Annotated in this window: 101 protein-coding genes, 1 tRNA gene and 1 pseudogene (2 of these 103 running past the window's edge); 76 read left to right on the top strand and 27 right to left on the bottom strand. The window is 67.3% G+C overall.

Features of this window, described 5'->3' with window-relative positions:
- From aroB to JIM95_RS00960, 6 genes are all read left to right on the top strand, one after another.
- A protein-coding gene (gene aroB, locus JIM95_RS00985; protein WP_200257667.1) for a 3-dehydroquinate synthase crosses the window boundary here: on the top strand, nt 1–776 show its 3' portion. 319 nt of this gene lie to the left of the window's left edge; the window shows 776 of its 1095 coding nt (coding positions 320–1095); its start codon lies beyond the left edge, outside the window; it ends in the stop codon at nt 774–776.
- Nucleotides 777–786: 10 nt separating this feature from the next.
- Nucleotides 787–1218: a type II 3-dehydroquinate dehydratase gene (aroQ, locus tag JIM95_RS00980; RefSeq protein WP_200257792.1), complete on the top strand. Its 432-nt coding sequence runs from the start codon at nt 787–789 to the stop codon at nt 1216–1218.
- A gap of 261 nt (nt 1219–1479) precedes the next feature.
- Nucleotides 1480–2574, top strand: a complete 1095-nt coding sequence (locus JIM95_RS00975) for a M24 family metallopeptidase (RefSeq protein WP_267164556.1) — start codon at nt 1480–1482, stop codon at nt 2572–2574.
- A gap of 95 nt (nt 2575–2669) precedes the next feature.
- Nucleotides 2670–3233 carry an elongation factor P gene (gene efp / locus JIM95_RS00970; protein WP_198735991.1) on the top strand — a complete coding sequence of 188 codons (564 nt, stop codon included), beginning with the start codon at nt 2670–2672 and terminating at the stop codon, nt 3231–3233.
- 21 nt (nt 3234–3254) lie between these two features.
- On the top strand, nt 3255–3899 hold the full coding sequence (nusB, locus tag JIM95_RS00965; RefSeq protein WP_200257660.1) for a transcription antitermination factor NusB: 645 nt from the start codon (nt 3255–3257) through the stop codon (nt 3897–3899).
- An 81-nt stretch (nt 3900–3980) separates the two neighbouring features.
- Nucleotides 3981–4832, top strand: a complete 852-nt coding sequence (locus JIM95_RS00960) for a PPK2 family polyphosphate kinase (RefSeq protein WP_200257658.1) — start codon at nt 3981–3983, stop codon at nt 4830–4832.
- A 3-nt stretch (nt 4833–4835) separates the two neighbouring features.
- Here JIM95_RS00960 and JIM95_RS00955 read toward each other — a convergent pair whose 3' ends face one another.
- The 4 genes from JIM95_RS00955 to JIM95_RS00940 form a co-directional block, all read right to left on the bottom strand.
- The gene (locus JIM95_RS00955) at nt 4836–5726 is read right to left on the bottom strand and encodes a hypothetical protein (RefSeq protein WP_200257656.1); all 891 of its coding nucleotides are present in this window, start codon (nt 5724–5726) and stop codon (nt 4836–4838) included.
- A 37-nt stretch (nt 5727–5763) separates the two neighbouring features.
- Nucleotides 5764–6264: a YbjN domain-containing protein gene (locus JIM95_RS00950; RefSeq protein ID WP_200257654.1), complete on the bottom strand. Its 501-nt coding sequence runs from the start codon at nt 6262–6264 to the stop codon at nt 5764–5766.
- Nucleotides 6257–6733: a YbjN domain-containing protein gene (locus JIM95_RS00945; RefSeq protein WP_200257652.1), complete on the bottom strand. Its 477-nt coding sequence runs from the start codon at nt 6731–6733 to the stop codon at nt 6257–6259. The genes JIM95_RS00950 and JIM95_RS00945 overlap by 8 nt, the downstream gene beginning before the upstream one ends.
- Before the next feature lie 123 nt (nt 6734–6856).
- Nucleotides 6857–8251 carry a TIGR01777 family oxidoreductase gene (locus tag JIM95_RS00940; RefSeq protein ID WP_200257650.1) on the bottom strand — a complete coding sequence of 465 codons (1395 nt, stop codon included), beginning with the start codon at nt 8249–8251 and terminating at the stop codon, nt 6857–6859.
- 149 nt (nt 8252–8400) lie between these two features.
- On the opposite strand from JIM95_RS00940, the gene pyrR reads away from it, so the two are divergent.
- The 25 genes from pyrR to secG all read left to right on the top strand — a co-directional run bounded on the left by pyrR (nt 8401) and on the right by secG (nt 39443).
- On the top strand, nt 8401–8973 hold the full coding sequence (gene pyrR, locus JIM95_RS00935) for a bifunctional pyr operon transcriptional regulator/uracil phosphoribosyltransferase PyrR (protein ID WP_200257649.1): 573 nt from the start codon (nt 8401–8403) through the stop codon (nt 8971–8973).
- 10 nt (nt 8974–8983) lie between these two features.
- The gene (locus tag JIM95_RS00930) at nt 8984–9907 is read left to right on the top strand and encodes an aspartate carbamoyltransferase catalytic subunit (RefSeq protein WP_200257648.1); all 924 of its coding nucleotides are present in this window, start codon (nt 8984–8986) and stop codon (nt 9905–9907) included.
- A 53-nt stretch (nt 9908–9960) separates the two neighbouring features.
- Nucleotides 9961–11319 (top strand): dihydroorotase, encoded by a 1359-nt coding sequence (locus JIM95_RS00925; RefSeq protein WP_200257647.1) that lies wholly within the window; start codon nt 9961–9963, stop codon nt 11317–11319.
- 87 nt (nt 11320–11406) lie between these two features.
- Nucleotides 11407–12573: a glutamine-hydrolyzing carbamoyl-phosphate synthase small subunit gene (gene carA / locus JIM95_RS00920; RefSeq protein ID WP_248702926.1), complete on the top strand. Its 1167-nt coding sequence runs from the start codon at nt 11407–11409 to the stop codon at nt 12571–12573.
- A 6-nt stretch (nt 12574–12579) separates the two neighbouring features.
- On the top strand, nt 12580–15936 hold the full coding sequence (gene carB / locus JIM95_RS00915; RefSeq protein WP_200257641.1) for a carbamoyl-phosphate synthase large subunit: 3357 nt from the start codon (nt 12580–12582) through the stop codon (nt 15934–15936).
- A gap of 8 nt (nt 15937–15944) precedes the next feature.
- Nucleotides 15945–16775: an orotidine-5'-phosphate decarboxylase gene (gene pyrF / locus JIM95_RS00910; protein WP_200257637.1), complete on the top strand. Its 831-nt coding sequence runs from the start codon at nt 15945–15947 to the stop codon at nt 16773–16775.
- A gap of 229 nt (nt 16776–17004) precedes the next feature.
- The gene (gene mihF / locus JIM95_RS00905) at nt 17005–17331 is read left to right on the top strand and encodes an integration host factor, actinobacterial type (protein WP_198735979.1); all 327 of its coding nucleotides are present in this window, start codon (nt 17005–17007) and stop codon (nt 17329–17331) included.
- A gap of 8 nt (nt 17332–17339) precedes the next feature.
- A complete protein-coding gene (gene gmk / locus JIM95_RS00900; RefSeq protein WP_200257636.1) occupies nt 17340–17912 on the top strand; it encodes a guanylate kinase in 573 nt (190 codons plus the stop codon).
- A gap of 74 nt (nt 17913–17986) precedes the next feature.
- On the top strand, nt 17987–18262 hold the full coding sequence (rpoZ, locus tag JIM95_RS00895) for a DNA-directed RNA polymerase subunit omega (RefSeq protein ID WP_198735977.1): 276 nt from the start codon (nt 17987–17989) through the stop codon (nt 18260–18262).
- Between the two features lie 178 nt (nt 18263–18440).
- On the top strand, nt 18441–19727 hold the full coding sequence (coaBC, locus tag JIM95_RS00890) for a bifunctional phosphopantothenoylcysteine decarboxylase/phosphopantothenate--cysteine ligase CoaBC (protein ID WP_410170730.1): 1287 nt from the start codon (nt 18441–18443) through the stop codon (nt 19725–19727).
- Between the two features lie 201 nt (nt 19728–19928).
- Nucleotides 19929–21152 carry a methionine adenosyltransferase gene (metK, locus tag JIM95_RS00885; RefSeq protein ID WP_200257635.1) on the top strand — a complete coding sequence of 408 codons (1224 nt, stop codon included), beginning with the start codon at nt 19929–19931 and terminating at the stop codon, nt 21150–21152.
- Nucleotides 21153–21188: 36 nt separating this feature from the next.
- Complete coding sequence (locus JIM95_RS00880; protein ID WP_200257633.1) at nt 21189–23219, top strand: primosomal protein N'; 2031 nt, start codon at nt 21189–21191, stop codon at nt 23217–23219.
- A 104-nt stretch (nt 23220–23323) separates the two neighbouring features.
- Nucleotides 23324–24265 carry a methionyl-tRNA formyltransferase gene (gene fmt, locus JIM95_RS00875; RefSeq protein ID WP_200257631.1) on the top strand — a complete coding sequence of 314 codons (942 nt, stop codon included), beginning with the start codon at nt 23324–23326 and terminating at the stop codon, nt 24263–24265.
- Entirely contained in the window at nt 24262–25815 is a 1554-nt protein-coding gene (locus JIM95_RS00870) for an RsmB/NOP family class I SAM-dependent RNA methyltransferase (protein ID WP_200257629.1), read from the top strand. The genes fmt and JIM95_RS00870 overlap by 4 nt, the downstream gene beginning before the upstream one ends.
- A 46-nt stretch (nt 25816–25861) precedes the next feature.
- Nucleotides 25862–26521: a ribulose-phosphate 3-epimerase gene (gene rpe / locus JIM95_RS00865; protein ID WP_200257627.1), complete on the top strand. Its 660-nt coding sequence runs from the start codon at nt 25862–25864 to the stop codon at nt 26519–26521.
- A 168-nt stretch (nt 26522–26689) separates the two neighbouring features.
- Nucleotides 26690–27163 carry a PH domain-containing protein gene (locus tag JIM95_RS00860; RefSeq protein ID WP_200257789.1) on the top strand — a complete coding sequence of 158 codons (474 nt, stop codon included), beginning with the start codon at nt 26690–26692 and terminating at the stop codon, nt 27161–27163.
- A 58-nt stretch (nt 27164–27221) separates the two neighbouring features.
- Nucleotides 27222–29279, top strand: coding sequence for an excinuclease ABC subunit UvrC (gene uvrC, locus JIM95_RS00855; protein WP_200257625.1), 2058 nt, complete (start codon nt 27222–27224; stop codon nt 29277–29279).
- Between the two features lie 70 nt (nt 29280–29349).
- A complete protein-coding gene (gene rapZ, locus JIM95_RS00850) occupies nt 29350–30264 on the top strand; it encodes an RNase adapter RapZ (RefSeq protein WP_200257624.1) in 915 nt (304 codons plus the stop codon).
- Nucleotides 30265–30276: 12 nt separating this feature from the next.
- Entirely contained in the window at nt 30277–31293 is a 1017-nt protein-coding gene (locus JIM95_RS00845) for a gluconeogenesis factor YvcK family protein (RefSeq protein WP_323373206.1), read from the top strand.
- Between the two features lie 87 nt (nt 31294–31380).
- Nucleotides 31381–32367: a DNA-binding protein WhiA gene (gene whiA, locus JIM95_RS00840; RefSeq protein WP_200257621.1), complete on the top strand. Its 987-nt coding sequence runs from the start codon at nt 31381–31383 to the stop codon at nt 32365–32367.
- Between the two features lie 436 nt (nt 32368–32803).
- Nucleotides 32804–33808 (top strand): type I glyceraldehyde-3-phosphate dehydrogenase, encoded by a 1005-nt coding sequence (gene gap / locus JIM95_RS00835; RefSeq protein WP_200257615.1) that lies wholly within the window; start codon nt 32804–32806, stop codon nt 33806–33808.
- A gap of 173 nt (nt 33809–33981) precedes the next feature.
- Entirely contained in the window at nt 33982–35196 is a 1215-nt protein-coding gene (locus tag JIM95_RS00830) for a phosphoglycerate kinase (RefSeq protein WP_200257609.1), read from the top strand.
- A gap of 77 nt (nt 35197–35273) precedes the next feature.
- The gene (gene tpiA, locus JIM95_RS00825; RefSeq protein WP_200257607.1) at nt 35274–36056 is read left to right on the top strand and encodes a triose-phosphate isomerase; all 783 of its coding nucleotides are present in this window, start codon (nt 35274–35276) and stop codon (nt 36054–36056) included.
- Nucleotides 36057–36258: 202 nt separating this feature from the next.
- Nucleotides 36259–39009, top strand: coding sequence for a phosphoenolpyruvate carboxylase (gene ppc / locus JIM95_RS00820; protein ID WP_200257605.1), 2751 nt, complete (start codon nt 36259–36261; stop codon nt 39007–39009).
- 197 nt (nt 39010–39206) lie between these two features.
- The gene (gene secG, locus JIM95_RS00815) at nt 39207–39443 is read left to right on the top strand and encodes a preprotein translocase subunit SecG (RefSeq protein ID WP_198735961.1); all 237 of its coding nucleotides are present in this window, start codon (nt 39207–39209) and stop codon (nt 39441–39443) included.
- Nucleotides 39444–40847: 1404 nt separating this feature from the next.
- Here the strand turns inward: secG and pgl are convergent.
- From pgl to tkt, 5 genes are all read right to left on the bottom strand, one after another.
- Complete coding sequence (gene pgl, locus JIM95_RS00810; protein ID WP_200257604.1) at nt 40848–41609, bottom strand: 6-phosphogluconolactonase; 762 nt, start codon at nt 41607–41609, stop codon at nt 40848–40850.
- 27 nt (nt 41610–41636) lie between these two features.
- A complete protein-coding gene (locus JIM95_RS00805) occupies nt 41637–42605 on the bottom strand; it encodes a glucose-6-phosphate dehydrogenase assembly protein OpcA (RefSeq protein ID WP_200257603.1) in 969 nt (322 codons plus the stop codon).
- Nucleotides 42606–42658: 53 nt separating this feature from the next.
- Nucleotides 42659–44215 carry a glucose-6-phosphate dehydrogenase gene (zwf, locus tag JIM95_RS00800; RefSeq protein ID WP_248112867.1) on the bottom strand — a complete coding sequence of 519 codons (1557 nt, stop codon included), beginning with the start codon at nt 44213–44215 and terminating at the stop codon, nt 42659–42661.
- A gap of 91 nt (nt 44216–44306) precedes the next feature.
- Entirely contained in the window at nt 44307–45386 is a 1080-nt protein-coding gene (tal, locus tag JIM95_RS00795) for a transaldolase (RefSeq protein WP_200257602.1), read from the bottom strand.
- 173 nt (nt 45387–45559) lie between these two features.
- Nucleotides 45560–47659 (bottom strand): transketolase, encoded by a 2100-nt coding sequence (gene tkt, locus JIM95_RS00790; protein ID WP_200257601.1) that lies wholly within the window; start codon nt 47657–47659, stop codon nt 45560–45562.
- Nucleotides 47660–48116: 457 nt separating this feature from the next.
- Here tkt and JIM95_RS00785 point away from each other — a divergent pair, with 457 nt between their 5' ends.
- Nucleotides 48117–49049 carry a heme o synthase gene (locus tag JIM95_RS00785; protein WP_200257600.1) on the top strand — a complete coding sequence of 311 codons (933 nt, stop codon included), beginning with the start codon at nt 48117–48119 and terminating at the stop codon, nt 49047–49049.
- A 44-nt stretch (nt 49050–49093) separates the two neighbouring features.
- On the opposite strand, the gene JIM95_RS00780 is transcribed toward JIM95_RS00785, so the two are convergent.
- The 5 genes from JIM95_RS00780 to mptB form a co-directional block, all read right to left on the bottom strand.
- The gene (locus JIM95_RS00780) at nt 49094–50056 is read right to left on the bottom strand and encodes a quinone oxidoreductase family protein (RefSeq protein WP_200257599.1); all 963 of its coding nucleotides are present in this window, start codon (nt 50054–50056) and stop codon (nt 49094–49096) included.
- A gap of 40 nt (nt 50057–50096) precedes the next feature.
- On the bottom strand, nt 50097–51038 hold the full coding sequence (locus tag JIM95_RS00775) for a COX15/CtaA family protein (RefSeq protein ID WP_200257782.1): 942 nt from the start codon (nt 51036–51038) through the stop codon (nt 50097–50099).
- A gap of 150 nt (nt 51039–51188) precedes the next feature.
- Nucleotides 51189–51992: an ABC transporter permease gene (locus JIM95_RS00770; RefSeq protein WP_410170742.1), complete on the bottom strand. Its 804-nt coding sequence runs from the start codon at nt 51990–51992 to the stop codon at nt 51189–51191.
- 5 nt (nt 51993–51997) lie between these two features.
- Nucleotides 51998–52984 (bottom strand): ABC transporter ATP-binding protein, encoded by a 987-nt coding sequence (locus JIM95_RS00765; RefSeq protein WP_248702925.1) that lies wholly within the window; start codon nt 52982–52984, stop codon nt 51998–52000.
- Nucleotides 52981–54672 (bottom strand): polyprenol phosphomannose-dependent alpha 1,6 mannosyltransferase MptB, encoded by a 1692-nt coding sequence (gene mptB, locus JIM95_RS00760; protein WP_200257597.1) that lies wholly within the window; start codon nt 54670–54672, stop codon nt 52981–52983. Before mptB ends, JIM95_RS00765 begins: the two co-directional genes overlap by 4 nt.
- Before the next feature lie 389 nt (nt 54673–55061).
- On the opposite strand from mptB, the gene JIM95_RS00755 reads away from it, so the two are divergent.
- From JIM95_RS00755 to JIM95_RS00700, 12 genes are all read left to right on the top strand, one after another.
- Nucleotides 55062–55838 carry a helix-turn-helix transcriptional regulator gene (locus JIM95_RS00755; RefSeq protein ID WP_410170743.1) on the top strand — a complete coding sequence of 259 codons (777 nt, stop codon included), beginning with the start codon at nt 55062–55064 and terminating at the stop codon, nt 55836–55838.
- A complete protein-coding gene (gene sufB / locus JIM95_RS00750) occupies nt 55839–57284 on the top strand; it encodes a Fe-S cluster assembly protein SufB (protein ID WP_200257588.1) in 1446 nt (481 codons plus the stop codon). It abuts the gene before it with no gap.
- Nucleotides 57285–57289: 5 nt separating this feature from the next.
- Nucleotides 57290–58474 carry a Fe-S cluster assembly protein SufD gene (gene sufD / locus JIM95_RS00745; RefSeq protein WP_200257586.1) on the top strand — a complete coding sequence of 395 codons (1185 nt, stop codon included), beginning with the start codon at nt 57290–57292 and terminating at the stop codon, nt 58472–58474.
- A gap of 81 nt (nt 58475–58555) precedes the next feature.
- Nucleotides 58556–59311, top strand: a complete 756-nt coding sequence (gene sufC, locus JIM95_RS00740) for a Fe-S cluster assembly ATPase SufC (RefSeq protein ID WP_200257585.1) — start codon at nt 58556–58558, stop codon at nt 59309–59311.
- A gap of 17 nt (nt 59312–59328) precedes the next feature.
- The gene (locus JIM95_RS00735; RefSeq protein ID WP_200257583.1) at nt 59329–60588 is read left to right on the top strand and encodes a SufS family cysteine desulfurase; all 1260 of its coding nucleotides are present in this window, start codon (nt 59329–59331) and stop codon (nt 60586–60588) included.
- Nucleotides 60588–61037 (top strand): Fe-S cluster assembly sulfur transfer protein SufU, encoded by a 450-nt coding sequence (sufU, locus tag JIM95_RS00730; protein WP_200257581.1) that lies wholly within the window; start codon nt 60588–60590, stop codon nt 61035–61037. The genes JIM95_RS00735 and sufU overlap by 1 nt, the downstream gene beginning before the upstream one ends.
- The gene (locus JIM95_RS00725) at nt 61034–61462 is read left to right on the top strand and encodes a metal-sulfur cluster assembly factor (protein ID WP_200257579.1); all 429 of its coding nucleotides are present in this window, start codon (nt 61034–61036) and stop codon (nt 61460–61462) included. The genes sufU and JIM95_RS00725 overlap by 4 nt, the downstream gene beginning before the upstream one ends.
- 183 nt (nt 61463–61645) lie before the next feature.
- Entirely contained in the window at nt 61646–62254 is a 609-nt protein-coding gene (locus JIM95_RS00720) for a hypothetical protein (RefSeq protein WP_200257577.1), read from the top strand.
- Nucleotides 62255–62298: 44 nt separating this feature from the next.
- Nucleotides 62299–62826 carry a hypothetical protein gene (locus tag JIM95_RS00715; protein WP_200257575.1) on the top strand — a complete coding sequence of 176 codons (528 nt, stop codon included), beginning with the start codon at nt 62299–62301 and terminating at the stop codon, nt 62824–62826.
- Between the two features lie 785 nt (nt 62827–63611).
- Nucleotides 63612–64577, top strand: coding sequence for a sialidase family protein (locus tag JIM95_RS00710; RefSeq protein ID WP_234034526.1), 966 nt, complete (start codon nt 63612–63614; stop codon nt 64575–64577).
- A 173-nt stretch (nt 64578–64750) separates the two neighbouring features.
- Nucleotides 64751–65869, top strand: coding sequence for a COG1470 family protein (locus JIM95_RS00705; RefSeq protein WP_234034525.1), 1119 nt, complete (start codon nt 64751–64753; stop codon nt 65867–65869).
- On the top strand, nt 65866–66405 hold the full coding sequence (locus tag JIM95_RS00700) for an Ig-like domain-containing protein (protein WP_234034524.1): 540 nt from the start codon (nt 65866–65868) through the stop codon (nt 66403–66405). Before JIM95_RS00705 ends, JIM95_RS00700 begins: the two co-directional genes overlap by 4 nt.
- Before the next feature lie 171 nt (nt 66406–66576).
- Here the strand turns inward: JIM95_RS00700 and JIM95_RS00695 are convergent, their stop codons facing one another.
- Nucleotides 66577–67710, bottom strand: coding sequence for a lycopene cyclase family protein (locus JIM95_RS00695; RefSeq protein WP_200257571.1), 1134 nt, complete (start codon nt 67708–67710; stop codon nt 66577–66579).
- A gap of 75 nt (nt 67711–67785) precedes the next feature.
- On the opposite strand from JIM95_RS00695, the gene JIM95_RS00690 reads away from it, so the two are divergent.
- Both JIM95_RS00690 and JIM95_RS00685 read left to right on the top strand, forming a co-directional pair.
- A complete protein-coding gene (locus tag JIM95_RS00690; protein WP_200257569.1) occupies nt 67786–69417 on the top strand; it encodes an ABC-F family ATP-binding cassette domain-containing protein in 1632 nt (543 codons plus the stop codon).
- An 84-nt stretch (nt 69418–69501) separates the two neighbouring features.
- The gene (locus tag JIM95_RS00685) at nt 69502–70056 is read left to right on the top strand and encodes a DUF1990 domain-containing protein (protein ID WP_200257567.1); all 555 of its coding nucleotides are present in this window, start codon (nt 69502–69504) and stop codon (nt 70054–70056) included.
- Nucleotides 70057–70068: 12 nt separating this feature from the next.
- Here JIM95_RS00685 and JIM95_RS00680 read toward each other — a convergent pair whose 3' ends face one another.
- The 3 genes from JIM95_RS00680 to can form a co-directional block, all read right to left on the bottom strand.
- Nucleotides 70069–70812, bottom strand: coding sequence for a glutamine amidotransferase (locus tag JIM95_RS00680; RefSeq protein WP_200257566.1), 744 nt, complete (start codon nt 70810–70812; stop codon nt 70069–70071).
- Nucleotides 70813–70894: 82 nt separating this feature from the next.
- On the bottom strand, nt 70895–71473 hold the full coding sequence (locus tag JIM95_RS00675; protein WP_200257564.1) for a TetR/AcrR family transcriptional regulator: 579 nt from the start codon (nt 71471–71473) through the stop codon (nt 70895–70897).
- A gap of 228 nt (nt 71474–71701) precedes the next feature.
- Entirely contained in the window at nt 71702–74521 is a 2820-nt protein-coding gene (can, locus tag JIM95_RS00670; protein ID WP_200257561.1) for an aconitate hydratase AcnA, read from the bottom strand.
- Between the two features lie 466 nt (nt 74522–74987).
- Here can and JIM95_RS00665 point away from each other — a divergent pair, with 466 nt between their 5' ends.
- From JIM95_RS00665 to JIM95_RS00640, 6 genes are all read left to right on the top strand, one after another.
- Nucleotides 74988–75500 (top strand): Rv1476 family membrane protein, encoded by a 513-nt coding sequence (locus JIM95_RS00665; RefSeq protein ID WP_200257559.1) that lies wholly within the window; start codon nt 74988–74990, stop codon nt 75498–75500.
- Nucleotides 75501–76091: 591 nt separating this feature from the next.
- A complete protein-coding gene (locus tag JIM95_RS11305; RefSeq protein WP_200257778.1) occupies nt 76092–78047 on the top strand; it encodes a DIP1281 family NlpC/P60 protein in 1956 nt (651 codons plus the stop codon).
- Nucleotides 78048–78115: 68 nt separating this feature from the next.
- The gene (locus JIM95_RS00655) at nt 78116–79207 is read left to right on the top strand and encodes a ferrochelatase (RefSeq protein WP_200257557.1); all 1092 of its coding nucleotides are present in this window, start codon (nt 78116–78118) and stop codon (nt 79205–79207) included.
- Between the two features lie 121 nt (nt 79208–79328).
- A complete protein-coding gene (locus tag JIM95_RS00650) occupies nt 79329–80084 on the top strand; it encodes an ABC transporter ATP-binding protein (RefSeq protein WP_200257555.1) in 756 nt (251 codons plus the stop codon).
- A gap of 5 nt (nt 80085–80089) precedes the next feature.
- Nucleotides 80090–80815, top strand: coding sequence for an ABC transporter permease (locus tag JIM95_RS00645; RefSeq protein ID WP_200257553.1), 726 nt, complete (start codon nt 80090–80092; stop codon nt 80813–80815).
- Nucleotides 80816–80855: 40 nt separating this feature from the next.
- Nucleotides 80856–81422: a TetR/AcrR family transcriptional regulator gene (locus tag JIM95_RS00640; protein ID WP_200257551.1), complete on the top strand. Its 567-nt coding sequence runs from the start codon at nt 80856–80858 to the stop codon at nt 81420–81422.
- 10 nt (nt 81423–81432) lie between these two features.
- Here the strand turns inward: JIM95_RS00640 and JIM95_RS00635 are convergent, their stop codons facing one another.
- Nucleotides 81433–82251: a hypothetical protein gene (locus JIM95_RS00635; RefSeq protein ID WP_200257549.1), complete on the bottom strand. Its 819-nt coding sequence runs from the start codon at nt 82249–82251 to the stop codon at nt 81433–81435.
- Between the two features lie 34 nt (nt 82252–82285).
- Here JIM95_RS00635 and JIM95_RS00630 point away from each other — a divergent pair, with 34 nt between their 5' ends.
- From JIM95_RS00630 to JIM95_RS00620, 3 genes are read left to right on the top strand one after another with little or no spacing between them, the layout of a single operon-like run.
- Nucleotides 82286–83128 (top strand): DUF3097 domain-containing protein, encoded by an 843-nt coding sequence (locus tag JIM95_RS00630; RefSeq protein WP_200257547.1) that lies wholly within the window; start codon nt 82286–82288, stop codon nt 83126–83128.
- 45 nt (nt 83129–83173) lie between these two features.
- Complete coding sequence (locus JIM95_RS00625; RefSeq protein ID WP_200257545.1) at nt 83174–83602, top strand: NfeD family protein; 429 nt, start codon at nt 83174–83176, stop codon at nt 83600–83602.
- A gap of 35 nt (nt 83603–83637) precedes the next feature.
- Nucleotides 83638–84840, top strand: coding sequence for an SPFH domain-containing protein (locus tag JIM95_RS00620; RefSeq protein ID WP_234034523.1), 1203 nt, complete (start codon nt 83638–83640; stop codon nt 84838–84840).
- An 86-nt stretch (nt 84841–84926) separates the two neighbouring features.
- Here the strand turns inward: JIM95_RS00620 and JIM95_RS00615 are convergent, their stop codons facing one another.
- Nucleotides 84927–85505 (bottom strand): MarR family transcriptional regulator, encoded by a 579-nt coding sequence (locus JIM95_RS00615; RefSeq protein WP_200257777.1) that lies wholly within the window; start codon nt 85503–85505, stop codon nt 84927–84929.
- 187 nt (nt 85506–85692) lie between these two features.
- Entirely contained in the window at nt 85693–86418 is a 726-nt protein-coding gene (locus tag JIM95_RS00610; RefSeq protein ID WP_410170731.1) for a TVP38/TMEM64 family protein, read from the bottom strand.
- Between the two features lie 242 nt (nt 86419–86660).
- Here JIM95_RS00610 and JIM95_RS00605 point away from each other — a divergent pair, with 242 nt between their 5' ends.
- From JIM95_RS00605 to JIM95_RS00585, 5 genes are all read left to right on the top strand, one after another.
- A complete protein-coding gene (locus tag JIM95_RS00605; RefSeq protein WP_200257776.1) occupies nt 86661–88514 on the top strand; it encodes a methylmalonyl-CoA mutase family protein in 1854 nt (617 codons plus the stop codon).
- An 8-nt stretch (nt 88515–88522) separates the two neighbouring features.
- On the top strand, nt 88523–90808 hold the full coding sequence (gene scpA, locus JIM95_RS00600; RefSeq protein WP_200257539.1) for a methylmalonyl-CoA mutase: 2286 nt from the start codon (nt 88523–88525) through the stop codon (nt 90806–90808).
- Nucleotides 90809–90822: 14 nt separating this feature from the next.
- Entirely contained in the window at nt 90823–91920 is a 1098-nt protein-coding gene (gene meaB / locus JIM95_RS00595) for a methylmalonyl Co-A mutase-associated GTPase MeaB (RefSeq protein ID WP_200257538.1), read from the top strand.
- Between the two features lie 177 nt (nt 91921–92097).
- A complete protein-coding gene (locus JIM95_RS00590) occupies nt 92098–92529 on the top strand; it encodes a cupin domain-containing protein (RefSeq protein WP_200257537.1) in 432 nt (143 codons plus the stop codon).
- A gap of 308 nt (nt 92530–92837) precedes the next feature.
- A complete protein-coding gene (locus JIM95_RS00585; protein WP_200257536.1) occupies nt 92838–93464 on the top strand; it encodes a dihydrofolate reductase family protein in 627 nt (208 codons plus the stop codon).
- A 14-nt stretch (nt 93465–93478) separates the two neighbouring features.
- Here the strand turns inward: JIM95_RS00585 and JIM95_RS00580 are convergent, their stop codons facing one another.
- From JIM95_RS00580 to JIM95_RS00570, 3 genes are all read right to left on the bottom strand, one after another.
- Complete coding sequence (locus JIM95_RS00580; RefSeq protein ID WP_200257535.1) at nt 93479–95008, bottom strand: SDR family NAD(P)-dependent oxidoreductase; 1530 nt, start codon at nt 95006–95008, stop codon at nt 93479–93481.
- Nucleotides 95009–95138: 130 nt separating this feature from the next.
- Nucleotides 95139–95867 (bottom strand): hypothetical protein, encoded by a 729-nt coding sequence (locus JIM95_RS00575; RefSeq protein WP_200257534.1) that lies wholly within the window; start codon nt 95865–95867, stop codon nt 95139–95141.
- Nucleotides 95868–96082: 215 nt separating this feature from the next.
- Nucleotides 96083–96171, bottom strand: a tRNA-Leu gene (locus tag JIM95_RS00570).
- Between the two features lie 194 nt (nt 96172–96365).
- Between JIM95_RS00570 and JIM95_RS00565 the strand changes: the two genes are divergently transcribed.
- From JIM95_RS00565 to JIM95_RS00550, 4 genes are all read left to right on the top strand, one after another.
- Nucleotides 96366–97970, top strand: coding sequence for an ABC transporter transmembrane domain-containing protein (locus JIM95_RS00565; protein WP_200257533.1), 1605 nt, complete (start codon nt 96366–96368; stop codon nt 97968–97970).
- On the top strand, nt 97967–99793 hold the full coding sequence (locus JIM95_RS00560; RefSeq protein ID WP_200257532.1) for an ABC transporter ATP-binding protein: 1827 nt from the start codon (nt 97967–97969) through the stop codon (nt 99791–99793). Before JIM95_RS00565 ends, JIM95_RS00560 begins: the two co-directional genes overlap by 4 nt.
- Nucleotides 99794–99841: 48 nt before the next feature.
- Entirely contained in the window at nt 99842–100381 is a 540-nt protein-coding gene (locus tag JIM95_RS00555; RefSeq protein ID WP_200257530.1) for a YbhB/YbcL family Raf kinase inhibitor-like protein, read from the top strand.
- A 71-nt stretch (nt 100382–100452) separates the two neighbouring features.
- Complete coding sequence (locus JIM95_RS00550) at nt 100453–100863, top strand: hypothetical protein (protein ID WP_200257528.1); 411 nt, start codon at nt 100453–100455, stop codon at nt 100861–100863.
- Here JIM95_RS00550 and JIM95_RS00545 read toward each other — a convergent pair.
- The 3 genes from JIM95_RS00545 to JIM95_RS00535 all read right to left on the bottom strand — a co-directional run bounded on the left by JIM95_RS00545 (nt 100860) and on the right by JIM95_RS00535 (nt 104195).
- Nucleotides 100860–101969: a quinone-dependent dihydroorotate dehydrogenase gene (locus JIM95_RS00545; RefSeq protein WP_267164531.1), complete on the bottom strand. Its 1110-nt coding sequence runs from the start codon at nt 101967–101969 to the stop codon at nt 100860–100862. The genes JIM95_RS00550 and JIM95_RS00545 overlap by 4 nt on opposite strands.
- A 96-nt stretch (nt 101970–102065) precedes the next feature.
- The gene (locus JIM95_RS00540; protein ID WP_200257526.1) at nt 102066–103163 is read right to left on the bottom strand and encodes an NHL repeat-containing protein; all 1098 of its coding nucleotides are present in this window, start codon (nt 103161–103163) and stop codon (nt 102066–102068) included.
- A gap of 93 nt (nt 103164–103256) precedes the next feature.
- Complete coding sequence (locus JIM95_RS00535; RefSeq protein WP_248702924.1) at nt 103257–104195, bottom strand: aldo/keto reductase; 939 nt, start codon at nt 104193–104195, stop codon at nt 103257–103259.
- Nucleotides 104196–104379: 184 nt separating this feature from the next.
- Between JIM95_RS00535 and JIM95_RS00530 the strand changes: the two genes are divergently transcribed.
- The 12 genes and pseudogenes from JIM95_RS00530 to JIM95_RS00475 form a co-directional block, all read left to right on the top strand.
- A complete protein-coding gene (locus tag JIM95_RS00530; protein ID WP_200257774.1) occupies nt 104380–105204 on the top strand; it encodes an undecaprenyl-diphosphate phosphatase in 825 nt (274 codons plus the stop codon).
- Between the two features lie 69 nt (nt 105205–105273).
- Entirely contained in the window at nt 105274–106539 is a 1266-nt protein-coding gene (gene mshC, locus JIM95_RS00525; RefSeq protein WP_200257521.1) for a cysteine--1-D-myo-inosityl 2-amino-2-deoxy-alpha-D-glucopyranoside ligase, read from the top strand.
- 68 nt (nt 106540–106607) lie between these two features.
- Complete coding sequence (locus tag JIM95_RS00520; protein ID WP_200257519.1) at nt 106608–107015, top strand: hypothetical protein; 408 nt, start codon at nt 106608–106610, stop codon at nt 107013–107015.
- 17 nt (nt 107016–107032) lie between these two features.
- Nucleotides 107033–107797 (top strand): HAD family hydrolase, encoded by a 765-nt coding sequence (locus JIM95_RS00515; RefSeq protein ID WP_248231514.1) that lies wholly within the window; start codon nt 107033–107035, stop codon nt 107795–107797.
- On the top strand, nt 107794–108066 hold the full coding sequence (locus JIM95_RS00510) for a phosphoribosyl-ATP diphosphatase (RefSeq protein WP_200257517.1): 273 nt from the start codon (nt 107794–107796) through the stop codon (nt 108064–108066). The genes JIM95_RS00515 and JIM95_RS00510 overlap by 4 nt, the downstream gene beginning before the upstream one ends.
- A 54-nt stretch (nt 108067–108120) precedes the next feature.
- Nucleotides 108121–108966, top strand: coding sequence for an ATP phosphoribosyltransferase (hisG, locus tag JIM95_RS00505; protein WP_200257515.1), 846 nt, complete (start codon nt 108121–108123; stop codon nt 108964–108966).
- Between the two features lie 394 nt (nt 108967–109360).
- Nucleotides 109361–110938, top strand: a complete 1578-nt coding sequence (gene aspA, locus JIM95_RS00500) for an aspartate ammonia-lyase (RefSeq protein WP_200257513.1) — start codon at nt 109361–109363, stop codon at nt 110936–110938.
- A gap of 173 nt (nt 110939–111111) precedes the next feature.
- Nucleotides 111112–112408, top strand: a pseudogene (locus tag JIM95_RS00495) (anaerobic C4-dicarboxylate transporter).
- 112 nt (nt 112409–112520) lie between these two features.
- Complete coding sequence (locus JIM95_RS00490) at nt 112521–113222, top strand: ABC transporter ATP-binding protein (protein ID WP_200257511.1); 702 nt, start codon at nt 112521–112523, stop codon at nt 113220–113222.
- Complete coding sequence (locus tag JIM95_RS00485; RefSeq protein ID WP_200257507.1) at nt 113219–114052, top strand: hypothetical protein; 834 nt, start codon at nt 113219–113221, stop codon at nt 114050–114052. Before JIM95_RS00490 ends, JIM95_RS00485 begins: the two co-directional genes overlap by 4 nt.
- Before the next feature lie 2 nt (nt 114053–114054).
- Nucleotides 114055–115296, top strand: coding sequence for a sensor histidine kinase (locus tag JIM95_RS00480; RefSeq protein ID WP_200257506.1), 1242 nt, complete (start codon nt 114055–114057; stop codon nt 115294–115296).
- Nucleotides 115271–115343 carry the 5' end (the start) of a response regulator gene (locus tag JIM95_RS00475; RefSeq protein ID WP_200257505.1) on the top strand. Its footprint extends 584 nt past the window's final position, so the window shows 73 of its 657 coding nt (coding positions 1–73); its start codon is at nt 115271–115273; its stop codon lies beyond the right edge, outside the window. Before JIM95_RS00480 ends, JIM95_RS00475 begins: the two co-directional genes overlap by 26 nt.

Raw genomic sequence — 115343 nt, 5'->3', positions numbered from 1 at the left:
GGCTGGGCGGTGGTGCGGCCACCGATCTCGCGGGATTCATCGCCGCCACCTGGATGCGTGGCGTGGCGGTCATCCAGGTCCCGACGACGCTGCTCGCGATGGTCGACGCCGCGGTCGGCGGAAAGACGGGGATCAACACGGCCGCGGGGAAGAACCTCGTCGGCTGCTTCCATGAGCCGGCGGCGGTGTTCATCGATCTCGAGCGCCTGGGGACTCTTCCCGCGGACGAAATCGTCGCCGGAAGTGCGGAGATCATAAAGACCGGGTTCATCGCGGACCCCGAGATCCTCGCCCGGTACGAGTCGGATCCGGAGGCGTGCCTGCGGGCCGACGGGCACCTGCCCGAACTCATCGCCCGGTCGGTCGCCGTGAAGGCACGGGTCGTGTCTGAGGACCTCCAGGAGGCCGGGCTGCGGGAGATCCTCAACTACGGGCACACCTTCGGCCACGCCGTCGAGCTGCGTGAGCACTTCGCCTGGCGGCACGGGCGCGCCGTGGCCGTCGGCATGATGTTCATCGCCGAACTGAGCCGCGAACTGGGGCACATCGACACCGACCTGGTGGACAGGCACCGCCGCATCCTCTCATCCGTGGGGCTGCCCACCACCTACGTCCCCGGATGCTTCGACGAGCTCTACGCCGGAATGACCCGGGACAAGAAGAACCGCGACGGCCACATCCGCTTCGTCGCGCTCACGGACGTCGGCTCCACGATCCGGCTGGAGGGGCCGTCGACGGACAGTCTCCGTGCCGCGTACGCTGCGATCAGTGGCTAGGATCGTCTCCATGCGCACCATAGACGTCTACAACGGTCCCAACCTCGACCGGTTGGGGAAACGCCAGCCGGAGATCTACGGTTCGACGACCCTCGGGGACGTGGAGAGGCAGCTCACCGCCCTGGCGGATGAACTCGGCGTCACGGTACGGTGCCGGCAGTCGAACTGGGAGGGGCAGTTGATCGACTGGATACACGAATCGGCCGACGCCGGAAATCCGGTCATCATCAACCCCGGAGGCTTGACCCATACCTCGGTGGCGCTGCGTGACGCACTCGCCGAGGTCGCCGACGACGCCGGTTTCATCGAGGTCCACATCTCGAACGTGCACGCCCGCGAAGCATTCCGGGGCCACTCCTATCTCTCCCCGATCGCGCGTGGGGTGATCGCCGGACTGGGTACGGACGGATACTCCTTCGCGCTCCGGAAGCTGGCCATGTAGCGCGGTGAACGTTCTCCCGTGACCGGGAGGCTGCCGGTGCGGGCTCGGCCACGGAGGGTCACCCCGGTTCTCCCGCCCGGGAATCGAGGGCGCCCGGGTCCGCGGCGCGGCACCCCCGTTAACAACGGGCGCCCGCCCCCGGCGCCCGGGAACGGGCACAAGGGTTAACCTATGTTCAAAGAACGTCGTGTCGGTACCTGCCCCAGGTTGTCCAGCCGGGACGGCCGCCGACCCCGCAACCATGTTAGGCACGGTGACATTGTGGCTTTTTTCGCTGATACCCGATTCTCGAACCGACGGCGCGCACTCGCCGCGGAGATGGCCGGGCGACGCATCGACTCGATACTCGTCACCCATCTGACCCACGTGCGCTACCTGTCCGGGTTCTCCGGGTCGAACGGTGCATTGCTGCTGTCGAAGGACCTCTCCGCGCGGATCGCGACGGACGGCCGCTACACCACACAGATCGCGGAGGAGGTCCCGGACATCGAGTGCCTGAAGGCGCGGGATGTCGGGGTCGAGCTCCTCCGTGAGGTCACCGGTCCGCGGCGGGTCGGTTTCGAGGCCTCGCATGTCACGGTGGCGCAGCTCGACCGGCTGTCCGACGCCTGTGGTGAGGACGTCCAGCTCGTCCCCGTGACCGGTCTCATCGAGGATCTCCGGCTGATCAAGGACCAGCTGGAGCTCGAGCGTCTCACCGGCGTCGCGGAGCTCGCGTCGACGGCCCTCGCGCAGGTGCTGGACGCCGGGGAACTCGCTGTCGGACGGACGGAACGTCAGGTAGCGGCCGATCTCGAGTACCGCATGCGGATGCTCGGGGCCGAGCGCGTCAGCTTCGACACGATCGTCGCCTCCGGGCCGAACTCGGCCAAACCCCATCACGGCGCCGGTGACCGGGTCATCGAGGCCGGGGATCTCGTGACGATCGACTTCGGTGCGCACGACCGCGGATTCAACTCGGACTGCACCCGCACCTACGTCATGGGGCACACCACCGAGTTCACGGAGGAGATCTACAACCTCGTGCACCGTGCCCAGACCGCGGGCGTGGAGGCCGCCACCCCGGGGACACCGCTGCGCGACGTGGACGCCGCCTGCCGGGACATCATCGCGGCGGCCGGTTACGGCGACCACTTCGTGCACTCGACGGGTCACGGGATCGGGCTCGACGTCCATGAACCGCCGATGGCGTCTCTCACAGGGTCGGGCGAACTCCGTGAGGGCATGACCCTGACCATCGAACCCGGGGTCTACGTCCCGGGTCGTGGCGGAGTGCGGATCGAGGACACGCTCATCATCACCGCAGGCTCGCCGGAAGTGATCACCCGACTGCCGAAGGACCTGCGGGTGATCTGATCCGGGGCGTGATGTAAGCTGATACGCCGTACCAGTGGGAAGCCCGGATCCACCGGGTGCGTTCCCGCACCGCAACATCCGAGGGAGAGCAACGAGTGGCAACCACCGCCGACTTCAAGAACGGTCTTGTGCTCAAGATCGACAACAAGCTGCAGCAGATCGTCGAGTTCCAGCACGTCAAGCCGGGCAAGGGCCCCGCTTTCGTGCGGACCAAGCTCAAGGACGTCGTCTCGGGCAAGGTTGTGGACAAGACCTTCAACGCCGGCGTCAAGGTCGAGACGGCGACGGTCGACCGCCGCGACATGACCTACCTCTACCATGACGGCACCTCCTACGTGCTCATGGACGCCAAGACCTTCGAGCAGATCGAGGTCGGCGACCATCTCATGGGTGACGGTGCGAAGTTCCTCCTCGAGAACATGACCGTCCAGGTTTCCTTCCACGAAGGCGAGCCGCTCTTCGTGGAGCTGCCGATCGCCGTCGAGCTCAAGGTCGAGCACACCGACCCGGGCCTGCAGGGCGACCGCTCCACCGGTGGCACCAAGCCCGCGACGCTCGAGAGCGGAGCCGAGATCCAGGTCCCGCTGTTCATCGAGACCGGCAACGTCCTCAAGGTGGACACCCGCAACGGCTCCTACCTCTCCCGCGTCAACAACTGATCGCCGGGGGCCGATCCAGCTGTGACTGACAAAGACAACCGAGCGGACGCCGGAAGGCGTCCGCCCCACAAGCGTCGCGGTGCCCGTTTCCGCGCGCGTCGCCGCGCCGTGGACATCCTCTTCGAGGCGGAGGCCCGCGACGTCGACCCCGTCGCGATCGTCGAGGACCGGGTGGAACTGTCCCGCCTGCCGCAGCCCGACGTCGCTCCGGTCGCGGACTACACCCGGACGATCGTCGAGGGCACGGCCTACGAGCTGGACCGCGTCGATGAGACGATCTCGAGGTACCTGGTCGAAGACTGGACGTTCGGGCGGCTGCCGGCCGTCGAACGGGCGATCCTGCGGGTCGCGGTCTGGGAGCTGCTCTTCAACCCGGACGTCCCGCCCGTGGCCGCCATCGATGAGGCCGTCCGGCTCACCGGAGACTACTCCTCCGACACCGCACAGGCCTACGTCAACGCGGTGCTCGACTCGGTGGCCGGCAACCTCGACTCGCTGCGTGCCGGGGAACCGGAGCCCGAGGCGCCGGACTTCCTCGACGCCGGTGACCCGACGGATGACGAGGACGATCCCGGTTACCGGTCCGGGGGCGAGGCCGAATTCCCGGTCACGGACGCCGGTGGTGCGGTCAACCCGGTTCCGGAAGGGTCCGACACGGCCCGCTGACACCGCGAATGGTGAATTGATTCCCCGGATACCCGATGACGGGTGCCGGGGTATCTCCGTTGTTGCGGCTACCATGACGACATGGCAAATTTCAGTACGGAAGACGCGAAGGAACTCCGGGTCGGGAAGGACTTCGTCATCGCGGACGTCGATCCCGGATCCACCCCGAACTTCAAGGGGGACAAGGGCAAACTGAAGAAGGAGTTCTCCGAGATCGACGACGAGCTCGCGGAGCTCCAGGAGATGCTCTACGCCAACGGACGGGTGCACGGTGACGGTGCCGGGGCGGTCCTCCTCGTCCTCCAGGGCATGGACACCGCGGGCAAGGGCGGTGTGGTCCGACACGTGCTCGGGATCGTCGACCCGCAGGGCGTGGACCTGGCCGCCTTCGGGAAGCCGACCGAGGAGGAGCTCGCACACGACTTCCTCTGGCGGATCCGGAAGAAGCTGCCCCGTCCCGGACGTATCGGCGTCTTCGACCGCTCCCACTACGAGGATGTGCTCATTCACCGTGTCCACGGGCTGTCGCCGGCGGACGAGATCGAGCGACGCTACGGTGCGATCGTGGATTTCGAGCGGGAGCTCGCTGAATCCGGTGTCCGGATCGTGAAGGTCATGCTGCACATCAGCCCAGAGTTCCAGCGGGAGAACCTCGAGGAACGACTGGAACGCGCCGACAAGCACTGGAAGTACAACCCGGGCGATGTCACCGAGCGCGGCCACTGGGAGGAGTACCAGGAGGCGTACGAGATCGCCCTGCGCCGCACGTCCACGGATTTCGCCCCCTGGTACTGCGTGCCGGGGGACGACAAACCCTACGCGCGGATGGTGGTGAAGTATCTCCTGCTGGATGCGCTCCGGTCCATGGACCTGGAGTGGCCCGAACCCGATTTCGACGTGGCGGAGGAGAAACGGCGTCTCGCGGAGAGCTGATCCTCAGGGGAGGGGACACACGGCGGGGGCCTGCAGTCGATCCGAGACGTGGTGCAGGCCGGCCTGCATCCAGCGCAGCTTCCGGTCGAGGGTCTCCGCCAGAACCGCGTCGTCGAGTTCGCGGGGGCAGAAGACCAGGGCGGTCGCCTTGAGGACTATCTGGCCACGGGACGCGACGAAGTCGATGACGGGGCCTGCCGCGGAGACGGTGAACTCGTTGCAGATGTGCAGGGTCATCGTCAGCAGGTTCGGGTCGTCGACGGGCAGTCCCGTCGGCCACCGACCCTCGATCCTGTACCAGGGGGAATGATCCGCGGCGGTGATGGTGCACGGTACCGGGCCACGGCGGGCGGTTCCGTGGGTCACCCCGACGGCCGTCGCCTCGAGGCCGGACAACACGGCGTGGAGATGCGGGGGATCGACCACGGGTCCGTTACCGGGGGCCGATTCCGAGGCCGGGATCACGTCGAACGCGGGCTTAGCCGGTACGCCTCCGGGCAGCGCCTCCTCGGCGTACCCCATGAGGGTGCATGTTCCGTCGTACGCGTAACGGGTGAAGTCGGCGACCGTCTCCGCGCCGATGCGGTCGGCGCACATGAGCGCGGCGGACGACACGAGGACGATGTGTCCGGGGGCGATGTCGGTGTTGTAGCCGGCGGACGGTATGTCCCGGCCGTGCGTGTACCACGCCTGGACCAGGTCGACGACGGCGCCGGAATCCTCCATCGTGGTGAGGCGTTTCCGCATGCCAGAGGCGATCAGGGAATCGCCGTCCGAGACCGTGAAGGTGAGGACCCACGTGTCGGTCTCGATCGTGAGGCGGTCTTCGCCGTGCTGCACGACGTGTCCGTCTGAGGTGAGGACGCGGGAGGCGGTCTCGAGGATGGGGTTCACGGTATCGGGCCTTCGGAGGGGATCGGGGGCCGGGTGGTCAGGCGTCGGTGGACGGCTCGTCGCGGACGCTCTCGCGGATGGAATCGGCGATCTCGGTCAACGCGCTCTGCGCCGCGAGAACGACGTCGACGCCGGAGCGTACCGCTGCGGTGAGCTGCGGTGCGGTCATACCAGCCGCGAGGAGGGTCTCACTCTCGGTCCGGAGAATGAGCTCCTCGGTCCGGTCGACGACGGTCGCCTTGACGTCGAAGCTCAGGGCGTTGAACCTGTTGGCGGCGAGGAACAGCGTCGGATCACCCGCTGTCGGATCACCACCGGTCGGTACATCCGCGCGGATGAGGAGAACTCCGCCACCGATGATGGCGAAGGTCACCTGCGTGCCGTTGAGGTTGGCCCCACCGATGGTCGGTTCCTCGGCCATGGCGAGTTCGACACCGAAACCCCGCATGACGCCGCGGACATCATCGAAGGTGACGGGGCCCACCGCTGCGGTGTCTCCGGCGGACGGGTTGACGGTGTTCTCGGCGTCGTTACTCATGGTTGTGCTCCTGCCAGGTGACGAGATCGGGGAACTGCGAACCGAGCCACTCGAAGCAGTTCACGGTGAGCTCGAGGGTGGACATCGTGAACGCCCCGACCTGATTCCGGGTCGCTCCCTCAGTGGCCAGGAGGCGCCGGTGCGCGTGCACCGACAGGGTCCCGTCCGGGGATTCCGAGAAATGCAGGATCGGGGTGATCTGGGTCAGGTTCCATTCGTTGACCGCCGCGAGCATCTCCGGGGCGCGCTCCCGGGCGGGGGCGCCCCGCCACACGGCATCCGCGAGGATCTTGTCCTCGCGGATGAAGAAGGCGAAGGCGGCGTTGGGGAAGCCGGTGCGGAGGATGTCGGGCGAGTCCTCGTCCCACAGCCATTTCAGGTCCTGGGAATCCAGGATCTCGGTGACCCGGTCCAGATTGACCGGGGTGGGGACGTTCTCATTGTCGTCAATGTCGTCATTGTCGGTCACGGTGGCGCAGAGCTCCTCGTGTCACTGAATGGGGGCGGCGTGGAGATGCCGCACGTGTGTGGCCAATGATACCGGGGATGAGGGCCCTGCCGCTCACACGGTCCGACCGGACACCGGGTCGGGTCACGGGGCGGTCCCCGTGGAACCGAGCAGTTCCTCGCCGCCGAGCTCGTGGGCGAGCGCGACGTCGATCGTCGGATGCCGGAATGTGTGTTCCAGCGATTCGAGGATCGTGGGGGCGACCCGTTGGTTGGCGAGGGCGATCTGCTCGGCACCCTCACTGCCGAGGAGGAGCTTCGGCCCGAGGGTCGGTATCTGGAGGAACGCCGGTCGGTTGAGCTCGCTGGCCAGCGCCTCGGTCATCTCCGCGTTGCGGACGGGGTTGGGGGCCGTGGCGTTGATCGGGCCGCTGAGTGCGGGGTCGACGATCGCGCGGCAGTAGATGTCCGTGAGGTCGTCGATGGAGATCCAGCTGAACCAGATCGACCCGTCACCGAACTTTCCACCGAGTCCCGCCGAGAACAGCATCTTCAGCAGGGGGAGCACCCCGCCCGTGCCGGCGAGCACGATGCCGGTCCGGATGTTGGCGACCCGTTTCCCGGCGTCGGTGGCGGGTTGGCACGCCCGCTCCCAGTCCCGGCACACCTCGGCGAGGAATCCTTCTCCCGGAGCGGACACGTCGGTGAGGACCTCGTCGCCGCGGTCGTGGCCGTAGAAACCGATGGCCGAGGCGCAGATCATCGTGCGGCAGGTGGGGGAGGCTGCGACGAGTTCGGCGAGGTACCTCGTCGGCGCCGTCCTCGACTCCCGGATCGAGCGCTTGTGGCCCTCGGTGAATCGGCCGAGCAACGGTTCGCCCGCGAGGTGGACGAGGACGTCGACCCCACGCAGCAGATCGGGGTCGGGATCGGAGGGATTCCACGCGCGCGTGTCCTCCCGATCGTCCACGTTTCCCCTCCGGAGCCTGATGACGGTGTGCCCCGCGGTGCCGAGCTGTGCGCACAGGGCGCGGCCGACGGTACCTCCGGAGCCGGTGACCGCGATGGTCAGCCGACGGGGATTTCCGTCGTCGTCCCGCAGGTCCCCGGGGGTGTGGGCGGACAGTCGCGCCAGGAACTTCAGGTCCTCGAACAACTGGTGCTGGCGGTAGGCGAACAATCCGGTCAACGTGGAACCGGGGACACGGGTGGTGACCTCGTCCGTGATGACGGTCCCGCCGGGCGCGTCGGCGAAGGTGTGCACGTGTCGCCAGTTGGCCAGGGCCCGTAGTGGCGCCGACACGCAGACATCCGTGAACCGGTGGCCCCGGCGGTACCCCGAGAGGTCGTGCCGGGCGACCCACTTCAGGCCGGCGGGGAGGCTGAACACGGTCGTCCCGTCGGAGAGACGGCTGGCCTCCCGGACCGGGGTCATGGGGGCGAACGGGGGAGACAGGCGCACGACCGCTCCGGTACGCGTGTGCCAGTCCCAGACGTCCTCCCTGTCGAAGGGCACGAAGTGGCTGGTCGTCAGGCTCATGCTGGCGCTCCCGTCGTCAGTTCCACCGCCGGATGGGTGGTTCCGGCGAAGAATTTCCCGTCGGTTCCGGTGGTGCTAGGGTGATCATCGTAGTTCAAGCATAGGCATCCTTTAAGGAACCGCACCGTGAGGCGGGAAAGGAGGTCACGATGAGCGGACACGATCAACCGGTGAAGACGGAACTGCTGTCAGCGGACGATGTCAACCGGACGGTCGCGCGCATCGCGCACCAGATCATTGAGAAGACGGCCCTTGACTCGGCGGAGTCGGGCCGCGTCATTCTGTTGGGGATCCCCTCCGGGGGAGTGCCCCTCGCACGGCGGTTGAAGAGCAGGATCGCGGAGTTTTCGGGGGTGGACATCTCCTGCGGTTCGCTGGACATCACGCTCTACCGGGACGACCTGCGTTCGCGCGGGCACCGGGCGCTGCAGCCCACCGACGTACCCGCCGGGGGAATCGACGGTGCGACGGTCATCCTCGTCGATGACGTCCTCTACTCCGGACGCACCATCCGCGCCGCACTCGACGCCCTGCGCGACCTGGGGCGGCCCGACGTCATCCAGTTGGCGGTCCTGGTGGATCGCGGTCACCGACAGCTGCCCATCCGCGCCGACTACGTCGGGAAGAACATCCCGACCGCCCGTTCCGAGGACGTCGACGTCCTGCTCGAAGACATCGACGGCCGCGACGCCGTCGTACTGACCCGCCCCGACGGGGCGTGAGGGATACCCCATGAAGCATCTGCTCAGTATCAAGGACCTCGACCGTGACCAGATCATCGGTCTGATGGATGAGGCCGACCGGTTCCGGGAGGCACTCGAGGGGCGTGAGGTGAAGAAACTCCCGACGCTCCGCGGCCGGACCATCTTCACCGTCTTCTACGAGAATTCGACCCGCACCCGTTCGTCGTTCGAGACCGCGGGCAAATGGATGAGCGCGGACGTCATCAACATCTCCGCCTCATCGTCCTCGGTGAAGAAGGGGGAGTCGCTGAAGGACACGGGACTGACCCTGAAGGCCGTCGGTGCCGATGCACTCATCATCCGGCACCCGTCCTCGGGCGCCGCGCAGCAGCTCGCGCAGTGGGTCACGCCCGGTGGCGACGGACCGAGCGTCATCAACGCCGGCGACGGCGCGCACCAGCACCCCACACAGGCGCTCCTCGACGCCGTCACCATGCGCCAGCGGCTCGGCTCCGTCGAGGGGCGGAAGGTCGTCCTGGTTGGTGACTGCCTGCATTCCCGGGTCGTGCGCTCCAACGTCGACCTGCTGTCGACCCTCGGCGCGGAGGTCGTGCTCGTCGCGCCGCCGACGCTCCTGCCCACCGGTGTGGAGAACTGGCCCGTGCGAACCGCGTGGTCCATGGACGACGAGATCGTTGATGCCGATGCGGTGATGATGCTCCGCGTCCAGCAGGAACGTATGCTCGGCGGCTTCTTCCCCTCGCACAGGGAGTACGCGAACCGGTACGGGCTGTCGAAGGACCGGCTCGCCCGGCTGAAGAAGGACTGCATCGTCATGCACCCCGGCCCGATGCTGCGCGGCATGGAGATCAACTACAGCGTCGCCGACGCGCCGCAGACAGCCGTGCTGCAGCAGGTGTCCAACGGCGTCCACCTCCGGATGGCCGTCCTGTTCACCCTCCTCGCCGGCTGATGTCCAGCCCCACCCCGAACCCTTCTCAGACACTCCCAGGACACGTGATTCCCATGACTGCACCACATCCCTCCGACCGGCCCGCCACCGGAACCCTCGCCCCTGCGGAGCCGGGCACCCTTCTCATCACCGACGTCCGCCCCTACGGTGAGGGCGATCCGGTCAACGTACTGGTCACCGACGGCGTGATCACCTCACTCGACGCCGCGTCCGACACCGCCGCCGACCGTCGCGTCGACGGTGCCGGCGGCGTGCTCCTGCCCGGTCTCGTCGACATGCACGTGCATCTGCGGGAACCCGGTCGCGAGGACACCGAGACGATCACGACCGGCTCCGCCGCGGCGGCGAAGGGGGGGTTCACGGCCGTCTTCACCATGGCGAACACGACCCCGGTGACCGACCAGCCGATCATCGCCGAGTCGGTCTGGTTCAAGGGACAGAACACCGGGCTGTGTGACGTCCATCCGGTCGGCTCCATCACCAAGGGGCTTTCGGGTAAGGAGATCACCGAGTTCGGCATGATGGCCGACTCCGCGGCAAAGGTCCGGATGTTCTCCGACGACGGTGTGTGCGTCTCCGATCCGCTGATCATGCGCCGGGCCCTCGAGTACGCCCGCGGCACCGAAGTGCTGCTGGCCCAGCACTGCGAGGATCCCCGTCTGACGCTGGGAGCCGTGGCCCACGAGGGGGAGGTCGCCGCCGAGCTCGGACTCCGGGGCTGGCCCCGCGCCGCCGAGGAGTCCATCGTGATCCGGGATGCACTGCTCGCCCGCGACTACGGTGGTCGGGTGCACATCTGCCACGCGTCGACCGCGGGCACGGTCGAGCTGCTCACCTGGGCCCGCGAGCACGACATTCCGCTGACCTCCGAGGTCACGCCGCATCATCTTCTGCTGACCGATGAGCTCCTCACCTCCTACGACGGGCGGTACCGGGTGAACCCACCGCTGCGCGAGGACAGCGACACCCACGTCCTGCGGCAGGCCCTCCTCGACGGGATCATCGACTGTGTGTCCACCGACCACGCCCCCCACGGCTCCGAGGAGAAGTGCTGCGAGTTCGAGAACGCTCGACCGGGCATGCTCGGTCTCGAGACTTCGCTGGCCATCATCGCCCAGCTGTTCGTGGAGACCGGCCTCGCGGACTGGCGTTGGGTGGCGAAGGTGATGAGCGAGCGCCCGGCGGAGATCACCCGGCTCCCTGGCCACGGTCGACCGATCGCCGAGGGTGGACCCGCCAACCTCTGCGTCATCGATCCCGATTCCCGGTGGACCGCACGGGGGGCCGAGATGGCGTCGAAGGCGGAGAACACCCCCTATGAGGGGCGGGAGTTCTCCGCGCGGGTCCGTGCGACCATCCTCCGTGGTCGGGTCACCTGCGAAGACGGCGTCGCGGCCGCGCCCCGGAACTGAGCCCGGCGCACCCGACGAAGAGATTGAATACAATACAGCCCAATGAATAAAACTGATTCTCATCCCAGACCCCCGAAAGGCGGCCCCGTGAGCGACTCCGTCGACACCAAGCGGACCGACATCCCAGCAGTTCTCGTCCTCGCCGACGGCCGAACCTACCGCGGCTTCGGTTTCGGTGCCACCGGCACCACCCTCGGTGAAGCGGTGTTCACCACCGGCATGACCGGGTACCAGGAGACGATGACCGATCCGTCTTACCACCGTCAGATCGTCGTCGCGACCGCCCCCCAGATCGGCAACACCGGGTGGAACGACGAGGACGGCGAATCCCGTGGTGACCGGATCTGGGTCGCGGGCCTCGTCGTCCGGGATCTCGCCCACCGCGTCTCCAACTGGCGCGCCGAGCGGACCCTCGCCGAGGAGATGGACAACCAGGGGATCGTCGGCATCCGTGGTGTGGACACCCGGGCACTCGTCCGGCACCTCCGGAACCACGGATCCATGTCCGCGGGCATATTCAGCGGAGCCGACGCTCAGCGGGACACGGACGAACTCGTCCGGATCGTGAATGAGCAGCCCGCCATGGCCGGCGCAGACCTCGCGGGTGAGGTCAGCTGCACCGAGCCCTACACCGTCGAACCCGACGGCGAGCACCGCTTCACCGTCGTCGCCTTCGACATGGGCATCAAGACCAACACCCCGCGCAACTTCGCCGCCCGCGGTATCCGCACCGTCGTCGTCCCCGCGGGAACCGATTTCGACACCATCTCCTCCTACTCGCCGGACGGCGTGTTCGTCTCCAACGGACCCGGGGACCCGGCCACCGCCGACGAGATGGTCGCCGCGGTCCGGGATGTCCTGGCGGCGAAGATCCCGTTCTTCGGGATCTGCTTCGGAAACCAGATCCTCGGCCGCGCACTCGGGATGGAGACCTACAAGCTCAAGTTCGGTCACCGCGGCATCAACGTCCCTGTGCTCGACCACTCCACCGGCACCGTCGAGATCACCGCCCAGAACCACGGCTTCGCGCTCAAGGGTGAAGCGGGCGTCGAGTTCGACACCGACTTCGGACCCGCGAAGGTCACCCACACCTGCCTCAACGACGACGTCGTCGAGGGTGTCGCACTCACCAACGGACTGGCGTACTCCGTGCAGTACCACCCTGAGGCCGCGGCCGGCCCCCACGACGCCAACCCCCTGTTCGACCGTTTCGTCGAGCTCATGTCCACCAGCAGCACCCCGACGGAAGGTTAAGAACCAATGCCCAAACGTAGTGACATCAACCACGTCCTGGTCATCGGCTCCGGGCCGATCGTCATCGGACAGGCCTGCGAGTTCGACTACTCCGGCACCCAGGCCTGCCGGGTCCTCAAGGAAGAGGGGCTGCGGGTCACCCTCATCAACTCCAACCCGGCGACGATCATGACCGATCCCGAGTTCGCCGACCACACCTACGTCGAGCCGATCCGGCCCGAGTACATCGAGAAGATCTTCGAGGCGGAACGCGCCGCCGGCCACCCCGTCGACGCCGTCCTCGCGACCCTCGGCGGGCAGACCGCTCTGAACGCCGCCATCGCCCTCGACCGCCGCGGCAGCCTGAAGAAGTACGACGTCGAACTGATCGGTGCGGACATCGACGCGATCGAACGCGGCGAGGACCGGCAGAAGTTCAAGGACATCGTCGAGCGCATCGGTGGCGAATCCGCCCGCTCGCGGGTCTGCCACAACATGGACGAGGTCCGCGAGACCGTCGCCGAACTCGGCCTGCCCGTCGTCGTCCGGCCGTCGTTCACCATGGGCGGCCTCGGCAGCGGACTCGCCTACACGGACGAGGACCTCGAGCGGATCGCCGGCGGGGGACTGGCCGCCAGCCCCGAGGCCAACGTCCTCATCGAGGAGTCCATCCTCGGCTGGAAGGAGTTCGAGCTCGAGCTCATGCGCGACGCCAACGACAACTGCGTCGTCGTCTGTTCCATCGAGAACGTCGACGCCCTCGGCGTCCACACCGGAGACTCCGTCACCGTCGCGCCCTCCATGACGCTGACGGACCGTGAATTCCAGATCATGCGCGACCAGGGCTTCGCGATCCTCCGCGAGGTCGGCGTCGACACCGGTGGCTGCAACATCCAGTTCGCCATCAATCCCGACGACGGGCGTCTCATCACCATCGAGATGAACCCCCGCGTCTCCCGCTCCTCGGCGCTGGCGTCCAAGGCGACCGGCTTCCCGATCGCGAAGATCGCCGCCAAGCTCGCCATCGGCTACACGCTCGACGAGATCACCAACGACATCACCGGCGTCACCCCGGCCGCCTTCGAACCGACCCTCGACTACGTCGTCGTCAAGGCACCGCGCTTCGCCTTCGAGAAGTTCCCCGGTGCCGACGACACCCTCACCACGACCATGAAGTCCGTCGGTGAGGCGATGTCCCTGGGCCGCAACTACATCGCCGCACTCGGCAAGGTCATGCGGTCCCTCGAGACCAAGCAGACCGGGTTCTGGACGAAGCCCGACGAGTTCTTCGCCGGCGACAGGGCCACCGACGTCGAGGCCGTGCTCGCCGACCTGAAGCGTCCGACCGAGGGCCGCATCTACGACGCGGAGCTGGCGCTCCGGCTCGGGGCCACCGTCGAGCAGGTCCACGAGGCCAGCGGGATCGACCCCTGGTTCCTCGGCGAGCTGCAGGCGCTCGTCGACTTCCGTTCGGTCCTCGAGAACGCACCGGTGCTCACCGCGGAGCTGCTGCGCACCGCGAAGTGGTACGGACTGTCCGACCTACAGATCGCGGCACTGCGCCCGGAGCTCGCCGGCGAGGACGGGGTCCGTCGCCTGCGCTGGTCCCTCGGCGTCCGCCCCGTCTTCAAGACCGTCGACACCTGTGCCGCCGAGTTCGAGGCGAAGACCCCGTACCACTACTCGGCCTACGAGCTCGACCCGGCGGCGGAATCCGAGGTCGCGCCCCAGACCGAACGGGAGAAGGTCATCATCCTCGGCTCCGGTCCGAATCGGATCGGCCAGGGCATCGAGTTCGACTACTCCTGCGTGCACGCCGCACTCGAGCTCTCCCGCGTCGGATACGAGACCGTCATGGTGAACTGCAACCCGGAGACGGTCTCCACCGACTATGACACCGCCGACAGGCTCTACTTCGAGCCGCTGACGTTCGAGGACGTCATGGAGGTCTACCACGCCGAGACGCAGTCAGGCACCGTCGCGGGCGTCATCGTCCAGCTCGGTGGCCAGACCCCGCTGGGTCTGGCGGAGAAACTCCGCGATGCCGGTGTCCCGGTCGTGGGCACCAGCCCCGAGGCGATCGACCTCGCCGAGGACCGCGGCGAGTTCGGCGAGGTGCTGCGCAAGGCGGAGCTCCCGGCCCCGGCCTTCGGCACCGCAACCTCCTTCAGGGAGGCCCGCGCCGTCGCCGAGGAGATCGGCTACCCGGTCCTCGTCCGCCCGAGCTACGTGCTCGGTGGACGCGGAATGGAGATCGTCTACGACGAGCAGTCGCTGTCCGACTACATCGACCGCGCCACCGAGATCACCACGGATCACCCGGTCCTCGTGGACCGGTTCCTGGACAACGCCATCGAGATCGATGTCGACGCCCTCTGCGACGGCGACGAGGTCTATCTCGCCGGCGTGATGGAACACATCGAGGAGGCCGGCATCCACTCCGGCGACTCCGCGTGTGCGCTGCCGCCCATGACGCTCGGCCCAGAGGACATCGCCAAGGTCCGCGAGTCCACGGTCAAGCTGGCGCACGGGATCGGTGTCCGGGGCCTGATGAACGTCCAGTACGCCCTGAAGGACGACATCCTCTACGTCATCGAGGCCAACCCCCGCGCCTCCCGCACCGTCCCGTTCGTGTCCAAGGCCACGGGCGTCCCGCTGGCCAAGGCCGCGGCCCGGATCTCCCTCGGCGCGACACTGGCCGAGCTTCGGCAGGAAGGCATGATCCCGACCAGCCACGACGGCGGTTCACTGCCGCTCGACGCACCCATCGCGGTCAAGGAGGCGGTCCTGCCGTTCAACCGGTTCCGGCGGGCGGACGGATCCCTGCTCGACAGCCTGCTTTCCCCGGAGATGAAGTCCACCGGTGAGGTCATGGGCCTGGCGGACAACTTCGGAGCCGCCTACGCCAAGGCAGAGGACGGCGCCTACGGGGGCCTGCCCACCGAGGGGACGGTCTTCGTCTCCGTCGCCAACCGGGACAAGCGGACCCTGATCTTCCCGATCCAGCGACTGGCCACCCTCGGGTTCAGGATTCTGGCCACCTCCGGCACGGCGCAGATGCTGCGCCGCAACGGGATCGAGTGCGAGGTCGTGTACAAGCACTCCGACGTCAAGGAGGGCGACGACAGGATCTCCGTGGTCGACCGGATCCTGGGCGGGGACATCGACCTCATCCTCAACACACCCGCCGGATCCGCCGGTGCGCGGCACGACGGTTACGACATCCGTTCCTCCGCGGTTTCGGTCGGAGTGCCGCTGGTGACCACCGTCCAGGGCGTCACCGCGGCCGTCCAGGGCATCGAGGCCATGCGTTCCGGCGAGCTCACCGTGCGTGCGCTGCAGCAGCTCGATCATGCCGTCGACATGGTCCGGGAGAAGGAATGAGCGGCACCGTGACCCCCTCCTTCGGGGACCGGCTCGCCGCGGCCGGTGCGGACCGTGGTCGGCTGTGCGTCGGCATCGACCCGCACCCGGGTCTGCTCCGTGACTGGGGGCTGACGGTCGATGCCACCGGGCTGGCCGACTTCGCCCGGATCTGCGTGGACGCCTTCGCGGACACCGCTGCCCTCGTCAAGCCCCAGGTCGCCTTCTTCGAGCGGTACGGCAGTGCCGGCTATGCGGTGCTGGAGGAGACGATCTCCGCACTGCGCGACGCCGGGTGTCTGGTGCTCGCGGACGCGAAGCGGGGCGACATCGGTTCCACCATGGCCGCCTACGCGGGTGCCTGGCTCGACGACGACTCGCCGCTCGCCGTGGACGCCGTGACCGTCTCCCCGTACCTCGGGTTCGGTTCCCTGGACCCGGCCGTGTCCCTGGCCGTGGAGAAGGGGAGGGGCGTGTTCGTGCTCGCCGCGACCTCGAATCCCGAGGGTCCCGAGGTGCAGCGTGCGGGCCGCTCTGACGGGACGTCCGTCGCGCAGTACGTCGTCGATTCCTGCGCCGCCCACAACGCACCCTTCGTCGCCCGCGGGGGATTCGGCCCCTGCGGGGTCGTGGTCGGTGCGACGGTGACCGACGCCCCGGCCCTGGCGGAACTCGGTGGCCCGGTGCTCCTTCCCGGGGTCGGCGCCCAGGGGGCCGGACCCGACGATGTGGAGCTACTCACCCGCGGCGTCGAGCCGTTGGCTTTCGCCAGCGTTTCCCGCGGCATTCTGCGCGCGGGACCGAACGTTGGTGACCTGCGGAAAGCCTGTGCGGAGCAGTCGGGGGCATTCGGCGGCTGAGGCCCGGGCGCGTGGTGGGGAAACCGCTGGTCAGCGGGAATTCGCCGCGTCGCCGTGGCGCCTTTTCCCGCCCCGACCTTTGACTTTGCGTCACTAGTGTTAGACTGTTCCAAGTTCGCTGGCTGACACCGATGAGATTAGCGGTGCCGGAGCCGGCGGGAACTGGTAGAACCGGACCCCGCGACTACCCAATGACACTGTCCGAGAAAATGAAAAACGGAGGAACCCCGTGGCCCTTCCCAAGTTGACTGATGAGCAGCGCAAGGATGCCCTTGCCAAGGCCGCTGAGGCCCGCAAGGCGCGCGCCGAGCTGAAGGAGAAGCTGAAGCGAGGTGGCACCAACCTCAAGGAGGTGCTCGCCCAGGCACAGAGCGATGAGATCATCGGCAAGACCAAGGTCTCCGCACTGCTCGAGGCCATGCCCAAGGTGGGCAAGGTCAAGGCCAAGGAGATCATGGAGGAGCTCGAGATCGCGCAGACCCGCCGTCTCCGTGGCCTCGGTGACCGCCAGCGCCGCGCGCTTCTGGAGCGTTTCGGCTTCTCCGAAGAGGACTAGTCGTCGATATGTCGGGTGATCGGACCCCAGCACGCCTCGTCGTGCTCGCCGGGCCTTCCGCGGTCGGTAAGTCGACCGTGGTCAATCGGCTCCGCGATGAAGTGCCCGACCTGTTCTTCTCCGTGTCGATGACGACCCGCGCGCCACGTCCCGGAGAAGTTCACGGCCGTGACTACCTCTACGTCACCCCGGAGGAGTTCCAGCGGACCATCGACGCGGGTGACATGCTCGAATGGGCTGAGATTCACGGTGGCCTGCAGCGGTCCGGAACGCCCGCCCGGCCTGTCCGCGAGGCGCTGGAACTCCGGCGCCCCGTGCTCGTGGAGGTGGATCTGGTCGGGGCACGCAACGTCGCCCGGATCATGCCCGAATCCCGGACGGTGTTCCTCGCGCCCCCTTCGTGGGAGACGCTCGTGGAACGCCTGACGGGACGTGGCACGGAACCGGCCGACGTCATCGAGCGCCGGTTGCAGACGGCCAGGGAGGAGCTCGCCTCCGCGGACGAGTTCGACCACATCGTCGTCAACGACGACGTGGACCGGTCTGTCGCGCAGATCCGCGCGATCCTCACCGGCGACTGACAGGTCCGGGAATCCAGTTCTCCCGGGCGAACCAGCAACACTTTTTCTTCCCCGACTCTTGAAGGTGCTAAACAGTGACCAATGACATCACCGCAACCGAGGCCGTCTTCGATCCGCCGGTCGGTATCACCGATCCGCCGATCGACGAACTGCTGGACAAGGTGTCCTCGAAGTACGCCCTCGTGATCTTCGCCGCCAAGCGGGCGCGTCAGATCAACAGCTACCTCCATCAGCGTGATGAAGGTGTCTTCGAGTTCGTTGGCCCGCTGATCGACGACAGTCAGGCGAAGCCCCTCACTGTCGCGCTCCGCGAGATCAACCGCGGAATGCTCGACCACGAGGAAGGCTGAGACCCTCAACGTCGGTTCCGACGCATTCGCCGTTCCACATGCACCCTTCCCTCTTCCACGGACACCGTCGGCCCCGGAGCCGCCGGACCGTCCGCATCACGGAGGGGGAGGGGTCTCGTGTTTTCCGGCGTCGGTCCCGGCGCCCCGACCGAATCTCCACCGATGATTGAAGGACCCCGTGACCAGTACGTCGCCCTCTGACACTCCGGCACCCCACGACACCGCGAGCAACCATCCCGGGAACATCGTTCTCGGCGTCGCCGGTGGTATCGCCGCCTACAAGTCCTGCCACATAGTCCGGGGCTTCACGGAACGAGGGCACGCCGTCCGTGTCGTACCGACGGAATCCGCACTCAACTTCGTCGGTGCGGCGACCTTCGAGGCGCTGTCCGGTCAGCCCGTCGCCACCGGGGTCTTCGACCGCGTCCACCGGGTGCAGCACGTCCGGGTCGGCCAGGAGGCCGATCTCGTGGTCATCGCCCCCGCAACCGCGGATCTGCTGGCTCGTCTCGCGACGGGCAGGGCCGACGATCTGCTCACCGCGACCTGTCTCGTCGCCACCTGTCCCGTCGTGGTCGCGCCAGCGATGCACACCGAGATGTGGAACCACCCGGCCACCCGCGCGAACGTCGCGACCCTGCGCGAACGGGGGGTGACCGTGCTGGAGCCCGCGCACGGACGTCTCACCGGAGCGGATTCCGGGGCGGGGAGGTTGCCTGATCCGGAGCAGATCATCGCCCTGTCCCTCCTGCGGCTCGCCGGACGTGAGCTGCCGCAGGACCTGTCCGGTCGCCGGGTCCTCATCACCGCCGGTGGGACCAGGGAGAACATCGACCCCGTCCGCTACCTGGGGAACCGCAGCTCCGGCAGGCAGGGCTTCGCGCTCGCAGAGGTCGCGGCTCAGCGCGGTGCCGAGGTGACCCTGATCGCCGGGGCCACCGATGAGCTCCCGGCACCGTGCGGTGCCGAGGTCATCCGAATCTCCTCGGCCCGGGAACTCGCCGGGGAGGTGACCGCCCGGGCCGCCGAACAGGACGTCATCATCATGGCCGCCGCCGTCGCGGACTACCGGCCCACGGTCACCGCGCCCGCGAAGCTCAAGAAGAACTCGGAGTCGGCGCCGACCGCCGTCGAGCTCACCGAGAACCCGGACATTCTCGCGGGCCTCACCGCGGCCCGCCGGGATGGGCGGATTCCGGCGGACACGGTGATCGTCGGCTTCGCGGCGGAGACCGGCGACGAGAGGGCCTCCGTTCTGGACCACGCACTCCGGAAGGTCCGGCGGAAGGGCTGTGACCTTCTGATGTGCAATGACGTCAGCTCGGGGAAGGTGTTCGGCCGGAACCGCAACCGCGGGTGGCTGATCTCGCCCGACGGTTCCTCCACGGAGGTCCCGGACGGCACGAAGCTCGAGGTGGCCTCCCTGATTCTCGATTCTGTGGTGCGGATCACCACGGAGCGGTGACGGGATGCTCCGCACGCTCCGCGGACCCGTGACGGGCGGGTGAGGGCACCGTTGCAGTTTTAGACAGCTTGGTCTATATTGAACATGGTGCCGCCGGATCCGGCGTCCCAACGGTGCGCTCCGCGACTTCCCGTACAGTCGCCCCGGAACACCTCGCGAGCCCGCCGAACCAGGAAATCACCGAGTTGAGAAGGAAGTACCGTGGCTGTAGGCACCACCGCCGTCCGTCTGTTCACCAGCGAATCGGTCACTGAAGGGCACCCGGACAAGATCTGCGACGCCATCTCCGACACGATCCTCGACGCCATGCTCAAGGTCGACCCGCACTCCAGGGTCGCCGTCGAGACCGTCGTCACCACCGGACTCGTCCACGTCGTCGGTGAGGTCCGCTGCTCCGGGTACGTCGAGATCCCCGCACTCGTGCGCACCAAGCTCCGCGACATCGGATTCACGTCCTCCGAGGTCGGCTTCGACGGAACCACCTGTGGCGTCACCGTCGCGATCGGGGAACAGTCCCAGGAGATCGGCGCCGGCGTCGACACCTCCCACGAGGTCCGGAACGGTGACACCGGGGACGACGACAACCAGAGCGGTGCCGGCGACCAGGGACTCATGTTCGGGTACGCCTCGAACGAGACCCCCGAGTACATGCCGCTGCCCGCGGCCACGGCCCACCGGCTCGCGCGCCGACTGACCCAGGTCCGCAAGGAGGGTATCGTCCCCAACCTCCGGCCCGACGGGAAGACCCAGGTCACCTTCGCCTACGACGGCGACGACCGGCCCGTGAGGCTGGATACGGTGGTCATCTCTACCCAGCATGATCCCGACGTCAGCCAGGAGTGGCTGGAAGAGCAGCTGCGGAGCCACGTGATCGACCACGTCATCCGCGAGGCACAGCTCGAGGACTTCGTCGACGGGGATCTGACCATCCTCATCAACCCCTCCGGCTCCTTCGTCGTCGGCGGCCCCATGGGCGACGCCGGGCTCACCGGCCGGAAGATCATCGTCGACACCTACGGCGGCATGGCCCGCCACGGCGGCGGTGCGTTCTCCGGCAAGGACCCGAGCAAGGTCGACCGCTCCGGCGCCTACGCCATGCGCTGGGTCGCGAAGAACATCGTCGCCGCGGGTCTCGCGGACCGCGCCGAGGTCCAGGTCGCCTACGCCATCGGCCGGGCCAACCCGGTGGGGCTCTACGTGGAGACCTTCGGAACCGCGCACAGCGGCCTGACCGACGCCGACATCCAGGGAGCCGTGGCGCAGGTGTTCGACCTGCGTCCGGGCGCGATCATCCGGGAGCTTGATCTGCTCCGCCCGATCTACGCCGACACCGCCGCGTACGGCCACTTCGGCCGGACGGATCTCGATCTCCCCTGGGAGCAGCTCAACCGGGTCGACGAGCTCCGGGCCGCAGCCGGCCTCTGACCCGTTCCGTCGCGCCGGCGATATACAATTGCCGGCATGTCCAGACCCCGTTCCCCGGCTCCGAGTGCGCCGGTGGCACGGGTTCTGCCACTTCTCGGGCTCGCGCACCTGGACCGGCCCTTCGACTATCTCGTCGACGAGAAGCAGCACGCCGACTGCCGACCCGGGGTGAAGGTCCGCATCCGGTTCTCCGGGCGCCTCGTTGACGCGGTGGTGCTCTCTCGGACGTCCGTCAGCGACCACGCGGGAAACCTCGCCTGGCTGGACCGGGTGATCTCCCCGGAGATCGTCTACCCGGAAGAGACCCGCGCTCTCGTCGAATCCCTGTGTGACCGGTACGGAGGGGTCCGCAGCGATCTGATCCGTTCCGCGGTCCCGGCCCGGCACGCCACCGCGGAGAACTCCGACACCTCCACTCCCTGGGATGACCTCGGCGCCGTCACCGAACCCGATCTCTCCCCGTGGCTCAGCTACCTGCACGGACCGAACTTCGTCGACGCCGTCCTCGCCGGCCGCGCGGCACGCGCAGCCTGGCAGGTCGCCCCCGGTGACGACTGGTCGTCGGCCCTCGCGGGGCTGGCCGTCGCGACCGCGCGGTCCGGAGGTGGGGTCCTCATCGTGCTGCCGGACCAACGCGACGTCGACGCCCTGGAGTCCGCGCTGCGGGAACTGGTCTCCGCGCGGCAGATCACCGTACTGAATTCCGCTCTCGGGCCGCAGGCTCGCTACCGACGTTTCCTTTCCGTCCTCCACGGCCAGGGCCGGCTCGTCATCGGGACCCGGAGTGCCGCCTACGCCCCGGTCGCGGACCTCAGGCTGGCCGTGCTCCTCCATGACGGGGACGACAACCTGATCGACCCCCGCGCACCCTACGCACACGCCCGCGAGGTGCTCACCACCCGCAGCGCACAGAGCGGCTGCGCGCTCATCCTCGGCGGTCACACCCGCACCACCGAGGTGCAGCTCATGGTCGAGCAGGGCTGGATGCACGATCTCGTGGCCCCGCGCGAGGTCCTGCGCCAGCGGATGCCCCGCGTCCGGGCCACCGCCGACAGTGACGTCGCACTCGAGCGCGACCCGCTTGCCAGGTCCGCCAGGCTCCCTGCCGTCGCTTTCGATGCGGTCCGCAGGGCGCTGGGCCGGGACGAGCCGGTGCTGATCCAGACCCCACGCAAGGGATACGTGCCGACCCTGGCGTGCGGACAGTGCCGGTCACCCGTCCGGTGCCGCGCCTGCAACGGCCCACTCGGGCTCCCCGCCGGCGGCGACGACGCACCCGGCGTACCGACGTGCCGGTGGTGCGGACGGCCCGCCGCCAACCACCGGTGCGGCAACTGCGGGTCGGTCCGGCTCCGTGCCGTGGTCCTCGGCTCCGAACGGACCGCGGAGGAGCTGGGCAGGGCGTTCCCGAGGGTCCCGGTCTCGACGTCCGGTGGAACCCGGGTCCTCGACGAGGTGCCGGCGGGCGCCCGGCTCGTGGTGTCCACCCCCGGTGCCGAACCACCCGTCAAGGACGGTTCCTACGGGGCCTGCCTGCTGCTCGACACCTGGGCGCTCCTGGGTCGGGCCGACCTCCGTGCGACGGAGGACACACTGGCGAAGTGGATGGCGGCAGCGACCCTCGTCGCCCCCAACGGGGACGGAGGAGAGGTGATCGTGGTCGCCGACCCGGCGCTGGCCCCGGTCCAGGCGTTGATCCGGTGGGATCCCGTCACCGCGGCGGCGATGGAACTGGCCCAGCGTCGTGAAGTTGATCTTCCCCCGGCTGTCCACCTGGCCGCGGTGGACGGGCCCCAGGCGACCCTCGACGAGTTTCTCGACCTGGTCGACCTACCGGAGGGGGCGGACATCCTGGGCCCGGTCGACCTCCCGCCGGGTTCCCCACTGCCGGGGGAGTACGACGAGTCGCGGTTCGGACCCCCGCAACGGCTCCTCGTCAGGGTGCCTCTCGGATCCGGGCCCCGGAGTGCACTCGGCAGGGCGCTGAGGGCGGGACGGACCGCGCGGGCCGTGCGCAAGGACGAGCTTCCCCTCCGCATCCAGATCGACCCGCTGCACGTCGGCTGATCACCGTCATCCGGGGACGGGGCGGCGGAGTTCAACCGATCCGGTGCAGGGCCGTAGGATGGGACGTTGACAGACGATCCCCGTAGTAAGGATGCTCCCCACCCATGCGCCTGGTTTTCGCCGGCACCCCGGAACCCGCAGTCGTCGCACTCGAGAAACTGCTGGCCTCGAGCCACGAGGTCGTGGCGGTGATCACGAGACCCGATGCCCGTCGTGGCCGGGGCCGTACCCTGCGTCCGTCGCCCGTGGCGGAGCTCGCCGCCGCCCACGGCGTCGAGATTCTCAGACCCACCACCATGAAGCCCGACTCCGAAGACGGCCGCGCACTGCGCGCACGACTCGCGGAGCTCGCACCCGACTGCATCCCCGTGGTCGCGTACGGCAACCTCATCACCCCGGATCTCCTCGGGGCCGCCCCCCACGGGTGGGTGAACCTGCACTTCTCCCTCCTCCCGGCATGGCGCGGTGCCGCTCCCGTGCAGGCCGCGATAGCGGCCGGCGACCGGCGGACGGGGGCCGCCACCTTCCGGATCGAGGAAGGGCTGGACACCGGTCCCGTGTTCGCCCGGGTCACGGAGACGATCACCCCGGACGACACCGCCGACGACCTGCTCACCAGGCTCGCCCACCGTGGCGCGCAACTCCTGGTGGACACCATGGACGGCATCTCGGACGGCTCACTGGAACCGACACCGCAGAACGGGGAGGCGACCTACGCCTCGAAGATCTCCAAGGACGACGCCCGGATCGACTGGACGTCGACCTCCGCGGAGATCGACCGGCGGATCCGCGCCTTCACCCCGGCGCCCGGGGCGTGGACCACACTGAATGGTCAACGCATGAAGATCGGTCCGGTGGCCGCGGTGGATGCCGGACCCGGGTCACCCGCGCCCGGGGAGCTGCGGGTCACCGACGACGGCGTCGTCGTCGGAACGGGAGACGGGGTGGTGCTGCTCCGGCGGATCCAGGCCCCGGGCAAGAAGATGATGGCTGCAATGGACTGGGCGCGTGGCGCGCATCCGGAAGAAGGAACGGTACTCGTATGAGTTTGGAGAAATCCGGTGGATTCCGCGCACGGAGCGGCAGCGGACGCAACAGTTCCCGAGCCACCGACGGTGGAGCGGGCACCCAGCGGCGCACCGGCGGAGGAGCCGGGAAACGGGGGCGGACACAGTCGTCGAACCGGCCCAGGGGTGACGTCGTGGGAACCCGTGCCGGTTCGACGAAGAAGACGGCCCCCGGTGGATCCGTCCGTCCCCTGACCGCGGGGGTCGACGCACCCCGGGCGGCGGCACTGCACGTCCTGCGTGCGGTCCGCGCCGACGACGCCTACGCGAACCTGATCCTCCCCGGCCTGCTCCGCACCCACGGGATCACGGAACGGGACGCCGCGTTCGCCACCGAGCTCACCTACGGAACGCTGCGTCAGCTCGGGGTCCTCGACGAAGTGATCGATGCGGCATCGAGCCGTCCGCTCGAGACCATCGACGGGGAGGTCCTCGACATCCTCCGTCTGTCCGCCTACCAGCTGCTGAACATGCGGGTCGGTGCCCACGCCGCGGTGGACACCGGGGTCCGGCTCACTGAAGGCATCGGGCAGGAACGGGCGAAGGGATTCGTCAACGCCGTTCTGCGGACCATCTCGAGGCGGAGCCCGGACGAGTGGATGAGCGAACTCGCCCCGGCGGGTGGAGTGGCGGCCACCGCCTTCGCGAACGCGCATCCGGTCTGGATCGCGGAGAGCTTCGCCAGGGTGCTCGGTGAAACCGAACTCGATGAGGCACTCGCCGCTGACTCCGAACGGCCCAAGGTCCACCTGGCCGCCCGTCCCGGCGAGATCACCGCGGAGGAACTGGCCCTGGCCACCGGCGGCGAGCCTGGCCCGTATTCTCCGTACGCCGTACACCTCGACTCGGGGGATCCCGGTGACCTGGAACCGCTGCGGGAACGGCTCGCGACCGTCCAGGACGAGGGCAGCCAGATCATCGCCCGCGCGGTGGTCGAGGCTCCGGTGGAGGGCACGGACCGTGGCCGGTGGCTCGATCTGTGTGCGGGACCCGGTGGCAAGGCGGCTCTCATCGGTGCCCTCGCCCGGATAGACGGTGCCCGCGTCGACGCGGTGGAGGTGTCCGAACACCGGGCGAAGCTCGTGCGCACCGCGACCAGCGGACTGCCGGTCAACGTGATCACGGCTGACGGCCGGGACCCGGGGCTCGAGCCCGGATACGACCGGGTGCTCGTCGACGCCCCGTGCTCCGGGCTCGGGGCCCTGCGCCGCCGACCCGAGGCACGCTGGCGCAAGTCGGAGGCCGACATCGCGGAACTCACGGAGCTCCAGTTCGAGTTGCTCTCCAGTGCCGTGTCGCTGGTCCGGTCCGGTGGGGTGGTCGTGTACTCGACCTGTTCACCGGATCTCCGGGAGACCCGCGGCGTCGTCGATCGTGCACTGACGGAACTCGGTGTCACGGAACTCGACGCAACGGGCCTCGCGTGCGGGATGGCGGACACCGGTGAGCACGCGAGCGTCCAGATGTGGCCCCACCGCCACGGCACCGACGCGATGTTCTTCAGCGTGCTCCGGGTCGGCCGCGACTGACGCCCTGACCGTGCGTTCCCGGCGGGCGGGACGATAGGATGGCGGCATGTCAGAGCCGATCATCGCACCGTCAATCCTGTCCGCCGACTTCACCCGCCTCGGGGAGGAGATCGCCCGCGTCTCAGACGCCGACTGGATCCACGTCGACATCATGGACGGACACTTCGTCCCGAATCTCTCGTTCGGGGCGATGATCACCGCCGCGGCGCACCGCGCGACGGACATCCCGCTCGACGTCCACCTGATGATCGAGGAGCCCGAGAAGTGGGTCGACGACCACATCGACGCCGGGGCGCACACGGTGATCTTCCACGTGGAGGCGACCGATGATCCGGTCTCCCTGGCCCGGCACATCCGGGGGAGAGGGGTCCGGGCTGCATTCTCGCTGCGCCCCGGGACACCGATCGAGGACCACCTCCCGATCCTCGGTGAATTCGACCAGGTACTCGTGATGAGCGTCGAACCCGGATTCGGCGGACAGTCCTTCATACCCGACCAGCTGGCGAAGGTGCGCACGCTCCGCAGCGAGATCGACCGGCGGGGCCTGGACTGCACCATCGAGATCGACGGCGGGATCTCCCGGGACACGATCGCGGCCGCCGCTGAAGCGGGATGCGACGCCTTCGTCGCCGGTTCCGCCGTCTACGGCGCCGACGATCCCAACGCTGAGGTGGGCCATCTGCGCACTCTGGCGGTGCGCGCCTGACCCGGACCCGCGAGCCCGGGCCCGGCCGCGCTCTTTGCCGGAATCCGGGGGTGGCGGGCTAGACTGGGCGCAGAAGCACAGCCGGACCGATGAGACAGAGATTGAGTGGACGTGAACCCTGAGGGCAAGACCAGCGGAGCCGAGAACGGCGGCGTCGACATCCAGCGCATGCTCGCTGCGGACGCCCCGACGACCACGGAGAACCCCTGGGAACTGGTCGTCACCTCGCGGCGTCTGAAGGTCCTCGCGGTCGTTGCGGTCGTCATCGTCATGGCAGTCCACATCTTCATGGCGTTCGCCGTCGCGATCGGGGACACCGGCGCCGCGGTGACCACGGTGGACCAGTGGTCCTTCGTCGGGGTCGGTCTCGTCATCGCGTTCTGCTGCATCGGGATAGCCAGGCCGCGCGTGCGGGCCAACGGGGACGGTGTCGAGGTTCGGAACTTCATCGGCACCCGGTTCTACCCCTGGTCCGTGATCTACGGGCTGTCGTTCCCGAAGGGCGCCCGCTGGGCGCGACTGGAGCTCCCGGAATTCGAGTTCGTCCCGATGTGGGCCTTCCAGTCGGCGGACGGTGAGGCGGTCGTCGAGGCCGTGTCCCGGTTCCGCGATCTCGAGGACGCCTACATGCCCGAGGACTAGGGCGGATCAGGGAGGACTGTGGTGTACGCACGCATGCACGCGGACGGTCCGGTAGCCCGTGGCTGATCCGGCAACCTACCGCCCTGCGCCGGGGACCATCCCCACGGAACCGGGGGTGTACAAATTCCGGGAGGAATCCGGACGAGTCGTCTACGTCGGGAAGGCGAAGAACCTCCGGGCTCGGTTGTCCAACTACTTCCAGGACGTCACCCAGCTGCACCCGCGGACCCGGCAGATGGTGTTCGCCGCCTCCTCCGTCGAGTGGACCGTGGTGTCCAGTGAGGTGGAGGCACTCCAGCTCGAGTACACGTGGATCAAGCGGTTCGATCCGAGATTCAACGTCAAGTACCGCGACGACAAGACCTACCCGATGCTCGCCGTCACCGTCGGTGAGGAGATCCCGCGGGCCTTCGTCTACCGCGGTCCTCGTCGTCGCGGCGTGCGGTACTTCGGCCCCTACAGTCACGCGTGGGCCATCCGGGAGACGCTCGACCTGCTGATCAGGGTTTTCCCCGTGCGGACCTGTTCCAGGGGGGTGCTCAACCGGCACCGGCAACTCGGTCGCCCCTGTCTCCTCGGATACATCGACAAGTGTTCGGCACCCTGTGTCGGAAGGGTCAGTCCCGGGGAACACCGCGAGATCGTCGACGGCTTCTGTTCCTTCATGTCGGGGCAGACCGACCGGGTCACGCGCAGGCTGGAGCGGGAGATGAACGACGCCGCTGAGGCCCTGGACTTCGAGCGGGCGGCACGGCTGCGCGACGACCTCGGAGCGATCACGAAGGCGATGGAGAAGCAGGCGGTCGTGCTCGGAGACGGCACCGACGCCGACGTCATCTGCTGTGCCACGGACGAACTCGAGGCGGCGGTGCAGATCTTCCACGTCCGCGGCGGTCGGATCCGCGGTCAGCGCGGCTGGGTGGTGGAGAAGACCGGTGACACCGGGCTCGAGATGGGGGAGGACGGTCGAGACCCCGCGGTTCCGCGGATCATCCAGAACTTCCTCACCCAGTTCTACGGGGAGGCGGCCGAACGGGCGGCGGAGGACCGGTCGGAGGCCGAGAAGATCCGGCGCCGCGGGGTCGACCAGTTGTCCCACGGGGACGACGGGCAGGACGTGCATCTCTCTCCCGTCCCCAGGGAGGTCCTCGTCCAGGAACTGCCGGAGGACCCCGAGGAGACCACGGCGTGGCTCAGTGAACTCAAGGGGGCGAAGGTCGATCTCCGGGTACCCCAGCGCGGTGACAAGCGCGCCCTGGCCGAAACCGTCGAACGCAACGCGCGGGAAGCCCTCAGACAGCACAAGCTCAAGCGCGTCGGGGACCTGACCGCGCGCTCCGCCGCCCTGCGCGACATCCAGGAGGCGTTGTTCATGTCCGAGGCGCCGTTGCGGATCGAGTGCACCGACATCTCCCACATCGCCGGCACCGATGTCGTGGCCTCCCTGGTCGTGTTCGAGGACGGCCTGCCCAGGAAATCCGACTACCGGCGCTACCGGATCCGGGAGGCGGCGGGGGACGGCCACAGCGACGACGTCGCGTCCATCGCCGAGATCACGCGGCGCCGGTTCCTGCGGCACCACCGCGACGCCACCGACGTCCCCGACGCGGAGGAGTTCGACGGCGCCCGCTTCGACGACGAGAAGGTGGAGGAGCACACCACCGACGCCCGCAGGTTCGCCTATCCGCCGAACCTGTTCATCGTCGATGGTGGCCTGCCGCAGGTCAATGCCGCGCAGGCGGTGTTCGACGAACTCGGTATCACGGACGTCACGCTCGTCGGACTGGCCAAGCGGCTGGAGGAGATCTGGGTACCGGGAGACGGTGAACCGGTCATCCTCCCGCGCAACAGCCAGGCACTCTACCTGCTGCAGCAGATCCGCGACGAGGCGCACCGCTTCGCCATCACCTACCACCGCCAGCAGCGGAGCAAGAGAATGCGGGTCAGTGAGCTCGACGGGATCAGGGGGCTGGGCGCGGCGCGCCGCGCTGAACTGGTCCGGCACTTCGGCAGCGTGCGGAAACTGAAGGCCGCGGCCGTGGAGGACATCACGGAGGTGAAGGGATTCGGCCCCGCCCTCGCGGAAGCCGTCTACCGTGGTCTCCACCCGGAGTAGCCCCGGAAGAGCGGGGTGATGCGCACGATTTCCGTGTCCCCGTGCCCGGCTGCTGCGATAGAATGCCGGTATGACAGTCCATGCGCGTGAAGATTCTCCCGAGCGGTCGACCGGTCACTCCATCGAGAGTGATCCAGTCCTCGTGACCGGCATGTCCGGCGCGGGCCTCAGCTCCGCGGCCCGCGTGCTCGAGGACCTGGGCTGGTACGTGTCGCACAACCTGCCCGCCGAGCTGATGGTGGAGCTGGTCGAGCTCTGTCGCCGGGACGACTCCCCGGTGGAGAAACTCGCCATGGTGACGGACGTGCGCTCCCGGAGTTTCCACGGTGGACTGCAGCAGGTCATGGATGAACTCCGGGACAAGGGGATCAACCCCACGGTCCTGTTCATGGATGCCCGGGACGACATGCTCATCCGCCGCTTCGACACCGTCCGCCGCACCCACCCGCTGCAGGGCTCCGACACCCTGAGCATCGGTATCGAGCGGGAACGGAAGGCCCTCGCGGGCATCAAGGAGCGGGCGGACGTGGTGATCAACACCTCCGATCTGTCGGTGCATGATCTCCGCCGGGCGATCGAGAGCTCCTTCGCCACGATCGACAACATGCGCCAGCACGTCACCGTCCAGTCCTTCGGTTTCAAGAACGGTGCACCGTCGGACGCCGATCTCGTGGTGGACGTCCGTTTCCTCCCCAACCCCTACTGGGAACCGGAGCTCCGTCCGTTCCGGGGAGTCGACAAGCCCGTCAGCGACTACGTGCTGGCGCAACCGGCGGCGCAGGAATTCATCGGCAACTTCGTCGCGATGTTCTCCACGATGGTGGGCGGGTACCGCAGGGAGGGCAAGAGCTTCATCACCGTCGCGGTCGGTTGCACCGGCGGACACCACCGCTCGGTGGCGGTCGCCGCGGAGATCGCCCGGAAGCTGGATGAGATCGACGGCCTCGACGTCTCGGTGAACCACCGCGACATCTGCCGCGGCTGAGGGGCGGCGAACGTGAACGACACCGGTGATACCACCGCAACCCCGATTCCGGGCAGTCTCACCTGTCTCGGAGGCGGGCACGGCCTGTTCCAGACACTGCGGGCCGGACGCCATCTGGACGTCGACAGGATCACGGCTGTCGTGACCGTGGCCGACGACGGCGGCTCGTCGGGTCGGATCCGGCAGGAGCTCGGCCAGATCCCCCCGGGTGATCTGCGGATGGCCCTCGCCGCCCTGTCCCGGGACGACGAGGAGGGAAGGCTGTGGGAGCAGACCCTGCAGCACCGGTTCGGCGGGTACGGCGCTCTCGCCGGCCACGCCGTCGGCAACCTGCTCATCGCGGGGTTGACGGACGTCCTCGGAAGTCAGGTGCAGGCGCTCGACACCGTCGCGAAACTGACCAGATCCCACGGACGCGTCCTCCCGATGTGCGAACAGCCGCTGGAGATAGAGGCCGAGGTCGCCGGTCTCGGGGATGAGCCGATGGCGGTGCGCCCGGTCCGTGGCCAGGTCGCCGTGGCCTCCACGACCGGGAACGTCCGTCGGGTCAGACTCTTCCCGGAGCATCCACCGGGAGGTGCGGACGCGGTCGCTGCGATCCGCTCCGCCGACATGGTCACCCTCGGCCCGGGATCATGGTTCACGTCGGTGATACCGCACATCCTCGTCCCCGACATCGCCCGTGCACTGATCGAGACCGAAGCGTGCCGCGTCGTCATCCTGAATCTGACCGCGGAGCCGGGCGAAACCGCCGGATTCTCCACGGAACGGCACATCCACATGCTCACCCAGCATGCACCTGATCTGAGGGTCGACCACATCATCATCGATTCCACGGTGATCTCGAGCGACGTGGAACGCAGCTATCTCGCCCGCGCAGCCGCGACCATCGGCGCGGATGTGGCGTTCGAACCGGTCCGGGCCGACGACGGTGACGGTGGCTGGGTCAACCGGCACGATCCGGTCAAGCTCGCGGCCGCGCTCCGGCGCGTCTACACCCGACACATCTCCGGAGACCCGCGGCGGTAGTATCAACGGGCGCGACGCAGGACCGGGAGTGCCCGCGAACACCGCCGCGCCATGTCGGAGAACAGCGAATGAGGGGAGCCGGACACAGTGGCACTGACCACCCGCGTGAAGGAAGAGCTGGGACGCGTCACGGTCAGACGTGACGCCCCGAGAAACGCGGAACTCGCGTCCCTGCTCCGGTTCTCGGCGACACTCCAGGTCGTGGGCGACAGGTTGGTGATCGAGGCCGAGGTGGAGTCGATGGACATCGCGCGGCGGATCAGGGACTCCATCCGGCACCTCTACGGGCACGAGGCGGTCATCCACGCCGTCGGATCGGGCGGTGGACGTCGTACCCGGAGTTACACGGTCACGGTCACGGACGGCGCCCGCGATATCGCGCGGAGGGTGGGCCTGGTCTCGCCGTCCGGTCATCTGGTCCGCGGGCTGCCCCCGAGGGTCGTCTCGGGGACGGTCTCCGACGCGGAGGCGGCGTGGCGCGGGGCATTCCTCGTACACGGGTCACTCACGGAACCCGGGCGATCGTCCGCGCTGGAGGTCGCGTGCCCCTGCCCGGAGGCGGCACTCGCTCTCGTGGGATGCGCACGCCGCCTGGGCATCACGGCGAAGACGAAGGAGTCCCGGGGCACGGACCGGGTCAGCGTACGGGACAGCGAGGCGATCGGTGCGCTGCTCACCCGGATGGGCGCGCAGCGGACCCGGCTCGAGTGGGAGGAGCAGCGCACCAGGCGCGAGGTGAGGGCGTCGACGAACCGCCTCGCCAACTTCGATGACGCGAATCTCCGTCGCTCCGCGCGGGCGGCGGTCGCGGCGGCGGCCCGGGTCGAGCGTGCGCTGGAGATCCTGGGGGATGACGTCCCGGACCACCTCGCGGAAGCCGGGCAGCTGCGTGTCCAGCACCGCCAGGCGTCGCTGGAGGAGCTCGGTCGACTCGCCGATCCACAGATGACCAAGGACGCCGTCGCCGGCCGGATCCGGAGGTTGCTGTCGATGGCCGACCGGAGGGCCGCTGAACTCGGTGTCCCGAAGACCACTGAGGCGGTCAAGGACAGCCTTTTCACGGACAATCCCTAGGTCATGCCGCCCACGCTCGTGGGCTGGGCGATCCCCGATACACGTGACCGGGACACCGGTGTGCCGCCGGCCCCTCCCGGATAGTCGGTGTGAGCAATGCCATACAACAAACCGGATGGACGATTCGGGCGTCCGCCGGAACATCCGTGGGCCGCTTTTCGGGGGTGAATTCCGTGCCCGTCTGTGGGATTCCCCGGGGAAGTGATCGTGGTTTCCAAAATCGATGGGCCCAACGGTGTGGTTTTTTCCGGGTTTGTGCCGGGATGCTGCCCGTTTGAATGTCCGGATATGTCTACTTCCGGTGTGAGTGTGCCCGCTTTCACTGCACGGTTCGACGGACGTCGGTACAGTGGGAGCCATCAGGGATGAACGCCCGAACTCCCCGGTTCAGGGTCATCCCGATGATCAAGGTTCCAACAGGACAAAGGAGATCACAGTGACGGTTCGTGTAGGCATCAACGGCTTCGGTCGCATCGGACGCAACTACTTCCGCGCCATTCTCGAGCGTGGCGCCGACATCGAGGTTGTCGCGGTCAACGACCTGACCGACAACAAGACCCTGGCGCACCTGCTCAAGTTCGACTCCATCCTCGGCCGCCTCGGCCAGGACGTCGACTACGACGACGAGTCCATCGTCGTCGGCGGCAAGCGCATCATCGTCACCGCGGAGCGGGACCCGAAGAACCTCGCCTGGGGCGAGAACGACGTCGACATCGTCATCGAGTCGACCGGCTTCTTCACCGACGCCAACGCCGCCAAGGCACACATCGAGGCCGGCGCGAAGAAGGTCATCATCTCCGCGCCCGCCAAGAACGAGGACGCCACCTTCGTCGTCGGTGTCAACCACACCGACTACGATCCCGAGAACCACACCATCATCTCGAACGCGTCCTGCACCACCAACTGCCTGGCCCCGATGGCGAAGGTCCTGGACGAGGCCTTCGGCATCGAGCGTGGCCTTATGACCACGATCCACGCGTACACCGGTGACCAGCGCCTCCAGGACGCCCCTCACAAGGACCTCCGCCGTGCGCGCGCCGCAGCCGTGAACATCGTGCCCACCTCCACCGGTGCCGCCAAGGCCGTCGCCCTGGTCCTCCCGCAGCTGAAGGGCAAGCTCGACGGCTTCGCGATGCGCGTCCCGGTTCCCACCGGTTCCTGCACCGACCTGACCTTCACGGCCTCCAAGGACGTCACTGTCGACGAGGTCAACGCCGCCATCAAGAAGGCCGCCGAGGGCGACCTGAAGGGTGTTCTGGCCTACTCGGAGGAGCCCCTGGTCTCCACCGACATCGTCACCGACCCGCACGCCTCCATCTTCGATTCGGGCATGACCCGCGTCATCGGTGACCAGGTCAAGGTCGTCTCCTGGTACGACAACGAGTGGGGTTACTCCAACCAGCTCGTCACGCTGACCGAGTACGTCGGCGACCGGCTCTGATCCGGCGCGGAAACCTCCGCCGTCCGGGCTGATGCCCTGAGAACGCCAACGGCCCGGGATGCGTACCTCTCCGGAGGTACGCCCCGGGCCGTTGGCGCACTCGAACCCGCTGGGACGGGTTCCGTCACCACCTTTTGACCCGATACAGACAGAACAAAACTCAAGGAGAATCGATGACCGTCAAGAACCTCAACGACCTGATCGCCGAAGGAGTCGAGGGCCGTTACGTCCTCGTCCGTTCCGACTTCAACGTCCCGCTCAACGAGAACCGTGAGATCACCGACTCCGGTCGCATCACGGCGTCCCTCCCGACCCTGAAGAAGCTCGTCGATGCGAACGCCAAGGTCATCGTCATGGCCCACCTCGGCCGGCCGAAGGGCGAGGTCAACGAGAAGTTCTCCCTCGCTCCGGTCGCTGAGGCGCTCTCCGAGGAACTCGGCCAGTACGTCGCCCTCGCCGGCGACGTCGTCGGCGAGGACGCCCACGAGCGGGCCAACGGCCTGACCGAGGGGGATGTGCTGCTGCTGGAGAACGTCCGCTTCGATCCCCGCGAGACCAGCAAGGACGCCGCCGAACGTGGTGAGTTCGCTGACCAGCTCGTCGCGTTGACCGGCGAGAACGGCGCCTTCGTCTCCGACGGTTTCGGCGTCGTCCACCGTGCGCAGGCCTCCGTGTACGACGTGGCCCAGCGCCTCCCGCACTACGCAGGCCAGCTCGTCGAGAAGGAGATCAAGGTTCTCGGTGAGGTCGCGTCCAACCCCGCCAAGCCCTACGTCGTCGTCCTCGGCGGCTCGAAGGTCTCCGACAAGCTCGGCGTCATCGAGGCCCTCGCACCCAAGACCGACGCGCTGATCATCGGCGGCGGCATGTGCTACACGTTCCTCGCCGCGCAGGGCCACGACGTGCAGAAGTCTCTCCTCCAGGAGGAGATGATCGACACCTGCCGCGACCTCCTCGAGCGCTTCGGCGACTCCATCGTTCTGCCGGTCGACGTCGTCGCCGCCGACAGGTTCGACAAGGACGCCGAGAAGCGGACCGTCGACGTCTCGGGTATCCCCGAGGGCTGGATGGGTCTGGACATGGGCCCGAAGTCCGTCGAGCTGTTCGCCGCCCGCCTCGCCGAGGCGAAGACGATCTTCTGGAACGGTCCGATGGGCGTCTTCGAGTTCCCGGCGTTCGCCGAAGGCACGAAGGGAGTCGCAGAGGCCATGATCTCCGCCACCGGGAACGGGGCGTTCTCCGTCGTCGGCGGCGGCGACTCCGCGGCTTCCGTGCGCACCCTCGGCCTGAACGAGGACGGCTTCAGCCACATCTCCACCGGCGGTGGCGCCTCCCTCGAGTTCCTCGAGGGCAAGACCCTGCCGGGCGTCAACGTTCTGGAGAACTGACGCACCCGCCCGCCCGTCCGTCCGGGCGGGCACCCAGGACACACCCATCCAACCCAACCATCGAGAAAGGCCGAAACATGGCACGCACCCCCCTCATCGCAGGCAACTGGAAGATGAACCTCAATCACCTGGAGGCTATCGGCGTCGTCCAGAAGCTCGCCTTCGCGCTGCCGGAGGACTACTACGACAAGGTCGACGTCGCGCTGACCGTCCCCTTCACCGACATCCGCTCCGTGCAGACCCTCGTCGACGGTGACAAGCTCCGCATCACCTACGGCGCCCAGGACGTGTCCAGGCACGAGTCCGGTGCCTACACCGGTGAGGTCTCCGCCGAGATGCTGGCGAAGCTCAGTTGTTCCTGGGTCGTGGTCGGGCACTCCGAGCGTCGCGAATACCACGGCGAATCCGATGAACTCGTCGCCGCCAAGGCTGCCGCGGCCCTGAAGCACGGGATCAGCCCGATCGTCTGCGTCGGTGAGCCCCTCGAGGTCCGCGAGGCCGGCGAGCACGTCAACTACGTCGTCGCCCAGACCCGCGCCTCCCTCGCCGGCCTGGATGCCGGACAGCTCGCGAACACCGTCGTGGCCTACGAGCCCGTCTGGGCCATCGGCACCGGTAAGGTCGCGTCCGCCGACGACGCCCAGGAGGTGTGCGGCGCGATCCGTGCGACCATCCGCGAACTCGCCGACGAGAAGGTCGCCGACGGGATGCGCATCCTGTACGGTGGCTCCGTCAAGGCTGACTCCGTCGCCGAGATCGTCGGCAAACCCGACGTCGACGGTGGCCTCGTCGGCGGAGCATCGCTGAACGGCGAGGACTTCGCGAAGCTCGTCGCGAACGCCGCACGACCGCAGTCCTAGTTCCCGCATCGGGGCGGGTGCGGCCAGCATCCGCCCCTCCCAGTGCCCGGCGTCATCTGTGGGACCGACACCGTGAATCCCGGTCTCGGATCCGTCGCAGTGACGGCGGGCACCGGTCTGCGCAGAGCAGCTGACAGACCGTGAACACCCCGGCGCCCGGCCCGAACTCCGGCTCCACCGCCAACCGATAAGGAAACACACCGTGCCTGAACAACTTCGCGAGGACATCCGACATCTCGGACGCATCCTCGGAAACGTCATCCGTCAGCAGGAGGGCGACGAAATCTTCGATCTCGTCGAAGGCGCCCGCCGAGCATCCTTCGGCGTCGCGAAGGGTGAGCGCACCCTCGACGATCTCGTCGGGATGTTCCGCGACCGTGACACCTCCACAATGATCAAGGTCGTCCGGGCCTTCTCCCACTTCGCGCTCCTGGTCAACCTGGTCGAGGATCTCAACGACGAGACCACCCGCCAGGCGATCCTCGACGGTGGTGCTCCGGCGCCCGACTCCACCCTCGAAGCGACCTGGGTCAAGCTCGAGGCCGCGGACATCACCGCAGAGGCTGTGGCGGCGGCCGTGGCACGTGCGGAGATCGCACCGGTGCTCACCGCGCACCCGACGGAGACCCGGCGCCGCACCGTGTTCGATGTCCAGAAGCACATCACCGCGCTGATGCAGGAACGCCACGACATCGAATCACGCCCGAGCAGCTCCCGGGCGGAGGCGCGCGTCCGGGAGATCGACCGGGCGATCCAGCGGCGCATCACCATCCTGTGGCAGACCGCACTCATCCGGGTCGTCCGACCGCGGATCGAGGACGAGATCGAGGTCGGCCTCCGCTACTACAAGCTGAGTCTTCTCCGGCAGATCCCCGCCATCAACCACGATGTGCGGCACGAACTGCAGGCCAGGTACGGCGACACCGTGCCATCGACCGCGGTGGTCAAGCCCGGTTCCTGGATCGGCGGGGACCACGACGGAAACCCCTATGTCACGGCAGCGACCCTGCGTTACGCGACGACCCGCGCCGCCCAGACCGTGCTCAAGTTCTACGCCGCCCAGCTCCACAAACTGGAGCACGAGCTGTCCTTGTCCGACCGGCTCTCCGAGGTCAGCCGCGAACTCATCGAGCTCGCCGACCGCGGCCACAACGATGTACCCAGTCGTGTTGACGAGCCGTACCGGCGCGCGGTGCACGGTATCCGGGGGCGGATCGCTGCCACCCAGGCCGAGCTCATCGGGCAGGATTCCGTGGAGGGAACCTGGTACAAGTGCCACGAGCCCTATCCGGGCCCCGAGGAGTTCGCGGCGGATCTGGACGTCATCGACACCGCGCTGCGGGACTCCTACGACGGACTGATCGCGGAGGACCGCCTCGGTCGGATCCGATCGGCGGTCGCGAGTTTCGGGTTCCACCTCTACTCGCTGGACCTGCGCCAGAACTCCGAATCCTTCGAGAACGTGCTCACCGAGGTCTTCGCCCACGCCGGAGTCACCGGGGAATACCGTTCGCTGGATGAGGATGCGAAGCGGGAGATTCTCGTCGCGGAACTCGGCTCCCCACGCCCGCTGATTCCGCCGCACCCCCAGGACTTCAGCGAGGAAACCAGGCGTGAGCTGGAGATCATCGCGGCCGCCGCCGAGGCGGTGGACAAGTTCGGGGAGCGGATGGTGCCCCACTGCATCATCTCGATGGCCCAGTCGGTGTCCGACATCCTCGAGCCCATGGTTCTGCTCAAGGAGTTCGGCCTCATCCGGATAGAACAGGGACAGCCGCGCGGAGACATCGACATCATCCCCCTCTTCGAGACGATCGAGGACCTGCAGGCCGGTTCGTCGATTCTCCGCGACATCTGGACCGTTCCGGTCTATCGGTCCTACGTCCGCCAGCGGGGCGAGATCCAGGAGGTCATGCTCGGATACTCCGACTCGAACAAGGACGGCGGCTACTTCGCCGCGAACTGGGCGCTCTACGACGCGGAACTCGACATCGTCCGGGCGTGCCGGGACAATCAGATCCGACTCCGGTTCTTCCACGGCCGGGGAGGCACCGTCGGCCGCGGCGGCGGACCGAGCTACGAGGCGATCCTCGCCCAGCCGGAGGGAGCGGTCTCCGGTTCGGTCCGGGTCACCGAGCAGGGGGAGATCATCTCGGCGAAGTACGGTCACCCGACCACCGCACGGCGTAACCTCGAGGCGCTCGTCTCCGCGACGCTGGAGGCGTCGCTTCTGCCCGTCGATGATCTCGATCAGCCGGAACGTGCACACGAGATCATGCGCGAGATCGCCGAACTCTCCCGCCGGAAGTACGCGACACTCGTCCACGAGGACCCGGGTTTCATCGAGTACTTCACCACCTCGACGCCGCTGCAGGAGATCGGTGCGCTGAACATCGGTTCACGTCCCGCGTCCCGGAAACAGACGGCCTCCATCGGTGATCTCCGGGCTATCCCGTGGGTGCTCGCCTGGTCGCAGTCCCGTGCGATGATTCCGGGCTGGTTCGGCGTGGGCACCGCGCTCCGCGAGTGGATAGCCGGCGACCCGGACCGTCTCGAGGAACTCCGCTCGCTGTACCGGGACTGGCCGTTCTTCACCTCCGTGATGTCGAACATGGCCCAGGTGATGGCCAAGGCGGAGATGCCGCTGATGGAGCTCTACGCGTCGCTGGTCAAGGACCGTGAGATCGCGGAACGCATCTCCGGGGCGATCTCGGAGGAGTACGACCTGACCATCGACATGTTCCTCACCGTGACGGGGGCCGACCGTCTCCTCGCGGACAACCCGACCCTGGAACGCTCGGTGCGCAGCAGGTACCCGTACCTGCTGCCGCTCAACGTCATCCAGCTGGAGCTGCTCCGCCGCTACCGAGCCGGCGACACCGACGACGGCGTGCCGGACGGTATCCAGTTGACCATGAATGGCCTGGCCACCGCCCTCCGGAATTCGGGCTAGCCAGGGCTCCGGAACCGGATCCGCGGCCCCGATCCCGATCGGGCTGCGGATCTCCGGTGCCACCGTCGTTTCCCGTCCACCGACGTGTATGGTGGTATCCGGCGGCCGTTGATCCGGCGCGACCATCAGCGGTCCCTTTCACCCGGACCGGGGCCGGACAAGACAGACCCATCCACGATTAAAGGATCCACGTTTCCATGGTGCTTACGCTTCAGATCGTTCTCTTCCTGGCCTGCCTGGGCATGACCATGTTCGTGCTGCTGCACAAGGGCAAGGGCGGCGGTCTCTCGAGCCTGTTCGGCGGCGGCGTGCAGTCCAACCTCTCGGGGTCCACCGTCGTCGAGAAGAACCTCGACCGGGTCACCATCATCTGCGCGATCATCTGGATCGTCTGCATCGTCGGCCTGAACCTGATCCACGCCTATGTCGGGTGAGAACACTCCGAGCGGGTCCTCTCCGCGGTCGGGATCCGGCGCGGCTCCGGTGTGACGCCGCGCGGCACTCGACCGATCCCGTCCGTTGGGTTGTACCAGGAATGACGGGGCAGACGGTGTGTGAGTGATGGGCTGCTGATGCACCTGTTGCGGGGCTGGGGCGCCGATGAACCGTGAGGGACCCGTGAAGGGTGTGATTGGTGCGGGTGCTTGTTCGTCTTACCCGATACGGTTTGCGCATGAGCGCGCCGTCCACGACAACCGACGGCCCCGGCTGGGATTCACCTCCACTGGAACCACCGAAACCGCTCCCGGCGTTCCCGGGGGCGGTTTCAGGCATGAAAGGGGAGCAGGGCCCCGGTACGGTTTGTGTGCCGTGACAGAAGAATAAGCCCGGGCCGGGCGGAAAACGGGAACTTGGTCGGGCCAGTCCCGGAGATGCACTGAACCTTGTCGGTCGATCACGGGGCTCCGAAAAACAGCAGGTACAGCGCCGGGATAATCATCACGGGTGCCAGAGCACAGAACAGGATCACGTAGGCAGTCGCCTCGACTCGAACACGTAAGCCGCGATGACACCCATTCCGTGGATGACCAGAGTCCACCGGGCGAAAGGTGGGTTGAAAGAATCTGTGACATTGATCACCGTGGAGGCTACCTGCAGTAGGCCGACGACCGCGACAATCCACTTTGCGGAGGTGTATGACTGCGCCGCGTTTACGGCCACAACAACCACCCTCATCACCCCGTGAGACGACTTCTTTCGGGAGATCCCTACCTGTGCCACTCTGGTTCGGGCAATAACGCAATTCAATACTCGACGCCGTATCACCGGAGGGGCAGGCTCCCAATCACACCCCGTATTGTGTACCGTTCCGACAGCCCCGGTCACCGGCGCGCGGAACAGGTCGTCCATCTTCGGAGTGACGACACCGGCAGAACCACAGTGGGGTGCGGTCGGCGCCATGCTGCAGCCGGTGCGCCGCGGTGCGATCGTTCGGAAGGCCCGTTCCATACGAACCATCCGACGGTGTGGACGGTTGGTCCTGCGCCGCGACAGGCGCCGCGCGCTGTCCGCCGGCAACACCGCGCAGTGCTCCCGGACTCTTCCAATGATTGCTGTCGCCGCAACCACCCACTTTCCTGGTCCGGCACGGACACGGGTGAGGGCGGATGGCGATTCGGGTACGACAACCGGAATCAGCGAAGAAGTGTTCTGACTCGGGTGGGCTGTCGTCGGAAACCGTGTCGCTCCCCGAGCCACCGACGCCGCGGGGCTACCCCGGAGTCGCAGGCACCCACCATCCTGTCGGGACGGTGGCCGTGTGCGGCGTTCCCGCGTTCCGGGTCCTGACCGTCACCGGGCCCGACACGGGGGGGGGGAGTGCCGGGACAGAGCCGGGATCAGAGGTCGGGGCCGGCTGCCGCGTCATCGAGGAACAGCACGGTCTCCGACCTCCCGCGGGCACCGGCTGCGGGCCAGTCCTCCGCCGCTGCGCCGTCGATGACCGCCCGGGCCGCCTCCGCCTTCTCCGCTCCCGCGACGAGCAACCAGACGCGGTCGGCCGAACGTATCGCCGGCAGTGTCAGCGTGACCCGCTCGGCCGGCGGTTTCGGCGAGTCGGTCACCGCAGTGACGAGGTCCTCGTCCTCCCGGACCGCGGGGGTGTGCGGGAAGATCGAGTTGATGTGGCCCTCCCCGCCCATGCCGAGCAGGTGGAGGTCGAAGCCCCCGGGAGCGAACGTGCGGAGGTCCCGCCGGGCGTCCTCCACGGCCGAGTCGAGATCCCGCCCACCGAGGCCGTAGCCGTGGATGTTCGCGTCGTCGATGTCCACGTGGTCGAGCAGCGCGGCCCGGGCCTGCCCCTCGTTCGATTCCGGGTGGGAGACATCGACATTGCGTTCGTCACCGAAGAACACGTGGACCCGTGACCAGTCGATGTGGACGACCGGGAAGTCGTCGCTCATCGTGCGGGCAGTCGCATCGAACTCCGCGAGCTTCCTGAGCAGCCCGATTCCGGCACCACCTCCGGTCAGGACCACACGCGCGACACCGTCACCGTGCAGGCCACCACCGGCCTGCACGGCGGCGATGGTCTGGGTCATTCTGGCCGCGGCCGCCGCGACGAGTGAATCGAGGTCGCGGACACGGGCTATCTCCACCATGGTGGGTTCCTTCCGGGGGACGTGGGGTCAGTCGGTGAATGCGTCGACGTATCGCACGCGGTTGAGGCCCCGCAGAGCACGCGCGTAGGCGAGGTCAGGGTCGAGGTGCCGGAGTTCCTCCGCGAGGCAGTCCGCCTGGCTACGGCGGCCGAGGGCGACCAGACCGTAGTGGGTGCCGTCGACCGAGACGGAGAGCGTCTCCGCGTCGCGGACCTCCACGGTGATCGTCGACTGGCTCCGGAACAGCACGACGCGGGTGATCGCGATGCACTCACGGCCTTCGGCGTCGACCGGTACGGCGTCCTGACCGGTTGACTGGCGGACTATGTTGACACCGAACCGGTCGGCGAGCCACCCTGCCGCGAGATCGACGCTGGGGGAGTCCGCTGGTCCGTGGACCTCGGCGTCCAGGACCCCCTCGTGCGGAGGCTGGTCGAGGGTCGACGCGACGACGCCACGCCACTGGGTGATCCGGGACCAGGCCATGTCCGAATCACCAGGCCGGTAGTGGTTCCGACGCCGGTAGATCGAGTCCTCCGGGGGATCGTAGAGCGCATCGGTGATCCGCCGGGCGGCGATCCGGCCGATGGGGTCGGTCGAGGGGTTGACGGGTGCCGTGCCCGGCCACCAGGCGACGATCGGGGTGTCCGGTAGCAGCAGGGGGGTGACCACGGCCTCGACGTGGTCGGCGACCTCGCCGTTGAGCCTCATGACGATGATCTCGGAGGCACCCGCGTCGCCCCCGATCCGGATCTCGGCGTCGACCGTCGATCTGTCCGCCGTCGAGTCGCCGGTCACCATGACCAGAACCCGGGAAGGGTGTTCACGGGAGGCGTCGTTCGTGGCGGCGATGAGTGCCTCGATGTCGTCGTCGGCGTCCGCGACGACGATGAGGGTGAGGACCCGCCCCGTCGTGACCTGTGAACCCCATTCACGGATGGACACGAGTTTGGTGGCGATCGCCCGGGTGTCGGTGTCGGGCATTGTGATGATCATGGGGGCCTTTCAGACTGTGACGGCGTGGGAGCGGTGTGGGAGGGAGGCGGACGTCAGGGTCGGCGCCAGGTACGGCCCTCTCGGGCCAGCATTCTGTCCGCGGACACCGGCCCCCAGGTACCCGCCTCGTATTCTTCGGGCCGGCCACGCTGGGCCCAGTACTGGATGATCGGATCGAGGATCTGCCAGGACAGCTCGACCTCCTCGTTGGTGGGGAAGAGACTCGATTCGTCGAGCAGGGCATCGAGGATGAGGCGTTCGTAGGCCTCGGGTGATTCCTCGGTGAACGCCTCCGAGTAGGAGAAGTCCATGTTCACGTCGCGGACCTCCATGGTGGAGCCCGGGACCTTGGACCCGAACCGCATGAGGACGCCCTCATCCGGCTGGACCCGGATCACGACCGCGTTCTGCCCCAGAGCCGAGGTCATGACGTCACCGAACGGAAGGTGCGGGGCCGGCTTGAAGATCAGGGCGATCTCCGTGACCCTCCGGCCGAGCCGCTTTCCCGTCCGGAGATAGAAGGGAACCCCGGCCCAGCGGCGGGAGTTGATCTCCAGGGTGCACGCGGCGTACGTCTCGGTGTTGGAGTCGTCGGCGAAACCCTCCTCCTCGCGGAGACCGGGGACCCTGGTGGACCCCTGCCAACCCGTCGTGTACTGCCCCCGCGCCGTGGTCTTGGCGAGGGGGTGGACCGGTGCCGTGGCCCGCAGGACCTTGATCTTCTCCGCCTGGAGTTCCGCCGGGGTGAAGCTCACCGGTTCCTCCATCGCCGTCAGTGCGAGGAGCTGCAGGAGGTGGTTCTGGATGACGTCGCGGGCGGCGCCGATACCGTCGTAGTAGCCGGCGCGGCCGCCCAGACCGATGTCCTCCGCCATCGTGATCTGCACGTGGTCGATGTAGTGGCTGTTCCAGAGCGGATCGAACAACTGGTTCGCGAACCGGAGCGCCATGATGTTCTGCACGGTCTCCTTGCCGAGGTAGTGGTCGATCCGGAACACGGAATCCTCCGGGAACACGGCGTTGACGATCCTGTTGAGTTCCCGGGCGGACTCCTGATCGTGGCCGAAGGGCTTCTCGATGATGACCCGCCGCCAGGAGTTGGCCGGGGCCTCGGCCATCCCGGAACGCTTGAGCTGGTGGCAGACATCGGAGAAGTAGTCCGGCGGAACGGAGAGATAGAATCCCCAGTTTCCCGCCGTTCCCCGGGTACGGTCGAGCTCCGCGAGCTTCGCACCGAGACGATCGAAGGCCTCGTCGTCGCGGAAGGTCCCGCTGACGAACTCCATTCCCTCGGCGAGCCGCTCCCACACACTGGCCCGGACCTCGGTCCGGGCGCCGGCGACCACGGCGTCGTGGACGTAGTCCTCGAAGTCCTTCTTCGACCACTCCCGCCGCCCGTAGCCGACGAGAGCGAACCCCGCGGGCAGCAGGCCACGGTTAGCCAGATCGTAGATGGCTGGCAGGAGCTTCTTTCGGGCGAGATCGCCCGTCACCCCGAAGATCACCATCCCGCACGGACCGGCGATACGCGGGAGTCGTTTGTCCTGGCTGTCGCGGAGCGGATTGAACCAGGGTGCGTTGTCGGGGAGGCCGGTCAGGGTATTGCTCACGGTTGTGTCTGCCTGCTTTGTCGGTGGTGGGATCCACCCGCCGGATCGTCGTCACCGGCGGGTGGATGGTGTCGGGAAGGGAACTGTCCGGTCAGAGGCGCTGGCGCATCGAGTCGAGGAGCTCATTCCAGCTCTTCTCGAACTTCTCGACTCCCTCCCGTTCGAGAACGGCGAAGACGTCGTCGAGGTCGATGCCGACCGCCTCGAGGGCGGAGAGTACCTCGCGGGACTCGGCTGCGCGGCCGGTGAGGGTGTCACCGTGGATTCCCCCCTGCTCGAGGGTGGCGTCAATCGTCGGCTCGGGCATGGTGTTCACCGTCTGCGGGCCGGCCAGCTCGGTGACGTAGAGGGTGTCCGGGTAATCAGGGTTCTTCACCCCGGTCGACGCCCACAGCGGGCGCTGGACTGTGGCTCCCTCGGGTAGCGCGGCGTCGGCGAAGGAGGTGCGGAACAGTTCGTAGGCGAGCCGCGCGTTCGCGACGCCTGCCTTGCCGCGCAGTGCGAGGGCGGCGTCGGTCCCGATCTTCTCCAGGCGCCGGTCGACCTCGACGTCGAGGCGGGACACGAAGAAGGACGCGACCGACTGGATCCCGGCGACGTCGTGACCTTTCTCCGCCGCCTCCCGGACACCCGCGATGTAGGCCTCGATGACCTCGCGGTACCGGTCGCACGAGAAGATGAGGGTGACGTTCACGCTGATCCCCTCGCCGAGGGCCCGGGTGATCGCCGGAAGCGAACCGGGGGTCGCCGGAATCTTGATGAGGAGGTTCGGGCGGTCGACCCTGCGCCACAGCTCCCGGGCCTGTTCGATGGTCGCCTCAGCGTCATCCGAGATGCGGGGGTCGACCTCGATGGATACCCGACCGTCGACACCTCCGGTGCGTTCGAAAGTCTCGCGGAAGACGTCACAGGCGCGGCGGACATCGTCGACGGCCATGGCGTAGACCGCCGTATCGGCGTCCGCGCCCTCAGATTTCAGGACGGCGATCTGGTCGTCGTATGCGGTACCCGATGTCATCGCGGTGGCGAAGATCGCGGGGTTCGTGGTCACACCGACGATGGATTTCGTGGTCAGGAGTTCCTCCAGGTTGCCGCTGTCGAGGCGGTCACGGGAGAGATCGTCGAGCCAGGTGGCGGTGCCGATCCCGGCGAGTTCATCGATGTGGGTCATGTGGGCTCCTAGTGCAGGCTTGGGGAAACGGTCGTTCCCTCGTATCCGGAACACGAGGGTAGTCGGCTTTCTGTGCTGGTGCAGCGTCATGGTCCACGCGACACAATGATCCGGGCCACCCGTCGCCCGAGAACGGGGCGGGGTGGCCCGGAGAACGGGACGCGAATCAGGCGTCAGCGCGCGGCGGCGAGGGACTCGCGGGCCGCGGCGACGACCGCGTCGGTCGTGATGCCGAACTCCTCGAACAGCTTCTCGTACGGCGCGGAGGCGCCGAAGTGCTCAAGGGACACCGGGCGTCCCGCGGTACCGAGCCAGCGGTACCAGGGCATCGCGATGCCGGCCTCGACGGAGACACGGGCACTGACGGAGGAGGGGAGGACGGATTCGATGTAGTCGGCGTCCTGCTCCTCGAACCAGTCCATGCACGGGACCGAGACGACGCGGGCGGCGATGCCGTCCTCCTCGAGGGCCGCGGCAGCGGCGACAGCGAGCTGCACCTCGGAGCCGGAACCCATGAGGATCACGTCCGGGGTGGGCTTGGAACCCTCGACCAGGATGTAGGCGCCGCGTGCGACCCCCTCATCGGCCTTCTCCGCGGTCCCCTCGAGCACCGGGACATTCTGGCGGGTGAGTGCGAGGCCCTTCGGGCCCTCGCGGTAGAGCAGGGAGTACTTCCAGGCCGCCGCCGTCTCGTTCGCGTCCGCGGGACGGAGCATCGAGAAGTTGGGGATGGCGCGGAGGCTGGCGAGCTGCTCGACCGGCTGGTGGGTCGGGCCGTCCTCGCCCAGACCGATGGAGTCGTGGGTCCAGACGTAGTAGGCATCGGTCCCCATCAGCGCGGCGAGGCGCACAGCCGGACGCATGTAATCGGAGAAGATCAGGAACGTGCCGCCGTAGGGGCGGGTGCCGCCGTGCAGGGCGATACCGTTCATGATCGAGCCCATCGCGTGCTCGCGGATACCGAAGTGCAGGTTCCGGCCGTACGGGTCCGTGGTCCACGTGTCGGTCGTGATGTGCTCGGGACCGAAGGACGGCGCGCCCTTGATGACGGTGTTGTTGGAGCCCGCGAGGTCGGCGGAACCTCCCCAGAGCTCGGGGAGCGTCGCACCGAGCGCCTGGAGGACGGCCTCGGATGCCTTGCGGGTGGCAACACCCTTGGCGTCCGGCTCCCAGGTCGGCAGGTCATCGGCCCAGCCCTCCGGGAGCTCACGGGCCGCGAGCCGGTCGAACAGTTCCCTGCGCTCCGGGTTGGCCTGCGACCAGGCGTCGAACTTCTCCGTCCACGCGGCGGTCTTCCGGGCGGCACGGTCCGCGAGGGAACGGGTGTGCGCGAGCACCTCGTCGTCGATGTGGAAGGAGACCTCTGTATCGAAGCCGAGCACCTTCTTTGTCGCGGCGACCTCGTCATCACCGAGTGCCGCACCGTGGACCGCTCCGGTGTTCATCATGTTCGGCGCCGGGTAGCCGATGATCGTGCGGACCCGGATGAACGACGGCCGGGAGGTGTCGGCCCTGGCCTCCGCGATCGCGGCCTCGAGCGCGGCGACGTCCTCGCCGGACTCGACCTCGAGGGTCTGCCAACCGTAGGCCGCGTATCGGGCGACCGTGTCCTCGGTGAAGGCGATCTGGGTGTCATCCTCGATCGAGATGCGGTTGTCGTCCCAGAAGACGATGAGGTTTCCGAGTGCCTGGGTACCCGCGAGGGAGCTCGCCTCGCTGGTGACGCCCTCCTCGATGTCGCCGTCAGAGGCGATGCAGTAGATGAAGTGGTCGAAGGGGGATTCTCCGGCGGGAGCCTCAGGATCGAAGAGGCCCCGTTCGCGACGGGCCGCCATCGCCATGCCCACGGCGGAGGCGAGTCCCTGACCGAGCGGACCCGTGGTGATCTCGACGCCGTCGGTGTGCCGGTACTCGGGGTGGCCCGGGGTCTTCGCCCCCCAGGTGCGCAGTGCCTCGAGATCCTTCATCTCCAGGCCGAAGCCACCGAGGAAGAGCTGGATGTACTGGGTCAGCGAGGAGTGCCCGCAGGACAGGACGAAACGGTCGCGGCCGGGCCAGGTCGGCTGAGCGGGATCGACGTCCATCGTGCGCTGGAAGAGTGTGTACGCGAGGGGAGCGAGACTCATCGCGGTCCCGGGGTGTCCGGAGCCGCAGTTCTGCACCGCATCGGCGGCCAGGACTCGGGCCGTGTCAACGGCGCGGGTGTCGAGGTCGGTCCAGTCCTCCGGGTAGTTGCGGCGGGTGGATTCCTTCAGTTCATCAGACAGGGTCACGGTCTGGTTCCTCGTTTCGTTCGGGTGGCCAGATTCTGGCGAGTTCGTCAGCCGCGGGACATGCGTCCCGGGGCGGTCAACGTAACCAGCTTAACGGCTCTCCCGGTATCGTGTGCTGCCGACCCGGCAGCGGGCTGACCGGCCGCTGTACCGCGGTGGGGGTGACGGCCGGGTGACCCGGTACCGGTGGAGGTACGTCGGGGCGCTCCCGGAAGGGGGAGAGAGGTCCCGGCGACTGTGAACTGGGGTCGAGGGCGGTTAAGATCGGCCAGGTGTGTACCCTCTATTTATTGCCGAGGGAACACTGCCACGTCAGTGGTGGGTCCGTCTTTCACGCATTCCTGTTCCGGAATCACGGTGAAGGGATCCGGTTGACCGGTCGTCGCCCCCGATGGCATACCCCTGAAGCCCGAGACCCGCTGACGCTTCGACCCGACATCTGCTGGAGGAATGGTCCTTGGAGACGATAAAGGCGTATCTTGCGCTGACGAAACCAAGAGTCATCGAGCTGCTCCTGGTCGCCACGATTCCCGCGATGCTCCAGGCGGACCGCGGCGAGAACCACGTCGGGTTGATCCTCCTGACCGTGATCGGTGGATGGATGGGCGCCGCTGCCGCGAACACCTTCAACATGGTCGCCGACAGTGACATCGACAAGGTGATGAAACGTACGGAGCGACGTCCACTCGCGAAGATGGTCGTGACCAACCGCAACGCCACCATCTTCGCGTGGACGCTGACCGTGGTCAGTTTCCTCTGGCTGTGGCTGCTGTGCCGGTCGCTCCTCGCCGCGCTGTTCGTCATGGCCACCATCGCGTTCTACATCTTCGTCTACACCAAGTGGCTGAAGCGCCGGACCCCGCAGAATGTCGTCTGGGGTGGCGCGGCGGGCTGCATGCCGGTCGTCGTGGGATGGGCGGTGATCACCGACAATCTACCCGTCGGGGTACCGCCCCAGTGGTGGCAGGCGATCGTGCTGTTCCTCATCATCTTCTTCTGGACGCCGCCGCACACGTGGGCTCTCGCGATGCGGTACAAGGAGGACTACCGGGCCGCGGGCGTGCCGATGATGCCGGTGGTCCGTACCGAGGCACAGGTGACCCTCCAGATCGTGCTGTACACCTGGGCGACCGTCATCACGACGTTCCTGCTCATCCCGGCCGCGGGGTTCATCTACGCGGCCGTGGCGGTTGCGGCGGGCGCGTGGTTCATCATCATGGCCCACCTGCTGCACCGCGCCGTTCTACGTGGAGTGGAGGTGAAACCGCTGAAGCTCTTCATCCTCTCGAACAACTACCTCGCGGCGGTCTTCGTCGCGCTGTCGCTCGACGCCTTCTTCGGGCTCGAGACGGTCGGGCAGATGCTCGGGATCTCCACCACCGTCTTCTGAGCGCACGACACGGGTGCCCTGACCGGTCAGGTCAGGGCACTTCGTCATGAGACCTCGAGGACGATTGAGCCGGTGGTGGCCCTGGACTCGAGTTCACGGTGCGCCACCGCCGCGTCCTCGAGCCGGTGGACCGATCCGACACGGACATTCAGTCGGCCCTCGACGATCGCCTGCGTCACGGCCTGGGCCCGCATGACGAACTCTCCCTCCCGGGCGGTCCACGCGCCGATGGAGGGTCGTGTGAGGAAGATCGATCCGTGGGTGTTCAGCAGCTGCGGATCGACGGGATCGACGGGCCCGGAGGCGGCCCCGAACAGGCACACGGTGCCCCGTGGACGCACCGCCCGCAGGGACTGGTCGAAGGTGGCTCTGCCGACTCCGTCATAGACCACGTCGACACCGTTCCCGCCGTTTGCACGTCGCACCTGGTCGGCGAGGCGATCGGAGTAGCGGAACACCTCGGCGGCACCGGCGCGGCGGGCGAGCTCCTCCTTCTCATCGGTCGACACCACCGAGTACACGGTCGCGCCACGGGCTGCCGCCATCTGCGTGGCGAGCAGCCCGACCCCACCGGCACCCGCCGTCAGTAGACAGGTGTCGCCGTCGCGCAGGGAATAGACGCCGTCGGTGAGATAGTGCGCGGTGATCCCCTGGAGGAGCATTGACGCGGCGGTGTGGGGATCGATTCCGCGGGGTACGGCGACGAGGCGGTCCCGGGGGACGACGGCGTACTCCGCGTAGGAACCGAAGGCGTCACACCAGGCGACGAGGGTTCCCTCGGCGATTTCGCCTCGGGGATCCTCGACGACCCGGCCCGTTCCCTCGAGTCCCGGTATGAACGGGAGCTCGGCGTTGTAGACGCCCTCGCGGTAGTACGTGTCGATGTAGTTGACCCCGGCGACGTCGACGGCCACCTGAACCTGGTCCTCGTTGGGCGTGGGGCGGGGGACATCGGCGGGTTCCAGTACCTCAGGCCCGCCGTGACTGGATATCCGGATTGCTCGCATAGGTCAATCCTAACGTGAGCGACCGCCCCACCGCCCGTGATCAGGTTGCGCTGGCCGCGGCATCCCGTCCCGAGATGCGCTCGCGGCGGAGGCGGTCTCCGTCCCGGGAACCGGTGGTTCCCCTCTCTCCTCCCACCCTGTCGCGTCCGTGGGCGAAGAGCACTCCGGTGAACGCCACGACGGTTCCGGAGAGCGCGACGTGGACCGGGACCGTCCACCGGGGGACACCGAAGTTGAACTGGATGATGCCGATCGCCGCCTGCAGGATGATGAACCCGATGAGGATCCACCCGATACGGCGGGCCCGGAGCGCCGCTCCGACGGTGACGAGGGCGATGACGAGCCCCACGGTCAACCCGAGGTACAGGTACATGAAGTGGGCGTGGATGTTGGCGATCCTGGCGAGGTCGATGTCCAACCGGCCCTCCATACCGACCCCGGAGTCGCCGGAGTGCACGCCGGCGCCGGTCACCATCGTCCCCGTTCCGAGAACGACCGCCAGGGTCGCCGCGGACAGGACCGCGAGGAGTCGCAGCGGCCGCGGATAGGTTTCGGTGGGGGTACCGTCATCGGGCTCGGCGATCCGGACCCACAGGATCGCCGCGAGCCAGACGAGGAGCATCGAGGGAAGGAAGTGCATGGCCACCGACCACCACCGGAGCTCAAGATGAACGGAGATTCCGCCGAGGATCGCCTGGATGATCACGCCGAGACCCTGGATGAAGGCCTGTATGACGACCTCGCGGCGGCGGGCGGCTCGGACGACCGCGATGAACACGAGCAGGGCCGCTGCGGCGACCACGAAGGTCAGAAGGCGGTTGCCCCACTCGATCGCCTGATGTATCCACGGGGCCGCACCGGCCACGGGAACGAGCGATCCGGGCTGGCAGTTGGGCCAGGTGACGCACCCGAGGCCGGAACCGGTGACCCGGACGACTGAGCCCGTCACGGTGATCCCCGCCTGACAGACGAGGAGGATCATCGCCAACCGGCGTTGGATCCGGACCTCGGGACCGTCGATGAGGGAGCGGATCCACTGGAGGGGGTGGGTGAACAGGGAAGGTGCTGGGCTGGTTCTCACGCCCCTGATCCTATCGTGCGTCTGTGACGGTCCAGGGATGGCACCCACGGGTCAGGCGGTGAACTTGAACACCTTGACCGTCACCGCTCCGGCGACGGCGGCCCAGACGACGAGCACGAGCAGTTCGACGGCCGGAAAACCACCGGCCAGGGCATCTGTCAGACCCCGTGTCAGAGCCACGGAGGGGATGACGACGGTCCAGTCGGCCCAGTCGCCGATGCTTCCCGCCCGGATCTGGACGTAGGAGGCCATTCCGATGAGCAGGAACCAGACCAGGTTCGCCAGCGCGAGGACGATCTCGGAGCTGAGGGTTCCGCCCATGAGGAGTCCGAGTGCGGTGAACGTCGCGACCCCGACCACCAGGGTGAGAACGGCCACCGGCAGCGCGGCCGCATCCGGGCGCCAACCCAGGACGAGTGCGGTGCCGCAGAGCAGGATCGTCTGCACCGATGACACGGCGAGTACCCCGAGGACCTTGCCCGCGATGATCACCCACCGGGGTACGCCCGAGGCGCCGATCCGTTTCAGGGCACCGTACCTGCGGTCGAATGCGACGGCGATGGCCTGTCCGGTGAATCCGGCGGACACCGCCGAGATCGCGAGTGTGAGCGGGAGCACGAGCACCACCGGGTTCGCGATGTCGAGAAGCGGCATCAGTGACAGGGCGATGAGTGAACCGAGGGGGATCACGAGACTGAGCAACTGCTGCTCACTGTGGCGGAGGAAGAGCCGTGCCTCGATCAGAGCCTGCGCGAGGAGCATGTGCACGGCACCGGCCTGCTGCGGATCGGGGGAGAAGGTCCCTGGTGTGAAGCGGGGTTCGCCACCGGTACGGGTGTCGGGTTGCTCTGGTATCACTGTCAACTCCTCATTTCGCGCCCGGTGATGTCGAGGAAGACGTCCTCGAGGCTCCTGTGGTCGATCCCCAGTCCGCGGATGAGCACGTCCTGTTCCGCCGCCGCCACGGCGATGGCGGCGACGAGGTCCGGTGTCGGTCGGGCCTGGATCCGGTAGGACAGCGGGCGCGTCGCGGTGAGGGTCGCGCCCTCCTCGTGCCCGGAGGAGATCAGCGAGGTACGGAACAGGTCAGGATCGAGTTGTGCGGACGTGTCGACCCGGATCTGTGCCGCCCCGCCGCCGGTCAGTGCGGTGAGCTCCGCCGGACTTCCCTCGGCGACCTTGACGCCGCGGTCGATGATCACGACGCGGTCGGCGAGGGCCTCCGCCTCGTCCATCAGGTGGGTCGTGAGGACGACCGTCACGCCGTCGCGGCGAAGGGAGTTGACGAGTTCCCAGACGGCGAGCCTGGACTGGGTGTCCATCCCCGCGGTCGGTTCATCCAGGAAGACGAGTTCCGGTCGGCCGACGAGGGCACAGGCCAGGGAGAGGCGCTGCTGCTGCCCCCCGGACAACCGGCGGTACGACGTCCGGGCGTGTCGGGTGAGGCCGACGAGGTCGAGGAGCCAGTCGGGGTCGAGGGGGCGGGCGCTGTAGGAGGCGGTCAGCTCGAGCATCTCCCGCACCCGGATGCCCGGGTACGCACCCCCTCCCTGGAGCATCACGCCGATCCTGCGCCGTACGGCATCCGCTTCGAGGGCGGGGTCGAGACCGAGGACCCGGACGTGTCCGGACGCGGGTTCGGTGAATCCCTCACACATCTCGATTGTCGTCGTCTTACCCGCGCCGTTGGGGCCGAGCAGCGCGAAGACGGTTCCGGGTTCGACCCGGAGGTCCAGATGATCGACGGCACGGACGTCGCCGAAGATCCGCGTCAGTCCGCGGATCTCCAACGCGGGGGCTGCAGTCGTGTCGCGCGCCCGTCGTCGCACATCATCTGTCCCAGTCACGACGGCCAGTCTAGGACACGTGGGTGCCAACGTCGCACAGCCCACCACAGCAGAGCCGTCACGGCGACCGTGGAGAGCACCGTGGACAGGTAGATACCGGCCACCGTTCCGGGTGGGAGGGGCAGTCCGCGGGGTAGGACGAAGAAACTGACCACCGCCGAGTAGACGGTGGCGGACACCCGGAACAGTGGACGGTTCGCCCAGGCCGCGAGGGGCAGGATCGCCCACAGCATGTACCAGGGCTGGACGACGGGGAAGAGGAGAACCAGGACGAACGTCGAGATCCCCAGGCCACCCACCGCGTGGATCGTGCCCCGGTAGACCGCGATGAGCATCCGGAGCATGAAGACACCGGCGACGGTGACCCCGACGGCGCGGGTGACCGACAGCATGGCCGTGGTCTGGTCACCGAGTCCGGCGAGCATACCGGTACCCCCGGCGATGACGCCGAGGGCGGTTGTCGCGGACATCCAGGACCGGACCGCGACCGCACCACCCTGGCCGGTCACCCACCCGAGGCCAATTCCGGTCACGGCGCTGAGTGCGACGACCGAGCCGACCATCACCCCGGCCTGGAACAGACCCGCGGAGACGACGGCGACCAGCGGGTGCACCCCCCTCGAGCGGAGGGAGCGGGCCAGCGCCATCCCGGTGAACCCGAGCGCGATGAATCCCGTGATCTTGACCATCCCGGCGCCGGCGATGAGCACCCCGGACACGGCGAACAGACTCCATCCCGTCCACCGGTCCCGCCGGGACACCGCCGCGACGCGGTCCACCCCCCGGAGACCGGTCTCCATGCCGACGAGCAGCAGGCCGAGCAGAACCGACTCGTTGTGGATGCCGCCGACGAGATGGAGGAGGGTCAGCGGATTGAGCATCCCGAGCCAGAGGGCTGCCTGCACGCTCACGCCGCACCGGGACGCGAGGCGACTCAGGGCCCAGCCGGAGGCGGCGATCCCCAGGACCGCCACCAGACGGTGGAGATAGACGCCGACGAAAACGGATTCTCCGGCGATGTGGTAGATGACGGCGGAGATGCCGCTGGCTACGGGGCCGTAGGGTGAGGGGGAGTGGGACCAGATCAGCGGTACGGAACGGGCGAGCGGGTTGCCGGAACCGAGGAGGTCGACCGGGCCGGCGCTGTAGGGGTCGAGTCCTCTCGCGGTGATTGCCCCCTGCGCCAGATAGGAGTAGATGTCCTGGGTGAACATCGGTGCGCTCAGCGCTATGGGCGTCATCCACACCGCGAAGGTCCGGTACAGCTGTCCCGCGCTGACCCGGAACAGCCGGGTACGTTCACCGAGGATGCTCGCGCCCACGTACGGGGCCATCAGCACCCACGCGATGACGATGAGAGCGACCCCGGTCAGTGCGACGGTGGACGATGTCTGCAGCATGCGTTGCATGAGCGAACCACCGGGAAAGGACCGGTAGACGTTCGCGGTGACCGGGAGCGCTCCGGCACCGAGTGCGCCGAAGCTCAGCATCAGTGCACCCACCGTCCCCATCCAGCGGAGCAGCGCGAACCGGACCGGGAGCACGGATGTTCCGGGGTACGCGCGGGATTCCTCGACACCTCCGGTCCGGTGAAGGGACGCGGACCGGGAGCCGGCGGACCCGAGCCTGGGGAGTTCCCCGGTGAGTGCGCGGAGGATCACCGTTCGGCGGGAGGGGACTTCTGACACACCGGCATTCTAACCGTGGGGCGTCGCGGGTGGCGCCCCGTACGGTTCGTGCGGAAGACGTCGCCGGAGGGGCGGGGGTGTCAGTGAGTGGTCACCGTCACCCCCGTCGTCGGTGTCCCGTGGTCGGGTGATGATGGGGCACCGGCGTATTGAACGGTGGTCAACCGGTGGGCCGGCGTCCCCCGCCCGCATTGGCCGTCACCGGTCCGTGCCAGCGGGTCCGCCGGGTATCTTCACCGGTTGGACAACGGGAATGAATTACGGAACACTTGTGTTGTCTAATGATGACCGGTGGGTCGGACCCGCCGTAGACAGACGTATCCCGGCTGTCCGTTCCCCGCTTTCCCCGGCACCGGTGGAGGAGGGGCGGCATCCCGGGAACCACCCGGATTGAACAACGGACGAGAGAGCAGGAGGTGACAACGGTGACGACAGCACGACAGGATCAGGCCGAGTCCCGGCCCACCTGCTCCCCGGCGGATTCGTTCCGTCCCCAGGACGGAGACACCCGCCGTGCGATTCTCCGGACGCTGCTCGAGCGGGCCCCGGTGAGCGCCTCGGACATCGGTGCCCATCTCGGGTTCTCGGCGGCGGGTGTGCGTCGGCATCTGGACATTCTGGTCGACGATGAACTGGTCGAGGTTACCCGCCCCGTCGGTCGTGGCCGCGGACGTGGGCGCCCGGCGAAGGCCTTCCGCCTCACCGACCGGGGCCGCGCGACGTTCGGCCACGACTACGACTCCCTCGCCGCTTCCGCTCTGCAGGCTCTGCGGGAGACGGGCGGCGAGGAAGCCGTCCGGGCGTTCGCCCGGAGGCGCATCTCGACGATCGTCGACGGGATAGCACCCGCCGACGACGAGGAGTCCGTCCCCGCGACAGCCCGCGCGGTTGCGGACGCATTCTCCGCTCACGGCTACGCCGCCACGGTGCACCATGCCGGCGGAGGCGTGCAGATCTGCCAGCACCACTGTCCGATCTCCCAGGTCGCCTCGGAGTTCCCCGAACTCTGTGAGGCGGAGCATGAGGCGATCGCCAGGTTGCTCGGGAATCACGTGCAACCCCTGGCGTCCATCGCCGAGGGACACGGCATCTGCACGACCAACGTTCCGGCCGGGCAGCTCACATTGACCCCCATACCCCACACTCCTGATGAAAGGAGAGGCTAAATGACCCAGGCCCAGGAAAAGCCGGTTGTCGACGCCCCCCGCACCGATGAGGAGATCATCGACTCAATCGGCGCGTACAACTACGGTTGGCACGACACGGACGTCGCAGGCGCGGCCGCGAAGCGCGGTCTCAGCGCCGAGGTCGTCGCGGACATCTCCGGCAAGAAGAACGAGCCCGAATGGATGCTGAAGAACCGGCAGAAGGCACTCGACATCTTCGAGCGTAAGCCGATGCCGACCTGGGGAGCCGACCTCTCCGGAATCGACTTCGACAACATCAAGTACTTCGTGCGTTCCACGGAGAAGCAGGCCACCACGTGGGACGAGCTTCCCGCGGACATCAAGGACACCTACGACAAGCTGGGTATTCCCGAGGCGGAGAAGCAGCGCCTCGTCGCCGGCGTCGCCGCCCAGTACGAGTCCGAGGTCGTCTACCACCAGATCCGCGAGGACCTGGAGGCGCAGGGCGTCATCTTCCTCGACACCGACACCGCCCTCCGCGAGCACGAGGACCTGTTCCGCGAGTACTTCGGCACCGTCATCCCCGCGGGCGACAACAAGTTCGCGGCCCTGAATACCGCCGTCTGGTCCGGTGGGTCGTTCATCTACGTCCCGAAGGGCGTCCACGTCGACATCCCCCTTCAGGCATACTTCCGCATCAACACCGAGAACATGGGTCAGTTCGAGCGGACGCTCATCATCGTCGACGAGGACGCCTACGTCCACTACGTCGAGGGCTGCACCGCGCCGATCTACAAGTCCGATTCCCTTCACTCCGCGGTCGTCGAGATCATCGTGAAGAAGGGGGGCCGCTGCCGCTACACGACGATCCAGAACTGGTCGAACAACGTCTACAACCTCGTCACCAAGCGCACCAAGTGCGAAGAGGGCGCCACGATGGAGTGGGTCGACGGCAACATCGGCTCGAAGGTCACGATGAAGTACCCGGCCGTGTGGATGACCGGTCCCCACGCCAAGGGCGAGGTGCTCTCCGTGGCCTTCGCCGGCGAGGGACAGTTCCAGGACACCGGCGCGAAGATGGTTCACATGGCGCCGCACACGTCCTCCAACATCGTGAGCAAGTCCGTCGCCAGGTCGGGCGGCCGCGCGGCCTACCGGGGTCTCGTCCAGATCAACGCCAACGCGCACCACTCGACCTCCAACGTCGAGTGTGACGCGCTTCTGGTGGACAACATCTCGAGGTCGGACACCTACCCGTACAACGACATCCGGAACGACCACGTCTCCCTCGGACACGAGGCCACCGTCTCGCAGGTCTCCGAGGACCAGCTCTTCTACCTGATGAGCCGCGGCGTCGCCGAAGACGAGGCCATGGCGATGATCGTCCGCGGCTTCGTCGAGCCGATCGCGAAGGAACTACCGATGGAGTACGCGCTCGAACTCAACCGCCTGATTGAACTGCAGATGGAAGGATCGGTGGGTTAATCCCGATGACCGAGACAACAGTGGAACGTGTCAAGAACGCCACCTACCACGACACCAAGGGTGACCTTTTCACCTCCTTCAACGTCGATGACTTCGACGTCCCCCGGGGCCGGGACGAGGTCTGGCGCTTCACCCCTCTGCGTCGCCTGAGGGGCCTGCACGACGGCACCTTCCCCGAGGCGACCACCCCGGACGTCTCCGTCGACGTCCCGGAGTCCGCATCGGGTGTCACTGTCGAGAAGGTGTCCCGCGACGACGAACGCATCGGTACCGCCGGTGCGCCCGTCGACCGCGTCGGTGCCCAGGCGTGGACCGCGATGGAGGAGGCCACCCTCGTCACCTTCGCCAGGAATTCCTCGAACACCGATCCGGTCACCGTCACGGTCACCGGCAGGGGCGCCGACGTCACCTCGTTCACCGACGTCAGCATTGTCGTGGAGGACGGCGCCGAGGCCGTCGTCAACATCCGGTACACCGGTGACGGCACGCACGCCGACAACCACGAGTACATCGTGGGCGACAACGCCCGGCTGACCGTCGTCGTCCACGTCGACTGGGACGACACGGCGGTCCATCTCGGTAACCAGCGGGCGAAGCTCGGCCGGGACGCGGTGCTCCGCCACAACGTCGCCTGCTTCGGCGGCGGCGTCGTACGACTCATCCCGAGCGTGAAGTTCACCGCCCCCGGCGGTGACGCCGAGCTCCTCGGTGTCTATTTCGCCGATGACGGCCAGTTCTTCGAGCAGCGTCTGCTCGTCGACCACGCCGAGCCGAACTGCCGCTCCAACGTGCTGTACAAGGGTGCGCTCCAGGCGGATCCGTCCTCGGATCTTCCGGACGCCCGCACCGCATGGGTCGGCGATGTCCTGATCCGCGCCAATGCGCAGGGGACCGACACCTACGAGACGAACCGGAACCTGGTCCTCACGGAGGGGGCCCGGGCTGATGCGGTACCGAACCTCGAGATCGAGACCGGTGAGATCGTCGGAGCGGGTCACGCGGCCACGGTCGGCCGTTTCGACGACGACCAGCTCTTCTACCTCCTCTCCCGCGGCATCGACCCGAACCAGGCGCGCCGACTGATCGTGCGTGGCTTCTTCTCCGAGGTCATCGGCCGGATTCCCGTCAAGGCCGTCCGCGATCAGCTCGAGGAGCAGATCGCCGAAGAGCTCGAGGGAACGCGCCTCTGAGAACGTCCCCGTGCGCCCGGCACGCCGCGGCCCACGGCCCCTCCGCAGAACTACACCTCACAGCCCAAGAAAGAACCCACAATGAGCACTCTTGAAATCAAGAACCTCACGGCACAGGTTGCCGCCCCCGACGAGCACAGCGAACCCAAGCAGATCCTCAAGGGCGTCAATCTGACGATCCGTTCCGGTGAGACCCACGCCATCATGGGCCCCAACGGGTCCGGAAAATCCACTCTGTCCTACACCATCGCGGGCCACCCGAAGTACGAGGTCACCGGCGGCGAGGTGCTCCTCGACGGCGAGAACCTCCTCGACATGGACGTCGACGAGCGCGCCCGCGCCGGCCTCTTCCTGGCCATGCAGTACCCCGTCGAGGTTCCCGGCGTCTCCATGGCGAACTTCCTGCGCACCGCGGCCACCGCGGTCCGGGGCGAAGCCCCGAAGCTCCGCGACTGGATCAAGGAGGTCCGCGAAGCCCAGGAGGAACTCTCCATCGACCGCGCGTTCTCCGAGCGCAGCGTGAACGAGGGATTCTCCGGCGGTGAGAAGAAGCGCCACGAGATCCTGCAGCTCGGACTCCTCCGACCCAAGTTTGCCATCCTCGACGAGACCGACTCCGGCCTCGACGTCGACGCGCTGCGCGTCGTCAGTGAGGGCATCAACCGCTACCGCGACCGCAATGATGGTGGCGTGCTGCTGATCACGCACTACAAGCGGATCCTCAACTACGTCAAGCCCGACCACGTTCACGTGTTCGCCGACGGTCGGATCGTCACCTCGGGTGGCCCGGAACTGGCCGATGAACTCGAGGCCAACGGCTACGACCGCTTCCTCTGATGGCCGGAGGATTCCGGATGTACCGAAATCCCGACGGCAGCCTGGATGTCTCGGCGGTCCGCGCCGAGTTTCCGATCCTGCAGCGGACGGGACGTGACGGATCGACCGTCGCCTACCTCGACTCCGGCGCAACCTCGCAGCGTCCGGAGCGGGTCTGGCGGGCGGAGGAGCGGTTCGTGCTCGCTACGAACGCACCGGTCCACCGCGGAGCGTACCTCCTCGCCGAGGAGGCCACCGACGCCTACGAGTCGGCCCGCGAACGTATCGCCACGTTCGTCGGAGCCGATGAACCCGAGATCGTGTTCACCAAGAACGCCACCGAGGCACTCAACCTCGTGGCCCACGTCCTCGGTGACGACCGTTCCGGTGAGTACCGGGTCGGGGCCGGCGACACGGTCGTCGTCACGGAGCTCGAGCACCACGCCAACCTCGTTCCCTGGCAGGAACTCTGCCGTCGGACCGGCGCGACGCTGAAGTGGTACGGAATGACCACCGAGGGCCGCATCGACCTCGATTCTCTCGAACTCGACGATCAGGTCAAGGTCGTGGCCTTCACCCACCAGTCCAATGTGACGGGCGCGGTGTCGGACGTCGCCGAGATCGTCCGGCGTGCCCGCTCGGTCGGCGCCGTCACGGTGCTGGACGCGTGCCAGTCGGTGCCCCACCAGGCGGTGGACTTCCACGCGATGGGAATCGACTTCGCCGCCTTCTCGGGGCACAAGATGTGCGGCCCCAGCGGGGTCGGGGTCCTCTACGGTCGTTCGGATGTTCTCGGGACCCTCCCGCCCTTCCTCACCGGTGGTTCGATGATCGAGAAGGTCACCATGGAGGGATCGACCTATACCGCGCCACCGCAGCGGTTCGAGGCCGGCACCCAGATGAACAGCCAGGTTGTCGGTCTCGGGGCGGCGGTCGACTTCCTCACCGAGGTCGGGATGGACGCCATCGCGGCCCACGAGAGGAAGCTGACGGCCCACGCGTTGGATGCCCTGACCGGTATCGAGGGAGTCCGGATCATCGGACCGACCACGACGGATGACCGCGGAGGTGCCGTCAGCTTCACCGTCGACGGGATCCATCCGCACGATCTCGGACAGGTCCTCGACGACGGTTCCGTCGCGATCAGGGTCGGACACCACTGTGCGTGGCCGGTCCACCGTGCCTCCGGGGTGCAGGCGACCGCGCGCGCCTCGTTCTACATGTACAACACGCCCGACGAGGTCGACCGGCTCGCCGCCGGAGTTCTCCGGGCCCGAGAGTTCTTCGGGGTTAACTGATGCGACTTGAACAGATGTACCAGGAGGTCATCCTGGACCACTACCGCCATCCACAACACAAGGGACTCCGGGACCCGTTCGACTCGGAGGTGCACCACGTCAACACCTCCTGCGGGGACGAACTCACCCTGCGGGTCCACCTCTCTGAGGACGGATCGACCGTCGAGGATGTTTCCTATGACGCGGTCGGATGTTCCATCAGCCAGGCCTCCACATCCGTGATGGCCGAGGAGATCGTCGGTGCGAGTGTGGAGGACGCGATGAAGAGCGTCTCCGCGTTCGAGACGATGATCACCTCCCGCGGCACCGAGGAGGGGGACGCCGACCTGATCGGCGACGGCATCGCGTTCGCCGGTGTCTCGAAGTATCCCGCCCGCGTCAAATGCGCCCTGCTCGGATGGAAGGCGTTCCAGGCCGCGACCGCTCAAGCACTCAAGGAGAAGAAATGACCGACCAGACAGAGAACCGGGACGCGACCGCGTCCGACGGTGGCGATCTGCCCCCGGACCGCTCCGGCGAGAAGATCGAGCGGGTCCGCCCCGAGCAGTCCGAGGACGATCTCGCCAAGGCGAGTGATGTCGAGGAGTACATGCGCGACGTGATCGACCCCGAGCTGGGCATCAACGTCGTCGACCTCGGTCTGGTGTACGACATCTGGATCGAGAACGGCGATGAGGCGGTCGTCCAGATGACCCTGACCTCCCCGGCGTGCCCGTTGACGGACATCCTGGAGGAACAGGCGGAGACCGCAGTCGTAGGGTCGGGGACCGCCAGCAAGCTCGATCTGGAATGGGTCTGGCGCCCACCGTGGGGACCGCACATGATCACCGAGGACGGACGCGAGCAGCTTCGCGCGCTCGGCTTCTCCGTCTGACCTGCAGCCCATCGCCCGCGGACGCGCCAACCCCTCCCGTCGATGTGAACCGGACCCTGTGGACCGGGAAAGCTCACATCGGGGAGGGGTGTCTCGTGTGAATACCCCTGCGTCAGATCTGCTTTCCTGGTGCCCCTCCGTCGGTTAGTGTTGTCCGCAAACCTTCCGACAGTGAGGAATCACATGAGATACAGAACCCATCGACTCTTCACCACGGGTGTGGCGGCGCTCGCCTCCGCGGTGCTCATCGCCACCGGTGTCCCGGCCGCCGGCGCGGCACCGGCATCAGCCGGACCTGTCGCGGAAGCACAGACGGACACCGCCAAGCGGTCCATCGCCCGGGAGATGACCCTCGAAGCCGGTCCCGTCGGCGGGCTCGAGAACAATGCGCGCAGATACCGCATCACCGCACACCTGACGTCCGCGGATCCCGGTACCGGGCACGGTATCGCCGGACAGGTCGTCACCTTCAACGTCAACGGTCCGGCTTCCGGGTACACGGTGGATGCGGTGACCGATGCCGGCGGATTCGCGACGATCCACCACGTCGTCGCCTTCACCGACGCCCAGGCCCTGGCGTCCGGAGTGCACGTCACAGCCACCGTTGACCACCACTACGAGGACAACGCCGTCTACGGACCCGCGGAGGCCGAGATCGTCGTGCCCCTCACCGGTGATCCGGTTGGATTCGGTTCGTCGGGTCCCGGATTCGGCTTCTTCTCCGATATACTCGCCAACTTCCACCGGATGTTCGGGAACTTCTTCGCCGGCCTCTTCGGAGCGAACCGGTGAACGCCGGGTTAGGCCGACGCGGTCAGGACAGGCGCGCACGATCAGTGCCGCGTGCCGGTACGGCTGTCGCGGCGGCCGTTCTTCTCGCCGTCACCTCCGGAACCGGGATCGCCGCGGCGGCCCCTCCGGTGCCGGTCGTCGGAGAGTGTGTCCCCGGTGCGGACGCCCTCTGTGATATGCCGCACCCGATCGACCCGATCTTCATGACGCGGTCACTGGAACTGTCTGTAGTCCCTGTCGGTCCATTCAGCTCGAAGATGCGGGCGACCGCGTCGGTGACCAATGAACCGAAGGCGCCCTTCTCTGCGGAGGGAGAGACCGTGATCTTCACGATCGACGGAACGACCTACCCCGCGGTGGTCGGGGCCGATGAAACGGCTTCGGTTGATTTCGATCCTCTGCCCGGCGGAGGACACGTCGTCGCCGACCTGCCGGTCGGCTATGAGAGCGACGGTCTGATCATCATGTCGGAGGCTCACTCTGAGGTGCCGTACACGGCTCCGGCCGTCGGCAGCGGCGGAGGGTTCCTCGGTTGGCTGCTGTCTCTGCTCCACGGATTCTTCGGCTTCTGAGATAACCTGCGGCCGTGGCCGCGGCCTCTGGAAACGCCCTTCGGAGACCCCGGCCCGATGGCCCGCCCACGATCGGACCTCGCACGACACCCCTCACCGGCCCCGGGACGACCGAGGGCCGGTGAGGGGTGTCCGGAGCAGATGTCAGGTGACCGACGGTTGCCGGAACCTGCCTCCGGTGACGGAGGCTCGCTCCGCCACATTCTCGCGCGGCCGCATTCTGCTGCGGTGGCCGTGCGTTTCGATGTTCGACGGCGGAGTCACGTAGCGATCGTGAGGATCGCGTCCGCGCCCGGGGATCCGGGACTCCCCGGCGGAGATCGGTCCCCCGGCCTTTCGTGCCCTTCTCCCGGGGTGCGTGGAGACCCGGCACCCCGACACGATCCGGTGACCGGTGCGACAGGTTTTCCGAGAAATTCTCCGAAATCCTCGACGGGTGTCCTCCGGGGCCCGAAGACCAGCTTTTCAGCTGAGTCGGTTTCACCAACCTCAATCCGTATGGACCCGGTTCCAACCGTGTCCCGGATCATGGACGTTGACCGGAATGGAAAGGATCCGGGTTTCAGATGTCCGAACCGGGTGTCCCGGTTGGCGGAGTCCCGGTTTCCGGTTGCTGATCGGCGACCAGATTCCGGAAACTCACCTAGGCTGGGAACAGACGAACGTTCCCACGTTGTCCACGGTCAGGACGTCCTCCCGCTCCGGGATCAGTATCCTCCTTTCGCCAAGGCCCATTCGACCGTCAGCAGATCCGACGAGCCGGGATAGCCCCGAGAGGAAAGAAAATGAACCTGACAATCGACAAGCGTGCGGCAACGGGGGTGATCGCTACCCTCGCTCTCACCCTCGGAACCCTGGTGTCACCGCTGGGAGACGTGGCCCGGGCGGTACCACCCGGAGAGATCGTGGGTTTTGACGTACGGGAAGATCTCGGCGCAGGCCCGTTCTTCACCGACGAGGTCCTCGCGACCGGTGGAGAGAACGGTTTCGACTGCTACCGGATTCCCTCCCTCGGTGTGTCGAAGGACGGCACCGTTCTCGCGTCCTGGGACGGGCGTCCGGGAACCTGCGGGGACGCCCCGCAACCCAACTCGATCGTCCTCCGTCGTTCGACCGACAACGGTGTGACATGGACACCACAGGAGGAACTCGCCGCGGGCGGGACGGAGGCTCCGGTCCACGGCTACTCGGATCCTTCTGTGCTCGTCGACTGGTACACCGGGGATGTCTTCAACTTCCACGTCAAGAGCTACGACGTGGGCATCCGGGAGTCGGCGCCGGGAACGGACCCGGACGACCGCAGAGTACTGCACGCCGCCTACGCGAAGAGCACGGACAACGGAGCAACCTGGGAAACCGGTACCGTGATCACCGACCAGATCACGGGCGACGCTCCCTGGCGGGGTCGTTTCGCGACCTCCGGAAACGGGATACAGCTCCAGTACGGTGAACATGCGGGACGCCTCGTACAGCCTGCGATGGTGGTCACCGACACCGGAGAGTTCCGGGCGGTGACGTGGTTGTCCGATGACCACGGAGAGAGTTGGTTCCCCGGACGGGCCTTCGGAACGGGGATGGACGAGAACAAGATCGTCGAGCTCTCGGACGGGACGCTCATGGACAACTCGCGCTCATCGGACAGGTCGGTACTGATATACGAAAGATCAGTTACAGCCACGACGGCGGGGAGACGTGGACGGAGCCGGTACCCGACCCCCGGTTGCCGGATCCACGGAACAACGCCTCACTGATCCGGCTCTTCCCGAACGCACCCGAGGGATCCGCTGAAGCGAAGGTCCTCCTGTTCAGTAACACGGCATCGACGTCCGGGCGTTCGAACGGCACGATCCGACTCAGTTGTGACGAAGGAGAGTCCTGGCCGGTCTCCCGACAATTCCGGGCGGACAACCTCCAGTACACCTCTATGGCAACGTTGCCGGATGGTTCGGTAGGACTGCTCTTCGAGGAGCACAATCACGGGAATTCGAACAACATTCACTTCTCCCGTTTCAACCTGCCGTGGCTCGGCGCCTCCTGCCTCGATGCGCAGGTGGAACCAGTGACCATCGAACCCGGACAGACCGTCACCGTCACCGCCGATGTAGTCAATCCGTTCGGTGGGGACATCGTGGACCGGCCGCTCCAGGTCACTCTGCCCGAAGGATGGTGTGCCGATTCGCCGTCCGTGAGTATCCCGGCGGGTGGTGGAACCCGGGTCTCCTTCGAGGTGTCGGCGCCCGAGACCGCTCGCAGCGGTCCCGTCGAAGGTCTGCTGCACGTCGATGACCCGGCGATGGTGACCAAGCGGGATGCCTTCCGCATCGAGGTGGTGAACGGCCATGTTCCCGGCCCCGGCGAGGTGTCGATTACCCCGAGTGTGACCAACGGTGGCGATTCATTCGGTGTCGGCGATCGGATCCGGTACAACTTCCACGTCGTCAATCCCACGTCGACTCCGGTCGGCATTCTGCCCAGCGGTGAACTCGAATCCTTCGATCCGACGACCACCTCAGGCAAGAACTGCCGGTGGAACACCTTCGCGGGAAATAATGAGGGTGACTGCCCGTTCGCCTTTCACACGGTGACCTCCGAGGACCTCGACCGGGGTTATTACGCGCCGACCGTGTCCTGGCGGATCGGCAGGCCCAATCACGTCGGTGATCCCTACACCACGATCACCCAGACTCTGCCCCGTGTCGAGTTCGGTGAACCGTCACCGCCGGCCGTCTCGGAGCTGTCCCTCGACCCCATCGGTCCGGTCAGATCCGGTGCGGAGACCATCGAGCTCACGGCTGATGTCGTGGTCGGGTCCGCCCGGAAAACACGGAATTGCCCCCGGGGTCGGAGGTCGTCCTCTATGTGGATGGCTCCCGGGTCGCGGTCGCTCCGGTCACCGGTGACGGTAGGACCGAGGTCCCCTTCACCCTCGAACCCGTCGCCCCCGGAGAACCTGAGAGCGTGCACAGCCTGCGCGCCCGACTGGTGCTGCCGCAGGGCAACGAATCACCTGTGCAGGTGGGGGCCGACGCCCGGGGCTCCGTGACCGTGCTTTCCGCCGATCGCGTCGTGGAGGAGAGGGTGCTCTCCCTGGGCGAGCTGTCCGACATCGTCTCAGACGGAACGACCCGTGAGGTGCCGTTGACGGCTCGGTTGACCGGACCGGGTGGAGCCGTTCCGGGAGCTGAGGTCCTCTTCACCGTCGATGGAGAGGTCGTCGGCACGGCGATCACCAATTCCGAGGGCCTGGCCGTCGTCGCCTACCCGCTGTCCCCGGTCGCTGAAGGCGGGCAACCTCGTACGGTGCTGGTCACCGCGTCAACGCAGGCCGTCACCGGCACGACTACCGAGTCTCCGGCGGTGTCCACCGAAACCACCTTCCGGGTGCTCCCGGCGCCCGGTCCCGGTCCCTCTCCGGAAGATGGGGCGGAACAGCTGGCGAGGGAGTACCCGCTGTTGGCGATCATCGCCTCCGTCGGTTCGGTTCTCGCGGCCATCGCACGCGCGGTGGGCCTGCTGGAGATCTTCCCCGGGTTGCGGGATCTGGGAGACATCCGCTGGTGGAACCGGTTGATGCACTAGCCGATACCGGTCTCCGTTGAGCTACCACGTGCGGTGACGTCGGAACCGTTGTCCACCAGCGGTTCCGACGTCACCCGACGCTGCGTCGTGACCAGCCGACATCGTGTGGGCGCGATCCTGTCGCCTCCCTCTGAGCGGCTGGCGCGCGGCGGTGTTCCACCGGTACCAGAATCAGCCGCCGAGGAGTGCCCGAAGGATCCGCAGGCGCATCGGGGGATCCGACGCCCGAAAGACCGCCATCATGCCCCTCGCCGTCGCCAACGGCGTCCCGGTAGCCAGGAATCCCCGCTGCGTCTCTGGGCTGAGGCTGAACAACGCGTCCATGAAAAGCGGGAACTCGTCGGCGTCGAGGTTGAGCAGGACCTTCTGCCCCAGGTCCTTGAGCATCCGGTCCAGTCGCATGCCGGGGCGGTGCCACGGCAGCGTACCCCGTCGGCCACCCTTCAGGAGGGGAGCGAGGGCGTCCAGCATCGGCTCCACCAGCTGCAGACTCGTCGCCAGGGAATAACCCGAGATCGGACTTATCAGGCCTGCGCGGGCTCCGAAAGCCACCGCACCGGCGCGACTGTCCGGTACCGACCGGGGGACTCCCACCGGGATCAGCACCCGCTCCTCACGGATGATGTCCGACCGTGGGGGCGCGAGCTCCCCCAGACGACGGCGTAGCGAGCTCTCCAGGTCCTGCCAGGGGACCGCCCGGTCGGCCACCAGGATCGTCTCCTCGTAGAGGATCCCGTCGCGCACGGGTACCTGGTAGAGAAACGTGGGATGGGGACCACAACCACCGTGTTGGCGCAGGTCCATCCACACAGCGGTGTCGCGGGTGAGCGGGGTGGCGACGACGATGCCGTACGCCTGCTGCACGGGTGGCTGCCCGCGGCGGGGGACCCCACGCGCATCGACGACCACCGGAGCGTGGCAGCGACGTGCACCGATGGTGACCGAGGTCGCACGGACCTCCGTGGCGTAGGCCCGGACGACCGGAAAGGTGGAGAGGCGGGTTCGGAGTTCATCGTTGTCCAGCACCAGATACCCACGGCCCGGACGGTGCCGTCTGAGGGAGCCGATCACCACGGGCTCGCTGGTCGACTGTGCCGGCGGGGGCTCCAGCCACCCGGGTACCTCGTCGCGGAAGATCCCGTAGGTGTTCGGCCAGTTCTCGCCCGGATCCACTCCGAGTACCCGCCAACCCCGGGCCTGCGCCCGGTGCGCGAGGGCGGTTCCGGCGGGGCCGAGGCCGACGACGATCATGTCGTGGGGCTCCGGCACCGGTGGAGGGGCGGCCCCTGATGTCGTTGAACTCACCCTCGCCGCCTCCCGCGGTTTCGACGGCCTCCGGGGAACGGGGTTTCCGGAGGCCCACTGATACACTGTCCGGCTGTGATTGTAACCAGTGATCTTGAAGTGCGTGTCGGTGCCCGGACGCTGCTCACCGCCCCCGGCCAGCAGCTCCGGGTACAGCCCGGGGACCGCATCGGTCTCGTCGGTCGGAACGGCGCGGGGAAGACCACCACCATGCGGATACTCGCCGGGGAAGCGGAACCCTACGCCGGTGCGGTGACCCGCTCGGGAACGGTCGGCTACCTCCCCCAGGACTCCCGCGAGGGCAACATCGAGGTCACCGCACGGGATCGGGTGCTCTCCGCCCGCGGTCTGGACAAGATCCAGTCCGCCATGGAACGCCAGCAGGAGATCATGGAGACCACGGCGGACGACAACCGCCGGGACACCGCGATCCGCAAGTATTCGCGCCTGGAGGAGCAGTACCACACTCTGGGCGGCTATGAGGCGGCCAGTGAGGCGGCGCGGATCTGTGACGCACTCGGACTACCGGCGCGGATCCTGGACCAGCAGCTGAAGACACTCTCCGGTGGCCAGCGTCGGCGCGTCGAACTGGCCCAGATCCTGTTCGCAGCGTCAGCGGGATCAGGAAAATCCGCGACGACACTTCTCCTGGACGAGCCGACGAACCACCTCGACGCCGACTCGATCACGTGGTTGCGGGAGTTCCTCAACCGACATGAGGGGGGACTCATCATGATCTCCCACGACGTGGAGCTGCTCGATGCCGTCTGCAACAAGGTCTGGTTCCTGGACGCCGTCCGGGGCGAGGCCGACGTCTACAACATGGGTTGGAAGAAGTACCTCGACGCCCGTGCCACCGATGAGGCGCGGCGGCGACGTGAGCGCTCCAACGCGGAGAAGAAGGCATCCGCGCTGAAGAAGCAGGCGGCGAAGCTCGGCGCGAAGGCGACTAAGGCCGCGGCGGCGAAGCAGATGCTCGCCCGCGCGGAGAAGATGATCGAGAACACCGACGAGATCCGCAGATCAGACAAGGTCGCGCACATCACGTTCCCGGAACCGGCCCCGTGCGGTAAAACCCCGCTCAATGCGACCGGACTGACGAAGATGTACGGATCACTGGAGGTATTCGCGGGTGTTGATCTGGCGATCGACAAGGGGTCCCGGGTCGTTGTCCTCGGTTTCAACGGTGCGGGCAAGACGACGCTGCTGAAGCTTCTGGCAGGCGTCGAGCGGACTGACGGGGAGGGGGGAATCGTGTCCGGTCACGGTCTGAAGATCGGGTACTTCGCCCAGGAGCACGACACCATCGATCCGGAGGCCACGGTGTGGGAGAACACCGTGCGGGCCTGTCCCGACGCCGGGGCGCAGGACCTGAGGGGACTACTCGGTGCCTTCATGTTCTCCGGTGACCAGCTCGAGCAACCGGCGGGTACCCTCTCCGGTGGTGAGAAGACCCGTCTGGCGCTTGCCGCGCTGGTGAGTTCGCGGGCGAACGTCCTGCTGCTGGACGAGCCGACCAACAACCTCGATCCCGTGTCGCGTGAACAGGTTCTCCAGGCTCTGGGGACCTACACCGGTGCGGTCGTCCTGGTCACCCACGACCCCGGTGCGGTGGAGGCCCTCGATCCGGAACGCGTCATCGTGCTTCCGGACGGCACCGAGGACCTGTGGAGTGACGAGTACATGGAGATCGTCGAACTGGCCTGACCCGTCGCAGCCGGTCCTCCGCGTGACGGTGGGCGAGAGCCGTGATCCGGTGCCATGCCGTCGGAGAGCCTACCCTGGAGAAGCATGGGGCCGTATGATGTGACCGGCCGGCGGTGGCGGCACTGGGCCGAGGAGCTCACCTATCCCGCTGAGCTGGTGCTCGGGACGCTGGATCTGCTCGGTGGACGGGAGACCACAGGGAAGCTGATCGACGGGGCGTGGCGGATCCTCGACGAGGAGATCGTCCTGGGGGAGGGGGTGGACTGCTTCCGGCGGGCGTCGGAGCGGCTCATGGACTGGCGTGCCCACCGCCACGCGGGCGTCCGGGTCGGTGCCTGGCGCACCGCGGTGCCCGGCGATGTGGTGCGGATACACTTCGCCGGGACCACCTCGCCCTGCCTCATCCTGCGTGCGGACAGGGGGCAGAGTGAGGCGCGACTCGTGTACGGGACGCTTCCTGGCCACGTGGAATGCGGCGAGGAGGCCTTCTCCGTCGTGATCGGGGACGACGGCATGGTCCGCGGAAGGATCGTGGCATTCTCGGTGCACGCGTGGTGGCCGGCGAAGGTCGGGGCACCGGTGGCGCGCACCGTCCAGACCCTCATCACGCGCCGGTACCTCGAGGGACTGATCCCGTAGGGATTCGGGAGGTCAGCCGGCGTATATCCGGGCGAAGTTCAGCAGGAGCCGGTTGTCGGTGGAAAGATCCTGTCCGGAGCAGGACTCCATGATGGAGTCGAATTCCTCCGGTTCGTAGTAGCCGGCCTCCCGGTACACCTCGAGCCGGTCACGGAAGGAATCGAGCTCCAGCTCAGGATGGAACTGCGTCACGAAGATGTGCCGCTTGATCCGGTACATCTGGACGGGACAGACATCGCCACGAACCAGGAGTGTCGCACCCGGGGGGAGGGCCCGGGTCGCTTCCTTGTGTCCGACGATGGTGGGGAACCGCGATGGCATCCCGTCGAGGATCGGATCCGCGAGCCCCTCCGTGGTCACGTCTACGAGGATGCAGCCCGGCTTCTCTCCGTAGTGCCGGTCGATGACCCCTCCGGCGACGCTACCGATGACACCGACGCCGAAACAGGCGCCGAACAGCGGGAAATCCCGTTCGATGCACTCCCGGATGACGGTGTTGAGGCAGGACTCGACCCGGACCTGATGGTCGGTCTTGTCGGGTTCGGTGGCATTGTAGGGACCGCCACCGACAATGATGCCCGAATAATCATCCAGGATGATCGGGCCCAGCGGTTCCCGGTCGACACGTTTCTGGATGAGAAACTCGGGCCGGAGTTCCATCATCGAGACGAACGATCGGTACTCGGCCTCTGCGGCATCATCCTCGGGTCGGGTGCTCAGCAGAAGGAACGGCTTTGTTATCTCGGTGACGGCCATACCGAGTGATACTACTGTCTCCTCACCGGAATATGGGAGTTATCACACCGGAAAACCAGGAATAATGATCAGACCGGTCTGATCAGAGGCTGGCGGGGGACTGCGTCCGCACACTGGCCTCCACCAGATCGAGTACCTGGTGCAGGCAGTCCGTGGGTTCTCCGCTGGCGAGATGGGTGATGAAGCCGTCCATCACCGTGACCAGGTAGGTGTGCAGGACCTCCACCGGAACATCCGTACGCATCCGTCCGGCATCGACACCCGCCTGGAGACGGGAACGGATGGCCTCGTCCAGGACGGCCTGATGTTCCACCCAGCGTGCCGAGAACACCCGGTCCGTGCGCAGGAGACGGGTGATCTCCAGACGCGTGGAGAGCCAGTCGTACCGGTCCTGATGGGCGAGCATGTCCCGCATGACCTCGACCAGCCCCTCCGCGGCGACGACATCCGCCATCCGGGCCGCGTCCTCCCGCGCCAGCGCCAGGAAGAGGTTCTCCTTGTCGGCGAAGTGGTGGAAGATGGCTCCCCGGGATTTTCCGGTGGCCTGTTCGAGACGCCTGACGGTCGCCCCGTCGTAGCCGAACTCCGCGAAGCAACGGCGGGCGCCTTCGAGGATCTCCCGGCGCCGGTGGGAGAGATCCGAGGAACTGACCTTGGGCATGACAGTTCTCCTTGGTTGTGGCGTTGTGATCCATCCCGCTGACCCTTGTCCGGTCGGGTTCGGGTACACGAGTGGATTGTACTGGCGTTTTAGACGCCGAGGGGGCTGCGGGACGCGGACGGTGGACACCGTCGCACATCACCGCAGCCCCCGTCGGTCAGATCGTGCCTCAACTCACCGCCCCGGACCGGCGGTCATGTGGACCGGGAATCCGGGTGGTGGACTGTCTCAGGCTGCGTCGCGGGCCATGTTCCGCAGCACGTACTGGAGGATACCGCCGTTGCGGAAGTAGGCCGCCTCACCGGGGGTGTCGACGCGGACCTTCGCGTCGAACACGATGTCCTCCCCGTCCTCCTTGTGTGCGGTGACCTTCACGGTCTGCGGGATCGAATCGTTGTTGAACTCCTCGATGCCTTCGATGTCGAAGACCTCCGTGCCGTCGAGACCGAGGGACTCGTGGGACTCACCCTCGGGGAACTGCAGAGGGATGACACCCATTCCGATGAGGTTCGAGCGGTGGATTCGCTCGAAGCTCTCGGTGATCACGGCGCGGACACCGAGAAGGTTGGTGCCCTTCGCGGCCCAGTCGCGGGAGGAACCCGTGCCGTACTCCTTGCCACCGAGAACGACCAGCGGGATTCCCTCCGTCTTGTAGTTCTGGCAGGCGTCGAAGATGAAGGCCTGGGGAGCGCCTTCCTGCGTGAAGTCCCGGGTGTAGCCGCCGGCCTGGTCGACCAGCTGGTTCTGCAGGCGGATGTTCGCGAAGGTGCCGCGCATCATCACCTCGTGGTTGCCGCGCCGCGAGCCCAGGGAGTTGTAGTCGTTGCGCTCGACACCGTTCTCGTCCAGGTACTGGGCCGCGGGGGTACCGGGCTTGATGGACGATGCGGGGGAGATGTGGTCGGTCGTGACCGAGTCGCCGAGCTTGCACAGCACCCGGGCGCCCTTGATGTCCCGGACCGGCTCCGGATCCATGGTCATACCGTCGAAGTACGGTGCCTTCCGGATGTAGGTGGAGGACTCGTCCCAGTCGAAGGTCTTGCCCTCGGGGGTGGGCAGATTCTGCCACTGCTCGTCACCCTTGAAGACGTCGGCGTAGTCGGCCTCGTACAGCTCGCGGGAGATGCACTCCTCGATGGTGGACTCGATCTCCTCGGTGGAGGGCCAGATGTCGGTCAGGAAGACGTCGTTTCCATCCTGGTCCTGGCCGAGCGGCTGCTTGTCGAAGTCGAAGTCCATCGTGCCGGCGATGGCGTAGGCGATGACCATGATCGGGGACGCGAGGTAGTTCATCTTCACGTCGGGGGAGATGCGGCCCTCGAAGTTACGGTTTCCGGAGAGAACCGCGGTTGCGGTCAGGTCGTACTTGTTGATCGCCGCGGAGACCTCCTCGGGCAGCGGGCCCGAGTTGCCGATGCAGGTGGTGCAACCGAAGCCGGCGAGGTAGAAGCCCATGGCCTCCAGGTCCTTCCACAGGTCGGCGCGCTTGTAGTAGCCGTCGACGACCTGGGAACCCGGGGCACAGATGGTCTTGACCCACGGCTTCGCCTTCAGTCCCTTGGCCGCGGCCTTGCGGGCGATGAGGCCGGCACCGATCATGACGGACGGGTTGGAGGTGTTGGTGCAGGAGGTGATGGACGCGATGGCGACCATGCCGTGGTCGAGGGTGTACTCGCCGCCGTTGGGCGAGGTCACGGTGACCGGACGTGACGCACGGCCTTCCGCACCGGTTGCGGCACTCTCGCCGTGGCCTTCACGCGAGGAGTTGTAGAGGTCATCGACATCCGCCTCGTCGAAATCGAGCTCGCCCTCGGAGTCCATGCGGACGGCGGGGCGGCTCTCATCCTCCTGGACCTCGTCGCTGCAGTAGTTGGGCAGATCCTTGCGGAACTGCTCCTTCGCCTCGGACAGAAGGATCCGGTCCTGGGGACGCTTCGGACCGGCGATGGAGGGGACGACGGTCGAGAGATCGAGCTCGAGGTACTCGGAGTACTCGGCCTCCGGGGTGTTCTCGTCCAGCCACATACCCTGGGCCTTGGCGTAGGCCTCGACGAGCGCGATCTGCTCCTCGGAGCGGCCGGTCAGTCGGAGGTACTTGGTGGTCTGCTCGTCGATGGGGAACATCGCGCAGGTGGAACCGAACTCGGGCGACATGTTGCCGATGGTCGCGCGGTTCGCCAGCGGGACCTCCTTGACGCCGGAGCCGTAGAACTCGACGAACTTCTGGACGACGCCGTGCTGGCGCAGCATCTCCGTGATCGTCAGCACGACGTCGGTGGCGGTGACGCCCGCGGGGATGGAGCCGGTCAGCTTGAAGCCGACGACGCGGGGAATGAGCATCGAGACCGGCTGGCCGAGCATCGCGGCCTCGGCCTCGATACCGCCGACGCCCCAGCCGAGAATGCCGAGACCGTTTTCCATGGTGGTGTGGGAGTCGGTGCCGATGCAGGTGTCCGGGTAGGCGACGCCCTGGTTGTCGAAGACGACACGGGCCAGGTTCTCGATGTTGACCTGGTGGACGATGCCGGTTCCCGGGGGCACGACACGGAAGTTGGAGAAGGCCTTGGAACCCCAACGGAGGAACTGGTAGCGCTCCTCGTTGCGCTCGTACTCGATCTTGACGTTCTTCTCGAGCGAATCGGAGTGTCCGAAGGCCTCGATGATGACGGAGTGGTCGATCACCATCTCGGCGGGGTTGAGCGGGTTCACGCCGTCGGGATCGCCGCCGAGAGTCTTGATGGCCTCGCGCATCGTGGCGAGGTCGACGACACAGGGAACACCGGTGAAGTCCTGCATCAGCACGCGTGCGGGGGTGAACTGGATCTCGATACTCGGCTCAGCGGAGGCGTCCCAGTTCGCGATCGCCTCGATGTGGTCGCGGGTGATGTTGGCGCCGTCCTCGGTGCGCAGAAGGTTCTCGCCGAGCACCTTCAGGGAGTAGGGCAGCTTCTCCATGCCGGACACGGCATCGAGGGCGTAGTACTCGTAGGACTTGTCGCCGACTTCGAGGGTGCTCTTGGCGTTGAAGGAGTTCTGGCTCTCAGTCACGTAAGCTCCGTTCCTAAATTATTTGGGTGAGTGGAGCGTCGGCTGGGTGGCTCTCCGGCTGGCGCCGACGCAGGTCAAAAGAGCGGTTCATCGTGGCCGCTGGCCGACATGAACGTCGTCTGCGGTAAAGTATAACAGTACGGGCGTTCTGTTCGACAATCGTGGCCCGCTCCGCTACCTTCCACCCCCGCAATCTATCATTTCGTTACCGAATGCCGTGGTGGCGCGTTTCTGACTGTTTCACTTGGTACCCCCAGGGCGGTGTGTGCGCCCCGCGTGCGGCGCCAAAACCGACGACCACCCCCGGCGCACCCGGGGTCGACCCGGTGTGTCGGCGTTTCCGACGGACGCGGGTGTCGGTCCCGGTGTGGGCTGACAGGACATGGAATAGTCGGAGCGGTGAGGGGTGCTGCGTCCTGAACCCTGTGACCCCACCGTCGACCCACCGAGAGGAACACGCTGCCCCATGATCCCCGCCGACATTCAGCTGACGGACATCACCGCGGATCTCGCCGACGACGGGGTCGCCCTCGGTTCGCTGGGAATCGAGTATCCGGGACTGTCCGGTGCGCTCTCTGGCGTGATTGACAATGCGAGGCAGAGCGGCTTCGGTGAGCTCCGGTTCGTCTACCTCGACTCCCCACCCGAGGTTGCGGCGGATCAGCGTGATGTCGCCCAGGACCTCCTGATCGCCACCGGGGCTGACACCGTGATTCTCCGTTCCCCGGCGGGCGGCGCCGTGGTCAGCACGGACCATTCCCGGGCGGCCATCGAATCCGCACAGGTCGACCTCTTCGGCAATCCGGATCTCGTGGCCGGCACCCAGGCCTTCGTCGACGACCTGAGCCACGCCACCGTCCCGTGGCAGGAGATAAACATCGGTGTCGGGGCCACCGTTCTGGTCGCTGTTCTCGCCACGGTTCTCGCGTTACGATCCCGCACCATCCGTGGAGGGCGTACCGCGGACTGCGTGCAGTGACCGCGTATTGGTTTTTGTCAACCCTCTGGACTTGACTATTCTGGTCCGTGTCGCGCTCTGCGGCATGATGTCCCGAAGTCTGCCGGGTCGCCGCCCGGGGGTCGGTCGGCCAAAAAGGTAGCGACACGCCGTTGGTGGGCGATTATGTGACAAACATCACTAAAGACGCATGTCCGGCTAAGTGCACAGGTCAGCAATGTTGGAAGTCATGTGTTCAGGCTTTACCAGTGTGACTGTTGGGGTCATTGTGTGCCCAAGTTCCTCCAAGTGAATTAACGTTCAGTTGTCAGCTCATGAGCTTCATCGAGTCAATCTGTCCCCAACGGTTTCAATCCGGTGGTGGTTCACCCCGACCACGCGGATGAACCGGTGGGAACGGGCGACCAGGCACGTGGGGAAGCATGCCCGATCGACCCGGAACCACAGATGATGTGGCCCATGAGCGACGCCGAATGTCAGCCCACCGAGGAACCCGGAACACATGGTCCGGTACCACGGCCCACGATGCGAGAAACAGTCGCCGCCGCCACCACCTATCCCGCCGAGCGGGACCGGGTCCGGCCGGGCGGGGATAGGAGTTAATCAGTGGCAATGCTCACGACCCGCCACGTCCCGGACGCCGGTGCACCGCAGGGGCTGGTACCGGCTGCGTCCCGGCGCTTGATCGGTGCTCTGTTGACCGCGTCTCTCGCCTTCACCCTCACACCCGCCGTCGCGGAACCACGGAATCCGGATGATGCGGAGATCGCCGCCGCGGAACAGGCCGTTGAATTGAAGTCGGGGGAGGTGGCGTCCCTCGCGGCGGGCCTGTCGACCACTCAGGAGCAGATCGCCGGCCTCGAGAACGAGATGGGGCGCCTGCGTGAAGCGGTCAACAAGGCGCTGGTGGACCTGCATGACGCCCAGGCCACCGCTGAGCTGGCCCGACAGACCGCCCGAGGTGCCCGCGCAGACCTGGAGGAGACGCAGGCGGAGTTGAACTCCCAGCAGGAGACTCTCGATGAGATCTCCCGTAGCGCCTACCGGCGGGGAACGGTGTCCCTCGCGGTCAGCGGCCTGGCGGGTGCGAAGAACGCCGATGACGCTCTCGCCAGACAGACGTTCCTGCGCACCTCGGCAGCCAAGCAGCAGGGTGTTCTCGACTCGCTCGATCAGCTGCGTACCGCGAACGCCAACGAGGAATCGCGGTTGCGGGCCGCGCGCAAGGCCGCCGAGGAGCGCGAATCCGAAGCAGCGGCCGCCGAGGCGGCGGTGCGGGCCGAGATAGACGCCAACGCGCGCCGGATCGAGGAGGCCGCCGCCGAACGCGACCGGCTCGCCGCGGAACGCGACGCCGCCCAGAAGCGCCTCGCTGAAGCCCGTGCGGCGTCCGGTGAGCTCCTCAACCAGCGCAGGGAGTTCGAGGAGTACACCCGGGCCGAAGCGGAGAAGAAGGCCGCCGAGGCGGCGGCGGAGCTGGCCGCACGGCAGAAGGCCGCCTCGGCGGCGGAGACGGCGGATGAGCGTCAGGAGGCGGCAGCCGCAGCCAGCGCCGCGGCCGCCGAGGCGCTCGCCGCGCCCGACCGCGAATCCGCCCGGGAGAAGGCCCGGGAAGCCGCGGACCAGGCGGTCCGGGCACAGCAGGTGGCGGAGCAGGCGGAGTCCGAAGCTGGTGCCGGCGCCGACGCGGAGCAGCTCGTGCAGGATCTCAAGCGCGCGGCGAATGCGGCGGAATCCCTTGCCGCGGCGGCCCTGGTCGCGGTCAATTCTCCGGATCACGCCACGCTGGACAATCCCTATCCGCAGGAGGAGTCCGACGCCGCCACGCTGATCGCGGCGGTGCGCGACACCGCCGCCCTGATCGATGAGAGCCTCGGTGGAGTCGGCGGCCAGTCGGCGACTCCGCAGCCCACCGCCGCCGATGAGAGTGCGACCGTCGGCGACGGCACAGCGACGGACGGTGCCGGAGTGCCCGCCGTGCCGACCGCCGCTCCGAGCACGACGCAGGCAGCCCCCGCCGCCACGACACGGAACGGGACCGCCGAGGATCCCGTCACCGGAACGCTGGACACGATCGTGGACTACGTCACCCTGACCGACCTCGATGAGGTCACGGACACCGCCACGGACGTCGTCACGGGCTCGCGCTCGGAGAAGATCGAGGCCGTCATCTCCCGGGCGACGTCGGTGATCGGCACGCCGTACGCGTGGGGTGGCGGAAATGCGGCGGGTCCGACCCGTGGTATCCGCGACGGTGGGGTCGCGGACTCCTACGGTGACTACAACAAGATCGGTTTCGACTGCTCGGGCCTGACGCTCTACGCGTTCGCCGGAGTCGGTATCGCGCTCCCGCACTACACGGGTTATCAGTACCAGCGCGGGACCAAGGTCTCGACCTCGAACATCCAGCGCGGTGATCTCCTGTTCTGGGGACCGAACGCGGAGTACCACGTCGCCATCTACCTCGGCGACGGAATGATGATCGAGGCGCCCCAGTCGGGTGGTCACGTGCAGATCAGCCCGGTTCGCTGGTCCGGCATGAGCCCGTACGCCGTCCGCCTGATCTGATCCACGTCACCTGAACCGCCCGCCGACGGAATACCCGTTTCCGGTGGGCGGTTCGGTATTCTGGCGTCATGGCTGATGCTCGCACCACCGATTACGACGCCCTGCTGTTTCTTTCCTTCGGGGGGCCGGAGGGCCACGACGACGTCCGTCCCTTCCTGGAGAATGTGACCCGTGGCCGTGGGATCCCGCCGGAGCGTCTGGACGAGGTGGAGGTCCACTACCACCATTTCGGTGGCGTGAGCCCGCTGAATCAGTTGAACCGTGAGATCATCTCGAATGTCCGTGTGGAGCTCGCGGAGAGGGCCATCGACCTGCCCGTGTACTTCGGCAACCGGAACTGGCATCCGATGGCCCCGGACACCGCCGTCGAGATGGCCCGGGACGGGATCCGCAACGCACTGGTGTTCGCGACCTCCGCGTGGGCCGGCTACTCGGGATGCAGGCAGTACGATGAGGACATCGCGGGCATGCGGGAACGCCTCGCCGCTGAGGGGCTGCCGGAGATCCGGTTCACCAAACTCCGGCAGTTCTACGATCACCCGCTGTTCATCCGGGCGATGGCTGACGCGGTCCGTGCGGCCTACGGTCGGCTCCCTGACGACGTCCGGTCATCGGCCCGCCTCATGTTCACCGCCCATTCGATCCCCACGGCGGCCGATAACGCGGCAGGGGTCGACGATGACGGTCCGCTGTATTCCCGCCAGGTCCACGAGAGCGCCGCGTTGGTCGCCAGGGAAGTGGGGGCCACCGATTTCGATGTGGTCTGGCAGTCGCGTTCGGGGTCCCCGCACACACCCTGGCTCGAACCCGACATCGTCGACCACGTGACGGAGCTGCATCATGACCGCGGGCTCCCGGCGGCAGTGGTCTGTCCGATCGGATTCGTCTCCGACCACATCGAGGTCGTTTGGGACCTCGATTCCGAGCTCGCCGAGGAAGCGGAACAGTTCGGTATCCCGATCGAACGCAGCGCCACAGCGGGCCCCACCCCGGAGTTCGCGAAGATGGTGGTCGACCTGGCCATGGAGATGATCGAGGGAACCGGGCCGGTACGCCTCGGGTCAGCGCCGTTGAAGGGGTGCACAGTGAACGGGGCCTACTGCGCAAACGGCTGCTGCGCCCCCGCCACGCGGCCCGCCGGTGCCCGGCGATCGAGATAGTTTCACCGCAGTGGATCTAAACCCCCGACTCGTTCAACATCTGTTGAACGAGTCGGGGGTTTGGTGTAGCGTGTGCACTGTCCACGTATTCAACAGATGTTGAATACTGAAAGGCGAGCGCATGTCACACGTCATCACCGCCACCGGCCTCACGGTCAGCCGTGGTCCGAACCGCCACCGGAGAACGATCATCGGACCTCTGTCCTTCACGGTCTCTCCCGGCTGTATCAGTGGGGTGGTCGGCCCCTCCGGAGCGGGTAAGACCACCCTGATCCGTGCCATCACCGGTCTGCAGCCTCATCAGGGCGAACTCGTTGTCCTGGGGCGCCGGGCCGGGCATCCTGCGAACCGGGGGAGAATCGGATACGACCCGCAGGAGGTCGCGGTGCATCCCGGACTCAGTGCCCGCGAGCACTGCCGCTACTACGGGACCCTCGGACATGACTCCGTCCCCTCGCGGGAGGTCATCGATGAGCTCCTTGAAGTGCTCGGGCTGGCGGAGGTGGCCGAAGTCAGGACGGACGGGCTCTCTGGAGGACAGCGCAAACGCGTCTCACTGGCCTGTGCGCTCATCTCCCGGGCGAAACTTCTCGTGATCGATGAACCCACCGTCGGGCTCGACCCGTTAACCCGGGAACATCTCTGGAACCACTTCCGGAGCCTCGCAGCCGAGGGTGTCACCTTCCTGTTGAGTTCACATGTTCTCGAGGAGGCCGACAGGTGCGACCGTGTGCTGATGCTCAGGCAGGGTGAGCTGATCGCGGACGAAACACCGACCGAACTGCGACACCGTACCGGATGCCCTGATCTTGAATCAGCGTTCCTCAAACTCGTACGGGAATGCTCCGGCTCAAGCGGAGAAGGGTGGAAGCGGTGAGTGCGATGAGACGAACGCTGTCGACCTCCGGACGGCTCTCCCTGGAGCTCATCCGTGACCGGAGACTCGCAGCCCAGATTCTGATACTCCCGACACTGCTCCTCACGCTCCTGTACTTCGTCTACCTGGATCATCCGGGATTCACGGTTGTCGCCCAGATGCTGCTGGGACTCATGCCCATGGTGATGATGTTCATCGTCGCTGCTGTCGCCGTCCAGCGGGAGCGCACGGCCGGGAATCTGGAACGCCTCTGGACGACCTGTCTCACCCGCACCGAACTGTTGGTCGGCTACGCACTGACCTTCGGAGGTTTCGCCGTCGTGCAGGCGGCGGTCATGCTCGGGGTCGCCCACCGGGCCCTCGGTGTGGATCCGCCCTCCGGAGTCCCGGGCACGGCCGTCGTGGCCATCTTGTCCGGGGTCACCGGGGCGGTGCTGGGTCTGGTCGCGGGCACCTTCGCCCGCAACGAGTTCCAGGCCGTTCAGATGGTTCCTCTGGTGATGGGCCCGCAGCTGTTCCTGGCGGGAATCTTCGTCCCGACGTCGGCGATGCCCCGGGCACTCCGGTGGATCTCGGACGCTCTACCGTTGACCTACGCGGTGGAGGCACAGCGACACCTCGCCGTGGAAACCGGCGTTTATCCGGACTTCGGGAGGGACATGCTGATTCTCTCCGGGTTCTCAGTGTGCGGTCTGCTCGTGGCCGCGCTGTTCATGCCGCGACGGACCTGAAACACCGGGGACGTTCCATCCGGACGTTAGAATGCCGGTGATGGAGAAGAGCAGAGCACGCAACCGAATCCTCGCATCCGCGGGTGCACTATTCGCGGCCCACGGATACCGTGGCACTACGCTTCGTGCCGTGGCGGCGGGGGCCGGGTGCGACGTCGCCCTTATCCCGCACTACTTCGGGAACAAGGAGGGGCTGTTCCGGGCTGTGATTCAGTTCCCCGAAGACCCGGGTGATGTCCACTCGGTGCTCGCTTCGGTGCCCTTCGACGAACTCGGCCCGGCACTGGTCGGGGAAATCGTCGGTCTGTGGGAATCACCTGTCGCCGATCAACTGCTCGCGATGGCCCGCGGTGCACTCGAGGATCCGACTCCCTTCTCCGAGTACCTCACGTCCGTTCTCTGGGAACCAGTTCGTGCGAGGCTCAGGGAGAAGGGCCTCGATCGCACGGAAACCGAGCGGCGGATCGCCTTCTCCCAGGCGCAGTTGGCGGGGATCATCGTCACCCGTTATCTGTTGCGTCTGCCGGGCGCCCGGGAATTGTCAACCGCTGAGCTCGTTGAGTCACTCGGCGCCGTCGTGCAGGATTTCCTCGACGGCAGCAACTGAACCCACGGGATCAGGAACCGCGACCGTATTCACCGACCGCGTACGCGACCCCGGCCATCCGTGCGGTGCGGAGATGCGTGAGGAGCTGGGTGAGTTCCGCGTCGTGACTGTGATCGCCGGCTTCGGTGACGACGCTCTCGATTATCGCGGCCACCCGGTCCGCCCGGGCGAAGACCCGGACCGCCCGGGGCGCGGCGGAGTCCGGGAGACCGGGACCCGAATAGAAGTCGTCCAGGCGACCGACCGTCAAGCGGGGATCCGGCAGGGGGCTCCGTCTGAAACCTCTGGCCTCGATGAGATCGGCGGCACGGGAGGTCGCCTCGGCGAGCATCCGGTCCGCGTCTCCCGGCCCGAGATGATCGGGCTCCGGTACACGCCCCGGCTCGGTGTACCACCGCCATTGGATCACGCCTCCCGGATCACCGAGGCCCGGTCCGGGGAGCAGAACATGGTTGATCTCCGGGTCCGGGTCCCGGATCACGAGGGCACTGAAGTTCAGATCGCGCGCCGCCTCGGCGGCCGGTGAACCCGCGATGAGTCCCGGAACCTGACCGGGCCCCCCGAAAACGAGTCTGAGTACGGGCTCTCCCGGGTCGAGCAGGGGAAGAACCGGAGCGGCGGTCTCCCGGAAATGGCGGAGCAACCCGATCAACCCGTCCCCGACCGCGGACCCGGCCCCATCCGGGCCCCGGACGACGAGGGTGTGCCTGGCACCGTAGTCGCCGAATGCATCGAGGAGATTGTCGTAGCTGACTCTGCCGTAGAGCCAACCGGCGAGCCAGACGGCGGCGTTCTGGAGGGGTGAGTACACCAGCGGGCGGAAATCCATGGTTGCCAGAGTTTAGCCGATAGGGTGGATTCCCATGAGTTTCAATGATCCGTACGGTGGCGACATTCTCGCGGGTCACCCCCGGCGCCGCAAACCCACGTATCCCGAGGTCCCGGCCGAACCCGGGCTCGTCGCGGAGGTGGTCGCCGACGGGTTCGTCGGAGCGGTCACCGGCTTCGAACGCACGTACGACGGTGATTTCATCCGGCTCGAGGACCGGTACGGCAGAGAGCGGTTGTTCAAGCTGAGGGACGGTGCCTTCCTCCTGGAGGGGCAGCGCGTGACGCTCACCCGGTACGTCCCCCGTACCGGGCCGAAACGGTCGAACTCGGGCTCCCGGAAGGTTGTGGACGTCACGGCCAAGGTTGCGGCACCGTCGCGGATCTGGGTCGAGGGAATCCATGACGCGGCGATCGTCGAGAAGGTGTGGGGCCACGACCTGCGCGTCGAGGGAGTCGTCGTCGAGTATCTCGAGGGCCTGGACAACCTCCCGGAACGTCTCAGTGAGTTCCGCCCGGGGCCCGGCAGGCGGGTCGGTGTTCTCGCGGATCATCTCGTCGAGGGATCCAAGGAGACCCGGTTGACACGGTCTCTCGGACCCGATGTCCTGGTGACGGGCCACCCGTTCATCGACATCTGGGCGGCCGTCAAACCGGAGAGACTCGGGATGCGGTCCTGGCCCGATGTTCCCCGCGGTGAGGACTGGAAGACCGGGATCTGCGCCCGGCTGAAGTGGGGGACACCCCGGGAGGGATGGAACCGGGTCTACGGTGCGGTCGAGAGCTACCGTGACCTCGACTCGACCCTCATCGGAGCGGTCGAACGGCTCGTCGATTTCGTCACGATCCCCGGCGTGGACAAGCGTGATCTGATCTGATTCCGGACCAGAGGCAGGTCCCGAGGTTCAGGTAGGGTGAAAACTGTGGGTGCACTCATCTGGTTGATAGCAGCGGTCCTGCTGGCCGCCCTCGAGCTGATGGCGGGCGACTTCACCCTGCTGTTGCTCGGCGGCGCCGCACTGGCCGCCGCCGGCGTCGCGGTCCTGGAGGTTCCCCTCTGGGTGGAGATCGCCGCTTTCGCGGTCTCCTCGCTGGCGCTCCTCATCTTCGCCCGTCCGGCGCTGCGTCGACGGACACTCTCCACCCGGATGCTCGACATCTCACCGCAGGCCCTCGTCGGTACGTCCGCCACCGTTCTGGAGGACGTCGACGGACACAGCGGGCAGATCCGGCTCGACGGCGATGTCTGGTCCGCCAGAAGCCTCGACCCCACACACAGGTTCGCCCCGGGCGACCGGGTGAACGTCGTCAAGATCGATGGCGCCATCGCCGTCGTCTGGAAGGAGATCTGAGCACAATGGAAGCTGCTCTGGTTCAAGTTTTTCTGATGGCGCTCATCGTCATCCTCATCGGACTGGTGGTGTCGAAGTCCCTCAAACTGGTGCCGGAAGGGGAGGCCGCCGTCATCGAGCGGCTGGGATCCTACACCCGGACCGCACAGGGACTGACGTTCCTCATCCCGTTCATCGACCGGGTCCGCGCGAAGGTCGACACCCGTGAACGGGTGGTCAGCTTCCCTCCGCAGGCCGTGATCACCAAGGACAACCTGACGGTGGACATCGATGTCGTGGTGACCTTCAAGATCAATGAGCCGCATCTGGCGATCTACGGCGTCGACAACTACATCTACGGTGTCGAGCAGATTTCCGTCGCCACACTCCGTGACGTCGTCGGCGGCATGGATCTCGAGGAGACCCTCACCTCCCGGGAGGTGATCAACCGCCGGCTCCGCAGCGAACTGGATGGTGCGACGACGAAGTGGGGTCTGCGCATCGCCCGCGTCGAGCTCAAGGCGATCGATCCGCCGCCGTCCATCAAGCAGCCGATGGAGAAGCAGATGACCGCGGAGCGGGAGAAGCGCGCGATGATCCTCACCGCTGAGGGACAACGTGAGGCCTACATCAAGACCGCCGAGGGGCAGAAGCAGGCCCGGATCCTCGCCGCCGAGGGCGAGAAGCACGCCTCGATCCTCGCCGCGGAGGCCGAACGACAGGCCGAGATGCTCCGCGCCGAGGGTGATCGTGCCGCGAGCTACCTCCGGGCTCAGGGCGAGGCCCGCTCAATTCAGAAGATCAATGCCGCTATCAAGGCCTCACAGTTGACGCCCGAGGTGCTGGCCTACCAGTACCTCGACAAGCTGCCGAAGCTGGCCGAGGGGGACGCCAACAAGGTGTGGATGATCCCCAACCAGTTCGGTGACTCCCTCGAGCAGTTCGCCCGCGCCATGGCGAACAAGGACGATGAAGGTATCTTCCGGTTCGAGCCCAACGAGGTCGATGACCGGACCCGGGAGATCGCGGAGGACGACGACACCGAAGGATGGTTCTCCACGGAATCCGACCCGGAGATCGCCGCCGCGGTCGCGGCGGCCAACGCCGTGGCCAACAAACCGGTCGATCCCTCACCCCACGAGGCCAAGAGAAGCGCGGCGCCCGACCCCGAGATCCCGATCGCCCCGTTCACCGGGCACCCGGCGCCCGGCGTCCCCGCGGTACCGACACCCGATCCGGCCCCGGAGAAGACCAACTGACCGGAGAACAGCAGCGAGCCTCCGCGCCGCCGAAAACTCCCCGGTGCGGAGGCTCTCCTCCGGATCGCGGAGCCGTTCCCCGGGCATCAGGTGGTGGCGTCGGACCCGCCTTCCGCCCTGTGGAGGAGTCCGACGGCGAGTTTCCATCCGGAGGTCTCCGCGGACCAGCCGGCGGCCGCCAGCCGTTGGGACATGGCCTGTTTGGAGATACCGAGTTCCGCCGCCGCCTCGTTCTGGTTCATCCCGCCCCTCATCAGCTGGGTGGCCTCACGGCCCTCGGTCGTCCGCTTCGCCAGGACATGGGCGAGGAGAGCGAAGACCGCGGCGATGTCGCCCATGTCGCCACCGTCCCTGGAACGTACCCGTACCACGCCGGTACGGCACCGGCGCCCGATGGCGGTCGTCGCGAGCTTCCGGACCTCCGCGTGATCCACGTCTGTGCCCGGAGCGACACCGATCCCGATCGCCCAGTCTCCGGCGGAGAGCAGAGCCATCGTCGTGTCGGTTACGGCCTCTGCGGAGTCGATCACCGCGCAGATGTCCTCGACCCCGAGGAGTTCGAAGGTGCCGACCCCGTGGAGGGTCGACAGTGCCTCGGCGGAGCGCCGGACCAGATCCGCCCGACGCCGTTCCCGCCCGCGGTAACGCGCGTGGACTGCGAACATCATCTCTCCCGTTCTACGGTGCCTTCCCGGTCTGCCGGGGCCGCCGGGGAACCGGCGGCTGACTCAGTGGCACGACAGGACAAGTCTACTCTCAGGGCTTGACCCCCGCCGTTTCCGTCACCTGTCTCCGATCCTGTCCCGCGGAAACCGGAGTCAGGTCCGCCCGGGGCGGGTGTCGAGGTGACACCTAGCGGAGCTTCCCGGTCACCGGGAGCCTCGAATCCAGGACCAGACCGCTGACGCCGATCAGCGTCAGGACAACGGTGACGACCACGACAGCGGGATCGGCCTGTCCGGTGAGTGCGTCCCCGAGGATCACCGTCATGACGGTTCCGGGGGCGGAGCCGAGGAGAGTGGCCACGGTGAACACCGGGAGCGGGACCCGGGTCAGCGCCGCGGTGTAGTTGAGCACCGAGAACGGCACCACCGCGATCATGCGCAGGGATGCCACCGCCAACCAGCCACGTTCCCTGAGGCGCGCGTTGATGTCGACGACCGTGGGATGGGTCAGTCGGGGTCTGATCCAGTCACCGAGTAGTGTCCGCACGATCGACAGGGACAGTGCCGCGGAGGTTGTGGTCGCGGTCACCGCGATGATGATGCCCAACGCCGGGCCGAAGAGGATTCCACTGGTCAGCGTCAGGATGGTCCGCGGAACCGGGAACTGGGTGATGACGACGTACCCGGTGAAGAACGCGAGGGGGAACCAACCCCCGGTTTCCTCGGACCACGTCCGCAACCTGGCGACTCCGGGAACATCGACGTAGACGACGGCGACCGCGGCGGCTCCCGCGAAGGCGATGATCGCGAGGCGCTTGAGGAGCGGGAGCGCGAGAAATCCCCGGAACAGCTGCGTCGTGCCCGAGGCGAGCGCACGGAGCGCCCGCCGGCCCCTGTTCCGAAATCCGATCACCGTTACCAGTTTACGGGTCCGCATCGCCCGGCGGTGGCGGTCGTACCGGCCCGGCGCGCCCCCGGATCTCGGGGAGGGACACCACCCGAAGGGGTGCCGTGTTTCCCGAATCGGCTCCTGGGACCGGGGTCCACCGGTTAGACTCAGGTACTGCCGTCAAGGCAGCCACGACGACCGATGGACAGGATTTCCTCACTGTGACCACTACACAAAACGAACCTGAGCACCCACTGAATGCGCCGGTGAAGTCCCCGGGGCTTCCCGGGGACTTCACCCAGCGTCAGGACGCCTGGTACAAGTCAGTGGCCGGCGTCTTCGCCCGGGTGCAGCGCAAAGACGTCGCTGATGTTCCGCTCGATGTGTGGAAGAAGCTCATCAGGACGACCTATGACGGGATCGACGTCCGACCGCTCTACACCCGAGCCGATGAATTCTCCGAGGCGGCCGCCCCCGGGGTGTTCCCCTTCACCCGGGGCAACGAGGTGAAGGACGCCCAGCGTGCGGGTTGGGGGGTCACGGAGACATTCGCACGGGACGCCGTCGAGAATGCCGCCGCCGTCAACAAGCAGATTCTGCACGCGCTCTACAACGGGACCACCGACCTCATCCTCGATCTCACCGGTGATCTGGGTCCGTCCGACCTCGGGGACATGCTGAGTGGTGTGCTCCTCGATCTGGTCCCGCTGAGACTCGCGGCCGGTGCAGGCACCCCCGACGCCGCACGCGAGCTCTACACCCTCGTCGATGCGGCGGACAGCCCGGACAAGGTCACCCTCGAGCTGTCCTGCGCACCGCTGACCGCCGGCGTGGACGCCACCGACTCCGTGGATCTCCCGACCGCCGTCGAACTCGCGGTCGAGGCGTCCGCGCGGCCCGGTGAGGTGCGCGCGATCCTCGTAGACGGCGTCGCCTTCAGCAACCAGGGGGCGACCGACGCCCAGGAGATCGGCTTCGCGCTCGCCACCGGCGTCGAGTACCTCCGTGCGCTCGTCGACGCCGGGCTCGACACCGCCGCGGCCCTGCGCCAGATCTCGTTCCGGTTCGCCGTGACGGACGATCAGTTCGCCCAGATCGCCAAGTTCCGGGCGGCCCGCCAGCTGTGGGCCCGGGTCGCCGAGGTCGTCGGCCACGCGGAGGCCGGGGGAGCGCCCCAGCACGCGATGACGGCCCCGGTCATGTTCAGCCAGCGGGACCCGTGGGTGAACATGCTCCGCAGCACCGTCGCCGCCTTCGCCGCCGGCGTCGGCGGTGCCACCGATGTCGAGGTCCTGCCCTTCGACGCGGCGGTCAAGGGAGGTCTGCAGGGAACCTCACGGTCCTTCGCACACCGGATCGCCAGGAACACCAACCTGCTGCTTCTCGAGGAATCGCATCTCGGCTTCGTCGTGGACCCCGGCGGCGGATCCTACTTCATCGAGGACCTCACCCGCGAGCTCGCCGACGCGGCGTGGTCCATCTTCACCGGTGTCGAGGGCGACGGTGGGTTCCGCGCCTACCACGGGTCGGGTGCCCTGCAGTCGGTCCTGGATGAGTCCCACGAGACTCTCCGTGCCGATGTCGCCCACCGGAGGAAGCAGATCACGGGCATCAACGAGTTCCCGAACCTCGCGGAGAAGCCACTCCCGGCCGACCGCCGGGTGGAGCCCGCCGGTGTCCGTCGGTGGGCGGCCGAGTTCGAGGCGCTGCGGAACCGGTCCGACGCGTTCCTCGAGGAGCACGGCGCACGACCGCGTGCCGTGCTCATCCCGATCGGCCCCCTGGCCAAGCACAACGTGCGGACGGGCTTCGCCACGAACCTGCTGGCCTCCGGCGGGATCGAGGTCGTGAATCCCGGACAGCTCGTGCCGGGCACAGACGAATTCACCGGGGCCGTCGAGGGCGCGGACATCGCCGTGCTGTGCGGTGCGGATCCGGAGTACACCGCGACCGGTGCAGAAGCCGTCCGGGCGGCCCGCGCCGCCGGGGTCGGCAGACTGCTGGTCGCCGGCTCCCCGAAGTCCTTCGCCGATGCGGAGGAGACCCCCGATGACTACCTGAACATGACCATTGACGCCGCGGCCACCCTGGCCGGCCTGCTCGAGACGCTGGGAGCGTGACGCACACCATGAGCACCATCCCGAATTTCCACGACATCCCACGCACCACCGGCGAGGCTCCCTCGTCGGTCGATGACCCAGGTTCCGCCGCGGAACAGATCTGGGCGACGCCCGAGGGCATCGACGTCAAGCGTGTCTACACCCGTTCCGACCGCGACGCCGCCACCGTCGGCGACGGGGAACGCCCGCCGCACCCGCTGGACACCTTCCCGGGTACCCCGCCCTACATGCGTGGCCCGTACCCGACGATGTACACCAACCAGCCGTGGACGATCCGCCAGTACGCCGGTTTCTCCACCGCAGCGGAGTCCAACGCGTTTTACCGGCGGAACCTCGCGGCGGGGCAGAAGGGCCTCTCGGTCGCCTTCGACCTGGCCACCCACCGCGGCTACGACTCCGACAACGAGCGGGTCCTCGGTGACGTCGGTATGGCCGGCGTCGCCATCGACTCCATCCTCGACATGCGCCAGCTGTTCGAGGGAATCGACCTGGGCGCGGTGTCCGTCTCGATGACCATGAACGGCGCCGTCCTGCCTATCCTCGCCCTCTACATCGTCGCGGCCGAGGAACAGGGCGTCGGCCCGGAGCAGCTCGCGGGGACCATCCAGAACGACATCCTCAAGGAGTTCATGGTCCGCAACACCTACATCTATCCGCCGAAGCCCTCGATGCGGATCATCTCCAACATCTTCGAGTACACCTCGCTGAAGATGCCGCGGTTCAACTCGATCTCGATCTCCGGCTACCACATCCAGGAGGCCGGTGCCACGGCCGACCTGGAGCTGGCGTACACCCTCGCCGACGGCGTCGAGTACATCCGTGCCGGTAAGGACGTCGGTCTCGACGTCGACAAGTTCGCACCCCGACTGTCCTTCTTCTGGGGCATCTCCATGTACACCTTCATGGAAATCGCGAAGCTCCGTGCCGGCAGGCTCCTCTGGAGCGAGCTGGTCGGTGGTTTCGAACCCAAGAACAAGAAGAGCCAGAGCCTGCGCACCCACTCGCAGACCTCGGGTTGGTCGCTGACCGCACAGGACGTGTTCAACAACGTCCCGCGTACCTGCATCGAGGCCATGGCCGCGACCCAGGGCCACACCCAGTCGCTGCACACCAACGCCCTGGACGAGGCGCTGGCGCTGCCCACCGACTTCTCCGCGCGCATCGCCCGCAACACCCAGCTGCTCCTGCAGCAGGAGTCCGGGACCGTCCGCCCGGTGGACCCGTGGGCGGGTTCCTACTACATCGAGTGGCTGACCAACGAGCTCGCGAACCGTGCCCGCGCGCACATCGAGGAGGTCGAGGCCGCGGGCGGCATGGCACAGGCCACGGCCGAGGGCATCCCGAAGCTCCGCATCGAGGAGTCCGCCGCCCGCACCCAGGCCCGCATCGACTCCGGACGTCAGGCGCTCATCGGCGTCAACAAGTACATCGTCGAGGAGGACGAGGAGATCGAGGTCCTCAAGGTCGACAACACCAAGGTGCGTCAGGAGCAGCTCGAGAAGCTCGATCGCCTCCGTGCCGAGCGGGACAACGAGGCCGTCCAGGTGGCGCTGGACAAGCTCACAGAGGCCTGCCGGATGGAATCCAAGGAGGCCGGCGACCTCGAGCACAACCTCCTGAAGCTCGCCGTGGACTGCGCCCGCGCCCAGGCTACGGTCGGCGAGATCTCCTACGCCATGGAGAAGGTCTTCGGCCGGCACGAGGCCGAGATCCGCACGCTGTCCGGCGTGTACAAGGACGAGGTCGGAAAGGAAGGCGCCGTGAGCAACGTCCAGCGCGCGATCGCGATGGCGGACGCATTCGAGGCCGAGGAAGGCCGTCGTCCGCGTATCTTCATCGCCAAGATGGGACAGGACGGGCACGACCGCGGCCAGAAGGTTGTCGCCTCCGCCTACGCGGACCTCGGCATGGACGTCGACGTCGGACCGCTGTTCCAGACGCCCGCCGAGGCTGCTCGCGCTGCCGTCGACGCCGACGTGCACGTAGTCGGTGTGTCCTCCCTCGCGGCCGGTCACCTCACCCTGGTGCCCGCGCTGAAGGAGGAACTGGCGAAGCTCGGACGCGAAGACATCATGATCATCGTCGGCGGGGTCATCCCCCCGGGTGACTTCCAGGATCTCTACGATTTCGGTGCCGCCGCGATCTACCCGCCCGGCACCGTCATCGCGGATTCCGCGATCGACATGATCACGAAGCTGTCCGCGAACCTCGGGTTCGACCTCGATCTTCCGGACGAACTGCAGGCCGAGGCGGAGGCGTCCGAGGGCTCCTACGGCACGCCGGTAGAGGCGTAGGGGGATCCCGGAAGATGAGCATCGACGACGAGTTCCTCGAACACCATCTCGGTTCGCTCGCCACGACCGCCGGAACCGATCTCGGCTCGGCGACGGCCGTGGCCCCCGAGGTGGTCCGTCGCGCCCGCCGCCGGATCGACGTCGACGAGCTCTTCGAGGCCGTCCGGGACAGGGACCGGACCCGGATATCCCGGGCGATCACGCTCCTCGAATCGACGGCGCCGGCACACCGGGTCCTGGCCCAGGAACTCCTCGTTCGTCTGCTCCCGTTCTCGGGTGACGCCCTGCGCGTCGGGATCACCGGCGTGCCGGGCGTGGGTAAGTCGACGTTCATCGAGGCCCTCGGTATGAAGCTGATCGGGGAGGGACACCGGGTGGCGGTTCTCGCCATCGATCCCTCCTCGACGAGGACCAGGGGATCGATCCTCGGGGACAAGACCCGCATGTCGAAGCTGTCCAGTCAGGACGACGCGTTCATCCGGCCCTCGCCCTCGGCGGGAACCCTCGGGGGCGTGGCCAAGGCGACCCGGGAGTCGATGGTCGTCTTCGAGGCCGCGGGTTTCGACATCATCCTCGTCGAGACGGTCGGCGTCGGACAGTCGGAGGTCGCCGTGTCGAACATGGTCGACTGCTTCACCTTCCTTGCCCTCGCCGGGGCCGGCGACCAGCTGCAGGGAATCAAAAAGGGTGTCCTCGAGATGGCGGATCTCGTGGCCATCAACAAGGCGGACGGACCGAACACGAAGACGGCGAAGCGGGCGGCGCGTGAGCTGGCCGCCGCCCTGCGCATGGTCCGGAGCGAGGACGCGATCTGGCATCCGCCGACGATGACGATGTCGGCGGTCGAGGGCGACGGCGTGGACAAGTTCTGGGACACGGTGCAGGAGCACCACGAGGCGATGCTCAAGTGCGGGAAGTTCGAGGAGAACCGCAGGGAACAGCAGGTCGGCTGGATGTGGTCGATGGTCCATGAGACGCTGCTCCAGCGCCTGAATACCAGCGGCCGGGTCAAGGAGACCCGGGCCTTCGTCGAGGATCAGCTGCGGCACGGGCGGATCACCCCGACCCTCGCCGCGGAGAAGATCCTCGAGGCCTTCGACGCCACGGACTAGCGAGAGCCGTTGACGTCAGACGACACGGCAGACCACTCCGGTCTGTCGTGTCGCGCTCGTCTGACGGACGCTAGCACAGGAGAAGCGGGCCCTGACATGGTCCGATGCAAAGGTCTCCCGGGGTGGGTACAGTGGAAGCCGTAAACAGAAAAACCCTATAGATAAGAGGAGACTCATATGTCTGACCTTCGTACCGACCATGGTCCGAATCCGTATGTCCTCGACATCGAGAAGGCCACCAAGGACAACGACAACTTCCGTGACACCCTGTGGACCGGCAAGTTCCTCCAGATGACCGTGATGAGCATTCCCGCGGGTGGCGAGATCGGCGCCGAGGTCCATGACGACCACGACCAGTTCCTCCGCCTCGAGGCCGGGGAAGGCCACGTCATGATCGGTGACGACGCCGACAACCTCGACATCGACCAGACCGTCGAGGATGACTGGGCGATCTTCGTTCCCGCAGGTAAGTGGCACAACGTCGTGAACGAGGGCTCCGAACCCCTCAAGGTCTACTCGATCTACGCGGCTCCCGATCACGTCAGGGGCACGATCCACGCGACCAAGGAAGACGCGGACAACGACCCCAACGAGCAGCACGACGACTGATCGACCGTCGCGGCTCACGGGCGGGCGGCGCCACCGGGAATCGGTGGTGCCGCCCTTTTCCGTCTGAGACCCGCCCCCCGGGGGGGCCGTGGAGCGGGTCCGCCGGTGTCCCGGTTCGGACGCGGGTGATGGCCGCACCCCACCTGAGGTGGCCCGGACATCTTCCCGGTGTTCCGGTGGCGCAGAACCGGAAAGCGGACCTATTCTGGGGGTATAGGTAAGCCTCATCCGGGGACATCGTCCCCATTCCGGTCGCGACCCGCGGACTGACGGGCAATGAGGCGGCAATCCGAGAGGAAAACGAAGTTATGCTGCGTAATTGGAAGGGACTCGTCTTCATCGTCACCAGCCTGGATGGTTTCGTCGCCCGCCCCGATGGCGACGTCAGTTGGCTCCTGGATCAGGATCACGGGATCGAGCACCCGGTCGAGCACGCACCGGGAGACGCCGGTGACTTCGCCAGGGTGTTCCGCGGGACGGATGCCGTCGTCATCAGTCGGCCCGCGTTCGAAAAACTCAACGATCTCCCCGAATGGCCGTACCCCGGCAAGGACGTGATCGTCATGACGACCAGGGAGTCCTTCTCGGATGACCGGGTCACCGTGGCCCGGAGCCTCGATGAGGTCGTGTCCCTGATCGGGGAGCGGGGATACCGGGGCGTGTTCATCGACAGCGCCGGAAAGATCCGGCAGTTCCTCGAGCGCGGGTTGGTCGACGAGCTGACGGTGACGACCGTGCCGTTGATCCTCGGGGACGGCATTCCGCTGTTCGGCGGCGTGAACTGCGATGTCCCGCTCCGGCTGCTCGACTCGGGGACAACGCGGGAGGGCTATGTCCACGCCCGGTACGAGGTCCTGCCCCCGGTTCCGCACAGTCACGCGCATGACGCCACGCGGTCGTACACACCGAACGTCAAGCGGCCGCACATCGACTGACGTGCGGGGCACCGTCACCACGTGCTGGGCACGTAGTTCTTGAGGAAGCAGCCGTAGAGATCCACGCCGTTCTCACCCTGGACGATGGGGTCGTACACCCGTGCCGCGCCGTCGACGAGATCGAGCGGCGCGTGGAACCCCTCGTCGGCGAGCCGCACCTTCGTCGTGTGCGGGCGCTCGTCGGTGATCCACCCGGTGTCCACGGCGGTCATCAGGATACCGTGCTCGGCGAGTTCCCCCGCGGCCGTGCGCGTCAGCATGTTCAACGCGGCCTTGGCCATGTTGGTGTGCGGATGTCCCGGTCCCTTGTAGCCCCGGCCGAACACGCCTTCCATGGCGGACACGTTGACGATGTACCTGCGCCGGGCCGTGGCGGCCTCCATCGCGGGACGCAGTCTGTCGATGAGGATGAACGGCGCCGTCGCGTTGCACAACTGGACCTCCAGCATCTCCAGCGGGTCCACCTGTCCGATGCGCGCCACCCACGAGTTGTGGCTGACTTCGTCGGGGACCAGACCACCCGCGTCGATGGCGGTTCCGTCGGTGACCCGATCCATCGCGGCCGAGCCACCCGTCATCGCCAGCGCGGCGAGCCGCGAGGCGTGGGCCTGTGCTGCGGCGGCAGCGGTGTCCACCACACCGCCGTCGGCGGCTCCGAGCGACGCGACGGCGGCGTCCCCGTCCGTCCCGGAACCGGTGAGCGCCGCGGGGTGGAGCGCCGAGGTCGAACCGAGGGAGAGCGTGTCAACCTCCCGTTCGATGCCCTCCAGCGGAGCGGACTCCGCGTCGACGAGTCCCGAGTAGGCGCCGGGGGAGCGACGGACGGTCTGCGCGGCGTTGTTGATGAGGATGTCGAGGGGACCCGCCGCGGCGACGGAGTCGGCGAGGCTGATGACCTGTGCCGGGTCTCTCAGGTCGACACCGACGACGTGCAGCCGGTGGATCCAGTCCGGGGAGTCGGCGACCGCGGTGAATCTGCGCACCGCATCCCGGGGGAAGCGGGTGGTGATCGTCAGATCCGCGCCGTCACGCAGGAGTTTGAGTGCGATGTACATGCCGATCTTCGCCCGTCCGCCGGTGAGCAGCGCCCTGCGCCCGGAGAGATCCACCCGGGCCTCACGACGGCGCCGGTTGTCGGCGGCGCACTCCGGGCACAACTGGTGGTGGAAGGAGTCCACCAGGGTGTAGGGCTGCTTGCAGACGTAACAGTTCTGGGCACGCTGCAGACGCCCCGCGAAGCCGTGCGGGGTCGCCACAGCACCGGGTTCGAGCTGGGCGGGTGCTCCGTCGGCCGGAGTGATGAGGAGCCCGGAGGTCTCGTCGTCGATGCGCCGGGGATTCGCCGTCGCGGTCGCGTGCAGGACCGCTTCGTCGGCACGCTTCTGGCGTTCCCGTGCCGCCAGTTTGCGCGATCTCTTGACCTGCTTGAACAGTCCGGCGACGGCCCGCTGGATGCGAACCGAATCCGGGTGGTCGGGGTCGAGCCGACCGGCTTCCTCGATGACGCCGAGACACACCTCGAGATCTTCTGGCGCTATGGACACTGACTTGAATCCTTCCGTCTGCGGACCACACGCCGGACCGCCGAGCGTGATTCGGACACCCGTGATGTCCGGCCGACGGGCGTGTCCGGTCCCGGAAGACTCTACCCGGTCGCCCGGACGTCGGAGGAACTCAGTTCAGGAAGGGTCTCAGTGAGATCCAGGTGAATTCCGGATTCAGTGTCGGTCCCACAGTGGCCGGACTGCAGAACCCGAACACGACCGGCTCTGCCCCGGATTCGATTGGGATCTCCCAGACGTATTCGGTGGTGGTGCCGACGCGCCACTCTGCGGCACACGTCAGGCCTTTGAGCCGCGCGGCGATGTCCTTGAGCTGGGTGACGGGATCCGCGTCCGGGTCCGGCTCGAGATCGGGGATGTCACCTATTCCCACCAGGGGAGCAGAGGGGTAACCGCGGGCATCCTGGATGACGACGATCGGTTTCATCCCGCACTCCTCACCCGCCAATTCACCCCGGGTGTTCCGGACCTTCGTCCTGATCACCGCCACGGTCCCTGTCACGTTCCTCCTCAGGGTCACGCTGTCGATGGCGATGTCGGCGCCGACACCGGACACCGGTTGCCCCGGGCGGACCGTCTGGACGTCGGTCGGGGTGAATCCCACGGGACTGCCGTCATCGGGTCTGACGAGGGGATTCGCGCCACCGTCCGTTCCGGGCACGGGGAAGGATGTCCCCGCAGGCGGAGGCGTGGGAGCATCGGGCCATGACGACGCGGGGGAGGACGTCGCGTTCCCGGGCGCGGGGTTCGCGGAATCGGGAATCATGGTGGAGAAGCAGGCGGAGCACAGTACTGCTGCGGTGACGGTGGCGACGGTGACGGCGGCGGTTCTCCGGAACATGGTCGTCCTCCGTGTTCGACCGGATCCGGCGCATGGCCGGAAGGGAGTGCCCGCCTGAATCCTATCCCGCAGGGACCGGAAAACCCCCTCACAGCGGACCGCCGTCGGGGGCAGGGGCGGGCTTTCCGCTACTCAGCCGGAGTCCCGCCGTGGCTAACGACGTTTGCCGGGGGTAGCGGAAAGCCCGGGGAAACTAGGTTCCCCGGGCTTTCCCGTGGTGTCCGGAGGGGGACTTGAACCCCCACGTCCGTTAATAGGACACTAGCACCTCAAGCTAGCGCGTCTGCCATTCCGCCACCCGGACCTGAGTGGATTGAAACTGTGCTCCGACCGCTCCGGCCGGGCACTCGCATACTGTAGCCCGAAACGGCGCACGGGATCAAATCACCAGTACAGGAGGTGTTTTTCCGTCCTCAATTGAACTTCTGTACGCCTTCGCATGTCCCGGAGGTGAGCGCGTCGCCCGTCCGCAGGCCGGTGTATCGTCATCTCATGCCAATGAGCCCTCCGACCCCGGCCAGACAGCGCACCTGGTCCTGGTTCGTACCGGAAGACGCCCCCTCGGAGAATCCGTTCCATGCGCGGACAGCCGGAATGTCCCCGTTCCGGATGACACTCGCGGCGCTGCTGAATCATCCCCGCGTCGTGCTGCTCATCATCGCCGCGACCCTGGTCTCCGAATCGTGCGGCATCGCACTGTCCCGTATCGCCGGCTGGTCGACCAACGCCGTCATCGACACCGGCCACACCGCCGCACTCATCGGAACCGTCGTCGCGCTGCTCGTGCTCCAGGGCGTCGGGTACTGGACGGAAGCCGCGAAGATCGGCCTCAAGGACATGTCGATGGCCCGGATGATCCACGGCCTCAGACTGGAGCTGACCCGGAACCTCACGGTCCTGGAGGCCCGTACCCTGACCCCCGGCACGGTTCTCAACACCGTCGACGAGGACACCTCGGCCCTCGCGGAAGTCAAGCAGTCGTTCGACTTCACCCTTTCGCTCTTCTTCTACCTGACGGGCTCGGCGGTGGTGATCGCGGCGGTCGACTGGCGGATCGCGGTCGGTGTCGTCGTCGGTGGTGCGTGTACCGCGCTCGTGGCCGCGGGCACAGCGGGGCCTCTGACCCGGGTGGCGGAGGAACGGCGGGCCGCCGAGTCGCGGTCGATCTCCCTCGCCACCGATTTCGCCCAGGGATCCCGGATCATCAAGGGTCTGGGTGCCGTGGACGCCAGCAGGGCGCGGTTCGACGCCACGGCGGGCGACGCGTTGACGGTGATGCTCCGGGAGGTACGGGTCGGCGTATTCATGACCGTCATCCGGCAGGCGGTTCCCGCGGTCTTCGGGTTCTGTCTCGTCGTCGCGGCGGCGCTGCTCGCCTTCGACGGGCGGATCACCCCGGGGGAGTTCCTCACGGTCGTTCTGCTCGTCCCCCCGGCACTCACCGTCACCGGTTTCTCCCTGGGGTTCTTCATCGACGTCTGGGCCCGGGCGCAGGCGTCCGCGGGCCGGATAGGGAGGTTCACGGAGGCACTGACCCCGCCGGACGAGAGAGACGGGGAGGCTGAGGCTGTCGTGCCGCGGTGCGGCACGGGCCTGACCGTGTGGGCCTCCGAATCGCCGGAGGGGCGGCGGACCGCAGCGGAGCGGGCCCGGGAGATGGCTTCGGCACCGGGGGTCCTCGCCCCGCCGCACGCGGTGAACATCTTCGAGGGTACCCTCCGGGAGAACATCGATCCCACCGGGAACCTGGGGCTCGACCGGATCCGGGCGGCTCTCGACGCGGCCTGCTGCGGGGACATCGTGGCCAGGCTCGGTGGTTACGGACCGGACGGTGAGCTACCGGAGACCCCGATCGGGGAAGCGGGTCTCAACCTCTCCGGCGGGCAACGTCAGAGGGTCGCGCTCGCCCGTGCGCTCGCGGTCGACCCGGAGGTTCTCGTCCTGGATGAACCGACGACGGGGCTGGATGCCGTCACGCTCGACAACGTCGCCCGCGCGGTAGCGCGGCTGCGTGGCTCCCGTCCCACGGTGATCATCACCGGGGGACGGGCCTGGCGGGCCGTCGCTGACCGTGTCCTCACCGACGCGGAGCTCCTGCGATGACCGCCACGACCTTCTCCTCCTATGACCGGCGCCATGATGCTCTGGCCCCGGCCTCCGGGCGGGACATCGTCCGGTGCCTCCGCTCCCTGCCCGGTTTCCCGGGACCGGGCTGGTGGCTGCTGACCGCGGCTGTGTTCGGTCTCAACATCGCGTCGATGACCGGTTCCTCGACACTGCTCGGACGTTCCGTCGACTTCATCTCCGGCCTTGCCGTTCCGGGGTTCGGTTCGGGGCGGGAGGGATTCACCGTCCTTCTCGGGGTGGTCGGTGTCCTGATGTTCGTCGAGCTGGTCACCCGTCCGGCAGCAGCCTACCTGATGTTCTCCGCGACCCGCAGGCTCACCGTCGATCTCCGGCGCCGCTGTCTGGCGGCGACACTGGAGGCCCCGATCCCGGACGTGCTCGAACTCGGCACCGGAAACGTGATGACCCGGCTGACCAAGGACATCGACACGGCCTACCGTGCCGTGCAGAGCATCGGTACCCGGTTCGTGGTGACCGCCCTGATGTTCCCCTTCACCTTCGTGGCGCTGGCACTGATCTCCCCCTGGTACCTGCTGTTGCTGATACTCCTCCCGGCGATCTTCGCGGTGCCCCTGAAGCGGACCCTGACGGGGCTGCCGGTCGCGACCAACGCGCTGTCCACGGCGCAGGCCCGCCGCAACAACATGCTGCTCGACACGATCCGGGGCCTGCCGACCATCCGGGCCTTCGGTGTCCGGGGGTGGGCGACGCAGCGGCTGGAGCGGAACTCCTGGGACACCGTGCAGCGGGAGGCCGACCGGATCCCGCTGTTCCTCCGGCTCATCGGGACCGGCTATCTGGCCTACGGTGTGCTGCTCGCCGGGGCCATCGCGCTGTCCACCCATCTCGTGGCACAGGGTGCGCTGACCACCGGGGCGGCTTCCGCCGCGGTCGTGCTCGTGGTCAGGCTGGAGATGCACGTGTTCAACGTCCTGATCTTCACGGGTGAGATCCAGAACGCGCTCACCGCGCTCGGGCGCGCGGTGTCACTGGCCCTTCTCTCGGACAACGCGATTGACGCGTCGGCTCCCGACGACTGCCCGGAATCACCCGAGGTGCGGATCGAGGATCTCGTGTTCCGGTACCCGGGTGGTGCGCCGATCATCGACGGTCTCTGCCTGACCCTTGAGGCGGGGACGACGACCGCGCTCGTGGGTGCGTCGGGTGCCGGGAAGTCGACCCTCGCCGGACTGATCGCGGGGCTCCAGCGGCCGGCCTCCGGAACCATCTCCATCGGCCGGGTCGACACGTCGACGGTCCCGGACACCTGGACGGCGCGTCAGGTGTCGCTGATCAGCCAGGAGGTGCACCTGTTCTCCGGGACGCTGCGGGAGGACCTCAGGATGGCCGCTCCGGACGCGGATGACGCGGCACTCACGGCGGCGCTGACCAGGGTCGGTCTCGCACCGGACAGTGCCGGCTGGCAGCGGTGGCTCCCGGAGGGGCTCGACACGCTGATCGGTGCTGGCAACGACGACCTCTCCCCGGAGGTGGAGCAGCAGATCTCGCTCGCCCGGATGGTGCTCGTCGATCCTCCGGTCCTCATCATGGACGAGGCGACGAGCGAGGCCGGTTCCGACAACGCACGCAGCCTCGAACGCGCCGCGCAGGCGGTGGCCAGAGGTCGGACCTCACTCGTCGTCGCGCACCGTCTGGATCAGGCGGTCGCGGCCGACAGGATCATCCTCATGGACCATGGCGTCGTGGTGGAGGACGGGTCCCACCGGGAACTGCTCGCGGTCGGTGGACGGTACGCGGAGCTCCATGCGCGTTGGAGTGGGTCACGGAACGAGGATTGAGTGATCCGGACCACGACATCGCCGGGTGGATTCTGTTAGAACTGGGGCATGAACTCTTACGCAGATGATCCCCGTTTCCCCGGACCAGACCCCTACGCCCCGCTGAAGGACCTCCCGTCGTTCGACCTGCGCTCCGACGACCTCGACAACGGTGGCACCTTCGCCGAGAAGCACCTCGGGGGCAACGATGTCTCCCCGCACCTCGCCTGGTCGGGACTCCCGGAGGGCACCAAATCAATCGCGGTGACCTGCTTCGATCCCGACGCGCCCACCGCCGCGGGTTTCTGGCACTGGGCGGTGCTGAACATCCCCGCATCCGTCACCGAACTCGCGACCGGTGCAGGTGGTGAGACCGTGGAGGGCGTCGAAGGTGCCCTCAGCCTGGTGGGGGACAGTGGTACCCGCGGCTACTACGGACCGCAGCCGCCGGAGGGGCACGGCCCGCACCGCTACCTGTTCGCGGTGCACGCCGTGGATGTCGAGGAGCTGGATGTCCCGGCGGACGCGTCCCCGACGGTCCTAGGTTTCAACCTCTACTTCCACAGCATCGGCCGCGCGATTCTCTGGGGTTGGCACGAGAACCCCTGACCATCACCCCACCACGGGGCTGACTCCGGTTGAGGTCAACTCCGCTGCACCGGCTAGAGTCGGGAGTCGTTATGACGAAAAGAACTTCCGGCGACAATCCTGAACCGCAGCCGGTCAAAGCGGTTCCCCCGGCCCTGCGCGTGGGTGGTGCGTTCATCGCACTGGCCATCGTGCTCGCACTGTGGACGTTCCTCGAGGTCGTCCTCAACGGCTGGATGGCGCCGTTCCACGTGACCACGCGCTTCCTGCTGATCTGCGTCGCCGCCATCATCATCGGTGGCTCCGCGACCTCGGGTCGGACCCAGTACGTCACGATGGGGCGGGTGGTCACACTCGGTGTCGCCCTGACCCTCATCGTCCTGAGCCGGGTACTGCCCAACGCCACCTTCATGGTGATGGGGCAGTACTGGCTCCCCTCCTACGCGATCGTCTCCCTGCTTGCGGGGCTGATCATCAAGCGCCAGATGATCCCCGCCGGCTAGGCGCGTTCGTCGATCCAGGGCAGGCCGCTACCGACCGCGTCCGCGATGTTGTCGAGACCGTGGGCGTGGATCTGGGCCGCCACACCCCTGTGGATGTCCCGGATCCACCAGGGTCCGCCGTAGATGAAGCCGGTGTAGCCCTGGAGCAACGCCGCACCCGCGGTGATCCGTTCCCACGCCTGCTCGGCGGTCTCGATGCCTCCCGCACTGACGAGAACCAGCTTCCCGCCGACCCGCTCGTGCAGCCTGCGCAGTACTTCCAGCGACCGCGCGGCCACCGGGGGGCCGGAGACACCGCCCGCACCCATCTTCTCGACCTTCGCGGCATCGGTGACCAGCCCCTTCCGGGAGATGGTCGTGTTCGTGGCGACAATCCCCGCGAGCCCGAGCTCCACGGCGAGATCGGCCACCGCGTCAATGTCCCCGTCGCTGAGATCCGGCGCGATCTTCACCAGGACCGGGGTATCGGCGACCTCCATGACGGCCTGCAGTATCGGGTGGAGCGACTCCACGGCCTGAAGGTCCCGGAGTCCCGGCGTGTTGGGGGATGAGACGTTGACCACCAGATAGTCCGCGAGTCGTCCGAGCATCTTCGCCGAAGTCCGGTAGTCCTCCACCGCCTCCTCGGCGGGAACGACCTTCGTCTTGCCGATGTTGATGCCGATGACGTCATCGAGCCTGCGCCGGTGCAGGTTCCGGGCGACTGCAGCGGCACCGTGATTGTTGAAACCCATCCGGTTGAGGATCGCGCGGTCCGACCGGAGACGGAACAGCCGGGGCTGGGGATTGCCCGCCTGCGGAGAGGCCGTCACGGTACCGAGCTCGGCGTACCCGAACCCGAGGGCCCCCCAGGCGTCGGCGCAGGAGGCGTTCTTGTCGAAACCGGCGGCGAGGCCCAGCGGCTGGGGGAACTCCACGCCGAAGACCTCCTGCCGGAGTACCGGGTCAGAAACTCCGAGGGCCTTCCCGAGCAACCGGTTGGTGCGGCCCATTCCGTGGAGCACCTGGAGTCCGTTCATGATGTAGTTGTGGATGCGCTCGGGGGGAAGGGTGAACATCGCCCTCAGCGCGAGGTTGTACAGGGGGCGTGACGGTAGATCGGACAAGGTTGATCCTCAGGCTCGGTGGGTCGGAATGGGGGGACGATCATGGGGCGGGTGCGGTGCACCCCGGGGACCATCCTACGACGGTCGGTGGGCCGTTCAGGCGGTGCCGGAGACGTCGAGAGCATCGTGGCGGGCGGCGGAGTCGACGACCTGGATTCCGTCGGAACCGACGGCGATGAGGTCCCCGGAGGCGGTCATCCCGAGCCCCCGGACATCAGCGGTGGAACGGAGTGACCCGACGGCCACGGGCACTCCCTCGGCCACGGAATACGCCGTGATCTCGTTGTTCGCGGTATCCGAGACCCACACGACCTGATCAGGACTGTCCCAGGTCAGTGCCCAGGGACTGGCTCCCGCGGTCGCCATCTGGTGCAGCATGATGACGGGGCTCACGGTGTAGACCAGCAGCTGTCCGCCCCGGGTGTCGGAGGCGAACACCACCCCGGTGCCGGGTTCGCCCGCGCTCATCCGTCCCACGCCCAGGCCGGCGCGCAGCGCTGCCCCCGGTTTCGAGTTGGTCCAGTCGACGCCGCTGATCACGGTGTTCCCGCGGTCGATGACGACCGCGCGGTCGGATTCGTCCGACACGGGGACCGCGATGAGCTGGTCCACGGAGTCCTTGATGTCGATCGTGGCATCGGTCCGGGATACGCCGGATTCACCGGGGGAGACCACCAGTACCTCGCCCGCTCCGGACGCGCCCGCCAGGATCCTCCCGTCGCCGGTCAACGCGGCGGTGGTGACCGGTACCGGCACCCGGATGTCCTCCGGGGAACCAGGGGAGGCGGCGTCGTACAGACGGATGACGCCTCCGCCATCCCCGTCGGGGCACGCGAGGACGAACCTCGTGTCCCGCACCGACAGAGGTCCACAACCGGCCGCGACATCGACATCGGTGTAGTCGCCGGTCGCGAGTTGCTCCGCGGTGCCGATCCCGAGATGCTCCCCGGCCCGGACAGCGAGTACGTCACCGTCCGCGACGGCGAGATCCGTGAGCTCCGACTCCGCGAGGGCACCGGGTACCCGGAAGGTCCGTCCGTCCGGGTTGTCGGCGGGCGGTGAATCCGCGATCTTCGCCTCGGTGAGCTGTGGGAGTGCGGATTCGTCGACGGGGGACGGGGCGCTGTTGCAGGCCGTGGCCGTGACGGCTGCGGCGGCGAGCACCGCGATCAGGACAGGACGTGGGGTAGACACACTGGGGACGTTACCAGAGCCTCCGGGCGCGCCACCGTTCCCGGGGTGACGCAGGAAACACCAGTTCAGCACCCACCTTCGGGCGGTCGGGGATCAGAGTGAGACCTCGTCGAGCGCGTCCCTGATCGCCCGCGGCAGGCCGGCCGTGAGTCCCTCGAGGACCTCATCCAGTTGGGCCACGGTCCGTACGCCCACCACCGCGGAGGTGACGGCACCGCGTTCCCGGAGCCAGGCTATGGCCGCCGCGGCCGGCGAGATATCGAGCCCGTCCGCGGCGGTGCACAGTGCCTCGACGACGGTCGCGCTCCTCGGTACCAGCAAGCCCTGGACCTCCGCGTCGTGTTTCGGTGACGCCCCCCGGGAACCGGCGGGAATACGCTGCCGGTACTTGCCCGTGAGCACACCCTGGGCGAGCGGGGCGGCGGCGAAGAAACCGACCCCGAGATGTTCGGCGGCCGGGATGAGTTCCTCCTCGGAACGCCGGTCGAGAAGACTGTATCCGGCTTGTGCGGCGATGATCGTACGGTGACCGCACACCGCGTGGGTGACGGCCAGCTGCCAACCGGAGTATCCGCGGACGCCGGCGTAGCGGGAACGGCCGGTACGCACAGCCCAGTCCAGTGTTTCGGCGACCTCCTCCGGCGGGGTTCGGGGATCCCAGAACCCGACGCTCCACACGTCGACATGGTCTGTTCCCAGGGTCGAAAGGCTGCGGTCGAGTTGGGCCATCAGGGCCCGCCTGGAGCAGTCGACCCTTCGGCCGAGGGGAAGGGTGGGGTCGACCCCGGACGAAGAGGAGAGAACGACCTGACCACGATCGACCGTACGACGGCGCAGGAGGTCACCGAGCAGTTTCTCCGCGACGCCGTCGGCGTAGGCCGGGGACGTGTCGATCAGCGTCCCGCCCGCGTCGATGAATGCCCGGAGGATCGCCCCGGTGTCCTCCGCCGGAGTCGCGTCCCCCCAGGTTGACACCCCCAGGCCCAGTTCCGAGACCCGTAGTCCGCTCGTACCCGCCGTATTCTCTCTCACGGGCACCACCCTAGCGGTCGCACGGAGTACGGTGTGGTGCGTGAGTCTGATGAGTTTCCTCGCCGGCATGATGCCCGGCCGTCCCCAGGTGTCCCTGTCCGCCGCGGAATCCCCGCTCCGGAACGCAGCCGAAGTGCTGCGCCCCCTGCACGCGGCCGGGGCCACCGACGCCGCGGCGGACCAGATGAGCTGGACACAGACCGTCGTGCTCTCCGTGGTGCAGGGGTTGACGGAGTTTCTCCCGGTGAGCTCCTCCGGGCACCTCCGGATCGTGAGTTCGCTGCTCTTCGGCCAGGACGCCGGTGCGTCCTTCACCGCCGTCGTCCAACTCGGCACCGAGGCCGCCGTGCTGGTCTACTTCGCCAGGGACATCTGGCGGATCGCCACCGGCTGGTTCAGGGGACTCGCCGACAGGTCCAGACGGGGGCTCGACTACCGGATGGGCTGGATGGTCATCATCGGTACCCTGCCGGTCGGGATCATCGGCTACCTCGGTAAGGACCTGATCCGGGACAACCTGCGGAACCTGTGGATCACGGCCGCGATGCTCGTGCTCTTCAGCTTCGTGTTCATCGCGGCCGAGAAGTGGGGGAACAAGAGGCGTTCCTTCGGTGACCTGACCCTCCGGGACGCAGTGATCATGGGTTTCGCGCAGTGCCTGGCGTTGATCCCCGGCGTGTCCCGGTCCGGCGGCACGATCTCCGCGGGCCTGTTCCTCGGGCTCGACAGAGAGGTCGCGGCCCGATTCTCCTTCCTGCTGGCCATTCCGGCGGTTCTGGCCTCCGGGCTGTTCTCGCTGCCGGACGCCTTCGCGCCGGAGGCCGGTCAGGCGGCCTCCGGCGCACAACTCGCGGTCGGAACCGGTATCGCCTTCGTGGTCGGCTACGCGTCCATCGCCTGGCTGCTGAAGTTCGTCTCGACGCATTCCTTCTCCTGGTTCGCCGCCTACCGGATCCCGGTGGGAATCGTCGTCATGGGACTGCTCGCGGCAGGTGTCCTCCAGGCGTGATCGACCGGGTTCTCCCGGGTGCAGGGGGCGCATCCCTCGGCCTCCGTAACCCGCGCTAGAGTTGTCCCCATGCATTCCTGGCCCGAACCCGAGGTCCCCGTCATCGGGGGAACCGCAGTACCCCTGAAACTGTTCGACACCGCGGACGGGGTGGTCCGCCCGGTCGCAGTCACCGGTGAGACCGCGGGCATCTACGTCTGCGGCATCACCCCCTACGACTCGACCCATCTCGGACACGCGGCCACCTATCTGACCTTCGACCTGGTCAACCGTCAGCTCAGGGACAACGGCCACGCGGTCCGGTACGTGCAGAACGTCACCGACGTCGACGACCCACTGTTCGAGCGCGCCACCCGCGACAACGTCGACTGGCGGAAACTCGGGACCGAACAGACGGACCTGTTCCGATCCGACATGACCACCCTCCGCGTGATCCCGCCGACGGACTTCATCGCGGTCACCGACATCGTCGACGAGGTGATCGATCTCGTCTCCACCCTGCTGGACAACGGAAGCGCGTACGCCCTGGACGACGAGTACCCGGACATCTACGCCTCGCTCGACGCGACCCCGCATTTCGGCTACGAGTCGAACTACGACCGTTCCACCATGATGAGGTACTTCACCGAGCGTGGCGGAGATCCGGACCGGCCCGGGAAGCGGGATCCGATGGACGCCCTCATCTGGCGTGCCGCGCGCCCGGGCGAGCCCGCCTGGGAGGCCCCCTTCGGCGCGGGACGACCCGGTTGGCACATCGAGTGTGCCGCGATCGCGGTGAACCGGCTCGGTTCCCACTTCGCGGTCCAGGGTGGCGGCACCGACCTGATCTTCCCGCACCACGAGTACAGTGCCGCGCACGTCGAGGCCGCCACCGGTTCGGAGCGGATGGCCGGACATTACGTGCACAGCGGAATGATCGGGCTCGAGGGAACGAAGATGAGTAAATCCCTGGGCAACCTCGTCTTCGTGCACAGGCTCACCGCGGCGGGTCATGAGCCGGAGGCGATCCGGCTCGGGGTCTTCGCCGGCGGTTACCGGAGTGACCGCGACTGGTCGGAGCAGGTTCTCGCGGATGCCGAAAACCGGCTCTCCCGGTGGCGATCCGCCGCGACCGTGGCCACCGACACCGCCGCCGCCGAGGATGTCGTCCAACAGGTCCGCGTGGCGCTGGCGGACGACCTGGACACGCCCCGGGCCCTGTTTTCGGTGGATTCATGGGCGGCGACGACCCTGTCCGGACGCCACGCCACCGAGGGGCCCACCGGCGCCGGAGACCTGGTTTCCCGCGCCCTCGATTCCCTGATGGGGGTCCGGCTCCTGCCCGCAACACACTGACCGGCCCGGACGCAACGGGCCGGAGGGTCGGGCCGACCCGGACGGCGCGACTGGTACACAATGGGGGCATGACTTCCACGCCCATCAGCCAGCAGTTCAGCCCTGTCGTCGATGAGTTCATCGACGACCTCGAGACCTTCGCGACCGGTTCCTATCTCGGCAAGGACGAGAAGGAGTTCTGGGAGCAGCCCTTCGACCCCGCGGTACTCCCGGAGCTACGCCGGATCATCGACGGATTCCTCAACGAACTCGACCGCCTTCCGGACCCCCCGGACGCGGACGCGGTGACCGCGGTGATCACCCGCTTCATCACCGCGGTGGAGACATTCAACGCCCACCACGGCGACGCCGTCATCGAACCCGAGGAGTTCGAGGAGCTGAACTCGCTGATCACCGGGGCGGTCACGGCTACCGGCTTCACCCCGCCCGAGACGGAGGAAGCCGAGGACGGTTTCGAGCTTCCCGCATTCGACTAGGGGAGGGGGGACCCACCGTGACCAACCCGAATCCGCCCGCGGCGGACAATTCTCCCGCCGCCGTCATCTGGGACATGGACGGCACACTCACCGACACCGAGCCCCTGTGGGCGATCGCGACCTACGAGATGAGTGAGCGAATGGGCCGCCGGCTGACCGTGGAGAAACACGCCGCGACGATGGGCGGGACATTCGACAACACGTTCCGGGTGTGCGCCGAGCACGCCGGCATCACCCCGGCCGCCGCCGCCCGCGACCGGTACCGGAGGATTCTCTTCGACCGGGTCGCCGAACTGTTCTCCGAACGCCTCACGCTCAATCCCGGTGTCCGGGACATCCTCGACGGGCTCCGCGCCCGGGGCACCGCCATGTACGTCGCGACCAACACGCCCCGCGAGCTCGCGGACCTCGCGATCACGGCCGTCGGGCGTGACTACTTCGCCGACACAGTCTGCGGTGACGAGGTGCCGCGGGGCAAGCCCGCCCCGGACATCTACCGGGAGGTGGCGAACCGCGCCGGAGTGTCACCCGGGCAGTGTCTGGTCTTCGAGGACTCCCCGACGGGCATGACCGCCGCACGCGACGCGGGGTGCCGCGTGGTCGGGGTTCCCGGACCCGCCGGGGACGGACCACCGGATGTTCCCACGCTCGGGGAACTGACCGGTGACCCCGGACTCACCGGGGCTGATTTCCGGGGCGTCGATGTTGCCGCGATCGACGCGCTCTTCCGGTCCGTCACCCCCACCCCTGCGCCATGCGGCGGGCTGGATGTGCAAGAATGATCGGCGTGAAAGACTTCGACTCCCTCCATGCAGAACTGCTCTCCCGTGCCGCCGAACGCCCCGAAGGCTCGGGAACCGTGGTGGCCCTCGACGCGGGTATCCACGCCCAGGGGAAGAAGATCGTCGAGGAGGCCGCGGAGGTGTGGATGGCCGCCGAGTACCAGTCGGACGAGGAACTCGCCGAGGAGATCTCGCAGCTGATGTACTGGACCCAGGTCGTGATGGTCGCCAGGGGCCTCAAACCCGAGGACGTCTACAAACATCTCTGACCCCGCAACCTCACACCGTCCACCACCCACCCCTGAAGGATTCCCGGGAAAACCATGCTCAAAGTAGCTGTACCGAACAAGGGCTCACTGTCCGAATCCGCCGTCGAGATCCTCTCCGAGGCCGGATACACCGGCCGTGGGGACAGCAAGGCGCTCACCGTCACCGACCGCGCGAACAACGTCGAGTTCTTCTTCCTCCGGCCCAAGGACATCGCGATCTACGTCGCGAACGGTCAGCTCGACCTCGGAATCACGGGTCGGGATCTGGCGGCGGATTCACTCGCCGACGTCCAGGAGGTCCTCCCCCTGGGCTTCGGGAGTTCCACCTTCCGCTATGCGGCTCCCGCGGGGGAGACCTGGTCGGTCGATGACCTCGACGGCAAGCGGATCGCCACCTCCTACCCGAATCTCGTCCGTGAGGATCTCGCGACCCGCGGGCAGTCCGCCGAGGTGATCCGCCTCGACGGGGCCGTCGAGATCTCCATCCGCCTCGGAGTCGCCGACGTGATCGCCGATGTCGTCTCCACCGGCCGGACGCTACGTAAACAGGGCCTCGAGCCGTTCGGGGACCCCCTGGTCTCATCGGAGGCGGTCATCGTCGGACGTGCCGGTGAGGAGGTCACGCCGGAACAGCGTGTGCTGCTCCGCCGTATCGAGGGCATTCTCCACGCGCAGAACTACCTCATGCTGGACTACAACGTGCCCCGTTCCCTCCTGGACGCCTCCACCGAGATCACCCCCGGTATCTCCGGGCCGACCGTGTCCCCGCTGGCACTGGAGGACTGGGTCGCCGTTCGTGCGATGATCCCGCGGAACAACGCCAACGACGTGATGGACGAGCTCGCCGAGCTCGGTGCACAGGCGATCCTCGCCTCGGAGATCCGGATCGCCAGGCTCTGACCCCCGGAAGAACCGGGTGTCGTACGAACCCCCGCATCAGCTGCTGACGGTGCGGGGGTTTTCGCTGTCCGATACATCCACCCGAATCGGACGGGCGCCCCCGTCGGAACCGCCGACCCGATCTGAAGGAAATGATGAAGCCTCACCGGGATGGGGGTGGCCGGATTCCGGATGCGCGTTGATCCCGTTCCCGTTCCCCTGCCACCTCCGTGCACGGGTGCGGCGCGTTGCAGTGCAGTAACGGGGGCTCCATTCCATTTCCGCGCCGCCGGCCGCCGCGCTCCGTGAGCAGGCGGGGCGGCCGACGGACGGACGTACCGGAACGTCATTATGCTGGGGACCTGAGCGGCTCCTGCCGCACCAGGATCCTGTCCAGTAGAGAGGTGGCACGACGATGGCCAAGTCATCAAAGCGCAAATCAGGCACCCGGAAGACCGGAAAGGAGGATGATTCCGCGGTATCCGCGGAGAATACGGCTCCCACCCCGGAACCGGAGGCTGCCGCCCGCAAAGTCCCCGACAACTCCGGTGCCCGAGCCGGTCGCACGGGCGCCGGTACCCGTACCGAGGTCGATCTGCTCGGGGAACTCGAGATACCCGATGAGGCGTACTACGGCGTGCACACCGTCCGGGCGATGGAGAACTTCCGGATCTCCCGGACCACCGTCAATGACGTTCCCGAGTTCATCCGCGGGATGGTCCAGGTCAAGAAGGCGTGCGCCCTCGCGAACAGGAGGCTGCACACCCTGCCCGCGGACAAGTGCGATGCCATAGTCTGGGCCTGCGACCAGATCCTGGTGGAGGGGCGGGCGATGGACCAGTTCCCTCTGGATGTCTTCCAGGGCGGTGCGGGAACCAGTCTGAACATGAACACCAACGAGGTCATCGCGAATCTCGCCCTCGAGTACATGGGTGAACCGAAGGGCTCCTACGACATCATCAACCCGAACGATGACGTCAACATGAGCCAGTCGACGAACGACGCCTATCCCACGGGTTTCCGGCTCGGCGTCCACTACGCACTGAATGACCTGATCGAGGAACTCGATGAACTCCAGGCGGCGTTCGCCTCGAAGGGACATGAGTTCATGGACATCCTGAAGATGGGCAGGACCCAGCTCCAGGATGCGGTACCGATGACGCTGGGGGAGGAGTTCGCCGCCTTCGCCCACAATCTGGCCGAGGAGAGGGTCGTTCTGCGGGACGCCGCCGAGCGACTGCTGGAGATCAATCTGGGGGCGACGGCGATCGGCACGGGCGTCAACACGCCGGCCGGTTACCGGCACCAGGTCACCGCCTCGCTCTCCGAGGTCACCGGCCTGGAGATGAAATCCGCCAAGGATCTCATCGAGGCCACGAGTGACTGCGGCGCCTACGTCCACGCCCACGGCGCGGTGAAGCGGGCCGCGATGAAGCTGTCGAAGATCTGCAACGATCTGCGGCTGCTGTCCTCCGGGCCCCGGGCGGGGTTGAACGAGATCAACCTCCCCGCGCGGCAGGCAGGTTCGTCGATCATGCCGGCCAAGGTCAATCCGGTGATCCCCGAGGTCTGCAACCAGGTGTGCTTCAAGGTCTTCGGCAACGACATCACCGTCACCATGGCCGCGGAGGCGGGCCAGCTCCAGCTCAACGTGATGGAGCCGGTGATCGGTGAGTCCCTCTTCCAGTCGATCCGGATTCTCCGGAACGCCGTGGAGACGCTTCGCACCAAGTGCGTCGAGGGCATCACGGCGAATGAGGACGTCTGCCGGGCGTACGTCGACAACTCGATCGGAATCGTGACCTACCTCAACCCGTTCATCGGCCACCATAATGGTGATCTTATTGGTAAGGAGGCCGCCGAGACCGGTAGATCCGTGCGGGAACTCGTCCTCGAGAAGGGGCTCATGGACGCCGAGACCCTGGATCAGGTGCTCAGCAAGGAGAACCTCATGCATCCGGTGTTCCGGGGGCAGCTCCACCTCGATCGTTAGGACCCGCGCCACGGTATCGGACACCCACCCCCGCCATTCCGGCGGGGGCTTTCCGATGTTCCGGTGAAGGTCCGCGGAGCACCGTTCATCGACGGCCCCAAAGGTATGTTTAATGGAGTTTTAAGACGTCCCGCCGGACGATCGGCGACAATCCACCAGGAGCACAGGTCGTGATTCTCGCACTGCAGATCATCATCGTCGCGGCCGCTGTCATACTGGGGGCACGACTAGGTTCCATAGGAATCGGTCTCGCCGGTGGGCTCTACGTGCTGCTGCTCGGACTCACCGGTATTGAGTTCGCCTTCGCCGACATCCCCTTCGACGTCATCGGCATCATCATGTCCGTCGTCGCCGCCATCGCCGCCATGCAACGTGCCGGGAGATTGGACTGGTTGGTCGTACTGGCGGAGAAACTACTGCGCAGGAATCCCAGGTACGTCACCTATCTCGCGCCCGTGGTCACCTACACCATGACGCTCCCGGCGGGCACCGGACACACAGCCTTCTCAACGCTCCCGCTCATCGCGGAGGTCGCGAAGGAGCGCCCCTCGCGTCCGTTGTCGGTCGCCGTCGTGGCGTCCCAGATGGCGATCACCGCCTCACCGATCTCCGCGGCCGTCGTTTTCTTCGCATCGATCCTCGAGCCGCACGGGATCGGGTATCTCCAGTTGCTCGCCGTCGTGATCCCGTCGACGTTCCTCGCCGTGTTCCCGACCGCGTTCGTCGCCAACCGACTGGCCGTCGATCCGGACAAGGACCCCACCTACCGTGAGCGCCTCGAGAAGGGCCTGATCAAGGCACCCGAAGCGAGGGCTGCGAAGGAGGCGCCCCCGCGGCGAAACGCTCCGTGTGGCTCTTTCTGACGGCGATCGTCCTCGTCGTCACCTACGCGACCGCCATCTCCGATCAGGTCGGACTCGTCACCGAACCCACGCTGCCGAGGAATGAGGCGATCATGTCCCTCATGCTCGCCTGTGCGACGGCGGTCGTCGTGCTGTGCCGGATTCCGGCGGACGAGATCCCGGGCACCCAGGTGTTCCGCGCGGGTATGTCGGCCTGTGTGTGCGTCATGGGCGTCGCCTGGCTCGGTACGACCCTGATCAACGCCCGTCTCGACAGCATCCGACAGGCTTCAGGGGACATCCTCTCCCGAACCCCCTGGCTGCTCGCGGTGGTCCTCTTCTTCGCCTGCGCCCTGCTCTACTCCAGGCGGCCACGACCAGGACGCTGATGCCTGCAGCACTCGCCATCGGTGCCCCTCCGCTCACCGCGGTCGCGTCCTTCGCCGCCGTCAGCGCGCTGTTCATCCTGCCGACCTACCCGACACTGCTCGCCGCCGTGGAGATGGACGACACCGGATCGACGAGAATCGGCAGATACGTATTCAACCACCCGTTCCTCCTCCCGGGGACGCTCTGCATCGCGCTGGCGGTGGCACTGGGGTTCCTCTTCGGTTCGGTCATCCTCTGATCCCGGGGCCGGTCCCGGGGTGCGGACCCACCGGGTCCGCCTTTTGGGGGAGGAACCGATTTCCCCTGTGCGGTGGAGGTGGTGGCCGGTGGGTGTTCCCTAACGTCAGGGTATGACCACGACACGGACAGACAACGAATTCCAGATACGGGGCCTTGAGGTGCGCTACGGCGCGGACCGGGTCGTCCGGGACATGAACCTGAGCGCCGCACCGGGGCGGGTCACGTGTGTGCTCGGCCCCAACGGCGCAGGTAAGACGACGACGTTGCGTGCGGGCCTCGGTCTCGTCCGCAGGCATGCGGGCGAGTGCCAACGCCCGGATCGCACGAACGTCCTGCTCGACGACGGCGGCCTCATCCCCGGACTCACCGTCCGCCAGCACGTCACCGCGCGGGCGCTGTCCGCCGGAGTCCCGACCGGGTGCGTGGACGACCTCATCGACACCGTGGGAATGTCCGGGGCGGCGGCGATGAAGATCGGGAGGTGCTCGATGGGGATGAAACGTCGTACGGCCCTGGCCGCGGCACTGGTGGGGGATCCGCAGCTCGTGGTCCTCGACGAACCTTCGGCGGGGCTCGACCCGGAGGGCATCAGATGGCTCGGTACCCTGCTGCGCGGCCTCGCCCGGCAGGGTGTCGCGGTTCTCACGACGACCCACCACCTCGCTGAGGCCGCCGCCATGACCGACGACGTCGCCGTCATCGCCGGCGGCACGCTGCGGTTCTCCGGCCCCCTCGAGGAAATGACGTCCGGAACCACGAGCGGGAGCCTCGACGACGCGTTCTTCGCGCTGACCGGAGGAGAAGCCCGATGAACACCCTGCGTGCACAGCTCTACACCGCGACGAAACTGACGCCGGTGCGGGCATCCTGCGTGCTCACCCTCATCGCCATCGTCTTCAGCTGTGCGGCGACCTGGGCGCTGCCGGTGCTGCTCGCCCACATCGATCTGGGTGCGGCGGCCCAGGATGAACGGGTCGCCGCGGCACTGGAGGCGGCCAGTCCGGGGTCGGATCAGCTCCAGCGTGGCGCCTTCGATGTCTTCGCGTCGACCAGCTCGGACGTACTCACCCTGCCGCAGCTCACCGTCATCATCAGCGGTGTTCTCATCGGGACCACGGCGATCCGGTACGGAGCGGTCTGCTGGCAGGTAGTCGACTCGTCGCGGACCCGGGTCAGCACATCGATTCTGTGCACCTCGGCTATCGTCGCCGCCGCGCCCGCCGTCATCGGCGCACTTCTGTGCTGGCCGGTATCGGTGGTGGCAATGATGCTCCACGGCGTGGATCTCGCCGTCGGTGTCCCTGACCTCCTTCTGCTCCAGGTGCGGGGGATCGCGGTGCTGACGCTGGTGGCGGTGTCGTGCGCGGGACTCGGCCTGATTCTCCGCAGTCTCGGCCGGACGGCGGCGGCGATCGCGGCGATCGCCGTGATCGAGTTCCTCGTCTCCGCTGTAGCGGCTCTGACGGGACAGGGAACCCGGGTGTTCGGCTGGCTTCCACTGCAGTCGGCGAGGATGGCGATCGGGCTGTCGGATCCGACCGGAGATTTCCCTTCCCTGGCGGGCATGGGCATCGTCCTGGGATGGACGGCCCTCGCCGCGGGTCTCGGCGTGGTCAGGTTCCACCGATACAATCTCCGGTAACCATGACCGACACGAATCCGGGCCCACACCACGCACACACGACCGTCCCCGTCACGCGCACCGACGTTCTCGTCGCCGCGGTGGCGACCACCATCGGCCTCGCCGGGGTGGTGATGGCGTCCCAGTCCGCGGCACTCGGGATCCCGCTGACGGTGCCGTCCGCCGGGTTGGGGACACTGGTCGCGCTGTCGTTCGCGGGTCAGGGGATTGTTCTGCTGTTCCGCCGACGGCGGCCGGTGGGTGTGTTATGGGCGTGCGGCGCCCTGGACATAGCCGTCGGTGTCCTGTTCGCGATGCTGGAACCCGACGCCGCCAGAGCGAACTCCGTCGCTCTTCCCGTCGCTCTCTACACTCTGTTCCGGGAGAGGGACCTCGACCGGCGCAGTCTGATCAACGGTTCGGCGGCGTTCCTGATCACCCTCACCGTACGGATCATCACCGCCCCGCCTGTCCCGGGCGGAGCCGCACTCACCGCGGTTTCCGTGGCGGGTGCCGTGGTCACGGGCACACTCGTGGCGGTGTCCGCCTACATTCTCCGGCGCCGGGACATGTACACGGAGATCCTCCGGGAGCGTGCCGAGCTGACCGACAGTCGCCGCGCGGCCCTCGCCGAAGCCGCCGCAGCCGAGGAACGGACCCGTATCGCCCGGGAGTTGCACGACACCACCGCCCACCACCTGTCCGCCATCGCGGTCCAGGCGACCGCGGCGCGCGCGGTCATCGACACCGACCCGGTCGCGGCCGCGGCGATACTGCGCCGGATCTCCTCGAGCGCCTCGGCCGCACTCGACGATGTCCGGGAGACCGTCGGGCATCTGCGCGCCAACGCCGGTGGACAGGACGGTGCCGGCGATCTCCCGGGCGGTACCGGGGACCTCACCGCTGCCGCGCTGATCGACGCGGGTCGGAGGGCCGGCACGGACATCACCGCGACACTGGTGTCCGACGAACTGCTGCCCTCGGGGGCCGCCCGGAGGGCGATCCACCGTGTGCTGCAGGAGGCGCTGACCAACGCCAGGCGGCACGCCCCGGGGTGTGCCGTCACCGTGGAAATGACGGAGCGGCGGTTGAGCGTACGGACGTGGGGGCATTTCGTCGACGCACCTCCGGGAACGGGGAGCATCGGCATGTCGGAACGTGCCGCGGCGATCGGTGCACGTCTGCGCAACGACCGGGACGCGGACGGGTGGATCGTCGAACTCGACTGGGGGAGGTGTCGTGATCAGGGTCGTCATCGCCGATGACGAGGCACTCATCCGCACGGGACTGACCACGATCCTCTCCGCCGCCG

It is taken from the genome of Corynebacterium antarcticum (assembly GCF_016595285.2).
GTDB lineage: Bacteria > Actinomycetota > Actinomycetes > Mycobacteriales > Mycobacteriaceae > Corynebacterium > Corynebacterium antarcticum.
The sequence above is the reverse complement of the archived record's forward strand: the minus strand, read 5'-3'. Positions and strand labels throughout refer to the sequence as shown.

What these genes read in the sequence shown, in the direction of transcription:
- JIM95_RS00560 (WP_200257532.1), top strand. Translation starts at nt 97,967, where the DNA reads ATGACCGCCACGACCTTCTCCTCCTATGACCGGCGCCATGATGCTCTG.
- JIM95_RS00950 (WP_200257654.1), bottom strand. Translation starts at nt 6,264, where the DNA reads ATGAGTAACGACGCCGAGAACACCGTCAACCCGTCCGCCGGAGACACC.
- JIM95_RS00575 (WP_200257534.1), bottom strand. Translation starts at nt 95,867, where the DNA reads ATGTTCCGGAGAACCGCCGCCGTCACCGTCGCCACCGTCACCGCAGCA.
- JIM95_RS00780 (WP_200257599.1), bottom strand. Translation starts at nt 50,056, where the DNA reads ATGCGAGCAATCCGGATATCCAGTCACGGCGGGCCTGAGGTACTGGAA.
- JIM95_RS00880 (WP_200257633.1), top strand. Translation starts at nt 21,189, where the DNA reads ATGTCCAGACCCCGTTCCCCGGCTCCGAGTGCGCCGGTGGCACGGGTT.
- JIM95_RS00675 (WP_200257564.1), bottom strand. Translation starts at nt 71,473, where the DNA reads ATGCCCAAGGTCAGTTCCTCGGATCTCTCCCACCGGCGCCGGGAGATC.
- JIM95_RS00685 (WP_200257567.1), top strand. Translation starts at nt 69,502, where the DNA reads ATGGGGCCGTATGATGTGACCGGCCGGCGGTGGCGGCACTGGGCCGAG.
- JIM95_RS00590 (WP_200257537.1), top strand. Translation starts at nt 92,098, where the DNA reads ATGTCTGACCTTCGTACCGACCATGGTCCGAATCCGTATGTCCTCGAC.
- JIM95_RS00710 (WP_234034526.1), top strand. Translation starts at nt 63,612, where the DNA reads ATGAACCTGACAATCGACAAGCGTGCGGCAACGGGGGTGATCGCTACC.
- JIM95_RS00530 (WP_200257774.1), top strand. Translation starts at nt 104,380, where the DNA reads ATGAGCTGGACACAGACCGTCGTGCTCTCCGTGGTGCAGGGGTTGACG.
- JIM95_RS00705 (WP_234034525.1), top strand. Translation starts at nt 64,751, where the DNA reads ATGGCAACGTTGCCGGATGGTTCGGTAGGACTGCTCTTCGAGGAGCAC.
- JIM95_RS00925 (WP_200257647.1), top strand. Translation starts at nt 9,961, where the DNA reads ATGACTGCACCACATCCCTCCGACCGGCCCGCCACCGGAACCCTCGCC.
- JIM95_RS00870 (WP_200257629.1), top strand. Translation starts at nt 24,262, where the DNA reads ATGAGTTTGGAGAAATCCGGTGGATTCCGCGCACGGAGCGGCAGCGGA.
- JIM95_RS00725 (WP_200257579.1), top strand. Translation starts at nt 61,034, where the DNA reads ATGACCGACCAGACAGAGAACCGGGACGCGACCGCGTCCGACGGTGGC.
- JIM95_RS11305 (WP_200257778.1), top strand. Translation starts at nt 76,092, where the DNA reads ATGCTCACGACCCGCCACGTCCCGGACGCCGGTGCACCGCAGGGGCTG.
- sufD (WP_200257586.1), top strand. Translation starts at nt 57,290, where the DNA reads ATGACCGAGACAACAGTGGAACGTGTCAAGAACGCCACCTACCACGAC.
- JIM95_RS00805 (WP_200257603.1), bottom strand. Translation starts at nt 42,605, where the DNA reads ATGATCATCACAATGCCCGACACCGACACCCGGGCGATCGCCACCAAA.
- JIM95_RS00775 (WP_200257782.1), bottom strand. Translation starts at nt 51,038, where the DNA reads ATGATCCTCCTCGTCTGTCAGGCGGGGATCACCGTGACGGGCTCAGTC.
- JIM95_RS00520 (WP_200257519.1), top strand. Translation starts at nt 106,608, where the DNA reads ATGACTTCCACGCCCATCAGCCAGCAGTTCAGCCCTGTCGTCGATGAG.
- JIM95_RS00930 (WP_200257648.1), top strand. Translation starts at nt 8,984, where the DNA reads ATGAAGCATCTGCTCAGTATCAAGGACCTCGACCGTGACCAGATCATC.
- sufB (WP_200257588.1), top strand. Translation starts at nt 55,839, where the DNA reads ATGACCCAGGCCCAGGAAAAGCCGGTTGTCGACGCCCCCCGCACCGAT.
- JIM95_RS00555 (WP_200257530.1), top strand. Translation starts at nt 99,842, where the DNA reads ATGAACTCTTACGCAGATGATCCCCGTTTCCCCGGACCAGACCCCTAC.
- aspA (WP_200257513.1), top strand. Translation starts at nt 109,361, where the DNA reads ATGGCCAAGTCATCAAAGCGCAAATCAGGCACCCGGAAGACCGGAAAG.
- JIM95_RS00585 (WP_200257536.1), top strand. Translation starts at nt 92,838, where the DNA reads ATGCTGCGTAATTGGAAGGGACTCGTCTTCATCGTCACCAGCCTGGAT.
- JIM95_RS00940 (WP_200257650.1), bottom strand. Translation starts at nt 8,251, where the DNA reads ATGAGCCTGACGACCAGCCACTTCGTGCCCTTCGACAGGGAGGACGTC.
- pgl (WP_200257604.1), bottom strand. Translation starts at nt 41,609, where the DNA reads ATGGTGGAGATAGCCCGTGTCCGCGACCTCGATTCACTCGTCGCGGCG.
- scpA (WP_200257539.1), top strand. Translation starts at nt 88,523, where the DNA reads ATGAGCACCATCCCGAATTTCCACGACATCCCACGCACCACCGGCGAG.
- secG (WP_198735961.1), top strand. Translation starts at nt 39,207, where the DNA reads ATGGTGCTTACGCTTCAGATCGTTCTCTTCCTGGCCTGCCTGGGCATG.
- JIM95_RS00640 (WP_200257551.1), top strand. Translation starts at nt 80,856, where the DNA reads ATGGAGAAGAGCAGAGCACGCAACCGAATCCTCGCATCCGCGGGTGCA.
- fmt (WP_200257631.1), top strand. Translation starts at nt 23,324, where the DNA reads ATGCGCCTGGTTTTCGCCGGCACCCCGGAACCCGCAGTCGTCGCACTC.
- JIM95_RS00735 (WP_200257583.1), top strand. Translation starts at nt 59,329, where the DNA reads ATGTACCGAAATCCCGACGGCAGCCTGGATGTCTCGGCGGTCCGCGCC.
- JIM95_RS00645 (WP_200257553.1), top strand. Translation starts at nt 80,090, where the DNA reads ATGAGACGAACGCTGTCGACCTCCGGACGGCTCTCCCTGGAGCTCATC.
- tal (WP_200257602.1), bottom strand. Translation starts at nt 45,386, where the DNA reads ATGACCCACATCGATGAACTCGCCGGGATCGGCACCGCCACCTGGCTC.
- aroQ (WP_200257792.1), top strand. Translation starts at nt 787, where the DNA reads ATGCGCACCATAGACGTCTACAACGGTCCCAACCTCGACCGGTTGGGG.
- gmk (WP_200257636.1), top strand. Translation starts at nt 17,340, where the DNA reads ATGTCGGGTGATCGGACCCCAGCACGCCTCGTCGTGCTCGCCGGGCCT.
- JIM95_RS00680 (WP_200257566.1), bottom strand. Translation starts at nt 70,812, where the DNA reads ATGGCCGTCACCGAGATAACAAAGCCGTTCCTTCTGCTGAGCACCCGA.
- rpe (WP_200257627.1), top strand. Translation starts at nt 25,862, where the DNA reads ATGTCAGAGCCGATCATCGCACCGTCAATCCTGTCCGCCGACTTCACC.
- JIM95_RS00480 (WP_200257506.1), top strand. Translation starts at nt 114,055, where the DNA reads ATGACCGACACGAATCCGGGCCCACACCACGCACACACGACCGTCCCC.
- tpiA (WP_200257607.1), top strand. Translation starts at nt 35,274, where the DNA reads ATGGCACGCACCCCCCTCATCGCAGGCAACTGGAAGATGAACCTCAAT.
- sufU (WP_200257581.1), top strand. Translation starts at nt 60,588, where the DNA reads ATGCGACTTGAACAGATGTACCAGGAGGTCATCCTGGACCACTACCGC.
- JIM95_RS00490 (WP_200257511.1), top strand. Translation starts at nt 112,521, where the DNA reads ATGACCACGACACGGACAGACAACGAATTCCAGATACGGGGCCTTGAG.
- JIM95_RS00615 (WP_200257777.1), bottom strand. Translation starts at nt 85,505, where the DNA reads ATGTTCGCAGTCCACGCGCGTTACCGCGGGCGGGAACGGCGTCGGGCG.
- JIM95_RS00665 (WP_200257559.1), top strand. Translation starts at nt 74,988, where the DNA reads ATGATCCCCGCCGACATTCAGCTGACGGACATCACCGCGGATCTCGCC.
- JIM95_RS00620 (WP_234034523.1), top strand. Translation starts at nt 83,638, where the DNA reads ATGGCGCTCATCGTCATCCTCATCGGACTGGTGGTGTCGAAGTCCCTC.
- pyrR (WP_200257649.1), top strand. Translation starts at nt 8,401, where the DNA reads ATGAGCGGACACGATCAACCGGTGAAGACGGAACTGCTGTCAGCGGAC.
- JIM95_RS00635 (WP_200257549.1), bottom strand. Translation starts at nt 82,251, where the DNA reads ATGGATTTCCGCCCGCTGGTGTACTCACCCCTCCAGAACGCCGCCGTC.
- JIM95_RS00510 (WP_200257517.1), top strand. Translation starts at nt 107,794, where the DNA reads ATGATCGGCGTGAAAGACTTCGACTCCCTCCATGCAGAACTGCTCTCC.
- hisG (WP_200257515.1), top strand. Translation starts at nt 108,121, where the DNA reads ATGCTCAAAGTAGCTGTACCGAACAAGGGCTCACTGTCCGAATCCGCC.
- JIM95_RS00720 (WP_200257577.1), top strand. Translation starts at nt 61,646, where the DNA reads ATGAGATACAGAACCCATCGACTCTTCACCACGGGTGTGGCGGCGCTC.
- JIM95_RS00650 (WP_200257555.1), top strand. Translation starts at nt 79,329, where the DNA reads ATGTCACACGTCATCACCGCCACCGGCCTCACGGTCAGCCGTGGTCCG.
- rapZ (WP_200257624.1), top strand. Translation starts at nt 29,350, where the DNA reads ATGACAGTCCATGCGCGTGAAGATTCTCCCGAGCGGTCGACCGGTCAC.
- JIM95_RS00565 (WP_200257533.1), top strand. Translation starts at nt 96,366, where the DNA reads ATGAGCCCTCCGACCCCGGCCAGACAGCGCACCTGGTCCTGGTTCGTA.
- JIM95_RS00960 (WP_200257658.1), top strand. Translation starts at nt 3,981, where the DNA reads ATGGCAAATTTCAGTACGGAAGACGCGAAGGAACTCCGGGTCGGGAAG.
- mshC (WP_200257521.1), top strand. Translation starts at nt 105,274, where the DNA reads ATGCATTCCTGGCCCGAACCCGAGGTCCCCGTCATCGGGGGAACCGCA.
- JIM95_RS00485 (WP_200257507.1), top strand. Translation starts at nt 113,219, where the DNA reads ATGAACACCCTGCGTGCACAGCTCTACACCGCGACGAAACTGACGCCG.
- sufC (WP_200257585.1), top strand. Translation starts at nt 58,556, where the DNA reads ATGAGCACTCTTGAAATCAAGAACCTCACGGCACAGGTTGCCGCCCCC.
- JIM95_RS00860 (WP_200257789.1), top strand. Translation starts at nt 26,690, where the DNA reads ATGCTCGCTGCGGACGCCCCGACGACCACGGAGAACCCCTGGGAACTG.
- JIM95_RS00655 (WP_200257557.1), top strand. Translation starts at nt 78,116, where the DNA reads ATGGCTGATGCTCGCACCACCGATTACGACGCCCTGCTGTTTCTTTCC.
- meaB (WP_200257538.1), top strand. Translation starts at nt 90,823, where the DNA reads ATGAGCATCGACGACGAGTTCCTCGAACACCATCTCGGTTCGCTCGCC.
- JIM95_RS00550 (WP_200257528.1), top strand. Translation starts at nt 100,453, where the DNA reads ATGACGAAAAGAACTTCCGGCGACAATCCTGAACCGCAGCCGGTCAAA.
- carB (WP_200257641.1), top strand. Translation starts at nt 12,580, where the DNA reads ATGCCCAAACGTAGTGACATCAACCACGTCCTGGTCATCGGCTCCGGG.
- JIM95_RS00830 (WP_200257609.1), top strand. Translation starts at nt 33,982, where the DNA reads ATGACCGTCAAGAACCTCAACGACCTGATCGCCGAAGGAGTCGAGGGC.
- JIM95_RS00630 (WP_200257547.1), top strand. Translation starts at nt 82,286, where the DNA reads ATGAGTTTCAATGATCCGTACGGTGGCGACATTCTCGCGGGTCACCCC.